At 38.5% G+C, this 115,343-nt stretch carries 106 protein-coding genes, 1 other RNA gene, 3 pseudogenes and 1 riboswitch (2 of these 111 running past the window's edge); of the genes and pseudogenes, 69 read left to right on the top strand and 41 right to left on the bottom strand.

Annotated elements, in window-relative coordinates; all coding sequences use genetic code 11:
* A protein-coding gene (locus FHS59_RS06065; RefSeq protein ID WP_184493969.1) for an adenylate/guanylate cyclase domain-containing protein crosses the window boundary here: on the top strand, positions 1-685 show its end. The gene continues 1,520 nt to the left of window position 1, outside the view; the window shows 685 of its 2,205 coding nt (coding positions 1,521-2,205); its start codon lies beyond the left edge, outside the window; it ends in the stop codon at positions 683-685.
* A 24-nt stretch (positions 686-709) separates the two neighbouring features.
* Here the strand turns inward: FHS59_RS06065 and FHS59_RS06060 are convergent, their stop codons facing one another.
* Positions 710-2,152, bottom strand: a complete 1,443-nt coding sequence (locus tag FHS59_RS06060) for a S8 family serine peptidase (RefSeq protein ID WP_184493967.1) — start codon at positions 2,150-2,152, stop codon at positions 710-712.
* 113 nt (positions 2,153-2,265) lie between these two features.
* Positions 2,266-3,147 carry a PPK2 family polyphosphate kinase gene (locus FHS59_RS06055; protein ID WP_184493965.1) on the bottom strand — a complete coding sequence of 294 codons (882 nt, stop codon included), beginning with the start codon at positions 3,145-3,147 and terminating at the stop codon, positions 2,266-2,268.
* Positions 3,148-3,270: 123 nt separating this feature from the next.
* On the opposite strand from FHS59_RS06055, the gene FHS59_RS06050 reads away from it, so the two are divergent.
* From FHS59_RS06050 to FHS59_RS06035, 4 genes are all read left to right on the top strand, one after another.
* Complete coding sequence (locus tag FHS59_RS06050; protein ID WP_184493963.1) at positions 3,271-4,416, top strand: acyltransferase family protein; 1,146 nt, start codon at positions 3,271-3,273, stop codon at positions 4,414-4,416.
* A 78-nt stretch (positions 4,417-4,494) separates the two neighbouring features.
* Complete coding sequence (locus tag FHS59_RS06045; protein WP_184493961.1) at positions 4,495-5,487, top strand: endonuclease/exonuclease/phosphatase family protein; 993 nt, start codon at positions 4,495-4,497, stop codon at positions 5,485-5,487.
* 11 nt (positions 5,488-5,498) lie between these two features.
* Positions 5,499-6,053 carry a DUF4287 domain-containing protein gene (locus FHS59_RS06040; RefSeq protein WP_184493959.1) on the top strand — a complete coding sequence of 185 codons (555 nt, stop codon included), beginning with the start codon at positions 5,499-5,501 and terminating at the stop codon, positions 6,051-6,053.
* Between the two features lie 181 nt (positions 6,054-6,234).
* Positions 6,235-8,442, top strand: a complete 2,208-nt coding sequence (locus tag FHS59_RS06035; protein WP_246388315.1) for a S9 family peptidase — start codon at positions 6,235-6,237, stop codon at positions 8,440-8,442.
* Positions 8,443-8,459: 17 nt separating this feature from the next.
* Here FHS59_RS06035 and FHS59_RS06030 read toward each other — a convergent pair whose 3' ends face one another.
* The gene (locus tag FHS59_RS06030) at positions 8,460-9,023 is read right to left on the bottom strand and encodes a DUF3109 family protein (protein WP_184493955.1); all 564 of its coding nucleotides are present in this window, start codon (positions 9,021-9,023) and stop codon (positions 8,460-8,462) included.
* Positions 9,024-9,072: 49 nt separating this feature from the next.
* Positions 9,073-9,546, bottom strand: a complete 474-nt coding sequence (locus tag FHS59_RS06025; protein WP_184493953.1) for a DUF4442 domain-containing protein — start codon at positions 9,544-9,546, stop codon at positions 9,073-9,075.
* A gap of 224 nt (positions 9,547-9,770) precedes the next feature.
* Between FHS59_RS06025 and rnpB the strand changes: the two genes are divergently transcribed.
* Both rnpB and FHS59_RS06015 read left to right on the top strand, forming a co-directional pair.
* An RNA gene (gene rnpB, locus FHS59_RS06020) (RNase P RNA component class A) lies at positions 9,771-10,164 on the top strand.
* A gap of 17 nt (positions 10,165-10,181) precedes the next feature.
* The gene (locus FHS59_RS06015) at positions 10,182-11,339 is read left to right on the top strand and encodes a sigma-54-dependent transcriptional regulator (RefSeq protein ID WP_184493951.1); all 1,158 of its coding nucleotides are present in this window, start codon (positions 10,182-10,184) and stop codon (positions 11,337-11,339) included.
* A 185-nt stretch (positions 11,340-11,524) separates the two neighbouring features.
* Here FHS59_RS06015 and FHS59_RS06010 read toward each other — a convergent pair whose 3' ends face one another.
* Complete coding sequence (locus FHS59_RS06010) at positions 11,525-12,520, bottom strand: acyl transferase (RefSeq protein ID WP_184493949.1); 996 nt, start codon at positions 12,518-12,520, stop codon at positions 11,525-11,527.
* 67 nt (positions 12,521-12,587) lie between these two features.
* Between FHS59_RS06010 and FHS59_RS06005 the strand changes: the two genes are divergently transcribed.
* The gene (locus FHS59_RS06005) at positions 12,588-13,259 is read left to right on the top strand and encodes a hypothetical protein (RefSeq protein ID WP_184493947.1); all 672 of its coding nucleotides are present in this window, start codon (positions 12,588-12,590) and stop codon (positions 13,257-13,259) included.
* Positions 13,260-13,287: 28 nt separating this feature from the next.
* Here the strand turns inward: FHS59_RS06005 and FHS59_RS06000 are convergent, their stop codons facing one another.
* A complete protein-coding gene (locus FHS59_RS06000; protein ID WP_184493945.1) occupies positions 13,288-15,702 on the bottom strand; it encodes an alpha-ketoacid dehydrogenase subunit alpha/beta in 2,415 nt (804 codons plus the stop codon).
* 430 nt (positions 15,703-16,132) lie between these two features.
* Here FHS59_RS06000 and ald point away from each other — a divergent pair, with 430 nt between their 5' ends.
* Together ald and FHS59_RS05990 are read left to right on the top strand one after the other, a co-directional pair.
* Positions 16,133-17,251, top strand: coding sequence for an alanine dehydrogenase (gene ald / locus FHS59_RS05995; RefSeq protein WP_184493943.1), 1,119 nt, complete (start codon positions 16,133-16,135; stop codon positions 17,249-17,251).
* Positions 17,252-17,457: 206 nt separating this feature from the next.
* Positions 17,458-18,156: a DUF502 domain-containing protein gene (locus FHS59_RS05990; RefSeq protein WP_184493941.1), complete on the top strand. Its 699-nt coding sequence runs from the start codon at positions 17,458-17,460 to the stop codon at positions 18,154-18,156.
* Between the two features lie 165 nt (positions 18,157-18,321).
* Here FHS59_RS05990 and FHS59_RS05985 read toward each other — a convergent pair whose 3' ends face one another.
* The 3 genes from FHS59_RS05985 to FHS59_RS05975 all read right to left on the bottom strand — a co-directional run bounded on the left by FHS59_RS05985 (position 18,322) and on the right by FHS59_RS05975 (position 21,173).
* Positions 18,322-18,939, bottom strand: a complete 618-nt coding sequence (locus tag FHS59_RS05985; RefSeq protein ID WP_184493939.1) for a DUF6992 family protein — start codon at positions 18,937-18,939, stop codon at positions 18,322-18,324.
* Between the two features lie 63 nt (positions 18,940-19,002).
* A complete protein-coding gene (locus FHS59_RS05980) occupies positions 19,003-19,626 on the bottom strand; it encodes a LysE family translocator (protein ID WP_184493937.1) in 624 nt (207 codons plus the stop codon).
* A complete protein-coding gene (locus FHS59_RS05975) occupies positions 19,623-21,173 on the bottom strand; it encodes a GH3 family domain-containing protein (protein WP_184493935.1) in 1,551 nt (516 codons plus the stop codon). Before FHS59_RS05975 ends, FHS59_RS05980 begins: the two co-directional genes overlap by 4 nt.
* A gap of 47 nt (positions 21,174-21,220) precedes the next feature.
* On the opposite strand from FHS59_RS05975, the gene FHS59_RS05970 reads away from it, so the two are divergent.
* From FHS59_RS05970 to FHS59_RS05960, 3 genes are all read left to right on the top strand, one after another.
* Positions 21,221-21,889 carry a YggS family pyridoxal phosphate-dependent enzyme gene (locus FHS59_RS05970; RefSeq protein ID WP_184493933.1) on the top strand — a complete coding sequence of 223 codons (669 nt, stop codon included), beginning with the start codon at positions 21,221-21,223 and terminating at the stop codon, positions 21,887-21,889.
* A gap of 226 nt (positions 21,890-22,115) precedes the next feature.
* On the top strand, positions 22,116-22,511 hold the full coding sequence (locus tag FHS59_RS05965; RefSeq protein ID WP_184493931.1) for a DUF423 domain-containing protein: 396 nt from the start codon (positions 22,116-22,118) through the stop codon (positions 22,509-22,511).
* Entirely contained in the window at positions 22,489-23,799 is a 1,311-nt protein-coding gene (locus FHS59_RS05960) for a D-alanyl-D-alanine carboxypeptidase/D-alanyl-D-alanine-endopeptidase (protein WP_184493929.1), read from the top strand. The genes FHS59_RS05965 and FHS59_RS05960 overlap by 23 nt, the downstream gene beginning before the upstream one ends.
* Positions 23,800-24,614: 815 nt before the next feature.
* On the opposite strand, the gene FHS59_RS05955 is transcribed toward FHS59_RS05960, so the two are convergent.
* Both FHS59_RS05955 and FHS59_RS05950 read right to left on the bottom strand, forming a co-directional pair.
* A complete protein-coding gene (locus tag FHS59_RS05955) occupies positions 24,615-25,373 on the bottom strand; it encodes a hypothetical protein (RefSeq protein ID WP_184493927.1) in 759 nt (252 codons plus the stop codon).
* Between the two features lie 135 nt (positions 25,374-25,508).
* On the bottom strand, positions 25,509-26,030 hold the full coding sequence (locus tag FHS59_RS05950; RefSeq protein WP_184493924.1) for a hypothetical protein: 522 nt from the start codon (positions 26,028-26,030) through the stop codon (positions 25,509-25,511).
* Positions 26,031-26,278: 248 nt separating this feature from the next.
* Between FHS59_RS05950 and FHS59_RS05945 the strand changes: the two genes are divergently transcribed.
* The 19 genes and pseudogenes from FHS59_RS05945 (at position 26,279) to FHS59_RS05860 (ending at position 42,519) form a co-directional block, all read left to right on the top strand.
* On the top strand, positions 26,279-26,635 hold the full coding sequence (locus FHS59_RS05945) for a hypothetical protein (RefSeq protein ID WP_184493922.1): 357 nt from the start codon (positions 26,279-26,281) through the stop codon (positions 26,633-26,635).
* A gap of 343 nt (positions 26,636-26,978) precedes the next feature.
* Positions 26,979-27,104, top strand: a complete 126-nt coding sequence (locus tag FHS59_RS23420) for a hypothetical protein (RefSeq protein ID WP_262890853.1) — start codon at positions 26,979-26,981, stop codon at positions 27,102-27,104.
* Positions 27,105-27,202: 98 nt separating this feature from the next.
* Positions 27,203-28,060 (top strand): alpha/beta fold hydrolase, encoded by an 858-nt coding sequence (locus FHS59_RS05940; RefSeq protein ID WP_184493919.1) that lies wholly within the window; start codon positions 27,203-27,205, stop codon positions 28,058-28,060.
* The gene (locus tag FHS59_RS05935; protein WP_184493917.1) at positions 28,057-28,569 is read left to right on the top strand and encodes an RNA polymerase sigma factor; all 513 of its coding nucleotides are present in this window, start codon (positions 28,057-28,059) and stop codon (positions 28,567-28,569) included. The genes FHS59_RS05940 and FHS59_RS05935 overlap by 4 nt, the downstream gene beginning before the upstream one ends.
* A complete protein-coding gene (locus FHS59_RS05930) occupies positions 28,559-29,161 on the top strand; it encodes a hypothetical protein (protein ID WP_184493915.1) in 603 nt (200 codons plus the stop codon). The genes FHS59_RS05935 and FHS59_RS05930 overlap by 11 nt, the downstream gene beginning before the upstream one ends.
* 532 nt (positions 29,162-29,693) lie before the next feature.
* Complete coding sequence (locus FHS59_RS05925) at positions 29,694-30,737, top strand: S66 peptidase family protein (RefSeq protein ID WP_184493913.1); 1,044 nt, start codon at positions 29,694-29,696, stop codon at positions 30,735-30,737.
* Between the two features lie 5 nt (positions 30,738-30,742).
* Positions 30,743-31,453 (top strand): SGNH/GDSL hydrolase family protein, encoded by a 711-nt coding sequence (locus FHS59_RS05920; RefSeq protein WP_184493911.1) that lies wholly within the window; start codon positions 30,743-30,745, stop codon positions 31,451-31,453.
* A gap of 1 nt (position 31,454) precedes the next feature.
* A complete protein-coding gene (locus tag FHS59_RS05915; RefSeq protein ID WP_184493909.1) occupies positions 31,455-32,132 on the top strand; it encodes a DUF4377 domain-containing protein in 678 nt (225 codons plus the stop codon).
* Positions 32,133-32,138: 6 nt separating this feature from the next.
* A complete protein-coding gene (locus tag FHS59_RS05910; protein ID WP_184493907.1) occupies positions 32,139-32,750 on the top strand; it encodes a fumarylacetoacetate hydrolase family protein in 612 nt (203 codons plus the stop codon).
* Positions 32,737-34,608, top strand: coding sequence for a M23 family metallopeptidase (locus FHS59_RS05905; RefSeq protein ID WP_184493905.1), 1,872 nt, complete (start codon positions 32,737-32,739; stop codon positions 34,606-34,608). Before FHS59_RS05910 ends, FHS59_RS05905 begins: the two co-directional genes overlap by 14 nt.
* Before the next feature lie 31 nt (positions 34,609-34,639).
* The gene (gene bcp / locus FHS59_RS05900) at positions 34,640-35,089 is read left to right on the top strand and encodes a thioredoxin-dependent thiol peroxidase (protein ID WP_184493903.1); all 450 of its coding nucleotides are present in this window, start codon (positions 34,640-34,642) and stop codon (positions 35,087-35,089) included.
* A 9-nt stretch (positions 35,090-35,098) separates the two neighbouring features.
* Positions 35,099-35,950 (top strand): transketolase, encoded by an 852-nt coding sequence (locus FHS59_RS05895; protein WP_184493901.1) that lies wholly within the window; start codon positions 35,099-35,101, stop codon positions 35,948-35,950.
* A 35-nt stretch (positions 35,951-35,985) separates the two neighbouring features.
* Positions 35,986-36,954, top strand: a complete 969-nt coding sequence (locus FHS59_RS05890) for a transketolase family protein (RefSeq protein ID WP_184493899.1) — start codon at positions 35,986-35,988, stop codon at positions 36,952-36,954.
* Positions 36,955-37,053: 99 nt separating this feature from the next.
* A complete protein-coding gene (locus FHS59_RS05885; protein WP_184493897.1) occupies positions 37,054-37,590 on the top strand; it encodes a GNAT family N-acetyltransferase in 537 nt (178 codons plus the stop codon).
* A 186-nt stretch (positions 37,591-37,776) separates the two neighbouring features.
* Positions 37,777-39,183: a vWA domain-containing protein gene (locus tag FHS59_RS05880; protein WP_184493895.1), complete on the top strand. Its 1,407-nt coding sequence runs from the start codon at positions 37,777-37,779 to the stop codon at positions 39,181-39,183.
* A gap of 2 nt (positions 39,184-39,185) precedes the next feature.
* The gene (locus FHS59_RS05875; protein WP_184493893.1) at positions 39,186-40,136 is read left to right on the top strand and encodes a hypothetical protein; all 951 of its coding nucleotides are present in this window, start codon (positions 39,186-39,188) and stop codon (positions 40,134-40,136) included.
* Positions 40,137-40,318: 182 nt separating this feature from the next.
* Positions 40,319-40,582 carry a hypothetical protein gene (locus FHS59_RS05870; protein WP_184493892.1) on the top strand — a complete coding sequence of 88 codons (264 nt, stop codon included), beginning with the start codon at positions 40,319-40,321 and terminating at the stop codon, positions 40,580-40,582.
* 58 nt (positions 40,583-40,640) lie between these two features.
* A pseudogene (locus FHS59_RS05865) lies at positions 40,641-40,856 on the top strand (GNAT family N-acetyltransferase); the annotation flags it as partial.
* A gap of 85 nt (positions 40,857-40,941) precedes the next feature.
* The gene (locus FHS59_RS05860; RefSeq protein WP_184493888.1) at positions 40,942-42,519 is read left to right on the top strand and encodes a glycoside hydrolase family 99-like domain-containing protein; all 1,578 of its coding nucleotides are present in this window, start codon (positions 40,942-40,944) and stop codon (positions 42,517-42,519) included.
* Positions 42,520-42,595: 76 nt separating this feature from the next.
* On the opposite strand, the gene FHS59_RS05855 is transcribed toward FHS59_RS05860, so the two are convergent.
* On the bottom strand, positions 42,596-45,829 hold the full coding sequence (locus tag FHS59_RS05855) for a S41 family peptidase (RefSeq protein ID WP_184493886.1): 3,234 nt from the start codon (positions 45,827-45,829) through the stop codon (positions 42,596-42,598).
* A 369-nt stretch (positions 45,830-46,198) separates the two neighbouring features.
* On the opposite strand from FHS59_RS05855, the gene FHS59_RS05850 reads away from it, so the two are divergent.
* The 4 genes from FHS59_RS05850 to FHS59_RS05835 are packed head-to-tail and all read left to right on the top strand — an operon-like array spanning position 46,199 to position 47,494.
* Positions 46,199-46,699, top strand: a complete 501-nt coding sequence (locus FHS59_RS05850; RefSeq protein ID WP_184493884.1) for a DUF937 domain-containing protein — start codon at positions 46,199-46,201, stop codon at positions 46,697-46,699.
* A gap of 12 nt (positions 46,700-46,711) precedes the next feature.
* Entirely contained in the window at positions 46,712-46,888 is a 177-nt protein-coding gene (locus FHS59_RS05845) for a hypothetical protein (RefSeq protein ID WP_184493882.1), read from the top strand.
* Positions 46,863-47,108: a hypothetical protein gene (locus tag FHS59_RS05840; RefSeq protein WP_184493880.1), complete on the top strand. Its 246-nt coding sequence runs from the start codon at positions 46,863-46,865 to the stop codon at positions 47,106-47,108. The genes FHS59_RS05845 and FHS59_RS05840 overlap by 26 nt, the downstream gene beginning before the upstream one ends.
* On the top strand, positions 47,105-47,494 hold the full coding sequence (locus FHS59_RS05835; protein ID WP_184493878.1) for a hypothetical protein: 390 nt from the start codon (positions 47,105-47,107) through the stop codon (positions 47,492-47,494). Before FHS59_RS05840 ends, FHS59_RS05835 begins: the two co-directional genes overlap by 4 nt.
* A 62-nt stretch (positions 47,495-47,556) precedes the next feature.
* Here FHS59_RS05835 and FHS59_RS05830 read toward each other — a convergent pair whose 3' ends face one another.
* The 3 genes from FHS59_RS05830 to FHS59_RS05820 form a co-directional block, all read right to left on the bottom strand.
* Positions 47,557-48,810, bottom strand: coding sequence for a M14 family metallopeptidase (locus FHS59_RS05830; protein WP_184493876.1), 1,254 nt, complete (start codon positions 48,808-48,810; stop codon positions 47,557-47,559).
* 70 nt (positions 48,811-48,880) lie between these two features.
* A complete protein-coding gene (locus FHS59_RS05825; RefSeq protein ID WP_184493874.1) occupies positions 48,881-50,221 on the bottom strand; it encodes a Gfo/Idh/MocA family protein in 1,341 nt (446 codons plus the stop codon).
* 77 nt (positions 50,222-50,298) lie between these two features.
* Positions 50,299-51,066 carry a 3-keto-disaccharide hydrolase gene (locus FHS59_RS05820; RefSeq protein WP_184493872.1) on the bottom strand — a complete coding sequence of 256 codons (768 nt, stop codon included), beginning with the start codon at positions 51,064-51,066 and terminating at the stop codon, positions 50,299-50,301.
* A 130-nt stretch (positions 51,067-51,196) separates the two neighbouring features.
* Between FHS59_RS05820 and FHS59_RS05815 the strand changes: the two genes are divergently transcribed.
* Entirely contained in the window at positions 51,197-53,737 is a 2,541-nt protein-coding gene (locus tag FHS59_RS05815; protein ID WP_184493870.1) for a M14 metallopeptidase family protein, read from the top strand.
* Positions 53,738-53,844: 107 nt separating this feature from the next.
* Here FHS59_RS05815 and FHS59_RS05810 read toward each other — a convergent pair whose 3' ends face one another.
* The 6 genes and pseudogenes from FHS59_RS05810 to FHS59_RS05790 all read right to left on the bottom strand — a co-directional run bounded on the left by FHS59_RS05810 (position 53,845) and on the right by FHS59_RS05790 (position 57,743).
* Positions 53,845-55,071 (bottom strand): M56 family metallopeptidase, encoded by a 1,227-nt coding sequence (locus tag FHS59_RS05810; protein ID WP_184493868.1) that lies wholly within the window; start codon positions 55,069-55,071, stop codon positions 53,845-53,847.
* A gap of 3 nt (positions 55,072-55,074) precedes the next feature.
* Positions 55,075-55,440 carry a BlaI/MecI/CopY family transcriptional regulator gene (locus FHS59_RS05805; protein ID WP_184493866.1) on the bottom strand — a complete coding sequence of 122 codons (366 nt, stop codon included), beginning with the start codon at positions 55,438-55,440 and terminating at the stop codon, positions 55,075-55,077.
* Between the two features lie 132 nt (positions 55,441-55,572).
* A complete protein-coding gene (locus tag FHS59_RS05800) occupies positions 55,573-55,980 on the bottom strand; it encodes an energy transducer TonB (protein WP_184493864.1) in 408 nt (135 codons plus the stop codon).
* A 117-nt stretch (positions 55,981-56,097) separates the two neighbouring features.
* A pseudogene (locus FHS59_RS23530) lies at positions 56,098-56,409 on the bottom strand (energy transducer TonB); the annotation flags it as partial.
* Positions 56,410-56,625: 216 nt separating this feature from the next.
* Positions 56,626-57,081 (bottom strand): annotated as a pseudogene (locus FHS59_RS23525) (M56 family metallopeptidase); the annotation flags it as partial.
* Positions 57,082-57,368: 287 nt separating this feature from the next.
* Positions 57,369-57,743, bottom strand: coding sequence for a BlaI/MecI/CopY family transcriptional regulator (locus FHS59_RS05790; protein ID WP_184493859.1), 375 nt, complete (start codon positions 57,741-57,743; stop codon positions 57,369-57,371).
* Between the two features lie 426 nt (positions 57,744-58,169).
* On the opposite strand from FHS59_RS05790, the gene FHS59_RS05785 reads away from it, so the two are divergent.
* Both FHS59_RS05785 and FHS59_RS05780 read left to right on the top strand, forming a co-directional pair.
* Positions 58,170-59,546, top strand: coding sequence for an ATP-binding protein (locus tag FHS59_RS05785; RefSeq protein ID WP_221444443.1), 1,377 nt, complete (start codon positions 58,170-58,172; stop codon positions 59,544-59,546).
* Entirely contained in the window at positions 59,543-59,914 is a 372-nt protein-coding gene (locus FHS59_RS05780) for a response regulator (protein WP_184493857.1), read from the top strand. Before FHS59_RS05785 ends, FHS59_RS05780 begins: the two co-directional genes overlap by 4 nt.
* 8 nt (positions 59,915-59,922) lie before the next feature.
* On the opposite strand, the gene FHS59_RS05775 is transcribed toward FHS59_RS05780, so the two are convergent.
* From FHS59_RS05775 to FHS59_RS05765, 3 genes are all read right to left on the bottom strand, one after another.
* A complete protein-coding gene (locus FHS59_RS05775; protein WP_246388314.1) occupies positions 59,923-60,561 on the bottom strand; it encodes a protein-tyrosine-phosphatase in 639 nt (212 codons plus the stop codon).
* A gap of 71 nt (positions 60,562-60,632) precedes the next feature.
* Positions 60,633-61,466, bottom strand: coding sequence for a DUF4249 family protein (locus tag FHS59_RS05770; protein WP_184493855.1), 834 nt, complete (start codon positions 61,464-61,466; stop codon positions 60,633-60,635).
* Position 61,467: 1 nt separating this feature from the next.
* Positions 61,468-63,870: a TonB-dependent receptor gene (locus FHS59_RS05765; protein WP_184493853.1), complete on the bottom strand. Its 2,403-nt coding sequence runs from the start codon at positions 63,868-63,870 to the stop codon at positions 61,468-61,470.
* Positions 63,871-64,013: 143 nt separating this feature from the next.
* Between FHS59_RS05765 and FHS59_RS05760 the strand changes: the two genes are divergently transcribed.
* The 10 genes from FHS59_RS05760 (at position 64,014) to FHS59_RS05715 (ending at position 73,715) form a co-directional block, all read left to right on the top strand.
* Positions 64,014-64,979 (top strand): VWA domain-containing protein, encoded by a 966-nt coding sequence (locus FHS59_RS05760; protein ID WP_184493851.1) that lies wholly within the window; start codon positions 64,014-64,016, stop codon positions 64,977-64,979.
* A 1-nt stretch (position 64,980) separates the two neighbouring features.
* Positions 64,981-65,625 (top strand): hypothetical protein, encoded by a 645-nt coding sequence (locus FHS59_RS05755; RefSeq protein WP_184493849.1) that lies wholly within the window; start codon positions 64,981-64,983, stop codon positions 65,623-65,625.
* A complete protein-coding gene (locus FHS59_RS05750; protein ID WP_184493847.1) occupies positions 65,615-66,238 on the top strand; it encodes a hypothetical protein in 624 nt (207 codons plus the stop codon). The genes FHS59_RS05755 and FHS59_RS05750 overlap by 11 nt, the downstream gene beginning before the upstream one ends.
* Positions 66,239-66,330: 92 nt before the next feature.
* Positions 66,331-67,509, top strand: a complete 1,179-nt coding sequence (locus FHS59_RS05745; RefSeq protein ID WP_184493845.1) for an acetyl-CoA C-acyltransferase — start codon at positions 66,331-66,333, stop codon at positions 67,507-67,509.
* 57 nt (positions 67,510-67,566) lie between these two features.
* Positions 67,567-68,649: a toxin-antitoxin system YwqK family antitoxin gene (locus FHS59_RS05740; RefSeq protein ID WP_184493843.1), complete on the top strand. Its 1,083-nt coding sequence runs from the start codon at positions 67,567-67,569 to the stop codon at positions 68,647-68,649.
* Between the two features lie 63 nt (positions 68,650-68,712).
* Positions 68,713-69,651 (top strand): phosphoribosylaminoimidazolesuccinocarboxamide synthase, encoded by a 939-nt coding sequence (locus FHS59_RS05735; protein ID WP_184493841.1) that lies wholly within the window; start codon positions 68,713-68,715, stop codon positions 69,649-69,651.
* 14 nt (positions 69,652-69,665) lie between these two features.
* Entirely contained in the window at positions 69,666-70,046 is a 381-nt protein-coding gene (locus FHS59_RS05730; RefSeq protein WP_184493839.1) for an STAS domain-containing protein, read from the top strand.
* On the top strand, positions 70,043-70,975 hold the full coding sequence (locus FHS59_RS05725; protein WP_184493837.1) for a ribonuclease Z: 933 nt from the start codon (positions 70,043-70,045) through the stop codon (positions 70,973-70,975). Before FHS59_RS05730 ends, FHS59_RS05725 begins: the two co-directional genes overlap by 4 nt.
* Entirely contained in the window at positions 70,968-71,759 is a 792-nt protein-coding gene (locus FHS59_RS05720) for a queuosine precursor transporter (protein WP_184493835.1), read from the top strand. The genes FHS59_RS05725 and FHS59_RS05720 overlap by 8 nt, the downstream gene beginning before the upstream one ends.
* A 204-nt stretch (positions 71,760-71,963) precedes the next feature.
* The gene (locus FHS59_RS05715) at positions 71,964-73,715 is read left to right on the top strand and encodes a DEAD/DEAH box helicase (protein ID WP_184493833.1); all 1,752 of its coding nucleotides are present in this window, start codon (positions 71,964-71,966) and stop codon (positions 73,713-73,715) included.
* A 208-nt stretch (positions 73,716-73,923) separates the two neighbouring features.
* Here FHS59_RS05715 and FHS59_RS05710 read toward each other — a convergent pair whose 3' ends face one another.
* The 3 genes from FHS59_RS05710 to FHS59_RS05700 all read right to left on the bottom strand — a co-directional run bounded on the left by FHS59_RS05710 (position 73,924) and on the right by FHS59_RS05700 (position 77,684).
* Complete coding sequence (locus FHS59_RS05710) at positions 73,924-74,655, bottom strand: hypothetical protein (protein ID WP_184493831.1); 732 nt, start codon at positions 74,653-74,655, stop codon at positions 73,924-73,926.
* A 91-nt stretch (positions 74,656-74,746) separates the two neighbouring features.
* Positions 74,747-77,353: an ABC transporter permease gene (locus tag FHS59_RS05705; RefSeq protein ID WP_184493829.1), complete on the bottom strand. Its 2,607-nt coding sequence runs from the start codon at positions 77,351-77,353 to the stop codon at positions 74,747-74,749.
* On the bottom strand, positions 77,346-77,684 hold the full coding sequence (locus FHS59_RS05700) for a PadR family transcriptional regulator (RefSeq protein WP_184493826.1): 339 nt from the start codon (positions 77,682-77,684) through the stop codon (positions 77,346-77,348). The genes FHS59_RS05705 and FHS59_RS05700 overlap by 8 nt, the downstream gene beginning before the upstream one ends.
* Before the next feature lie 188 nt (positions 77,685-77,872).
* Here FHS59_RS05700 and FHS59_RS05695 point away from each other — a divergent pair, with 188 nt between their 5' ends.
* The 3 genes from FHS59_RS05695 to dprA all read left to right on the top strand — a co-directional run bounded on the left by FHS59_RS05695 (position 77,873) and on the right by dprA (position 80,116).
* Positions 77,873-78,577, top strand: a complete 705-nt coding sequence (locus FHS59_RS05695) for a 16S rRNA (uracil(1498)-N(3))-methyltransferase (protein ID WP_184493824.1) — start codon at positions 77,873-77,875, stop codon at positions 78,575-78,577.
* 86 nt (positions 78,578-78,663) lie between these two features.
* Positions 78,664-79,017: a MerR family transcriptional regulator gene (locus FHS59_RS05690; protein ID WP_184493822.1), complete on the top strand. Its 354-nt coding sequence runs from the start codon at positions 78,664-78,666 to the stop codon at positions 79,015-79,017.
* Entirely contained in the window at positions 78,986-80,116 is a 1,131-nt protein-coding gene (gene dprA / locus FHS59_RS05685) for a DNA-processing protein DprA (protein WP_184493820.1), read from the top strand. The genes FHS59_RS05690 and dprA overlap by 32 nt, the downstream gene beginning before the upstream one ends.
* Here dprA and FHS59_RS05680 read toward each other — a convergent pair.
* Positions 80,113-80,661, bottom strand: a complete 549-nt coding sequence (locus tag FHS59_RS05680) for a PepSY-associated TM helix domain-containing protein (RefSeq protein ID WP_184493818.1) — start codon at positions 80,659-80,661, stop codon at positions 80,113-80,115. The genes dprA and FHS59_RS05680 overlap by 4 nt on opposite strands.
* Entirely contained in the window at positions 80,662-81,516 is an 855-nt protein-coding gene (locus tag FHS59_RS05675; protein ID WP_184494510.1) for a hydroxymethylglutaryl-CoA lyase, read from the bottom strand.
* A gap of 294 nt (positions 81,517-81,810) precedes the next feature.
* Between FHS59_RS05675 and FHS59_RS05670 the strand changes: the two genes are divergently transcribed.
* Positions 81,811-82,332 carry a hypothetical protein gene (locus FHS59_RS05670; RefSeq protein WP_184493816.1) on the top strand — a complete coding sequence of 174 codons (522 nt, stop codon included), beginning with the start codon at positions 81,811-81,813 and terminating at the stop codon, positions 82,330-82,332.
* Between the two features lie 74 nt (positions 82,333-82,406).
* Here FHS59_RS05670 and metF read toward each other — a convergent pair whose 3' ends face one another.
* The 5 genes from metF to FHS59_RS05645 form a co-directional block, all read right to left on the bottom strand.
* Complete coding sequence (gene metF / locus FHS59_RS05665; protein ID WP_184493814.1) at positions 82,407-83,360, bottom strand: methylenetetrahydrofolate reductase [NAD(P)H]; 954 nt, start codon at positions 83,358-83,360, stop codon at positions 82,407-82,409.
* Complete coding sequence (gene metH, locus FHS59_RS05660) at positions 83,357-86,035, bottom strand: methionine synthase (RefSeq protein WP_246388313.1); 2,679 nt, start codon at positions 86,033-86,035, stop codon at positions 83,357-83,359. The genes metF and metH overlap by 4 nt, the downstream gene beginning before the upstream one ends.
* 22 nt (positions 86,036-86,057) lie before the next feature.
* Positions 86,058-87,110: a homocysteine S-methyltransferase family protein gene (locus tag FHS59_RS05655; protein WP_184493810.1), complete on the bottom strand. Its 1,053-nt coding sequence runs from the start codon at positions 87,108-87,110 to the stop codon at positions 86,058-86,060.
* 60 nt (positions 87,111-87,170) lie between these two features.
* A riboswitch (SAM riboswitch) is annotated at positions 87,171-87,269 on the bottom strand.
* A gap of 84 nt (positions 87,270-87,353) precedes the next feature.
* The gene (locus tag FHS59_RS05650) at positions 87,354-88,670 is read right to left on the bottom strand and encodes a hypothetical protein (protein ID WP_246388312.1); all 1,317 of its coding nucleotides are present in this window, start codon (positions 88,668-88,670) and stop codon (positions 87,354-87,356) included.
* A gap of 57 nt (positions 88,671-88,727) precedes the next feature.
* Positions 88,728-93,020 (bottom strand): PAS domain S-box protein, encoded by a 4,293-nt coding sequence (locus tag FHS59_RS05645; RefSeq protein WP_184493808.1) that lies wholly within the window; start codon positions 93,018-93,020, stop codon positions 88,728-88,730.
* A gap of 237 nt (positions 93,021-93,257) precedes the next feature.
* Between FHS59_RS05645 and FHS59_RS05640 the strand changes: the two genes are divergently transcribed.
* Positions 93,258-93,578 carry a YbjQ family protein gene (locus FHS59_RS05640; RefSeq protein WP_184493806.1) on the top strand — a complete coding sequence of 107 codons (321 nt, stop codon included), beginning with the start codon at positions 93,258-93,260 and terminating at the stop codon, positions 93,576-93,578.
* A gap of 17 nt (positions 93,579-93,595) precedes the next feature.
* Here the strand turns inward: FHS59_RS05640 and FHS59_RS05635 are convergent, their stop codons facing one another.
* From FHS59_RS05635 to FHS59_RS05620, 4 genes are read right to left on the bottom strand one after another with little or no spacing between them, the layout of a single operon-like run.
* A complete protein-coding gene (locus FHS59_RS05635; RefSeq protein WP_184493804.1) occupies positions 93,596-93,838 on the bottom strand; it encodes a (2Fe-2S) ferredoxin domain-containing protein in 243 nt (80 codons plus the stop codon).
* 1 nt (position 93,839) lies between these two features.
* Positions 93,840-95,093, bottom strand: a complete 1,254-nt coding sequence (locus tag FHS59_RS05630; protein ID WP_184493802.1) for a DUF819 family protein — start codon at positions 95,091-95,093, stop codon at positions 93,840-93,842.
* Between the two features lie 59 nt (positions 95,094-95,152).
* Positions 95,153-95,788: an NUDIX hydrolase gene (locus tag FHS59_RS05625; protein WP_184493800.1), complete on the bottom strand. Its 636-nt coding sequence runs from the start codon at positions 95,786-95,788 to the stop codon at positions 95,153-95,155.
* Position 95,789: 1 nt separating this feature from the next.
* Positions 95,790-96,473, bottom strand: a complete 684-nt coding sequence (locus tag FHS59_RS05620; protein ID WP_184493798.1) for a hypothetical protein — start codon at positions 96,471-96,473, stop codon at positions 95,790-95,792.
* A gap of 314 nt (positions 96,474-96,787) precedes the next feature.
* On the opposite strand from FHS59_RS05620, the gene aceK reads away from it, so the two are divergent.
* The 5 genes from aceK to FHS59_RS05595 all read left to right on the top strand — a co-directional run bounded on the left by aceK (position 96,788) and on the right by FHS59_RS05595 (position 102,922).
* Complete coding sequence (gene aceK, locus FHS59_RS05615) at positions 96,788-98,515, top strand: bifunctional isocitrate dehydrogenase kinase/phosphatase (protein ID WP_184493796.1); 1,728 nt, start codon at positions 96,788-96,790, stop codon at positions 98,513-98,515.
* Positions 98,516-98,592: 77 nt separating this feature from the next.
* Positions 98,593-99,720, top strand: coding sequence for an alpha/beta hydrolase (locus FHS59_RS05610; RefSeq protein ID WP_184493794.1), 1,128 nt, complete (start codon positions 98,593-98,595; stop codon positions 99,718-99,720).
* Positions 99,721-99,807: 87 nt separating this feature from the next.
* Positions 99,808-101,226, top strand: coding sequence for a leucyl aminopeptidase family protein (locus FHS59_RS05605; RefSeq protein WP_184493792.1), 1,419 nt, complete (start codon positions 99,808-99,810; stop codon positions 101,224-101,226).
* Between the two features lie 2 nt (positions 101,227-101,228).
* On the top strand, positions 101,229-102,446 hold the full coding sequence (locus FHS59_RS05600; RefSeq protein ID WP_184493790.1) for an ATP-grasp domain-containing protein: 1,218 nt from the start codon (positions 101,229-101,231) through the stop codon (positions 102,444-102,446).
* A gap of 53 nt (positions 102,447-102,499) precedes the next feature.
* Positions 102,500-102,922 (top strand): hypothetical protein, encoded by a 423-nt coding sequence (locus tag FHS59_RS05595; protein WP_184493788.1) that lies wholly within the window; start codon positions 102,500-102,502, stop codon positions 102,920-102,922.
* Between the two features lie 18 nt (positions 102,923-102,940).
* On the opposite strand, the gene FHS59_RS05590 is transcribed toward FHS59_RS05595, so the two are convergent.
* The 3 genes from FHS59_RS05590 to FHS59_RS05580 all read right to left on the bottom strand — a co-directional run bounded on the left by FHS59_RS05590 (position 102,941) and on the right by FHS59_RS05580 (position 105,484).
* Positions 102,941-103,708, bottom strand: a complete 768-nt coding sequence (locus FHS59_RS05590; RefSeq protein WP_184493786.1) for a TIGR02757 family protein — start codon at positions 103,706-103,708, stop codon at positions 102,941-102,943.
* On the bottom strand, positions 103,708-104,262 hold the full coding sequence (locus FHS59_RS05585; RefSeq protein WP_184493784.1) for a hypothetical protein: 555 nt from the start codon (positions 104,260-104,262) through the stop codon (positions 103,708-103,710). The genes FHS59_RS05590 and FHS59_RS05585 overlap by 1 nt, the downstream gene beginning before the upstream one ends.
* A gap of 115 nt (positions 104,263-104,377) precedes the next feature.
* Positions 104,378-105,484 (bottom strand): DPBB and LysM peptidoglycan-binding domain-containing protein, encoded by a 1,107-nt coding sequence (locus tag FHS59_RS05580; protein ID WP_246388311.1) that lies wholly within the window; start codon positions 105,482-105,484, stop codon positions 104,378-104,380.
* A gap of 333 nt (positions 105,485-105,817) precedes the next feature.
* Between FHS59_RS05580 and FHS59_RS05575 the strand changes: the two genes are divergently transcribed.
* The 10 genes from FHS59_RS05575 to prfB form a co-directional block, all read left to right on the top strand.
* Positions 105,818-107,167 carry an NfeD family protein gene (locus FHS59_RS05575; RefSeq protein ID WP_184493780.1) on the top strand — a complete coding sequence of 450 codons (1,350 nt, stop codon included), beginning with the start codon at positions 105,818-105,820 and terminating at the stop codon, positions 107,165-107,167.
* A gap of 28 nt (positions 107,168-107,195) precedes the next feature.
* Positions 107,196-107,573 carry a globin domain-containing protein gene (locus FHS59_RS05570; protein WP_184493778.1) on the top strand — a complete coding sequence of 126 codons (378 nt, stop codon included), beginning with the start codon at positions 107,196-107,198 and terminating at the stop codon, positions 107,571-107,573.
* Positions 107,566-108,309 (top strand): lysophospholipid acyltransferase family protein, encoded by a 744-nt coding sequence (locus FHS59_RS05565; protein WP_184493776.1) that lies wholly within the window; start codon positions 107,566-107,568, stop codon positions 108,307-108,309. Before FHS59_RS05570 ends, FHS59_RS05565 begins: the two co-directional genes overlap by 8 nt.
* Positions 108,310-108,363: 54 nt before the next feature.
* Complete coding sequence (gene gatC, locus FHS59_RS05560; RefSeq protein ID WP_184493774.1) at positions 108,364-108,651, top strand: Asp-tRNA(Asn)/Glu-tRNA(Gln) amidotransferase subunit GatC; 288 nt, start codon at positions 108,364-108,366, stop codon at positions 108,649-108,651.
* Entirely contained in the window at positions 108,651-111,428 is a 2,778-nt protein-coding gene (locus FHS59_RS05555) for a tetratricopeptide repeat protein (protein WP_184493772.1), read from the top strand. The genes gatC and FHS59_RS05555 overlap by 1 nt, the downstream gene beginning before the upstream one ends.
* 86 nt (positions 111,429-111,514) lie before the next feature.
* Entirely contained in the window at positions 111,515-112,231 is a 717-nt protein-coding gene (locus tag FHS59_RS05550; protein ID WP_184493770.1) for an ABC transporter ATP-binding protein, read from the top strand.
* Positions 112,232-112,289: 58 nt separating this feature from the next.
* Positions 112,290-112,838: a cob(I)yrinic acid a,c-diamide adenosyltransferase gene (locus tag FHS59_RS05545; protein WP_184493768.1), complete on the top strand. Its 549-nt coding sequence runs from the start codon at positions 112,290-112,292 to the stop codon at positions 112,836-112,838.
* 42 nt (positions 112,839-112,880) lie between these two features.
* Positions 112,881-113,948 carry a branched-chain amino acid aminotransferase gene (locus FHS59_RS05540; RefSeq protein WP_184493766.1) on the top strand — a complete coding sequence of 356 codons (1,068 nt, stop codon included), beginning with the start codon at positions 112,881-112,883 and terminating at the stop codon, positions 113,946-113,948.
* 91 nt (positions 113,949-114,039) lie between these two features.
* Complete coding sequence (locus FHS59_RS05535) at positions 114,040-114,546, top strand: hypothetical protein (protein WP_184493764.1); 507 nt, start codon at positions 114,040-114,042, stop codon at positions 114,544-114,546.
* A 67-nt stretch (positions 114,547-114,613) separates the two neighbouring features.
* Positions 114,614-115,343 (top strand): peptide chain release factor 2 gene (gene prfB, locus FHS59_RS05530; RefSeq protein WP_184493762.1). Its coding sequence is split into 2 segments (ribosomal slippage): positions 114,614-114,673 and positions 114,675-115,343, totalling 1,101 coding nucleotides; it runs 372 nt beyond the window's last position; the frame shifts between segments, so codons are not numbered across the junction.

Here is a 115,343-nt window from a genome sequence, read left to right as displayed (position 1 = left end):
CAATCAAGTCCCGTTTAGAATAGCCGGCTGGATTAACAGAATAATTGGCAATAATACAGAAGCTTTAGAGTGGCTCAAAAAATCTCTCAACATTGCTCCAAATCCTGTAACGTACAGCTTAATCGGAACAGCATACATTTCGGAAAACAGAATTGAGGAAAGCAAAAAGTTAATTCCAGAAATCTTAGAGAAAAACCCCAATACAAACGGTTATGAATCTGCTGGGCTGATTAACTTTTTTTCTAAAGACTTTGCTCAAGCCAAAGAAAATTATGAAAAATCAATCCTGTCTTTTGAGAATTTTAGAGAGGATTATTACTTCACTGTGCCAATAAATTATTCGTACTTGTTAATTCAGGAAGGGGATAATAAGACTGCAGATAGCCTTCTTAATAATTCTATTTTTATAAGAGAAGAAGCTCTTTCACGAGGTGAAAAAGATGCAAATCTTTTGTTCGATTTGGCATGTGCTTATGCAGCAAAAAAACAAACATCTCAATCTCTCAACTATTTGAATGAAGCATTTGAAAATGGATGGAGAGATTTATTTTTTATAGAATACAACCCAATTTTCGATTATTTAAGGAGCAATCCTGAATACAGAAAAATCATTCAAAAGATTTCGGCTGAAGTGGAAAGGGAAAAAAATAAAATAAATGCGACTTCCCTCGAGAGAAGTCGCTGATATATAGAATAGTTTTTTTTAAGCTTAGTTTACCTTCCCTATTGGATATTGGGATCCCGAATCATTATTTGAAGATAACCCGTTAACTTTTTCTGCAGAAGTACCTCCTGGCAAACTGCCTCGCGCATGAATAATTCCGGCCATCAATGCAGTAGACATTGAGGTTCCAGACATTACCCTGTATGAATTCCCCGGAAAAGTTGAAAACATTTCTTCTCCAGGACTTACAAAGTCAATAGTCGGACTCTTAAAAGAAGAAAAATTCGAATAAACAGGTGTCAAATAAATTCCTTGTTGGAAATCAAAAGTTGTTTTAATTGACGCAACAGTAATAGTTGAATCATTTGTTGACGTTGGCACATAGCAACCTGGAAAATAATCCTCAGACTTTATAGCCTCATTTCCTGCAGCTATTACCACATAAACATGTTTTTTGGTTGCTAAATTTACTATTTGCTTCAACACTTTATTCAAATTGCCATTTGGATTACTACAATAATTAATTGAAGAAGCTCCCTGCCATTCTGCACCAATACTCATATTAACAATATCCCCAGGATTTGCTAAACTATATACATGCTCTAAAGCTTTCACTACTTTTGCCCAAATACCAAAACCATTTTTATTAATAACCTTTATAGAAACCACTGGAGCACCCGGAGAAACGCCGTTCATACCTATTTGATTAGGATCATTAGGAGCATGTGCCTTGCCTGAAGCAATCCCTGCACAATGTGTTCCATGACCTAGAGAATCGATTAAAGGATCGTCCTCATTTGGTACAAATGATTTAGAATATTCAACATTGACTCCACCCTCCATCACAGTTCCTATCACATTTAAATCTTTATGGGTTCCATCAATACCAGTGTCCACAATCCAAATTTTGTGCTCTTCACTTCCCACGATATTTAATGGATTTACGAAGCTCACGTTTGTACTAGTCTTATTCTGTGAATCATATTGCCATTCCTGATTATTCTGCATTGAAGGTCTAATGTTCTCAGGAATCGGGTTAGACTGCATAGAAGGTCTTATATTTTGAAAAGTAAAATTTTGTTGAGCAGCTACAACATATTGATGACCTTTAATTCTTTCTGCGTCTTTTTTACTTAAGTTTTCCATCAAGAAACCTGAAAAACTGATGACAAAAATATCCTCATCGTTTATTGTAATGTCATGCTCTTGTTTAAAATAGTCCTGAATTACCTTCTTTTTGCTTAGAATTATATCGGGATTTATCTGGCCTTCATTGTCTTCCTTAGCTTCATTTACGATCGGGGCAAACTGATTTTCATCAAGATAAAACAAGTAAGACCCCTCAATCAGTTGTTCTGAACTAACCCCAAGAGGATTTAGGGTATTTTGAACTTCTGAGATTTGGGTACTGCCAGGATTTGCAATTTTATCATTTTTGCAGTAAATCAAGAAAAAACACAAAAACAGGATGAATGCTAGATTTTTCATAGGACAAAAGTTAAAACGTTAAAAATCAATTTTTTAAAAGTAAATGAAGATAAAAAAATATCTTGAAAAATGTAATATTTATAGAATAAAATTGTACTATCTAAACATATTCATTATTCATCTTTCATTAGCATTTCCCTATACTTACCGATATTCTCTGCCACTTCCTCTTCCAAAACCGGTTCTTTAATATCCTTATATCGTACCATTTCCTCCAATATAGTTTTTGCCACCAAAACCCTTGCAGTCTCTTTATTATCGGCAGGAATGATATACCAAGGTGCATGTGGTTTAGAAGTTCTATTGATTGCATCTTCATAATAGGATTGATACTTTTCCCAATATCCGCGCTCTTTCAAATCACCTGGAGAAAATTTCCAGTTATGCTTCTTTTTATCCAACCTCCTCAAGAGTCTATGCTTTTGCTCATCCTTACTGAGATGAAGGAAAAACTTCAGGATAATTACCCCATTTTGACTGATATGCTTTTCGAAATTATTGATCTGATCAAATCTCTTTTCCCAAAAGGCGGGGGTAATGTCCTCCACAGAATCAATTCCAGGAATATTTTCTGATAAGATATATTCAGGATGAACCCTAGTCACCAGTACATTTTCATAATGGGTTCTATTGAATACAGCATATTTGCCCCGCTCTGGAAGTGCGATATAATGCCTCCACAGATAGTCATGCTCCAGTTCTGAGGAAGTCGGAGTCTTAAAACTATGTACAACCACTCCCCTCGGATTAAATTCTTTGAAAACTTCCCTGATCAAACTGTCTTTTCCGGCAGTATCCATCCCTTGTAAACATATTAAAACAGAATATTTATTATGCGCATACATGGTATCCTGATGGTCAGATAATGCCTCTCGATATTCATTTAGCTTTTTAGCCTTTTTCTTTTCAGAGGTTTCTAAGTCTAGAAAAGTAGGGACATTTTTCAGCTCTATTTTAGAGGTTACTTTAAGTTTTTCGATGTCGATATTTTTCATTCTCTCGATTTTAATTCAACAAAAATTTTAATGAAAAGCATAAAACAAGATAATATTTTAAATTGAGGCGAGATTACTTAGATTAATAATTCAATTTATTTACCACCCAATTCAACCTTAAAAATGACATTAAACTCCAGTTCTGGTATCTTATCAAATAGATATCTCGCTTTGGATGTATTGAGGGGAATGACAATCGCATTTATGGTAATTGTAAATACCGCTGGCGATTGGTCCAATTTATATGCACCATTAGCTCATGCCAAATGGCATGGATTTACTCCTACTGACCTTGTTTTTCCAACATTTCTATTTGTGGTTGGAAATGCAATGAGCTTCTCCATGAAAAAACTTCAGGAGATGTCCACCGGGGATTTTTTTAAAAAAGTAGGAAAACGGGCCTTCCTCATATTCTTTATAGGATGGTTGCTTAATGCCTTTCCATTTTACCACATTTCAGAAAGCGGTGAATTCAGTTTCATCAATCTTACAGAAGTTAGACTCTTCGGTGTTTTACAGAGAATCTCCCTTAGTTATTTCTTTGCAGCCATTGTATTGTATGTAGGTGGAGTTCGATTTAGCTGGATTTTTAGTGGGTTGGCTTTGCTAGGGTACTGGGCGATCATGTATGTGTTTGGAGATGCTTCCGATCCTTATGGGTTGGTAGGAAATGCCGCTATTAAGCTTGATTTGGCATTGATTGGGCCAGAAAGAATGTATGGTGGAGAAGGAATTCCATTTGACCCAGAAGGTTTACTGAGCACACTGCCTTCCATTGTCAATGTCATAGCAGGTTATTTGGTGGGAAAAATGATCCAAAAGCTTGGCAATAACATGGAAACAGTGAAGAAACTTGTGATTTTCGGTGCAGTTTTAATAGCCGCAGCCTATGCTTGGGATCTTGTTTTCACTATCAACAAAAAAATCTGGACTAGCTCTTACGTGCTTTTGACTGTTGGAATTGACATGTTGATTCTCGCTGTTTTAGTATATGTCATAGAAATGAAAAGCATCAAAGGTTGGACCTATTTCTTCGAAGTATTTGGAAGAAACCCTTTGATACTTTATGTGGCATCGGGAATCGTCATCAGATTATTAGGGATGATCCCTGTCGGAGATATGAGTTTAAGAGCTTTTGTTTATCAAAATTTATTTACCAACTGGCTCAGCCCAAAAAATGCTTCCTTTTTCTTTGCTTTCACCTACATGCTTTTGATTTGGGTGATAGGGCTATGGATGGATAAAAAACGAATCTATATTAAGGTGTAAACTTAATTCACTGACAGTCAATTCTGTACCAAGAAATCCTTAAATTATCCCTGTTTTTTAATCAAACAGGGATTTTTTATGAAATTAAAAATTGGAGTTTATAACGTAGAATGGATGAGGGATCTTTTTGATTCCGAAGGAAACCCAATCACCACTGGAGCTGATGGAAACCGAAGCAAAAAACTGGCAGAAGTAGTAGAAGCCATGGATCCTGATTTTTTGGGAATTGTCGAGGGTCCAAATACTTTGGTAAATCAATCCAAAACAGCTTCCCTTCAATTGGAAGCCTGGATTCAGGAATTTATTCCTTCCAAAAACTTAAAAGGAATCCATGGATTTCCTTCTCCAGGTCAGCAGGAACTTTGTGCGCTTTACAATCCTGATAAAATCAAGGTACTTTTTACTCCAGAAACCAAAGAAGGAAAACGATTTGATGAGCCTTTTTTGGTCGATACATTAAACAGGCTGATCAAAGAACAATACAAGCACTACAGACCACCTTTGGAATTAAGTATTTTGGATCTGAATGACGTTTTTCTCACTCGGGTAATAATTGCCCATACCAAGTCCAAAGGAATTTTTGACATGGTAGACTATGCAAGGTTTGAACAAATCTCACAGCGGGATCGATTGAAACTATTTGCAGAATGTATGTCCATCCGAGAGCGATGCGACGAGTATTTGGAAAAGGGACAACAGGTGATGGTCATGGGAGATATCAATGACGGTTTTGAGCTGGATTTCTATGAAAATAGATTTAGCAAAAGTGCGGTTGAATTACTTCTTGGAGACACCTGGCATCCTGAATACATCCTAAAATCAGTATTACCCAAGCCTAAACTTAATTCATTTGGCTGGACACCGAATTCCAGTCGATTCAAAGACAGAATTACAGGCGATCAAATAAATGTATTGATCGACCATATTCTGGTAAGCCAAGGTCTCAAAATCCTTGATGGAAAGGTTTGGAATCCTTATCTTGAAAAGGATAACTCTCTTATCCAAAGTGTCAGAAACCAACTTATTCAAGGTTCTGATCACTTCCCAATTCTATCTGAAATCGAATTTTAAACTTTACAAAAATGGATCAAGCCGCTCAAACGATGATTGATAACCTAGAAAAAAACACAGGTAAAAGTCTGGATGAATGGGTTTCGATTGTCAAAAAAGAGAATTTCCAAAAGCATGGAGAAATTCTAAAATACCTTAAAACCAATCATCAATTCACACATGGATTTGCCAACTTGGTGGCCCATAAAACTTTGAAATCAGATGCAGGTTCTGTTTCCGATACCGATGAATTGATTGCAAAACAGTACAAAGGCAAAGAACATTTTCTCCCGCTTTATCAAAAACTTAGATCCATAATCGAAGGTTTTGGCAAAGACGTAGAATTCGCTCCTAAAAACGCCTATGTCAGCGTGAGGAGGAAGAAGCAATTTGCAATGCTGATTCCAGCCACTAAAACCAGATTTGACATTGGAATTAACCTAAAAGGTCAAGAACCATCCGGAATTTTGGAACTTGACACCAAATCTAGTGGCATGGTAAGCCATAGAATGGTAATCAACCATGAGGAGCAATACTCCAAAGAACTAGTCGATTGGCTTAAAAAAGCTTATGAGGCTGCTGGTTAATTATAAACTATCCACAACATTGGATTACAATTGATCAATTTTCAAGGGGTTTCTTCTTCGATTTTGGATTACCTTAATTGATTATTCAAAGTCCCAATTTATGAGTTGTCTTTCTTTAATTAAAAGTTATAAATCAGCTTTTTTACTGATTCTTTTTCTCAGCTTTTTTGGCCAGAAATCGATGGCTCAAATTACCGAAGAGACCTATCACAGAGCTGAGTATTTTTTGAGCAATTCTATTCAAAAGGAAGTATATCATCTGGAAGTTATTCCAAATTGGCTTGAGGGGAAAACCAAGTTTTGGCACCAAGCCTACACAGAAAATGGGAAGCGCTTTTTCCTAACTGACATAGAAGCAAAGACGACAAAGGAAGCATTTGATCATGCCTTATTAGCAAAGCTTCTAAGTGAAAAGACAGGCGAAGAAATTTCCGATAAAGATCTTCCGATTAATCGAATTCAAATAAAGCAAGACGGTTCTATTTCATTTAACTGGAAAAATCAGGATTGGACTTTAAGCGGTGATCAACTAGATTCAAAAAGATCCAATGCGCCAAGGAACAGAGATAGCTCTATTTCCCCTGATGGAAAGTGGAGAGCTTTCACCCGAAATTTCAATCTTTTTGTAGAGAATCTAGAAACTGGCGAAGAAACTCAACTGAGCCATGACGGTAAAAAGGACTATGAATACGCATCCTTTTGGGGTTGGTCGGACATGATCTATGGAGAAAATGGGGAGAGACCGTTCCATTTCTCTATCAATTGGTCCCCAGATTCTAAAAAAATTCAAGCACAGATTGTTGATCTAAGATTGGCAGAAAAAATGCTACTACTTGACAATAGCCAAGACGATAAATTCCGCCCACAACTTCAAGGTTACTATCGGGCTTCTCCAGGTGATACCACTGTGGTTACTTATATCCCCGTGCTTTTTGATTTAGAATCTAAGGACATGCACAAGTTCACCGAACTTTCCCTTCCCCATTTTATAGGTATGTATTTCAATTGGGACAGCTCAAGCGAGCATCTTTATGGGACTTATTTACACCGAGGAATTAAGGCTTTTGACTTGATTGAAATAGACGCCAATACAAAAGAAATCAGAAAAGTATATTCAGAATCCTCTCCTACCCATGTCAATAATAATAACATCTTCAGAAGATTGGATAACGGTCAATTTATACTTGGAACAGAAAAATCAGGCTGGAATCAATTGTATTTGATGGATTGGAAAAGTGGGAAGTTGATCAATAATATTACCGATGGCGAATTCGTCGTCAAAAACGTTTTGTATTTAGATGAGGACAATGGTATTCTTTATTTTGAAGCTGCCGGAAAGGAAAAAGATGTGAATCCTTATTATTCTTTTGTCTATAAGGTGAATCTTGATGGAACGGGCTTAACGTTACTGACTCCGGAAAATTCATTCCATGAAGTTTCCTATTCTCCTGGATCCAAGTATTTCGTCGATAATTATTCAACAGTAGATACCCCAACAGTTTCTGTAGTCAGAGAATTAGAGACAGGAAAGATAGTTTATGAGGTTTCGAAAGCAGATATCTCGAATCTACTTAATAGAGGTTACCAAAGCCCAAAACAGTTTACTGCAACAGCGAAAGATGGTAAAACCACCATTTATGGTATCTACTATTTGCCAACGACCTTCTCCCCAAAAAAGAAATATCCAATCGTAGATTACACTTACACAGGTCCACATATTGACATTACTCCAAAGACCTTTAAAGCTGGGTTAATCGGTTTGCAGCAACCGATGGCGGAACTTGGTTTTGTAGTAGTCACTGTAGATGGCTTAGGCACTCATGGTCGAGGAAAAGCATTCAACGATGTATCTTATAATAATCTTGGTGATGGCACAACTGACCATGTCTTAGCTATCAAAGAATTGGCTGCAAAAAACAAGTTTATGGATATCGATAAAGTTGGGGTTTTCGGACATTCTGCCGGTGGGTATGATGCTGGAAGGGCGATGTTACTTCATCCGGACTTTTACAAAGTAGGAGTAGCCTCAGCAGGAGATCATGATCACCGAATGGAAAAGGCTTGGTGGCCTGAAATGTATATGGGTTATCCAGTTGGAGATTTTTACCATGATCAATCCAATATCACCAATGCAGCAAATCTCAAAGGACATTTGCTTTTGGCACATGGTGGAATTGATGAAAATGTAAACCCTTCCGCTACTTTCAAATTTGCAGAAGCATTAATCAATGCAGGAAAAGATTTTGATTTATTTATCTGGCCAAGCCGAAACCATAGCTTTGGAAGGACAAATGGGGATTATTTCACCAAGAAACGCTGGGATTACTTTATCGAGCACCTAATGGGAGAAAAACCTTTGAGGCATTATCAGATTCAAACTGGAAATTAAATAGCTCTTTTAAGAATCTATCCTTCAATTTCTTTCACTAATTCCTCATACCAAGCTTCTCCATATTTACGAATCAAGGCATCTTTGAGAAATTTGTAAATCGGTACTTTGAGGCTTGATCCTAATTGACATGCAGGATCACAGATATGCCAGCGATCATAGTTCAAGGCATCAAACTCATCGTATTTAGTCACACGAATCGGATACATATGGCAGCTTATTGGTTTTTTCCAGCTGATTTTGCCATCCAAATACGCTTGTTCGATTCCACATTTTAGGATTCCTCTTTCATCGTAAAGTGCATAAGCGCATTCTCTATTGTCACCAATGGTTGGAGTTCCTTTGTCTCCATCTTTATCAAAAACCCACGTTCCCTGCTCTTCGATAGCCTTTCTCCCCTCTTCGGTGATATAATCTTTGACAATTGGATAAATCTCCTCAATGATTTTAGTCTCTTCATCTTCCAAAGGCGCTCCAGCATCACCTTCTACACAACATGCTCCTTTGCAAGCCTCTAAATCACAGACAAAAAAGTTTTCTTTGATGTCATCAGACAGAACGGCATTTCCTACTAAAATCATAAAGTTTCAAATTAGATTCCAAAGGTAAGCAAACTGATCCAAAAGGGATTTAAGATCTTGGTTTTTGAAAATCTTTCCTTCTCACATAAACTCCTTTTTTGAGCGTCGAAATGACCACTCCAGAATTATCCACTACCTCACATGGAAATTCAAAAATGTATTTTCCAAGTTCATCCACTTTCAGCTTCACTTCCTCTATTTGCTTAGAACTCAAGGAAAAAGTCGCAAAAACAGTCCCTTTACCAGGTTTTACAAATTCGATATGGGCATACTTATCCCAGACTATGTATTCCGATCCTAAATTTGCTATCAGAATAAACATGAAAAATGGGTCACACATTGAATACAAAGAACCTCCAAATGCTGTTCCTATCAAATTTCTATTATACCAACTTAATTTGAGCCTTACTTTGAACATCCTATAATCCTCAGAATAGTCAATCACCTTGATCCCTGAAAAAAAATATGGAGGATACCAATTAATGGCTCTAATCAACTTTTTAAATTTCTTTTCTTGCTTCATTTTAAAAAGTTAAGAGTATTTGGCAAAAAAAGAACCGCTCTCAGAAAGAGCGGCTCAACCCAGCACTATGAAAAACAGCTTAATAGCTATCAGACATAGAACAGGTAGTTAATCTTTTTGTTTAAAAACTTTTTCATTAGCTAATAAACAGGACATTAGAGTGTTTTTTATGCCATTTACTTTTAGGATAAAACCCATCTGGGATAAAATTCCGTTCTTTACGTCGTGCAAGTCGTCTTGTCGCCGCGATGTATATCGGGGAGGAAAGTCCGGGCAACATAGAGCGCCATACTTCCTAACGGGAAGGGGGCTGACTGGTGACGGTCAGTTTACAGATAGTGCCACAGAAAATATACCGCCCAGTGATGGGTAAGGGTGAAATGGTGGAGTAAGAGCCCACCGTCCCGGTGGTGACATCGGGAGCAAGGCAAACCTTATGGGTTGAAAGATCAAATAGGTCCCGCATTGGATTAAGTTCCAAGAAGAGTTGCTCGTTCTTACGCGGGATGGGTAGATCGATGGATCCTGATTGCAAAGTCAGGGCTAGATAAATGACAAGATTCTTATTTGGATTTATCCATTAGGAAACAGAACCCGGCTTACAGACTTGCACTTTTTTCTTTTATATTAGAGCCATGTCAAAAATTTTGATCATCGATGACGAGAAAGTCATCAGAGCTACATTACGCGAAATATTAGAGTACGAAAAGTTTGATGTCTCAGAAGCTCAAGACGGTGCTGAAGGCCTCAAAAAACTCATGGAAGAAGATTTTGACCTAGTCCTTTGTGATGTCAAAATGCCCAAAATGGATGGAATTGAGGTTTTAGACCAAGCAAAAGCCTTGGACAAATCCCCTCAATTTATCATGATTTCTGCTCACGGCAGTATAGAAACTGCTGTGGAAGCCACCAAAAAAGGTGCTTTCGACTTCATCCCAAAACCTCCTGACCTTAACAGACTTTTACTGACCGTGCGAAATGCATTGGATAAGAAAAATCTGGTAACTGAAACGAAAGTTCTCAAAAAGAAACTTTCCAAAAAGTTGGACATGGTTGGTGAGTCTGCTGCAATCCAGCATGTAAAAGGAACTATTGAAAAAGTAGCTCCTACCGATGCTCGGGTGTTGATCACTGGTCCAAATGGTACTGGAAAAGAATTGGTAGCCCACTGGGTTCATGCAAAAAGCAATCGATCTTCAGAACCATTTGTAGCAGTCAACTGTGCTGCAATCCCTTCCGAACTGATTGAAAGTGAATTATTTGGGCATGAGAAAGGTGCTTTTACTTCAGCACACAAGCAGAGACAAGGGAAGTTTGAGCAAGCTCAAGGCGGAACTTTGTTTTTGGATGAGATCGGTGACATGTCACTTTCTGCACAATCCAAAGTTCTAAGAGCACTTCAGGAAAATCTGATTAATCGAGTCGGAAGTGATAAAGACATCAAAGTGGATGTTCGGGTTTTGGCAGCGACCAATAAGGATCTCAAAAACGAAATCAAGGAAGGAAAATTCAGAGAGGATTTATACCACAGATTGAGTGTGATTTTGATTCAAGTTCCGGCACTTAAAGAAAGAAAAGAGGACATCCCGTTATTGGTGGATAAATTTCTTGAAGACATTGCTTCTGAAAACGGAGATGTCAAAAAATCAATTTCATCTGCAGCTTTGAAAAAACTTCAGGAATTCCCTTGGACAGGAAATATCAGAGAATTACGAAACGTGATCGAGCGATTGGTGATTCTGGGAGAACCAGAAATCAGTCTAGAGGACATAAAAAAATATGCTGACTATTAAGGTCAGCATATTTTTTAACTATTTGGCTTCTCAGTAGATGGTGCTTTTGCGTAAGCAGGACAAGGTTTACTGGAAGCACATGCTCCTAATGCTAATACACCTACCAATAATGCGATTGTTGCTAATTTTTTCATAGTTCAGATTTTATGCTGATCAAATATGTTTAATAATTCTTAAGATAGCAATTACTGCACCAGAAGATTGCAACCTCTTATTTCACTGTTATCAAATCTTCCGAGCACTTCGAGCTCTCCATTTTCATCAAATCTTCCCAAATCCTGAGTTTCAATAAAGGCACAGGAATGAAAATTTGCCAAATCCACCACGTTAATACCACCTTGTTTCCTATTCGACCAAGAAAGTGGATCATTGACATCTCTCAACATAACGCGCAGAGAAGTTGGTAAGGTATATTTTCCATTCCCTTTTGAATATGCCTGTGACATCATTTCGGTCATTCCATATTCTGAATGAATCTCTTTCACTTCAAAAAACTTTTTCAGGATTTCATGAACTTCTTCTCTGATCATCTCCTTTCTTCTCCCTTTCATCCCGCCAGTTTCCATCACAATCAAATTATCCATTTCAGGCATTGATTTTCCTGATTCAGCTAAATCCAGCAAAGCAAATGTGACCCCTAAAAGCAGCACTTTTCTATTTCCTTTGGCCAGAAATTCCAACTTTCTTAGAAGTTCATCTTGATCATATAGGTAAAAACCTGAGTGCTCTGATTCACTTTTTCTAATAAAATGATCAGCCATACTCACCAAGCTACTCCCCTTTCTTTCTAAATATGCTGGCAGTAAAGCCAAAACATGAAAATCTGTGAGTTTTCCAAATTCCTTTTCAAAAAGGCTTTGAGCATGTTCTAGATACCAGTTTTCTGACCAAAAATAATGTTTACTGGTAATCATACCAGTAGTCCCACTACTGGAGTAAAAACCTGGAAAATCCTTTTCTTCTCCACACACCACAGGAAAATCTTTAAAAAAACGAATCGGCAAAAACGGAATATCTTGGATAGATTTTACATCCTCAACTTTAATTTGTCGAGCTTCCACATATTTTTTATAGATTTCGTTGGCCGAAGCCTGGAATCGAAAAAGTTTTAATGCGAAGGATTCGAACTCCTCAGATTTTAAATCTATAATGGCATCTGAAAAACTTTTAAAATCCTGCATCGTTTTATATTTTGCGAAGTCCAATCGCTGGTATCAATCAATTTGGATGTAAATTTACTTTCACCCTATGCGTTTCAAAAACTATTCAGGAATATTCTTTTTGGCTCTTGTAAGTTTTTCCTGTGTGAACACACCGGATAATTTTCCAAGCACTCCTGAAATCAGCTTCTCTACGATCGAATATGTCCCAACATCTGGACCGGACTCATTGATTGTTTCTTTAGATTTCAAAGATGCTGAAGGGGATCTAGGATTAGGAGCGACTGAAACCAACCCGCCTTTTAATTCGGTAGAATATCAAAGAGATAATTTTGGAGAATTGATCACATACTCTAATAGACCTCCTCAAGCTCCAAGTTACAATCCGATCGATTGGGTGATTGATCCGATCATCAATAATGGAACTGTCAAAGACACCATCTGGGTCGTTCAAAACCCAAACCAATACAATATTTTCATCAAGTTTTTTGTAAAACGTAACGGTCAATACACGGAATTTAAATGGCAAGACCCTCCATTTTACACCACTTTCAACGGTCGTTTCCCAAGGATTTTAAATGATGAGGAAAATCAGGCCATTGAAGGAAACATCAAATACGCCATGCTTTCTTCCGGTTGGGAATCGATTTTCAGAACTGATACCCTTCGAGTTGAAGTACAGATTCAAGATCGGGCATTAAATAGAAGTAATGAAGTTACTAGCCCTGATGTCACTTTGAAAAATATTACCAGAAACTAAAAAAAACCTCTTTAAGAGGGTTTTCTTTTTATAAAGCAGGGAATGTTTTCGGATTGACTTCGTGCATGACTTGATAGACTTTTTCAACCACATCTTCAAGACTCGGTTTCGAGAAATAATCCCCATCTGATGAATATGCCGGTCTATGCGCTTTTGCAGAAATGGTCATCGGCTCAGAATCCAAATATCTAAAGACCTCTTGATTTTCAAGAACTTGCTGCAACATATAAGCAGAAGCTCCTCCAGGCACATCTTCATCAGCAAAAATCACCCGGTTTGTCTTCTTGATAGACTCTCCGATAATTCCATGTACGTCAAAAGGAAGCAAAGTTTGTGCATCGATAACCTCTACATCGATTCCTAGTTCCATCAATTCAGAAGCTGCTTCCATCACGATTCTACACATTGAACCATAAGTCACTACGGTAATGTCAGAGCCTTCGCGTAGAATATCTGGTTTACCAAGTGGAACAGTGAATTCACCCAAATTGGATGGTAATTTTTCTTTTAATCGATAGCCATTGAGACATTCGATTACTATCGCCGGCTCATCTGCTTTCAATAACGTGGCATACATCCCAGCAGCCTGCGTCATATCTCTCGGTACACAAAGAACCATCCCTCTTAGGGAAGAAAGAATCATTCCTATAGGTGAACCTGAATGCCAAACTCCTTCCAATCGATGTCCTCTTGTACGAATAATTAAAGGCGCTTTTTGACCACCTTTGGTTCTGTACTGAAGACATGCCAAGTCATCGGCAAGCATCTGAAGCCCATAAAGCAAATAATCTAAATACTGGATTTCAGCTACGGGCCTTAACCCTCTTAATGCAGTTCCTATTCCTTGACCAACGATAGTTGCTTCACGAATACCTGTGTCAGAGACTCTCAATTCACCATGCTTGGCCTGAAGACCGGCAAAAGCTTGATTAACGTCTCCGATTTTTCCAACATCTTCACCAAAAGCAAAGAATTTTGGATCGTGCTCCAGTGTATAGTCAAAAAACTTTTGGAGAATTTCTCTACCGTCAATCAAAGCCGATTTCTCATCAAACTCTGGCTTAATCTCATCAATATTTAAAACACCCCACTGAGATTCACTATACAAATGGCTATTGTATCGATCGTGATTTTTCTCAGATTGAATTCTATACCATTCTTTCAACTCTGACTTAGACTCATTTGAATCAAATCTAAGTGTCAACAATGCTTTTCTAACAGTAGAAATCACGTCTTTTCGAATCGGATTGATCGTACGAGACAGTTCTTCTGCCATTTGAGTCAAAATCACTTTTCTAGTGCTATGTTCAGCCGCATTTTTTATTAGCTGAATAGCTTCCTGAAGCTCTGTTTTGATATCATTTGAAAACTCAGACCAAGCAGTTTCTTTTTGCTTTTTGACATCTGCCTTCACCTCTGCTTCGATTTTATCCAAAGTCTCTGGTGTCGCGATTTCTGAGCTTAAAATGTATTCTCTGAATTTACTGATACAATCCCACTCTTTCTCCCACTTCAATCTCTCAGCGGATTTATATCGCTCATGGGACCCTGACGTAGAGTGTCCTTGTGGCTGCGTCATTTCCTCCACATGGATCAAAACAGGAATATGCTCTTCCCTAGCCAATTTTCCGGCTTGAAAAAATGCATTCATCAATCCCTCGTAATCCCATCCTTTTACTTTGATGATCTCAATTCCTTTTTCAGAATCTGATCTTTCAAAACCAGCTAAAGCTTCTGAAATGCTACCTTTGGTGGTATGAAATTCCTGAGGAACAGAAATACCATATCCATCATCCCAGATCGAGATAACCATAGGAACTTGCATTACTCCAGCAGCATTGATCGATTCGAAGAAAATGCCTTCCGAAGTAGAAGCATTTCCTATCGTACCCCAAGCCACTTCATTTCCCTGAATGGATAAATCAGTGAAATTCTTTAACCCTTTATTTTCCCTAAAAAGCTTAGAAGCATACGCCAAGCCAAGAAGTTTAGGCATTTGTGCTGCTGTCGGAGAAATATCCGCAGCAGAATTATACATTTTTGTTAGTTCTTTCCAGCTTCCATCCTCATTTAATGAACGGGTAGCAAAGTGGCCATTCATCAGTCTACCAGCACTGGCAGGTTCTGAATTCACATCAGTATGAGCATATAGCTGAGCAAAATATTGCTGAACAGTCAGCTCTCCGATCGCCATCATAAATGTCTGATCCCGATAATATCCGGATCTGAAATCACCGATTTGGAAAGCACGGGCCATAGCTATCTGGGCGAGTTCTTTTCCGTCACCGAAAATCCCAAATTTTGCTTTCCCCATAAACACCTCTTTCCTACCTACCAATGAGGCATGCCTACTGAGCATAGCCACACGAAAGTCAGCTAAAACTGCTTCTTTAGAAAAGTCAGGAGAGGATTGATTTTTGGGGATTGGTTGTACTTCTGCCATAAATGATTTATCTATAGTTATTTTGGGTCAGTTAGAGCTTTTAATAAGCATCTTCCAAAAATAGCCAATTCCAGTTTTTATACAAATTTATATATCATTATTTTTCAATCAAAAATTTGGAAGTGCTTCTTATTTCTATTGATAAAGCAAATATTATTCTGACTTTTTAAATTCAACAATTCAATAGTCTGAAAATCTTGGATTTAAACCGTTGATTGTTACGCTGGTATTTAATGAAAAAAAATTCCAAATTAAACTTGTTTAAAAATTGATTTTTAAAATTTTTAGGTTTTTAAAAAATATAAACGGAATTAAATTCTGATTTATGACTTTTTTCGAAATCATACCAAATACTATTTGCTATTAGCCTTTTCCATTTGCATTTGCTTAGTATCTTTGTAACACAAAGATAAATCCAAATCGATCAGTCATGATTATAGGTGTTCCAAAGGAAATTAAAAACAACGAGAATCGAGTAGCCCTTACCCCTGCAGGTGCGAAAGAATTGGTCAAGAGAGGCCATCAAGTTTATGTTCAACATACCGCTGGTGAAGGCTCCGGTTTTTCTGATGATGCGTATGCTGAAGCAGGTGCTACGATCCTTCCTACTATCGAAGCGACTTACGAGATCGCAGAGATGATTATGAAGGTAAAAGAGCCTATTGAGCCTGAATATAAATTGATCAAAGAAAATCAATTGTTGTTTACCTATTTCCACTTTGCATCATATGAGCCATTGACCAAAGCAATGGTAGAAAGCAAATCTGTTTGTTTGGCTTACGAAACTGTGGAGAAAGCAGATCGAAGCCTTCCTCTTTTGGTGCCTATGTCTGAAGTAGCAGGTAGAATGGCTGTACAAAAAGGAGCTAATTACCTAGAGAAGCCTTTGCAAGGAAAAGGTATCCTTCTAGGTGGCGTACCAGGTGTACTTCCAGCTAAAGTTTTGATTTTAGGTGGTGGTATTGTAGGTACTCAAGCTGCTTGGATGGCTGCAGGACTTGGTGCTGACGTCACAATCATGGACGTATCTCTTCCTAGAATGAGATACTTGGCAGATGTGATGCCAGCAAACGTGAAGACCATGATGTCTAACGAATACAACGTGAGAAAAATGATCAAAAACCACGACTTGATCATCGGAGCAGTTTTGATCCCAGGAGCAAAAGCACCTCATTTGATCACTCGTGATATGCTGAAAGAAATGCAACCAGGAACAGTACTGGTAGACGTAGCAGTGGATCAAGGTGGATGTATCGAAACTTGTAAGCCAACAACTCACCAGGATCCTACATTTATCATCGACGACGTCGTTCATTATTGCGTGGCAAACATGCCAGGAGCAGTTCCTTATACTTCTACCCTAGCATTGACTAACGCTACTCTTCCATATGCAATCCAGTTGGCAGACAAAGGCTGGAAAAGAGCAGCTCAGGAAAACCCTGAATTGGTTCCTGGACTTAACGTAATCAATGGAGACATTGTGTACCAAGCTGTGGCTGAAGCTTTTGGAATGGATTATACTCCAGTGGTAAAATATCTTGCTGATTAATAGTTAATCAAAAATTTCTTAAATCCCTCCTGTGCAAACAAGAGGGATTTTTTTTACCCAAAAATTAAATGGAGGCAAAAAATCCCCAATTATATCCCATACCTACTCAATAGAATTCTAAGGAAATGGCTTAAAACGATCCCAGTGCAGATGGCATGAATTTGAATGATAAATGATTGAAAATTAACCAGTAATCAATTAATATAATGGAACCCCAGCTCAAATCCGCAGAAAAAATCACTAATAATTCAGAACGTGGACTTCTGCTCGATACACTTTTTCAGGGATTTTTAATTTTACTTCCCCTGACCATCGTACTTATTCTTCTTTCTTTTGTATTCAACTTCATATTCAAAATCGTCGCACCGATCAGTTTGATGTTAGACCCAGGCACTGATGAACCTCACTGGTCGATCAACTTTCTTTCCATCGGGATTTTGGTTCTTTTTATCTTCATTATCGGAGCGCTCATCAGAAATAAAGTCGGGAAAAGCTATTTCTCAAAATTCGAGGAAAAGTATCTTACCAAAGTCCCCTTATATAGCCTAATCCACCAGACTGTCTACCAATTTGTTGGCTTAAAAAAACTCCCCTTTTCCGAAGTGGTTTTAATAGATCCTTACAACACAGGTACGATGATGACTGGTTTTATCACCGATCAAGTGAATGAAGATTTGTATACCGTTTTCGTTCCCACGGCACCAAACCCCACCAACGGAAATATTTATCATGTCCCTAAAAGCTCGATCAAATTTTTAAGCGTTAATACTCAAGATGCAATGAGAACGATTATGGGAATGGGAACAGGAACATGTGATTTGATTTCATCCGCTGGAGAAAGCTTTGTAAGCAATTGCTCTGAAGAATCTAAAAAGCAATTAAATCCAGAAATGGAAACAGAATAATCTAAATTTATCCATATCCTCTTTCTTACCAGTGCTCAAAGAAAAAAGTGTTTGTAGTATCTTTCAAAGTGCTGTCGACAGTGGACTTTCGTCAGTGGACGATTATCCGCGACTTTCTAAACTCGATCTTTAACTACTGGCTCCAATGCGGATAATCATTTAAATTTATTTCGACAATGGAATGGTCATCGTCATTCCTGCGGGCGTGAAAGAAACTTGTTCAAAAAAAGCCGGTAATTCTTTCGCATGAGTTACATGAAACGTATACATCAATGCATCAAAAGTTAATAGAAAAGCTCCCTGAAGAATGATGGATTTCCCAAACCCAACAAACTTATCTTTACTGATTCGCTGACCGCGTTCTTTCAGGTACATCCCTCCTGCCATATAGGCCAGATCGAGTCCTGCATTTAGCAATAAAATCTTCTCAATTTTCCCCTGTGCCAGCATGGATTCCAGTAAGTCATTACTTGGAACTTCTTTCGTAGCCTGCCAATATCCTAATCCTGCAATCAGCAAATTCACCGAATTCCAGTACAAATTCATCTGGTGAAAGGCTTTTGTTTGACCAGTGGAATTTCTGGCTCCAGCAGCACCCCAAACCATATTTCCAATAGCCCACGAGCCAAGGATTACCATCCCTGTTTTGTTGTACTCAATTCGCTTTTCATTGAAGGAATCCAAACCGGGAATTTCCTGTCCAAAAATATCAATCGGACTAATTAGCAAGAATAAAAAAAAGAGGACAGCGAATGGTGGGATTTTCATAACTACAGAACTCATTTAAAAAGAAAGTGTTTTGAATCAAAATCGAATGGAAAGCGGATTCTGTCTAGAACCACTGATTCAACCCATATAGGTATAAATCAGCATTCTAATACCAAAACCAATCAGTAAGAACCCTACAGCTTTGTTCATCCAAGCCATAATTTTTGGCGTCACTAAATGAGCTAACTGTTTGGCAATAAAAGCTTTGATCAAATCAATTGAGAATACAGTTGCCAATATCCCTGTATAGTAAGCCAAAATATCCAGACTTGTAAAAGCTTCCTTGGTTTGAACCAGACTGGCAATGGAAATCCAGAAAAGTAAAACAAAAGGGTTGATTCCATTGATACTAAACCCTTTTAAAAACGCTGATCGTTTCTTGCCAACTGGAACTGTAATCCCTCCTGAATTTGGTCGCATCACTTTCTTACTGAGCAAAGAAGAAACCCCAAAACCGATTAAAATCACTCCACCCACATAACCTAAGACTTCCTCAAAGTAAGTGGCTTCAGCCAAAAATTTAATTCCTACATAAGTGATCAGGACATAAAAGGTATCACTGCTCAAAATCCCAAGAGCCAAGACAGAAGCATAGCGAAATCCATACGTAAGGCTACTTTGGATCAGTGTAAAAAACACCGGGCCAACCATCGCAGATAGCAAAAGCCCCATGCTAATCCCTTCTATCAAGGCAGAACTCATTCAGTGATTCCCTTTTCTTTCAAAAATTCCTGCCATAAAGTAGACTTCTCCCCTTTCAAAACCCTTGGAAACTTATTTTGGCCACCTTCTTTTCCTTGCTCTTTCATCCAATCATAAAATAGAGAAGAAGGCAATAAAGTCACTTTCACTTCCTTAAGAGCATGATTTCGCTCTACTGCATAATCATCATTCAACTCTTTTAAATGGATATCCAAAGCCTTTTTAAAAGCCTCAGGAGAAACCTCATCACTTGTGCCTATGTACCAGTGATGTCCAAAAAGATTATCATGTGGAACTCCCAACACCGTAAACTCACGAACATTTACATTCAATTCCTCAGATGCCAACTCAATCGCTTTATTCATATTATCCACGGACAAATGCTCTCCACAAAGGCTCAAATAATGCTTGGTACGGCCAGTAATGATGATTTCTGATTCTTCTTTGGAAACAAACCGGATGACATCCCCAATCAGATACCTCCAAGCTCCGGCGCAGGTGCTGATCAAAATCGCATAATCTTTTCCTTCCTCTACTTCGTCGATTTTCAGTGTTTCGGCAGTATCCCTGATATTACCATCCTCATCAAAATTGGCATCGGTAAACAGGACAAACTCATGGAAAATCCCATTATTCAAAACCAATCTCATGGATTTCCGATTTGGCAAAGCCTGAAATGCCAAAAAGCCCTCAGATGCCAGGTAGGTCTCAATGTAAATGATTGGCTTCCCAAGAAGTTTTTCAAAGCCCTTTTTATAGGGTTCAAAAGAAACTCCCCCATGCACAAAAATCTGTAGGTTTGGCCAAATATCATGGATGCTTTCCAGGTTGTATTCCTCGATGATTTTTTCCAACAAAATCTGCAGCCAGGCCGGCACACCAACTATGATTCCGATATCCCATTTAGGAGCTTTTTTGACAATCATATCCAGTTTATCTCCCCAGTTTTTGTTTCTGGAAATTGCCTTTCCTGGCTTGTAAAATCGCTGAAACCAAATCGGCAATCTTCCTGCTGTTATCCCGCTTAAATCTCCTGAAAAATACGTTCCGTTAAACTCCAGATCGGTACTTCCCCCCAGCATCAAAATCCCTTTGGTAAAAAGGGAATCAGGCAAATCATATTTAGAAAGGGATAGAATCTGCCGCACACCGGTTTTCCGGATTGCTTTGACCATATCCACTGTGATGGGAATATATTTGGAAGTCGCTCCCGAAGTCCCACTACTCAAGGCAAAATACCTGACTTCTCCCGGCCAGGTCACATCTCTTTTTCCTTCCTGCAATAAATGCCACCACTCTTCATGGATTTTATTGTAATCGTAGATAGGAACTTGAGCTTTGTAGCGATCATAAAATTCATGATTGCCAAGTTTGAAGCCTCTTAGGATTGCAGAAAAATCATATTTGCTAGCAATTTGAGTGCGACTCGCCTTGATTAAAAGCTTTCTGAGAGTATCCTTTTGGATTTCAAGAGGTTGAGAGTATTCTTGCTCCAGACTCTCTCGTAATCGGATGCCTCTTTTTAGTAAAGTACTGATGATCGCCATATCTTTGTTTTAGGCCTAAGCCAAAAAGTAACGTATAAAAATAGAAAATGGACATTAAAGCCAATCTCGAACAGGTAAAAAAAACATTTAAAAACCCAGATTGTCTCTTGGTAGCAGTAAGCAAAACCAAACCATTGGAAGATTTGAAAGCTGCTTATGCCTGCGGAATACGGGATTTTGGGGAAAATAAGGTTCAGGAAATACAGGCCAAACAACCTGAAATGCCAGCAGATACCCGATGGCATATGATCGGTCACCTGCAAAGCAACAAGGTAAAATACATCGCTCCCTTTGTTCATTTGATTCATGGAGTTGATTCTTTCAAGCTTCTCAAAGAAATCAACAAGCAGGGTAAAAAGATCGATCGGATTATTCCTGTTTTACTTCAAATCCATATTGCCGAGGAAGAAAGCAAATTTGGTTTTGATGAAGCGGAAGTTTTGGAGATGTTGGGGAATGAGGATTTCAAAGCATTAACTCATGTCTCTATCCAAGGCCTGATGGGAATGGCCACCTTTACAGAAAATGAAACTCAGATCAGAAAGGAGTTCAAAGGCTTAAAAGCTCTATTTGAAAACCTGAAATCAAAAGATCTTCCTGCATTTGTCCAATTGAAAGAACTATCCATGGGAATGAGTGGAGATTATTTGATCGCACAGGAAGAAGGCAGCACCATGGTGCGGATCGGCTCCGCAATCTTTGGAAGCAGGAATTGAGGGATGTTAGATGTATGATGTATGATGTACGGTATTAAAAATATTTTCGGTAAACAAAAAATCAATAGCCCGTGGTTTTAACCGCGGGTATTTAGAAATAGCAAACATCAACCCCGGGTAATTTGAATTGGCCCGGGGTTTCAACCCCAGGCAAAATGAAATCGATCGTATTTAACATCAAACCTCAAACAATGTATAATGAATCACCAATTGACACTATAAATCTATGAACGGGAGACAATTGATCATGCTGGCTGCTCTTTCCGGAGCTTTTGCTGTAGGAATCGGTGCATTTGGCGCACATGGATTGGAAGAGGTATTGAATAAAACCGGTAGAACAGACACCTTCGAGACCGGAGTCAAATACCATTTTTACCATACCTTGGCATTGGGATTGATCGGAATAATCCGCCTAGTTCGTCCAAAATGGAAAAGCCTCCAGTTCTCAGCTTGGTGCATGCTTTTGGGAATTCTGATTTTCCCTGGCTCTTTGTATATCCTATCACTCACCGGGGTGACATGGTGGGGAGCAGTTACACCTTTGGGAGGAGTCTTCTTTATTTTGGGTTGGTTGGGCCTTTTTTATTCCGCATTAAGAAATGATCAAATTGTCGTCGATTAAAACCCACTTTCTCTCCTTTCTACTAATTGGATTCTCTTTTTTTCCAGCCTTTGCGCAGCTAAACAGAGATCAATATCAAAGACTCGATCAGGCAGTCGGGGATCAAAGTTTTTTCGCCAATCACCTTTCCGGATTTGAATTATATGACTTGGATAGTCAAATCGTGGTATATGAAAGAAATTCTGAACAGCGTTTTATTCCTGCCTCGACTACAAAGCTACTCACGCTCTTCTCCAGCTTAGTCATTTTAAATGATTCGACTCAGACTTTGCGATATACCACGGAGGGAGACACAATTCATATTTGGGGTTCGGGCGAACCTAGCTGGAAATACAAGGAACTTTACCAACCTGATTTCGCACGCTTTCTTTCCCCCTATCAAACCGTTGTTTTCTCGGATGCAAATCTCGATGCTCCGGCATTTGGATACGGTTGGCAATGGGATGATTATTATTACAATTATTCCGCCGAACGGAGCTCTTTGCCGATTTATGGCAACCTTCTTCAGGTAAAGAAAAGCGGTAACAGACCGATTGTCTATCCAGCCAGATTCCAGACTGCAGTTTATACGACCAATCGAAGTATCCGTGAATTGGAGCGGGATTTTCACTCTAACAAATTCTTTTACAATCCTAACAACTTCCGAGCTTCAGAGGAATTTATACCCTTTATCACCAGTCCTGAATTATTCACCGAACTGGCATCAGAAGCGACCGGAAAAAACTGGATTTACCAACCTGATAGCTTGCCGGCAATCCACCAGGAATGGCGAGGCGCACCTTTGGCACTGATCTTAAAAGAAATGATGCTGGAAAGCGATAATTTCTTGGCCGAGCAATTAATGTTGATGGTTTCAGACCGGCTTTTTCAGCGGCTGGATACAGAAAGAGCCATCGAATACATGCTTAAAACCTATTTGTTTGACTTGCCTGACAAACCTCAATGGGTGGATGGCTCAGGACTCAGCCGTCATAATCTGATGACTCCGAGAAGCATGGTGGCACTCTTTGAGAAAATCTACCGAATGATGCCAGATCAGGAGCTCTATGACATCCTTCCAACAGGCGGGGTTTCTGGGACGATTAAAAACAGTTACCAAGCTCAAACTCCTTATATTTTTGCCAAGACAGGCACCATGAGCAATAACCACAGCCTGGTAGGTTTGGTCAAAACAAAATCTGGGAAACTATACTGTTTCGCTTTTATGAATTCCAATTATCCTTACAAAGCCTCCGAAGTCCGCCGGGAAATGGAAAAAGTAATGGTGCTGGTAAGGGATATGTTGTGAGGTGGGATGTAGGACTTTTTTTGACCGTCATTGCGAGGAGGAGGAACGACGACGTGGCAATCTTTTGATTTTAACCGTCATTGCGAGACGAGGAACGAGGCGAAGCAATCCCGTTATATGAATCCCTATATGTTTTTAACCGCAAAGCCCACAAAGCCTCCCGCGAAGGCGCAAAGGTGCAACGATTCAACCCATCCTTAATGCTAAGCACCAAAGGTGCGAACAGTAACAACCCAGCATCAGCGTAGCTCAATGCTGGGTAAAAAGATCTTCTAATAGCTCAGAGTGCCAAAGGCACGACCAGTAAGAAAAGGTTTTACCAATAACCTTTGAGGTTTTTTTCTAACCTCGAAGGTTTTCTTTTTTAACCGTCATTGCGAGACGAGGAACGAGGCGAAGCAATCCCGTTATATGAATCACTATATGTTTTTAACCGCAAAGCCCACAAAGCCTCCCGCGAAGGCGCAAAGGCGCAACGATTCAACCCATCCTTAATGCTAAGCACCAAAGGTGCGAACTGTATCAACCCAGCATCAGCGCAGCGCAATGCTGGGTGAAAAGATCTTCTAATAGCTCAGAGTGCCAAAGGCACGACCAGTAAGAAAAGGTGTTACCATTAACCTTCGAGTTTTTTTCTAACCTCGAAGGTTTTCTTCTTTTAAACCGCAAAGATCACAAAGGCTTCCGATCCCGGTGGCTATCGGGAGGCGCAAAGGCCGAAAAGCATTGTAAACTTCGAATTGGAATTTCTAAAAAATAAAAAAGAGTAAATGTAATCTATGCCTAGCCATTATTTTTTAATCGAGAGAGAATTCTCAATGATTTTTCTTTATTTGGTATTTTCTTTTTACAGCTCTTTTTCTTTTTTGGTCACCGATAAAATCTAGTAAAACTGAGGCATCAAGAACTTTAAGAATAGGAAGTTGAAAGGATAATTCTAATATAACTTTAGCTGCAATTGCATGTAGCATCGCTATTGTATTTACCGGTTTTGAAGAATCAGATTCGTACCTTCCATAGTGGTGAATAAATCCATTTGGGGCTAAGAAATAGCTATATAAAAGAGTAGGATATGCATTATGATTGAATTTTGATAATGTTTTATAAATTTCATTTAAATGATCTGACTTTTCTTTATTTCCCATTTCTTTTAGATAAGCCCTGTATTCTCCGTGAGAAACTATTTTTCCGCTATACCAGTTGTTTAAACTATCAGAAGCTTTTTCGTCTCCAAATGAAAAAAAAGTAGCCAAATCTAAAGCCTCCTGGATAGATCTTAGTAAATGGTAGATAACATGGATTTGATTTCTCTTTAAAGAGATTGTGATTTCTATTGCAGAATCAAGTGCAACCAAAGAAAGCATCCAAATTGCTTTTTCTTTTGATAAATCATCTTTTGTAAAGGACTTATTTTCTATTATGTGCTTTCGGATTTTTCGTAAAAATTCATTTGCTTCTTTTACAAATTTCATTTGAGCATCCCATTCATATGGATTATCCATTGCCTCTTGAGGATCTCTTGTCCAAATAATATTTTTCAAATTTATTCCCATAGCAATTTTTACCTTTTTCAATTATCCTAACCTCCTCCTCAGAAACTACATATAAATCATACACCAAAGCGTAGATTTCAGAAACGAATCGGTTGATTTTAGATTGGAGCGCGAGGGCTTTTTATTATTGTTCGCTAAAACTCCCATTATAAAATTCTATAAGTACATAACTCCAGGGTTTAAAGGAGCTTCAGGAAGTTGATTAGGAATGAAGTAGATTCCAGAACTTTTATATTTTTTACCTAAAGAATCTAATACTAAAAATTTGAAATATACCTTGCTCCCTGACCATTCAGATTTATAAAATAATTCATATTTCAAAAGAGTCAATTCACCACGTTCAAGGGCTATTGGTTTTGAAAACTCTTCTTTTTGATACCATCTTTTAATCTGATTTTTGTTTTTTTCATTTTTAATAAAATACAGACCAAATCTACCTCTTGAGTTATGTTGATATATTGATTTAATATATCTTTTTTCAAGACTAGAATTAACTATTTCAACTTGAAACACCACTACACAGTTTTCTTTGGCCGTTCTTTTTTTAAGGGATTTTATAATAACCTTTATTTTGCCTTTAGTTCTTCTATTTTCAAAATAAAAAGTTAAACCAATTGAAATTATAGATAAAAAAAATCCACCTACCCCTAGCCATTCAGCCAAACTTAAATCCATCATTTCTTCTTCCTCCTTCCAATAAATTTTTAACTCTTACCCGATTTTCTACTTCAAATTCCTTAGTAAACCTCAACACTCTATACTTGATTTCATTCCTGCTTAATGCCAACATATCTTTTAAAAAAAACTATTCCCTAAAGATATCATTTACCCCGAAAACTAAAAGCAGATTTTCCAAGACCTCCGTTGCACTTCCACTAAATTCCTCGTACTATTATCAACTAATAATCAATTACAAGCTTATAATTATGAAAAAGACTCTATTTCCCCTCTTACTTTTGGTTTTGGCTTTGGTTTCATGTAAGGAAACCGAAGATCCCATTATGGCCTGCGGAATAGCAGACCCCATTGAGAACTTACCTTGGCTTAATGAGAAGGTTGAGGAAATTAAAGCAGGAGACTTTTCAGATGAAACCACTGTGAATATGGCAACTTATCAAGGTCAGACAATATTTTTCGCTCAGTTATGCTGCGCACTTTGCCTTTCTGAATCACCTGTTTTTTATGACTGTCAGGGAGAAATTGTAGAAGGAGATCAAATTATTTTGAACCTAGAAGACCGTCAGATAATCTGGAAATCAAAAAATTCAAAATGTAATTCTTGATAGGATGTGAAACCATTGAAATGGTTCCTCCCCCTATTTTTAATTTATAGTTGTCGGATTTCGGAAGTTGATAGCCGGATCTTTTTGCCAGCAAGAGGGAGATGAACGATGGATAGTCCAGCTTCTGGAGAAGCAGGACAACGAGAACAAATAGTAGGAAAAAGAGAAAAACGGATTGAAAATCCTTTGATAAAGATTCGGGATTACAAATCCCGAACAGCTGGTTCAAAGCTTAATAGCCCAGGCTTTCAAGCCTGGGTTTAATGGATTGATATTTGATCAGCGCTGGCCCGGGATCGTCATTCGGAGCCGGATCTTTTTGCCAGCAAGAGGAAGATGAACGATGGATAGTCCAGCTTCTGGAGAAGCAGGACAACGAGAACAAATAGAAGGAAAACGAGAAAAACGGATTGAAAATCCTGTGATAAAGCTTCGGGATTACAAATCCCGAACAGCTGGTTCCAGTTAAATTTTACGTTCTCATTTTTTCCTAAAATTTTCAAAAAAAATCACTCCCACCTGTAAGGAATCAGAAAGTCTCCAGTCTAAAGGATAAAAATCAACACCATGAAAAAATCCTTTCTACTTTACCTCCTTATTTTCGGGACATGTTCCCTGTCTTTTTCCCAAACCTCTTTTGACGTTCAGGTCACAGGTTCTGGACCAGCAATTATTTTGATCCCAGGTCTTGCCTCAGACGGGGATGTTTGGAAAGAAACAGCGGAGCAGCTTTCGCAGAATTATGAATGCCATGTCCTTACCCTACCGGGTTTTGCTGGTCAGCCATCCATGGACCTTAGCGAGGGATTTCTCCCTCAGGTGAAAACCCAAATCACCGAATATATCCATTCTCTCGACCAGGAAGTCATTTTGATCGGGCATAGTCTGGGAGGTTTTCTTTCTCTTCAGTTGGCCAATGAACTGCCAGATCAGGTCAAACAGGCCGTCATCGTGGACTCCTACCCTTTCTATTCCGCCGCCATGAATCCGGCTGCCACCGTGGAAAGCATGAAACCTATGGCCGCCCAAATGAAGCAGATGATCGAGGCACTTTCGGAGGAGGATTTTGAAAAGCAGCAAAATGCAGGAATGCCCATGATGACAAACACCCAAGATCGAATTCCTACTTTGGTTTCTTGGTCTTTGGCAAGTGATCGAAGTACTTTTTCTCAGGCCATGTACGAACTGATGCTCACTGATTACCGAAAAAATCTCAGTACTTTAAAAACTCCAATTCTGGTGTTGGGAGCTTGGTATTCCGGTAAAGATTATGGATTAACCGCCGAATCTGTCAAAGGGAACTTCGCTCAACAATACCAGCTGGCAGAAAATGTACAAATCGAAATGGCTCCTACTGCTTTCCACTTTATCATGTGGGACAATCCAGAATGGATGATGGAAAAAATCCATGCTTTTATCCAATGAAGAATCAAAAAGAAAGGGTATTCGAAGAAATCTACAGCTCCCATAAGGATCGGATTTACCGACTCTGCAAGGGTTTTGTCAAGGACGAAGACCAGGCCAAAGATCTCTTTCAGGAAATCCTGATCAAAATCTGGAGACATCTGGATGCTTTTAGAGAAGAAAGTCAAATCAGCACCTGGATCTATCGAATAGCCTATAACACGGCGATTACTTTTTCGACAAAAGAGAAAAAGCAGGAAGAAAGGAAGTCTGAGATGCCGGCCGAATTTCAGTGGAGCGATTCAGACTATCCTCATTCTGAAATGGATCAGCAGATTCAATTGCTGTATCAGGCCATCAATGAACTCCCCGAGTTGGACCGGATTATCGCCACGTTGCTTTTGGAAAACAGTTCCTACCGGGCCATTGCGGAAATCTCCGGAATATCAGAAAACTATGTGGCAGTCAAAGTCAATAGAATCAAAACATCGCTCAGTAAAAAATTAAATCCTCAAACACATGGAAACTAACTTCTCGGATATACAGCAACTTTGGCAAAGCCAAAAAGCGCAGGAAATGGATCTTAGCACACTGATTGAAGGCTTGAGGAAGACTGAATCAAAACAGCGAAGAGAACAACTTTTCATGCTAATTATCACTCCCTTGACGATTGGATTTTTGTTTTGGGTGATGCCTTGGCAGGAAAGCGCCGGAATCACCACCAGTCTGTTTTTGATTGCCTTGGCGATGATTGGCGTGTTAATTTTATCGATCCGCTCCAAGGTGAAAACTCTGGATATCTCCGAAACTTCAGACAATGAGCTTTACTTGAAAACCCAAATCAGAAAACTAAAAGCTCGCTATATCATCGCCGGAAAGCATATGTATGTGTATACCATCCTCCTGGTGATCGCTTTGAATATTTCCTATTTCATCCTTTTGGAGCCTTTGGAGAGTTGGGTCAGGATCCTGATTCACACGATTCTTACGGCAGCGATTTTCGGTTTTATGCATTGGCAGATCAAGCGCAAATTGAAAAAGTACGACAGGGAATTAAAGCCGATGATCGAAAAGATGGAAGGAATGCTGGAAGCAAAAAGAGCAGGAGAAAGATCCAAGTAGCATTGTCAGTCCGAGCACTTGAGAGACGAGAGTCTCGAAATCGAAGGACCCTCCGACTCCGCTCGGATTGACCCCTATATTGCGCCATTAAATCATTCTGTTATTGGGAGCGAAGTCAAAGCCCAGACCTTGTTATTTAACTAAAAAGCAGGCTAAAAGTCTCACGCAAAGCCGCAACGGCGCCAAGACTTAATCTTTGGGCTTGAAATAAACTTAGAGATTAGCAATAAAAAGGTTTTTTTCACTGGTCCAACCTTTGGCACTTGGTTTTAAGGATGCATTAAACCATTGCGCCTTTGCGCCGTTGCGTGAGACTTCATGTTTACTTTGTGGTTTAAAAAAAACCTTTCCGAGCATTGCGGTTAAAAGAAAAAACCTTCGAGGCTAAAAATAAACCTCAAAGGTTATCATCATTGCAACAGTCGACTGTGACTGATCACTGAATCTCTGCGTCTCTGCGGTTAAAAAAGAAACCCTTTATGTCCTTTGCTGTTAAAACCTTATTTTCACATTTCGAAAATAAACCAATCGAATGCAAAAACGCGATTTCTTAAAATCTATCGGCTTGATGGCAGGTTCGGCTGCAGCCATGTCCTTTACACTTCCCAAAAAGGAAGACGATGCGAAAACTCTTAAACCAAATACACTTAAAAAAGGCGATACCGTAGGATTGATTTCTCCTTCAGCAGCGACTGCGGACAGAATGCAATTCACCTATGCGAAAGAAGCTTTGGAGGCTTTAGGTTTCCAGGTGAAAATGGGTAAAAACCTAATGAACCGTAGGGGACATTTGGCTGGAACCGATGCAGAAAGAGCAGGTGATTTAAATGAAATGTTTGCAGATCCTGAAGTAAAAGGAATTATCAGCATCCGGGGAGGTTCGGGTGCTGCAAGAATTCTGCCTTTGATCGACTACAAGCAAATCAGCAAAAACCCGAAGCCGCTTCTTGGTTATTCAGATATTACAGCACTCCATTGTGCCATACAGGCTCAGACCGGGCTGATTACTTTTCATGGACCAATGGGAAGCGGCAGCTGGAATAGCTTCAATGTGGAGCAGTTCCAAAAACTGTTCTTTGATCAGGAGCTGATGACCTATGAAAATGTTCATGCGGAAAGCGATGATCTAGTTGTGAAATCCAATCGGATCCAAACATTAAAAGGAGGCAAGGCAGAAGGTAAAATCCTTGGCGGAAATCTGACTGTTTTGACAGCTATTTCAGGTTCACCTTACTATCCAGATTTCAAAAACGCGATTTTATTTATTGAAGATGTGGGAGAAGATCCTTACCGTATGGACCGAATGATGAGCACTTTGAAATTAAATGGCACATTGGATCAGATCAAGGGCTTTATTTTCGGGCAATGCTCAGATTGTGAACCCGGCGGTGGCTACGGTTCGTTGACATTGGATCAAGTTTTGGATGATTACATTTTGCCTTTGGGTATTCCGGCTTATTCGGGTGCCATGATAGGGCATATTTCCAAGCAGTTTATAGTACCTGTAGGCGCCAAAGTATCAATGGACGCAGATGCAGGCACTTTTAAGCTGATGGAATCTGTATTTGAATCTTAAAAACTATGTTGAAAAGCTATCTATTATCCATTCTAATTTTCGGGATTTTTGCCTGCAATCAGGGCACTAAAGACCCCAATGCTCCCCAACCAACCATGAGTAAAAAAGAAACCAAACATTACCTGGCTTTAGGCGACAGTTATACGATCGGAGAAGGTGTGGCTGAAGCTGACCGATATCCAAATCAATTAGTGGATCTACTCAATGCACAAAATGAATCCCTTTGGGCAGAGCCAAAAATAATAGCCAAAACTGGCTGGACTGTAGATGAGCTGGAAGAAGGAATCAATAAGGAAACTCTGGAAAACGAACCTTATGATTTGGTGACGCTCTCCATCGGTGTGAACAATCAGTATCGGGGAAGAGATGTGGAAGAGTATGAAATAGAGTTTGAAAAAATGCTCCTTCGGGCAATGGGTTTCGCAGGAAATTTGCCGGATCATGTGTATGTACTATCCATTCCGGATTGGGGAATCACTCCTTTTGCCAGTGAAAACAACAAAGATGCAGTGCAGGTTGCGAAAGAAATCGATGCTTACAATGCAGCTAAGAAGGAAATATGTGATCGATATGGTGTAACTTATATTGACATCACTGAAGAATATCGAGCAATCGGTGCACAGGAAGAAATGTTGGTAGAAGATCAACTACACCCAAGTGGCAAGATTTATGCGAGTTGGGCACAGAAATTAAAAGAGGCTATTAACCCAGAGTGATATGAAACTTATTCTGTTTATTTCAGCGATTTTAATGACAGTGATGAGTTGCCAGAAAGAAGATGAAACCATCGAAACATGGTGGATCAATTCGGCAAAAAAAGATTGTGTTGGCGTTGGTCCAATGTCCTGCCTGCAAATTCATAAAGGAGAAAATCTGGACTCTGAGGAATGGCAATTCTTTTACAATTCCATTTCAGGATTTGAATATGAGCCAGGATATATTTATCAAATCAAAGTGAAAGTAACTCCAAAAGAGGCCCCTATTCCTGCAGATGCTTCCGCTTTGAACTATGAATTGGTCGAGATATTATCCAAAGAACCTGATATAAAAATGGGAATTACCAGTATCTGGAAAGTCGTGAAAGTTGGAGATATCGAGAATCCTGTAAATCCTAAATCAAAAGAAGCATTGATTTTTGAATTGAATGGTTCAGACATGAGCTATTCTGGAGACTTGGCCTGCAATTCAGTGAGAGGCAAAATCCAAACCCTGGATGCTGAAAATTTAGTTTTCGGCCCTGGAGCAGCGACAAAAATGGCCTGCATGGATATGAGTATAGAAAATGCGCTTTTGAAAGGAATTACTGACACAAAAACTTACCAAATTGCAGAGAATCAGCTTTCTTTGTTTGATGAAAATGGAGCGTTAGTAATACTGTTTCAAGCTGTAGATTAAGTTAGAATGAAGATTATTTGCATTGGCCGCAATTACGTGGCACATATAGAAGAGTTACAAAACGAAAGGCCAACCAATCCGGTTGTTTTCCTAAAACCTGAAACTGCCATCTTAAAAAAAGGTGCACCTTTCTACTATCCAGAATTCTCTCAGAACATTCATCATGAGGGAGAGTTGGTTCTTAAAATCAATAAGGAAGCTAAATATGTTCAGAAGAAATTTGCCCACAGGTATTTCGATGAGATTGGCTTTGGAATAGATTTTACCGCAAGGGATTTACAAGATCAATGCAAAGCAAAAGGACTTCCTTGGGAAATCGCCAAGGCATTTAATGGTTCAGCTCCAATTGGAGATTTTATCCCTGTTAGCGAGTTACCTGATTTGAACAATATTGATTTTCATCTGAACATCAATGGAGAGCTTCGCCAAAAAGGAAATACAAGCTTGCTGCTTTTTGATTTTGGTACCATCATCGAGTATGTAACCAAATTTTTCATGCTTAAAAAAGGAGATCTAATCTATACCGGCACCCCTGCCGGAGTAGGACCTGTCAAGCCAGGAGATCGGTTGGAAGGATTTATAGGGACGAAAAAACTGCTTGATTTTGAAGTTAAATAAAACCCTTTCCACACTTCTTCTTTTAGTATCTATCTCTAGTCAGTCTTTTTCTCAGGAAATCGACAAAGGCTACTTTATTTCCCCTATCAAACCGGGAGTCAGGAATTATTTAGCCGGGAATTTCGCAGAACTCAGACCCAACCACTTTCATACCGGGCTGGATTTCAAAACTGGAGGTCAAGAAGGCGAACCAATTTTAGCTGCTGCTGATGGCTGGGTTCACCGAATCAAAATATCTTCTTTTGGCTATGGCAATGTGATTTATCTCAAACACCCGAATGGTAAAATCACGCTCTATGGTCATTTAAGGAACTTCAACAAAGAACTTGGAGATTACATGCGTGCCAAGATGTACGAAGCCAAAGCTAATGAATTAGAAGTCTATCCTGAGCCAGGAGAATTACCGGTCAAAAAGGGAGAGCGGATTGCTGACAGTGGAAATACCGGCGGATCCGGCGGGCCACACCTTCATTTTGAAATCAGAGATAGTCTGGATCGGGCAATGGATCCTTTGTTGTTTGGATTTTCGGAAATTGTAGATAAAACCCCTCCTACTCCTCAGAAAATCGCAATTGTTCCTTTAAATATAGACTCTCGGGTCAATGGGAAATTTGAGCGATTGGAAGTCACACCAACATATTCAGGAGGAAATTATGTACTTCCTTCCACAGTGAAAATCACTGGAAAAGTAGGTGTAGAAATTCAGAGCTACGATCAATTGGATGGAGCCAGCAATAGAAATGGCTTTCCGACCTTTGAGCTAAAAGATGATTCTACTCAACTTTTTTCAATGGTCGTGGATAAGGTGGATTTCAATTACACCCGCCAATTCTTATTGCACACACATAAAAACAGGTTTACCAAACTTTATAAACAGAAGGATTTAAAGTTTGATTTTTTCCAACCTGCAACTCCTGAAACCGGCCATCTGGAGCTGGAATCTGGAGTCAAGAAAAACTACTTGCTCACTTTAAAAGATGCTTATGGCAATGTAAGAAAAGTCAACTTGCCTCTTCAAGGACAAGATTTGGAATCCAATGTCAACGATGGATCTGCGCCTTCGAGGGCTAGTATTTCCTATTTGGGAAACATATTAAAGATCAAAGCTCCTATATCACCCAATGGCGGACTGGCTAAATTTTATGTGGGTGCGCATACTTTCGAGATGCTTCCTGCCTACCAAGATTCCCAAAGCAGGACTTATTTGTGGGACATGAATTTTGGAATTCCGGAGGAAGTGGATGTTTGCTCCGAGGTAGTATTAGTAGGAATAAATGCAAGAATTCCGGCGGATTCTGACCAGCTATTTGCCGATCAAAAGGTGAAAATTAAGTTTTCTGAAAGGACCTTATTAGAGGATCTTTTCCTTAGGGTTACGCATAGCGGCAGCTCTAATTCACCAAAGTTGGAAATCAACGATCCATCTGATTATTTGTGGAGTGAAATGGAAATAACCTGGGATCTATCTGATTACACAGGCAGTAAGGACAAGGTTTATGTTTATCAGCTGGCATCCAATGGGAGAAAGTCCTTTGTAGGAGGAGTTTGGGAAGGTCAATCTATCCGTTTTAAAACCAGAAATTTTGGTACTTTTGTTTTGGACACAGATCAAGAAAAGCCTACCATTGCACCTGTCCGGGTAAATTCCTCTGGAATTCGATTTACAATCCGGGATAATTCTTCTGGAATTGATAGTTTTGAGGCACAGGTTAACGGAGAGTGGTTACTGATGCGCTATGAATACAAACAGGCTGTCATTTGGTCCGAAACACTGAATGGGCAAGTATTGAAAGGGCCTGTAGTTTTGAAAGTAAAAGATCAGGCAGGAAATGTGGCAGAATGGAAAGGCACTCTTTAACGTATTGTTTCATTCTTAATTAAAGAAAAACATGAATTTAGAAGTAGGTCAACAAGCACCGGATTTTGAAGCAAAAATAGAAACTGGAGAAACCATCAAACTCTCTGATTATAGAGGAAAGAAAGTGGTCCTTTATTTTTATCCAAAAGACAACACGCCAGGCTGTACCGCACAGGCCTGTAACCTCAGAGACAACTACGAAGCTTTGCAAAAAGCTGGATATGTAGTTTTGGGAATCAGTTCAGATGCTGAAAAATCTCATCAGAAATTTATTGAAAAGCAATCCCTCCCATTTTCTTTGATTGCTGACCCTGACAAAAAAGTGCATGAAGCCTATGGCACTTGGGTAGAAAAATCAATGTATGGCAGAAAATACATGGGAACCGCCAGAACCACTTTTATCATCGACGAAGAAGGCAAAATTGCTGAGATCATCGATAAAGTGAAGACAAAAGAACACACAGCTCAAATCTTAAAATAAACCTCCGTAATGGAAAAGAAATCAACCGAACAGCTTCAGGAAGTAGCTTCTCAGGTGAGAAGAGACATCTTAAGAATGGTCCATCAAGTACAATCTGGACACCCTGGAGCATCATTAGGCTGTACTGAGTTTTTTACAGCCCTTTATTTTGACCAATTGAAACATGATAGTGATTTCAAAATGGAAGGAAAGAATGAAGATTTATTCTTCTTATCCAATGGTCACATTTCACCTGTATGGTATTCTGTACTAGCTAGATCCGGATATTTCCCGATATCCGAAATGAGTACATTCAGAAAATTGAATTCAAGACTTCAAGGTCACCCAGCTACTGAAGAGCATCTTCCAGGGATCAGAATTGCTTCTGGTTCTCTAGGACAGGGACTTTCTGTTGCTATCGGTGCAGCTCAAGCCAAGAAAATCGACGGAGATGATCGATTGGTGTATGTATTGATGGGTGATGGAGAGCAAGAAGAAGGGCAAATCTGGGAAGCAGCCATGTATGCCGCTCACTGGAAAGTTGACAATTTGATCGCTACAATAGATTTAAACAGACAGCAGATCGACGGTCCTACCAAAGAAATTATGGACTTGATCGACTTGAGAGCAAAATATGAGGCCTTTGGATGGGAAGTAGTAGATACCATTCAGGGAAACAACATGGAATCTGTATTGATAGGATTGGAAAAAGCTAAAAACCTTACAGGCCAAGGAAAACCTGTTTTGAACTTGCTTCATACTGAAATGGGATATGGCGTTGACTTTATGGTAGGAACCCATAAGTGGCATGGTATCGCACCAAATGACCAACAATTGGCAGATGCTTTGGCACAACTTCCAGAAACATTGGGAGATTATTAACCAACGCTATTATTGACCCTCAATTCAAAGAAAACATGGAAAAGACATTGGATTTAAAATTCAACTATACAGATAAAAAAGATACCCGTTCAGGTTTTGGTGATGGCTTGCTTGAAGCTGGCCGCAAAAACCCAAATGTGGTTGGTCTTTGCGCAGATTTAATTGGCTCCCTGAAAATGGGTGCATTTCAAAAAGAGTTTCCTGAGAGATTCTTCCAAACAGGTATTGCAGAAGCAAACATGATGGGAATCGCTGCTGGTCTGAGCATCAGCGGCAAGATCCCTTTCACTGGTACTTTCGCAAACTTCTCCACAGGTAGAGTTTATGATCAGATTAGACAATCAATTGCCTACTCTGACAAGAACGTAAAAATCTGTGCTTCTCACGCAGGTTTAACTTTGGGAGAAGACGGAGCAACGCACCAGATTTTAGAAGATTTGGGAATGATGAAAATGCTTCCACACATGACTGTCATCAACCCTTGCGATTACAATCAGACAAAAGCTGCGACCATGGCGATTGCTGAGCACGAAGGACCAGTATATCTTCGATTTGGACGTCCAGTTTGGCCTATCTTCACTCCTGCTGATCAGAAATTCGAAATCGGAAAAGCTTGGAAAATGATTGATGGAAAAGATGTAACCATCTTTGCAACAGGTCATTTGGTTTGGGAAGCTGTCATCGCTGAAGCTATGCTTCGTGAAGAGGGAATCTCTGCAGAAGTAATCAATATCCACACTATTAAACCATTGGATACTGAAGCAATTTTGGATTCAGTAGCTAAAACTGGATGTGCTGTTTCTGCTGAAGAGCATCAATACAATGGTGGTCTTGGAGATAGTATTGCACAGACCTTGGTCAGAAATAATCCAGCTCCTTTAGAATATGTGGGTGTAGATGACAGCTTTGGCGAGTCTGGTACTCCTACTCAATTGCTTGAGAAATATGGCTTGAATGCTGCCAATATCGTAGCCGCTGCAAAGAGATCTTTGGCAAGAAAATAAACTCATTACAATCTCTTCAAAAGAGAAAGTTTTAAAACCACTGTTTAAATAAGCAGTGGTTTTTTATTGTTTTTTATCTTCGGAAATTAATCCAATTCCATGATCAGTATTCATCCAAACCTGGCCCTAGTTCCTATTCATATTCAGGATCATCTAAAGCTCGTCGAATTAATGGAAGGCATTTATAAATCTGCTTATTCCCATTTTTGGACTGATCAGGGAGATTGGTATTTGGAGTTTTGCTACAACGAAGGAAATCTTAGGAAAGAACTTTCTCGGTCACGGTCGCACTATTATTTTGTGGTTTTTGAAAATAAAAATGTGGGGATTCTAAAATACGATTTCCCTTTTTCTCCCAGAGAAATAGAAATCCCCAATGCGATGAAACTTCATCGGCTTTACTTGGATGAGTCAGTTCATGGAAAAGGAGTTGCCAAAGATCTGATGCTTTATATTGAACAGGTAGCTATTGAAAACAAGTTGGATTTCATTTGGCTGGAAGCCATGCTGGAAAAACCGCAAGCCAAACGATTCTATGAAAAAATGGGCTACGAATGGGTTTACACTTATCAATTGGAATTTGAAAAGCTTTATCCAGAAGTGAGAGGCATTCAGATTATGAAAAAGAGGGTATAAATACTCTAAGGTAAAATTTACAAAACAATCATCTGATTATCAGAACTTTGATTGAACAAAAATTTAAATTTCATTTTTTTTCAGTTATATTATTATTGCTTACCAAGTGAATAGAATTTTTTAATCTTAATTCATTCCATTTCTATTTCACTTAAAATGATAATTTTTCAATTTTAAAATCCGACTATGAAAAAAGTTATCTGTTTTATTTACTTCGTAATTTTCTCTTTTTCTGTTTTCTCACAAGTAAAAAATGATCCATCTCCGATTCTTTTCATTTATGATGCCAGTGGGTCAATGTGGGCAAAAATGGAGGATAAAACAAGAGTCGAAATTGCTCGGGAAATTCTTTCTAATTCCATTAATTCACTTCCTACTGAACAGGAAATCGGATTAATTGCCTATGGACATCGAAATAAAGGCGATTGTGAAGATGTCGAATTCTTAGTAGATCTAAAAAATAGTGACAAGGAAAAGGTCACAAAAACAATAGGTGAAATTAAGCCATTAGGCATGACACCTCTCTCTTATTCAGCAAGTTTAGCAATAGAAGACTTAAAGAAGTCTGGTCAAAAAGCTACCATTATTCTAGTTACAGATGGAATAGAGTCTTGTGATGGTAATATTTGTGAGGTGATAAGAACTGCTAAATCTAATGGAATTGATTTCAAACTTCACATAATAGGTTTTGGATTGAAAGAGGAAGAATCGGAACAATTAAAATGTGCAGCTGCCGCTGGAGATGGACAATATTTTGAAGCAAAAGATTCTGGTGGTTTAATGGGCTCTTTAGAAGAGGCAACCAAAGAAACAGTTGATAGCCCTCCTGGAAATTACGGCATTAAGGTGACGCTGAACGGTCAGTTGATCGATGCACTAGTACAGGTACTTGAACCAGGAACCAATAAGAAAGTCTCTTTGAAGAGGACTTATCGGGACAGTGTATTGATAGCACTTCCAGAGGGCAAATCTGATCTACTGGTGACAGCCTTGGAAAACACCGATCTAAAGCCTATCCTACTCTCGGATGTTTCCGCAGCCCCAGATGAAATCACCTATAGGGCAGTGAGCTTTGATGGGGGCAAAATGCTCTGGGATGTCACCAACAATGGCGAACCATGGGATGCTACAGTCAATATCTTTGAGGCAGGAACAAAAAAAGGGGTAGCTGGGGGCAGAACTTACGATAGGACAAAAGAATTTGATCTCAGTCCGGGCATTTACGATGTCCAGATTTTGGCTTTGGTCATTTCGGGTGAAAAAGGACACCGAAGAGAAAACGTAGAAGTCAAAGCAGGCGAAAAATTGGAACTGGCCTTTGACTACAAAACCGGTATTGCGAAAATTGGGGCATTGCTTGGATCTGATCTTGTGGACGCTACTGTCACTATTAAAGATGCCGCCACGAAGGCAAATATTGCTGGAATGAGAACTTATACATCATCCAGCAGCAATCCCCGGGAATTCATCCTTACCCCAGGAGAGTACGAAGTCACTGTGACGGCAGTATCCAAAGAACTTGCCGGAAAAAAAGAAGTGTTCCTAATGAAGATCCTAGCTGGTGAGACATTTGAGAAAACGATCAATTTCTAGCAATGAACAAATACATAAAACCTTCCAGCATAGCATTTTACCTACTGATTTTTCTATTGGCTTTCATCATCGGTGCAGCCGCAGCAGGATTATCAGGAGTGGCCAAAGGCCAAGGCTTAGCAGGTGGGGCGATTGTCCTTGGCTATGGCTTGATGACCGCTTTAGGGGGAATAATCTTGGGAATCATTATCGTTTCGAGAGCAAGCATAGACCTAATCAAAAAAGCGAATTGGATTATCCTGGCCTTAGCAGTTATCATAGTTGTCTTCCTTAGACTTCGCTCTTCGGACAAAAAAACAAATGAGAAGTCTGATCCACAGCCAAAAATACAGACCAGTCCATCTCTTCCTGCAAGTCTGATGGCAAATTTCACAGGGAAATCTTCCTCTACAGAAATAGGCCTGGGTCTTTTTACCCCAAATTATGTTGAGAATAATGTCTTGTATTTTTATTCCGTACAAAATCCTGACATACCCATTGAAGACAATCCAAAACTCGATAGCATTACTTTTTCACTTTCCGAGCATGGCGATTTCACCATCCAAACAGCCCCTCCGTGGCTACAGCCTGAGCATCTGAAGCTTGACTATGGCATCATCTATTTCAAAATCATGCAAATCGGAAAGGACTATATCCTCTTAGAGGGCAACAGCACCACGAAGACCACCTATTTTGTATCCAAATGGAGCGGCGATATCCTGTATTGGCCGGAATTCATCCTGAGCACATTCATGCTGGAATTCCCTGAAGGAAAAGTCCAGCCTGTAAGGATCAAGCCATTGGAAAATGCATCCATTGTCCAAAAACCTGTCAGAAACATGCGGGCTATTTCTGTCCAAGATTCCTGGGTGGAAGTCGAAATCCTGGATGACCAATGGAGCCCAATTGACAAAGGGTGGATCAGATGGCGGGATGAATCAAAAATATTAATTAAATATTCGTTACTTTCTTAAGAATATTCCCTTTAAAGTCAGCACACTTCTTCCAATTTAATTTTTTGAAATATTCATTAATCTCACTCTTATTATTTTGGCAAGATTGGCAAAATACATTACTTTGAATTGGAATTAAATAAAAAAGACCTTCCTTATTTTCAGTTTATTCTTGTCGAATCACCTTACTGTCGCCTATTTTGATGATAAAACTAACTGAAGATATCAGCATCCAAAAACTTACATCTACGGATCTACTGGAGATAATTGAGTTGATGCGGGAAATCTATATACCATCTTATAAACATATTTGGTCTGACTCTGTTGAATGGTATCTTCAACAAATGTATAATCCTGAAGCCTTCCAAAAAGACTTGGATGATCCAAGAATCCACTACTATTTCTTACTTTATGATGGATGGAAAATCGGCATCCTGAAATATTGTATCCAGAATCTCCGGAATTAATAGATTTTCCGGATTCATTAAAGCTTGATAGAATTTATATCAGTAAGACTATCAGGTCAAAGGAATTGCTGCTCAGTTCATGAAGAAAATTGAGTCCATCGCAAGAGAAAGAGGGTTAAAATATATCTGGCTGGAAGTAATGGATTCACAAATGCAAGCTCAGTGGTTTTACAGGAAAATGGGCTTTGAATGGCTTTTTACTTATCATTTAGATTACAAAAAACTATTACCTAAATACCAGGGAATTCAAATATTAAGGAAAACAGTGATATGAGGCTTATTTGTTCGCTCTGGGTATCAAGTCTTATCAGCCATTTTTAAATGTATTGGGAATAAACTATTTTTAGAAAAAAGCCGCAATGTTCCGTTCTGCTCTATATTCACTTTTAGCAATTATACTGGTCTCATTTTTGGTCATCAATTTTAGTAAAAATCAATTAGCTACTTCAAAGACTGAATTCCAGCAAATAGCAAGTTTAGCTAATTTCACACCTGCTGTTCCTCAAAAGACTTCAGAAGAACCTCAAGAACTAGTAGGTGTCTACTACATGCCTTCTTGGAATACCTCCCCTGATCCTTCAAAAGACAGAGATAGTTTTTGGTCTTGCCTTACGGGAAGAGGAGATTGTTCAAGCCTACAAAACCCTGGCATCTGGGGACCTAAAGGAAGAATTTACAATGATAAATATCCCTACGAAGGCCCTTACTTAGATCGAAAACCGATTGCTGAGCTCAAAGGATTTTATAAGAGAGATGATCCCGAAGTAATTAGAAAGCAATTGGAGTATATGAAGAGTTATGGGATAGACTTTTTTGCTTATGATTGGTTTTATGGAAGACATTATTATTACCATCTCTATTTTGGTCCCCAGTCAAAAATTTACTATCCAAAAGGATGGAAAATAGACACCAATAGGGATGGCCGAGTGGCTATTCCTGGTTTGGTAGAATGGGGAGATCAGCTCAAAGTCATGCTGGAAGTCAATGCCAAACTTCCAAAGGAAAAGCAGATGAAATGGGCTATCAACTGGTGTGATGACAGCAATGAACGATGGATGCATTGGCTAAAAATAGGATCACCCGAAGAACTGGCAAGAAAAGCCAATTACGAAGGTGAAAAACCTGACAAGGAACTTTACCTAAAAGTTCATGAGAAAATCACCCAATTATGGATTGATGAATATTTCTCCAGAGGGGATTATTTAAAAGGAAAAGATGGAAGACCCATTGTCTATTTCTATTTTCCTCAGGATGCCGAATCACGTGCTGCTTTTTATGGTTTGAAATTGAAAGATTTACTTGACCTTTCCCAAGCAACTGCTAAAAAAGCAGGACTACCCGGAATTAAATTTATTGCCGTAACCGCGGGTCCTATGCTGGAAAGAGAAAGAATCTATGGTTTACCGACTAAATGGGTTGCAAAGAATCCTTCAAAACCTTGGGAAGGCGGAAGCTATCAAAACAAACAGTTGCTTCAGGAATATGTTCCAAGGTTGAAAGACATGGGATTTGAGGGGATGACTGCATATGTCTATCACAACTTTATGGAAAAGGATAATAAGTCCTATGCAGATATGCGCGAAACATATCGAGGACATTGGAACATGTGGTCAGAGAAATTCAAAAATGATCCGAATTTCGAATATCAAGTTCCGGTGGCCATGGGATGGGATATGCGTCCAGCTGGAGGTACATGGCCTCAGCCATCTGGTTTTCCTAGTGAACCGCAAAAAGATAAAGTGCATAGTACCAAATCCACTTTTACAGCCAAATTGAAGGAGGCCCAACAAGTTTCGAGAAAATACAGTGCAACGAATGGCAACACCGTCATGATTTGCTGTTGGAATGAATATTTAGAAGGGAATTACATCGAACCTACGGAAGGACATGGCTTTGATTATTTAGAGTCTATCCGAGATGTTTTTGGTAAGAAATAATCCAATTGCTATTCAACCCCAGAAAAAAGCCTCTTTGAAATAAATCAAAGAGGCTTTTTTAAATTCCATCTACTTCCTAATTCCTGTTTTCATAAGAAGGTCTAGCAGGTTTTTTAAACTTCTCATTGCTATTCAATAACCTCATCACTTCTTTGATAGCTGCTTCTAATTGAGCATCGGTTCCTTTGGCAAGGCTTTCGAAGTCTTCCACCACTTCGATGTCAGGGTCTACCCCATGACCTTCCTTAAACCAAGTTCCGTCAGGATCATACATTCTGAAAGTTGGAACGGTCACCGAACCTCCATCAATCAAAGATGGCGCTCCTGAAATCCCAATCAATCCTCCCCAAGTTCGAGTTCCGATCAAAGGTCCCACTTCCCTTTTGCGGAAGTAATCAGGGAATGCATCTCCACCTGAACCTGAAAATCCATTAATCAACATAACTTTAGGTCCGAAATTACCAGATGGTGGCCAAGCCCAATCTTCCCCGTCTCGGACAGCCCAGAATGCCAAAGGTCCTCGATCAAGAAGCTCTACAAATCTATCGGGAATCTGACCTCCATTGTTGAATCGTTCGTCAATGATGAAACCTTCTTTTTCCATCTGACCATAGAACTGTCGGAACAATTCATTTTGTCCATCTTGTCCGGTACTTGGAACGAAGACATAGCCAATTTTTCCATCAGTCGCTTCTTCTACCCTCTTCCGGAAGTTGTTGATCCAAGCAAGGTTTCTAAGTCTGGCTTCAGATCTCAATGGTTCTACCAGTACTTTCCTTGCTCCGTTTAAAGAGTTGCTGCTATTAACCGTCAGCTGAACCGTCTTTCCTGCAAGTCCTTGAAGAGATGCATATATGGATTTGGAAGGATCAATTTTTTGTCCGTTGATTTCCAAAATAAAATCACCTTCTGAAACATCAACTCCCGGCTTTGAAAGTGGGGATCTTACTTCTACATCCCAAGGAGCTCCATTGATAATTTCAAGGATTTTATAAGCTCCATTTTCAAGTACAAAATTAGCTCCTAAATATCCAACGGAGAGATTTGGTCCCGATTCTAAATCCCCTCCATTGTTATAGGTATGCGAGGCATTTAATTCAGCTATGAGATCTCCGATAATAATATTTACATCCCTTCTGGAATTTGCCTGGTCTACCAATGATCCATAACGAGACTTCATCAAATTCCAGTCAACACCATGCATGTTTGGATCATAAAAGTAATCACGCTCAAACCTCCAAACATCATTAAAAATCTGCTTCCATTCATCGGCTGGCACCACAGTCATTCGCATATCTTGAACAGGAACTGTTTTCTCAATTTTTTGACCTGGCGCTGGATCAATCACCGCCAATTTTCCCATGGCATATACAATCACTTTTTTCTTATCAGCAGAAAGCCCAAATCCTCCAACTCCATCCAATACCGTTTTAGATTCTTTCTCTTTAAAGTCATACAATTTTAAGCTTGGAGCACCTTCACTACCTGCACCTGAATTTGGTCCTTTCACATACAAAAGTTTTCCTTCCAAAGCTGCAAGATTTCCAAAATTCCCAGGTTCGATATCCAACATTTCAATTCGATTTTCAAAACCGTCTATTTCAAAGTTTATGGATTCATCAGATTTCTCTTCTTCTTTTTTATCATCATCTTTCCCTTCCTCTTTCGGCTTAAACTCATCATTTTTTAAGGCAATCAAAGAAGGAATTGATTTGTTCAAAGTTCCAACTGCAACTCCGGTAGAATTTGGATAAATGAACGTATTATCTACGTCTGAATAAACCGGGTTAAATGTTCTATTGGTTGTAAAGAACAAATATTTCCCGTCTTCGCTAAAGACTGGGTTCTGGTCCGAGTAAAATCCTGAAGTAATCTTACTGGCTTTTCCTGCTTCGATATCATATAAATACAAAGCAGAAGTGGCTCTATTTTCTTTGGACATTCCATAAGCGATATACTTGCTATCAGGCGACCAAGAAACTTCGAAAGACTGCAAGTTGCCTTCAAACATGTATTTCCCTTTATCAATCAATTTGACCGATCCAGTCGACGCATCAATTAACTGAACTTCCATCGCCTGATTGATGCTCACCAGTTTTTTGCTGTCCGGAGACCAAAAAATATTGTAATGGAATCCATTGGTAAACTTCGTCATCACTTTGGCAGCGTCATTTGAGCCCATCGTTTTTAGCATCAATTGGTATTCTCCAGTTGCATCCGACCAATAGGCTAAGGTTTTCCCATCAGGTGACCAAGCTGGATATCTTTCTGCTGCGCCTGAGGTATTGGTCTCATTTGTAACGAAACCTTCCACAGCTGGAAGGTTAAAAATCTCCCCTCTGGCTTCAACAATTACTCTCTTCCCATCTGGTGAAAGCCCTCCATTTTGCACACTGTTTTCCAAAGAAATGATTTTAGGAATCTTTGCTTTTTGATCAGAAATTATTTGAATTGGAACCTCTTTTGACTCTCCTGAACTGGCGTTGAAAAGGTATAATTTCCCTCCTGCTTCAAAAACGATTTCCGAATCACTGTTTGATGGAAAAGTAATATCATAATCCTCAAAATGTGTCAATTGGGTATTTTCCTCCGTACTGAAATCATACTTCCAAAGATTATTTCTTTTCTCTGGTCCATTATCTGACATGTAATACACAGAATTACCCATCCACATTGGCAACTCATCATTTGCTGCATTTTGAGTCAGGTTTTTAGTCCTGTAGTCTGCCAAATCAAAAACCAAAATATCTGGAGCTGTTCCTCCTCTATATCTTTTCCAGTTTCTGTTAACGCGACTTCTATCTGTATAGGCAAGGGACTTCCCATCGGGTGAATAGGATGCAAATTCTCCATAAGGTACAGGTAGCTTGGACGGTAATCCACCGGTTACTGGTACTGTATAAAACTGAGAAAAACGCTCTTTCCCACTTTCTCTTCCTGAAGTGAACAAAATAGATTTACCATCTGGCGACCATCCTTGAACAATATCAGGCATTCCATGATAGGTAAGTCTTTGCGGCACTCCTCCTGAGCTTGGCATGACATACACATCATAATTTCCGTTGTAGTTAGCAGAGAAGGCAATTTGCTTTCCGTCTGGAGAAAATTTAGGATACATTTCCGGTCCTTCCGGGGAGGTTAATCGCATTGCTACTCCTCCACTTTTTGCCACCACCCAAATATCATCTCCGAATGTAAATGTGATTTGTGTGTCTGAAACATCTGGCAACTGCATTAGTCTTGCATCAGTCTGGGCTTCAGACTTCAGTGCAAAAACAAAAGCCACCAATAGAACAAATGTTTTTTTCATAGATAAGTTGGGATTAGTAAATATTGATTGAATTAATCTGACGTAGAGTTTGAGAAACCCTGGTAAGTCAAAAGATTTATTGTGTTGAAAAATTATTCAAGAAATAAAATACCGAAAATTACATGCCATTACTAAAAAATCGATTTAAAAAATTGATTTTCAATATTTTAAGAATTTACGCTTTTAACAAAACGTATCAAATTCGGACACAAATTTCGTACGGAAACAAAGAACTTAATATGAAATACATCTTGAAAAAATCGGGAACAATTTGATTTTACCAGTATTAATCTTGATCAATGAATACAATATTATATAGGATTAAAGAAAGATTTTAATGAACTTTAATAGATATAAACTTTTAAAACGATGTTAGATCAATTGTTAAATTTAGCCGAAGGGCCTTTAGAAGAGATGCTTGCAGGTATGAACCAGCAAAGCCCAAAAAGTTCAGCAGGAGCCCTAAAAGAGTCAATTTTCTCAAGTATTCAGAAAGAAATCTCAACAGGTGACTTAAGTGCTGTTAAGGAAATGTTTTCTGGAAGTGAAACTTCACCAGATTCACCAGTGATTAATAAATTACAAGGCGATGTTTCAAACAGCCTGATTGATAAGCTTGGTATTTCAAAGGAGCAAGCCATGGGAATTGCAGCTGCCGCGCTTCCAATGATTTTAAACTTTTTCAATAAACGAGTGAATGATGCTCCTCAGGATAATGAAGACATTATGTCTTCTGTCATTTCTTCACTTCAGGGAAATTCAGGTAAGATTAATACTGGTGATTTATTAGGCTCACTAATGGGTGGAAAAAATGGTGGTGGAATGGACTTAGGAGGGCTTATGGATTTGGGCAAAGGATTGTTTAAATAAACCTATTTTATTATGAAAAAGATATTAGCTCTATTTTCATTTCTTTTAGTTTCTGGACTTCTGATGAATCATGAAACTTTAGCGCAAAAAATTTCTTTACCATCAGCAGATTTCAAGAAAGATATGAGTGGTGTTTTTTCTCCTGAAAGTGACTTAGATATCGATGATTCAAAAAAAAGAAGAACTTAAATCAGCAAACAGCAAGTTTTTTGACGAAATTCTGGAAGTCGCAGGGAGTAACAAAAGCGATGAAGAAAAGCGAAAATCAATATTAAATCTAGGCAAAAAACAGTCTGGAGCCTTTTCTGAAATTCTTGGAGAAAACAAAGCAAAACAGTACAAGAAAGCTGTTAAAAAGAAGATTAGACCATTTAAAACTAAATACAAACTAGCAACACTCATTTTATGAAACTTCTAAAAATTTTAACCTTCGCATTTGCCATTTCATTGATTGGCTTTTCAGCTCAAGCTCAAGGCTTAAAAGTCCCAAAAATGGATTTATCCTCTCAAGTTCTTGGGATTTTAAATAACACGAAAGGCCTGGATCTTAACTCAGATCAGAAAAGTAAATTAGAAACAAACAACAAAAGCTTTGTGGACGAATTGATGAAAATCAGTGATAGTTCAGCATCTGATGATGATAAAAAAGCAAGCTTCCTGGGGCTGAAAAACAAAAGAACCAAGTTTCTTACTGATCTAATGGGAAGTGATCTGTTTAAAAAATATTCAGGTCAAATTCTCAAATCCATCAATCCGCTCAAGTCGAAACTTGGACTCGCAGCATTGGCATTTTGACATAGATAATGCAAAAAGAGAGTCGCAAAGTATTGCGACTCTCTTTTTTTACAGATTTTTCTTTACCACTTTTTCCTATTCAAAATCCGCATTAGCTCTTCCGCTAAGTACTCTCCTTTCATCTGAATAACATCTCTTGGAGTATTGTCTCCAACTTCGAAAGTCATGGATTCTGCATGCTGTACAAAGAAGAAATAGGAATTAGAAGTGACGCTTCTTTCTTTGCCTTCATTAGGTCTGATATTCGGGACATATCCCGGAATTCTCTTAGATGACTTTTCGATAACCCTACGGATCAAACCTGGGTAATATCCTTCTAATTCCTCATTATTGATATAAAAGATATCCTCCCAAGTGGCGTGAAAGTCAGCTGCGAAAACAAACTTCCCTCCTGTTTCTACCACCTTTTTTTCCATAAATTCAGAAAGCGCTTTTGTTTCAGGTTGATTGAAATTAACCCAGTCTCTATTCGTATCAATTCCTCCAGCATTATGTCTCCAATGGCCATTAGCTACCCCGTCTGGGTTCATCTGTGGCATGAGATAAAGATTGTATTTACTTCGAAACTTCTTGGCAACAGCTGTATTTTCACAAATTTTCTCGATAAAAGCCTTCATCGCCAGATAACCAGGAACTTCCGGTGGATGCTGCATGGAGATCACCATTAGCATCTGTTGGTCATCAGCATTCCCAATTTTCAAAACCTCCAATGGTCTTCCTTGAGTGCTTTCCCCAATCTTGATTTTTTCCACAAAATCAAATCCCAACAAACCTTCTTTCCAATCCGACACATGCTGAGTTCCGACTAAATCCTGAGCAGCAATCCAAGTAGTATCCAGAGAGCTCTGAACTTTTAAAAATGCTTCTTTGGGTCTTCCTTCTTCAACAATAGGTAAGTAAAAATCAGTCGAATCTACATTGGAATAGGAGTTTCCATCCTTACTTATTTTTGGATAATATCGATGAAATCCTTTATCAGAATAAGTGAATTTAATCCAGAAATCCTGAGGGCTTTCAGACCAAATTTTAAAAGCATACCATGGACTGGGGTTGATGGGTTCGTTCTCTGGCAATATGGTTATAGAAATCAACGTATCATTGATCCTTTGGGCATCATTGAGTCTTGCTCCATCAAACTGATTTGAAAAATAAAGCCCTTTTTCCAAATCAAATGTTCTCTTTTCCTGAAGGCTGATTTCTTTACTTTCTGTAGGAATGATTTGAATAGGGCCTTGTCCTTCCCACTGGGAAGTTGATTTGCAGGAAATGAGGAGAATAAAAAGTAGGTAAAAGGTTGTTGATTGGAGGAATTTCATGCTGGGAAGTTAAAATAAAAACCCCTCAAATTTCTTCGAGGGGTTCGTATTTAATAAATCTTAAATCAATTTATACTTTCGGCAATTCCCATCCATTATGGTAATGGGCTTTGATCAATTGATTTGCCTCTGAATCGGTGAATTGATTTTTGCCAGCATCCCAATAAACTTTCTTACCGGTTTTATAGGCAATATTCCCCATTTGGGCATTGATTGCTGCGACACTTCCAGTTTGAATCGCACAATTCAGCAAGCTAGGATCATTCGCTTTTACCGCTTCAATAAAGTTTTTAGCATGATGATCCAAGGCGCTTCCAACCCCAGGAGTATGAGGAACTTCAGCTACTTTTGGAACACGCTGACCATCTTTGTTTTCGGTTTCAGGAATCACTTTCCATCCCCCTCTATTCACTACCAAAGTTGCATTGTTTCCGATAAATGCAATTCCTTCCGTTGTCCCATAGTTTCCTCCATCGATACCTGTAGCATGTTCCCAAAGCATATTGAAGCCATCGTATTCATACACTGTCTGAAGCGTATCAGGGGTCTCAGAAGCATCATCCGGGTATGCAAATTTCCCACCGGAAGCCATTACGGATTTTGGAGCACTTACTCCCATTGCATAAAGTGCAATATCGATCTCATGAACTCCCCAATCAGTCATCAATCCACCAGCATAATCCCAAAACCAACGGAAATTGAAATGGAAACGATTTGGATTGAAAGGCCTTTCTGGCGCTGGTCCTAACCACATTTTATAATCCACCCCTTCTGGTGCTGGACCATTTGGTAAAACCGGGACTGGCTTCATCCAACCTTGGTATGCCCAGCATTTCACCAATCTGATTTGACCCAATTTTCCTGATTTCACATAATCAATGGCTTGAGCATATTGAGAACCAGATCGCTGCCATTGCCCAACTTGAACTACTTTTCCATAGCGTTCTTGAGCTTTCACCATTAGTTGGCATTCCTCGATGGTATTTGCAATTGGTTTCTCTACATAGACATTCTTTCCTGCAGAAACAGCATCACACATGATCAGGCAATGCCAATGATCTGGAGTTCCGATGATCACAATATCGATATCTGGATCTTCGAGTAACTTTCTATAATCTTTATAAAGCTTCGGTCTTGTACCTCTTAGCTTGAAAACATCTTCACTTCTTCTATCCAGCACACTTTGATCTACATCGGCAATCGCGACGCAATTTACCTCAGGTAATTTCAAATGTGCGCTCATATTGGACCAACCCATCCCATTGGCTCCTATGAGTCCATAGTTTAGTTGATCCGAAGGTTTTACTTTTCTGGTGTATCGACCAAAATCCGCGGCAGTTAAGATATTAGGCATGCTGAGCCCTGCCCCAACCAGCATGGTATTTTGGATAAATCGTCTTCTTGATGACATGGTTTTTATGGGTTATTGAGAGTATTGACAAAAAAAGAGCAGAATAGTTAAATCCTGCTCCATTATAAAATGAGTACTTACAGCTTGCGAACCCAGATATTTCTAAATCTTACCGGGTTTCCATGGTCTTGCAATTTGATTGGCAATTCTTCTGGATGCGCTTTATAATTAGGAATACCAATGTATTCAGTTGGACCTTTTAGGATCACATGGTTTTGAACCAAAACACCGTTCATTAAAACAGTTACCGTTGCTGGTGAAGTAACAATTCCATCTTTGTTGAAGCGAGGAGCTTTGAAAATGATGTCATAGTAATTCCACTCTCCCGGAGGTCTTAAAGCCATAGCCAAAGGAGCAAACTGCTTATAGATACTTCCCGCCTGACCATTAGTGTAGGTTTTACTTTCGTAGCTATCCAAAACCTGAACTTCATACAATCCCATCAAGAAAAAACCAGAGTTTCCACGACCTTGACCTTCACCTACGATTTCTGTTGGAGCAGACCATTCCACATGGTATTGCGCATCTCCAAAAGGAAGTTTTGATTGGATATCACCTTTTCCTCGGGTTACAACCAACTCACCATTTTCGATGGTCCATTCGGCAGGACTAGTTCCGTCTTTTGCACTGACAAATCCATTCAAACTAGTTCCATCAAAAAGCACGATGGCGTCAGATGGAGGAGCCGTATTGTTTGCTCCGGGAGTTACTTTCGGAGGAACAGGCGTATAAAATTCAGTTGCCTCAGGTTTCATTGGAGGCGGAGTTTTTTCTTGTGCACAAGCTAAAAAGCTGATACTAAAAGCAGATAAGGTAAGCGCCAGGGTCAGCGATGTCTTTTTCATAGGTTAGATTATTTTAGGAATAAGAACTAAAGCCGATAAATTACTTCAAAAAGCCATGAAACAAAAAACCATTAGTGGATTTTTCCTGATTTAGCCACTATCCTATTCGATTTTGAAATAAATTGGGTCTATGAAAAAACCACTACTCTCACTCCTTCTCGGGATTTTCTTATGCTATAACAGTCAGGCGCAAGAAAATTATTTCTTTCCCGGCGAAAAATTTGATCCTGCAGTACCTTCTCCCTCAGAGTTTTTAGGGTATAAAATCGGAGAATGGCATACCAGATACGATCTCATTGTGAAATACTTCGAGAAACTGGATGAATTATCCGATATGGCTGAATTAAAAACAATCGGCTATACCCATGAGCTTCGTCCAAAAATAATTCTGACCATAGCTTCTGCCAATAACATGGCAAATCTGAAAGAAATCAGATTGAAGCAATTGCAACTTGCAGATCCAAGTCAGCCAAAACCTGAGGTAAGCGGCATGCCAGCCATCATTCACCAAGGCTATGGAGTTCATGGAAATGAGCCTTCTTCTGCAGAAGCAGCCATGCTTACAGCCTATTGGTTACTAGCTTCTCAGTCAGATTTGGCAAAAGAATTAAGAGAAAATGCAATCGTCCATTTTGATCCCACTGTCAATCCAGATGGAAGGGACAGACATAGTCATTGGGCGAATACCAATAAAGGCTTTCCTCCTGTAGCTGATCCTTTGGATCGCGAGCATAATGAAGTTTGGCCGGGAGGTAGAACCAACCATTATTGGTTTGATTTAAATCGAGACTGGCTTCCACTAGCACATCCTGAATCTCAGGCTAAAATCGCATGGTATCATACTTGGTATCCAAATGTGACCACCGATTTTCATGAAATGGGCACCAATAGCACTTACTTCTTTGAGCCAACCAAGCCTTATGGAAGTGAAAACCCTGTAGTGCCAAGAAAAAATTACGATGACATCAATGTTCGCTTTGCGAAGTACTTTTCAAAATACCTGGATGAAATCGGTAGCCTTTATTGGTCCAAAGAAGTTTTTGACAACAGTTATCCAGGATACGGAAGCACCTATCCAGATATACATGGAGGACTAGGATTGGTATTCGAGCAAGCGAGTAGCCGAGGCCATGTGCAAGACAGCCAAAGAGGCGAAGTCAAATTTGAGTTTACGATTAGAAATCACGTAAGAAGTTCTTTGGCCACAATGGAAGCAGCTCTTGACAACAGAGAGTTTATGCACGATTATTTACGTGAATTCTTTGAAACAGCAATTTCTGAAGGTTCTAAAGATCCAGCCAGAAATTACGTTTTTGGAGATGAGTTTGACGATAACAGAAATCATCTGTTTGTTCAGTTTCTGATGGATCATCAAATCAAAGTTTATGAAAACACTTCAGATTTAACTTTAGGTGGTTACAATTTCAAAAAAGGAAAATCTTGGATTGTTCCCACTTCCCAACCTCAATATAGAATGGTTCGAACCATGTTTGAAGAGGTGACAGAATTTGCAGATTCCGTCTTTTATGATGCATCCACCTGGACAATGGCCCACACTTATGGAATGCCGTTCGCGGCTGGTCCATCGTTGAAACTAGGTAACCAGATAGAAGATAATTCACCTAAAGCATTTACTTTTCCAGAAGATAAAGCTTATGCCTATTTGATTGATTGGGCAGATTATTTTGCTCCAAAAATGCTTTTTGATTTGAAGGAAGCAGGTGTTCATGTAGAAATTGTCAATCGCCCGTTTACCTCCCAAACTCAGGACGGGCCGGTGGAATTTGCCGCAGGCACTTTGATGATTCCTATGGGATTTCAGAAAATGAGTGAAAGCAATGTCAAAGATGCTTTAAAGACTTTGGCAGCAGTTAATCATCAACAAGTTTATGCTACCAGCACTGGTATGAACCTAGAGGGAATAGATCTAGGATCTAACCTTGTCGGTACTGTAACTGCCCCAAAAGTCATCATGGTCGTGGGAGATGGAGTAAGTAGCTATGAAGCGGGTGAAATCTGGTATTTATTGGACTCCAAAGTGGGAATGCCAATAACTAAAGTGAATTCGGATCAAATGAATCGAGTGAATTTATATGATTATAACACCTTGATTTTGCCGAATGGAAATTACAATTCATTCTCAGAAAGTGTGGTCGAACATCTAAAAGATTGGATCAACAGGGGTGGAACAGTGATTTCCATGAAATCTGCTAGTCTATGGTTAAACCAAAAAGGTATCACTAAAGAATCTATGGTTGAGAGAGGAGAAAATACAGATCCAAAAGAGCTACCATTTGCAGTGAGAAGCAATTTTGAGGGAGCCAAGGAAGTTGGTGGAAGTATTTACATGGCTAGGTTAGATCTGACTCATCCAATTGCCTATGGCTATAGAAGAGAAACACTTCCTGTGTATAGAAACAATTCGATTTTCGTACAGCCAAGCAAAAACAAATACCTCACTCCTATTCGCTACACTGATGATCCACTTTTGGGAGGCTACATATCAGACACTAATTTGGAATTGCTAAAGCAAAGTGCCAGCCTGATTGTTTCTCCTGTTGGTCGTGGTCGAGTAATCAACTTCTATGATTCTCCGAACTTCCGAGGCACTTGGTATGGAACCAATAAGCTGTTCTTGAATGCCATTTTCTTCGGTGACAAAATGGATTAATCTTCCTTAACATGCATCAAAAAAAAGCCAGTCTAGAATCTAGACTGGCTTTTTGAATAAAAACCCTATGAAAATCTACGACATATTCGTAGATAATGATAAATTTTTTATCTCTTATAGGTCAAAGTAATCGTACCTGCAACTTTACCCATGGGAGTATCCATTTCCACATCGTGCTTCGTAATTAATTCCTTATCAGTTGCAGAAATAATCTCATAATAAGTGACTTCGCCAGACTTATCATGAATCAATAATGTTTTATCATCAACTTTCTTCCAAACACCAGAACCATTAACCTCCCCTTTCTCAGTAGAGATTTCCATGGTTCCATCTTCATTTAACATTAATTTTCCTCCTTCATGCAAAGCTCTACCACCTTCTATCATTGCTGACAAATCTGGCCCCTCTGTTTGCTCAAACTGAAAATCAGTTCCGGTCCAAGTTCCAGTTAATTCAGACTGACTTACTGCCATATTGCAGGAAAACAGGCCGATCATTAATACCACTAAAGGTATTCCCAGTAGAAATCTATTCTTTTGAATAGCAGTTGATTTTGTTTTGTTCATCATCATGATTCGTTTTTTTGTTTGAAATTGATTGAAATTATTCATGAATTGCAAACCACAATCTTTACTTAATTGCTTTAGTAAAAGCCGTGAATAGGCAATTGGAGAATAGCTGTTTGTCACTTCCTGGTCAGCCTGAAACTCATGGATTTCCCGCAGTTGCTTTTCCAAGAGGTAAATGGCTGGATTAAACCAGAAAAGAGATTTTATTACCTGTAAAAACAGAACATCCCAAGTGTGACCTTTTTGAATATGGACTGACTCATGCAGTAAAATCTGATCATATTCTTTACTTCTTTGAGGTGATTCAGGCAATAGAATAAATGAAAAAAAGGAAGCCGGAATAAATTTTTGATTGACCACAATGATATAAGATCCGAAATTCAATTTCTCTGATTCTGAAATCCAAGTCAAGGTTTTTAAAATCCCTAGAATAAGTCTTGAAAGTGAATAAACCACTCCTACCAAATAGATAGAAATAAGAAGTAATCCCCAATTAAAACTTGAGTAACTATCCGTCACATTTTCTGGATTTACTTGACCTTCTACCCAAAGCAATGAAGTATTGATTGGGCGAATTGGACTTTCGGAAAACCATTGAAAATCGAATGAAAAAAGTGGCAAAAGCACTGCAGCTCCTAACAATGCCAAAAGAGTAATTCGTGCCAGAGAGAAAAACGTCAAGTCTTCAATAATGATTTTATAAAATAAAACCACTAACAATATTCCAAGACTTCCCTCCAATAAATATGTGAACCAAAATTCCATCTTCTATTTTTTTTCGAAACCGTCAATCATCCTCTGTAACTCTTCTAATTCCTTTTCAGAAACCTTTTTCTCTTTCACCAGAAATGAAAGAACATTTTCCACCGAATCTCCAAAGAAATTCTTTACCAATGAGTTAAAACTCTTTTTCCTGTAATCACTTTCAGGGATGAGAATAAAATATTCATTGGTCTTCCCATAAGATTTATGCCCCAGGTATCCTTTTTTTTCTAAGACTTTAACTGAAGAAGCCAATGTAGTATAAGGAGGTTTTGGCTCTGGTAATTGGTCCAGAACATCTCTTACAATTGCTCTTTCCAATTTCCAAAAGATCCTCATAATCTGCTCTTCGTTGGTTGTTAACTCTTCCATGATTTAAATGTAAAAAAGCTTTTCCAGAAAACCTACGAATTATTCGTAATATCACGACTTATTCGTAAATTTTAACAAAAAAAAGCCTCCGAAACAATTTCAGAGGCTTTTTGAAATTTATGAAACCATCAACTAAAGCTTATACTTTATAGGTAATTGCATTTGAGTATTCACTTTTTTACCGTCCTTCTCACCCGGTGTCCAGTTAGGAAATGCTTTCACAACTCTAACTGCCTCTGCATCACAACCGGCACCTATTCCTCTCAAAACCTCAGGATTAGTAATAGATCCGTCCTTTTGCACTACGAAAGAAACAATCACCGTTCCTTCAATTCCTTTTTCTTTGGCCTGCTCAGGATATTTTAGATTTTCACTCATAAACTTCATCAATCCTTGCATGCCCCCTTGAGGTGCTGGCATGACATCCACCTCTTTAAGAACCTCCTCCGAAGTTTGGGCATTCACATCTCCTACGTACACGAAGAATGACATCAGGATAGAAAGTGAAGTTAGGATAATTGGTTTAGCGTAAGTTTTCATCTGTATATTTTGGATATTATTTTAGTTATTTAATCAATTGGAAATAGGAACTTCAATTTTCTCTGGAAAATCTAAAGTGACTTCACTTGATTTCTGAGTATCAATTTCTGCGTTTCCTAATTTGAATCGGATCGGCAACCTCATTCTGGTATTTACCAACCTTTTTCTTTGTGATCCAGCCTCCCAATTTGGAGAATTTTCTACTACTCGAATAGCCTCTTCATCACACCCTCCACCGATTCCTCTTAGAATATCAACATCCGACACTGAACCATCTGTGTTCACAACAAACACTACGATCACTGTTCCTTCAATACCCATTTGTCTAGCTTGAGCTGGATAATTCAGATTAGATGCTAAATATGAATTCCAACCTACCATACCGCCTGGAGGTTTTGGTTGGGTTTCTACTACATCAAAAATCTCATTGCCATCAGATCCCACATCTTTGATCCTAGCCGCAAGATCTGCAGGCCCCATGGCTTTTGCCTGTTCCCCATTTTGAACTGGTCCTTCGATTTCCTCATCCATCTGAGCCAGGTCACAAGAGAACATTAAAAATAACAATCCCATCACAGGAACTGCCCAGAGAAATCTACTTCTCAGATTTCTATCTGATTTTGTTTTGTTCATCATGATAATTCGTTTTTTGGTTTGAAATTGGTTAAAGTTATTCATGAACTGCCAGCCTCTTCCTGCTGTCAACAGCCTCAATAAAAGTCTGGAATACTCTGTTTGAGAATAGGTTCGAGTCACTCCCTGATCCGCCTGAAACTCATGTATCTCTCGGATAGAATTTTCAAATAGATATATTAAAGGGTTGAACCAAAAAACAATTTTTGCCATCTGGACAAAGAGTAAATCCCAGCTATGTTTTTCACTGACATGAACAGACTCATGTAAAATAATCCGCTGCTGGTCCTCATCTTCCTGATGAAATTTTGGAAGCAAAATATATTGGAAGAAAGATGCAGGTGTGAATCGAGGGTGTACTGCAATGAATTGACCCTCGTAGAAAAATAATTTTGCTTCACGAAGTAAGTTAAGTGATTGAAAAAAGCCCAAAATCAATCTGGAAGCAGTGTACAATACTCCAATCATATAAATAGACCCAATAATTTTCAACCAATCCAATTGGAAAATGGATGAATTTGATTGAGTTTGATCCCCTACAAAAAATTCCGGCAAGGTTACTTCCCTCACCAACATGGTTTGAATCGGATAAAAATCAACAGATAAAACAGGAATGACCAATGAGAAACCCAACATTGTCAATAAAATAGCACGGTTCATCGCAAAGAATGTCAACTCACTCAGTACCAACCGGTAAAAAACAAGTGAAACTGCCATGCAGATACTCGCTTCTATTAGATATGTTAATAATGCGTTCATTCCTTTTCTGGGTTTTCGTAATCATCTATCAACTTCTGCAAATCTTGAAGCTCATCGTCAGAGATATTTTTTTCCTTCACCATAAATGAAAGGAAGTTCCCAACAGATCCTTCAAAGAAATTCTTAACAATTCGGTTGATACTCTTTTTACTGTATTCTGCCTGAGTAATCAAGGGAAAGAAAAGGTGCGTTGTGCCATAAGTCTTGTGACTTAAATATCCTTTTTTCTCCAAAAGCCTAATAGAGGACGCCAAAGTCGTATAGGGTGGTTTTGGCTCTGGCAATTCATCCAATACATCTCTCACCAAAGCATTTTCAAGCTTCCAAAAGATGCGCATGATCAGTTCTTCGTTGTGATTCAATTCATTCATAATTCTAAAGTAAAATGAAATTTTTAAAATACCTACGAAATTTTCATATATCTACGATTAATTTGTTGTTAATATTCCGTCATGCTCCTATAGGTATCAAAAACCGCCCAAATCCAAAAAGGAATCTAATTCCTTAACCTGTTTTTTTAAACCATAAATTTTGTTGTTCCCACTTGTAAAATGTATTATTATCAAAAAAATACCTTAAATTAAATATGAGTTAGAAGTTAAAATTCAACACCTAGTTTTAGTTTATCTATCCAAATAGAGGCCCATAAAAATGCCTCCAAGAAAGAACTCTAATTTGAAGAATTATTAAAAAAAGGTTAACCCATTAGCCAAACAATTAGGGCCCTACCTTTTATTGAATTCCTTACCGATTATAATTTTTGAATTTGCATTTATATGTGCTTCAATTCTTTTTGAATGAAAACCAAGGAAAATATTTTGAAACCAAAGAATCCGGAAAAAAGCCAATTGCTGAAAGTGGCTTATAGGGAGATGATCAAAATATTTATTTCCGAATATCCTGCTGAAAAAATCCCTGAATACATTTCTGAAAATGTCACAGGCTTTGGCACAACAAAAGACGAAAAGATTATAGGTCTCAATCAATTTATAGAGTTGATCTTTTTGCAATATCAACAAAGTAAAGAGTTGGGAGTTTCGGTCTCTTATGAAGAGTTTTCAATACATGAATGGGAAAATCCTTCTGGGAATTTACACCTCTTCGTTTCCATTTTAAATCTTTTCATCGAAAATCAGGAAGGAGTAAACAAGGTGGAATTTAGGTTAAGTGCATTATTTGAGTGGAATAGTCCCAGTTGGAAATTGATTCATTGGCATGGAAGCACACCAGTAAATGTTGAAAATGATGCTTGGCATCTCACGGAGTGGAAAAAGAAAAATGAGGAATTAGAACGTAAAGTTGCTGAGCAAACTAGTGATTTGATTCAAAAAAATCTTCAGCTTCAAAAAGCCAAAGAGCTAGTCGAGGATACTTTAAAAGAACTAAAAGACACCCAAGCTCAATTAATTCAGTCCGAAAAAATGGCTTCTTTGGGTGAATTAACAGCAGGAATAGCCCATGAGATTCAAAATCCATTGAATTTTGTGAATAATTTTTCTGAGGTTAGCAATGAACTTCTTGATGAAATGCTGGGAGAAATTGAGAATAAAGATTTTGATGAGGTCATTGCTATCTGTCAGGATTTAAAAGAAAATCTGGGAAAAATAAATCACCATGGAAAAAGGGCGGATTCGATTGTCAAAGGGATGCTGCAACATTCTAGAGCTAATTCCGGGCAAAAAGAGCCCACTGATATCAACAAGTTGATTGACGAATATTTGAGACTCTCCTATCATGGTCTTCGAGCCAAAGACAAATCATTTAATTCAGATTTTGAAATGGATTTTGATGAAACTCTGCCGTTAATAGAAGTAGTTCCTCAGGATTTTGGAAGAGTCATTTTAAATATGTTCAACAATTCATTTCATTCAGTATCAGAAAAGAAACAAAGCCTAACCACGATTGATTTTAAGCCAATGGTTGCTGTAAGCACCAAAAACTTAGAGAATCACATCGAAATAATTATAAGAGATAATGGTAACGGGATTCCTGAAGAAGTAAAACAGAAAATATTCCAGCCATTTTTCACCACTAAGCCGACAGGACAAGGTACCGGTCTAGGATTATCTTTGAGCTATGATATCATGAGATTTCATGGAGGAGAAATCCTGGTAGATTCAGAACCTGGTGAGGGAGCTCAATTCAAACTTATTTTACCAAAAATTAAATTATGAAAATTCTAGTTGTAGATGACGAGCAAGACGTCAAGACACTTTTTGAACAGCGATTCAGAAAAGAGATTCGATCCAAGACTGTTGATTTTGCTTTTGCTTTCTCGGGAAAAGAAGCTTTGGAATACATCGAAAAGTTAGACCATGAAGCAATTTTAATCCTTTCGGACATTAACATGCCGGGAATGAGTGGATTGGAATTATTGAAAGAAATCAAGCAAAAGGAATTGGTGCCAAAGCCAATAGTAATGATGATCTCTGCCTACGGGGATGAGCAAAATTATAATACTGCCAAAAGTCTCGGAGCAGATGAGTTTTTGACCAAACCGGTGGATTTTAAACTATTGAAAGAAAAACTGCAGTTAAACTGACCATTGATTTATAATCTTCTTTCCTTCACTCTCTTAAATGCATAAAAAAGTTCAGAGGCAATCTGCAATGACCTAGCGGAATACATTTCACTTTCTAGAGGTGTATCATCATACTTTTTAGGATCCTCAAATTGAAGTGAGATTCTAGCCTCGGCCCCTGGAATAAAAGGACAATTTTGATCCGCATGATCACAGGTCATCACGGCTGCAAAACCCTCATTTGGATTGGCAGGGTCAGAATAAAGCTTTGAAAACGCAGTAATCGGATTCTCACTTTTTGAAAAATACAATTTGTAAACAGGGTTTTCATCCTGCTCAAAATCAATCTTAAATCCTTGATTTTTTAAAGCAAGAATAGCTCTTGGATTGAAAGCCGTCACTTCTACCCCACCAGAAAAACAAGCAATTTCAAGCCCATAATAAAAGGCTGCCACATGTGCCCAAACCTGAGAAATTTGGCTTCTACGGCTATTATGTGTACAAATGAAATTTAGATTGACCTTTTTCCCTGCATCTAATGTCTTTGTCACATAGTGGATTAACTCCTCTAAAATAGCTTTTCTATCCTTTGCAATAGGCAACTCTAAAATATCAGAAATGCTTTGCTCTAATTTCTGGGAAATAAACATGTTCAAAGATTGATTCATCTTGGAATAAGGGGTAAAATATTCGTTGAGCAAACTTAAAAATTACAGTCGTAAAAAGTATCAATTACGACTTAATCATCATTCTCAATAAATATCGTTTCTGTCAGAACAGGCGATACCAAAAAGAACCCGAAGACCTCAGAATCCCCAGAAATTACCTCAAAATTTGTTTCAGGATTTTGTGGAGGAGGACTAAATAATCCACCGTCATTATAAAGTAATCCTACAATTTGAGTGAGGTAATCATAGGCGCTTTTATTCATTCTGAAAAGCTCCAGCCTTACTTTATCTCCTTCATCAAATGAGTAATTTAATTCCAGTCCATCTTCAAAAAATGTCAATCCAAATGTGTCGTCAAATAGCAAATAATCATCCCGATCATTTTTTAAAGTGTCATTTTCAATCACTTTGATCCGGTAATAATTATCCTCCTCAAATGGGATTTTGCCATAGACCTTTATATAATATCCTTCATCCCTAAATATCCGCTTTTCTTGGTATTGATAGGTTAAACTATCTACCGTTGGAGGCATGAGCATTTCACCAGTTGCCATGAAAACCTTGTCTTCCCATTCTAAACTGATTTGATACAATTCCCCTACTTTGGCGGTAATCCCATCATTGACAGGCTTGAAACTTTGGGTATCATCATTAAAAGAAAAAGGTATAGTCACTCCTGTTCTCAGCCCACGAATCGTAACCTGAGCATCAGAAATAATATCGACATCAGTGGTATCAAAATAATTCTCTGCCAATGTCACCTTCACCTCATTGTAATAGGAAGCGTCAGTCCAAGTAGCTTCAATCACAGGAATCACTCCATCTATGGTCGCTAAAGGCAAGTTCACTTCCTCTTGGCAAGACCAACAAATGCAAGCAATCAAAATAGCCGTTAATCTTCTCATTTTAGAATTGGAAATTATAGGTGATCGAAGGCAAAAATGTAAACAAATAAGTCATGACAACACTCTGCTTTTCAGAGACAATCGGCCCATCATCATCTGGATTGTAATTTATCTTATCATTGAAAACGGTCCTGAATTCATATGCAAATGGATTTTTTCTACCATAAAGATTGTAAATGCTAAAGTTCCAGCTACCTCTCCATTTTCTACCCTTATCAGGGTTTTTCCAAGTAACAGATGCATCCATTCTATGATAGTCCGGGAATCGATCTTCGTTTCTATAATCCGAATACAAAGGAATCACCTGATTATCGACTTCATACGTTCCAATTGGGAAAGAAACAGCTTGACCAGTGGTGTAGACAAAGGTCAATCCTGCTGACCAAGCAGGCGAAAATTCATGATTCAATACCAGCGTGACATCATTTGGTCGATCATATCTAGGATTATATCTCTGCCCTAGGCTGATCCCTTCTATAGTTCTCCAGGTCCTCGAATAAGTGTAAGCCAACCAACCGGTGGTTTTACCTACATTTTTTCTCAATAAAAACTCAACTCCTAAAGCATATCCATCTCCTGTCAGGATCTCTGTTTCCACTTGATCTGTGAATAATACAGAAGCTCCATTTTTCAGGTCAATAACGTTTCTGATGTCCTTCGCATAAGTTTCAACAGAAAACTCCCACTTGTTTTCATTGAAATTCCTAAAAAAACCAATGGATACTTGATCAGAACGCAAAGGAGACATGTATTTCCCTGCTAAGATCCATCTATCGATAGGCAAACCTGCAGAACTATTCGAGGCGATCTGCACATATTGATAGTTTCTGTTATAGGCTGCTTTGATAGAAAATTCCTCGTTGACCAAATATCGAAAAGCGACTCGTGGTTCTAAGCCTTGATAAAAATGCATTGGCTCCAAAGTATTATAGGAAACACTGTCTATCACATTGGCCTCTTCATTAGGAATATCATTCTCATAAAGATAATCGAGTCCTTTACCTACCTGATGGAAAAATCCCCATCTCAATCCTACTTCAGTGCTCAGTTTTGGTGTTAGTTCGACTGTAGCTCCTAGAAATGCACTAATCAAAAACCCATTTTTTGGATTGGTCACTATTGGTTCGATAGCACTATCCCCAGCTGGGTCAAGACCGATAGGAGCAAAATGATAGTATTGACTTTGGAAGCCCCAATAGGACTGCATCTTATCTGAATTGATCCAGCTCCACTGACCCTTCATACCTGATTCAGACAGTTTATTTTTCCAGCTGAAACCAGCCTCAGGGTCGTCAAACTCTACTTTATATTGATACCTGGAATGGTATACTTTGAGATCAAAAAAAGAATTTTCATTGATGGTATGGCTCCATTTAGAAGAACTCACCCAGTTTCTCCAACCCAATCCAAACTGATCATCCAAACCCAAAAAATCACTTCCTTCATAGCTCGCCAAAGTTATTTTATCCTTATCTCCTAAGCGAAAAGCAAACATGGCGCTTAAGTCGTGGAAATTTAATTTATTGTTCTTAACATCCTCGTTGCTTGACAACTTTAAGAATAAGTCTGCATAAGTTCTTCGGCCAGAAATAGCAAAAGTGGATTTGTCTGAAAATAAAGGACCATTTAACATCAATCTGGAGGATATACTTCCTATCCCTCCTTCTCCGTGGATTTGTTCATTATTACCTTCTTTCAGCGACACATCTATCAGCGATGAAAGTCTTCCCCCATAACTCGCAGGCATATTTCCTTTATAAAGATCTACTTGATCCAAAGCATCAGGACTAAAAACAGAGAAAAATCCGAAAAAATGGGATGGGTTAAAAACAGGAGCGCCTTCTAGTTGCACTAAATTTTGATCGGCAGAGCCTCCTCTGACAAATAAGCCTGTAGTCCCCTCGCCTGCAGTTTGAACTCCAGGCAACAGCTGCAAACTCCGTAATAAATCCACTTCTCCAAAAAGGGCCGGAATATTTTTGATTGTCTCAATTGGAATAGAAGCTTTACCTGTTTCTAAATTCCTCACCTGCTCATCAGGTCTCCTTTCCTGGATTATTATTTCTTCCAAAGACATCTCCAGTGGTTTTAAAAAATATCTGATTTCTTTTTCAGCCTCATTTTTAGAGATATTCCGAATAGATCGCTCAAAGCCAATGTAGGATACAACCAATCTTGCCGGCAATTCCCTTGACCTAATTCTAAATTTCCCATCCACATCCGTCACAACCCCCGTCGACACATCATCTTCCCAATACACATTTGCTCCTATGAGCGGTTCTGAATCGGTCACATCCATCACCAAACCATTGAAAAAAGAGCTATTTTGAGCCGAAAGTGAGCCTGATATCCCAAATAAAATCCAGATAAATAAAATATTTGCTCTACTTAAAAAAAGTTGCATTCTTGAATAAGTGGTGTTTAAACTTTCTTGTTATACTAAATAAGGAAATTAATGTTTGTTAATTTTTCGTTTTCTACCCCGAGCTTCAAACCACTCATTCCAAAGGTGCTTTTAAAGTAAGGTTTATTTTATAATTTCAGGCCATGATTTGGGCATATCCCGACGTAAAACTCACGCTATTATTGGCAGGCATTTTTGGCTTGCTCTACCTTATATACCTATTTAGGTTTTGGTCCATCAACAGAAGGCTTGAAGTGGAAAAACGAAGGCTATTTACCAAAATGGTTCTTCGAATCACCTATTTCGTTTTGTTTCTGGTCGCGTTTGCCGGCCCGTCAATAGGCACCTCAACCAAAGAAGTGAAGGAGGAAGGTAAAGACATATTCATTGCTGTGGATCTTTCTCAATCGATGAATGCCACGGACATTGGGCCAAGTAGGCTTCAGCGGGTTAAATTTGAACTGAAAGAATTGACCAAAAACTTCCCTTCAGATCGGATTGGATTGATCATTTTCAGTTCTGAGGCATTTTTACAATGCCCTTTGACATTCGATCAGAGTGTTCTCCAATTGTATATTGATGGACTAAATACTGGCTTGGTTCCCAACTTCGGGACTGATCTCAATGCTCCATTAAGAGTTGCATTAGATAGATTTGAATCGGATGAAACTCAGGAAATCAAATCAAAATCTGTTATCCTGATTTCAGATGGAGAAAATTTCGGAGACGAGTTGGAGGGAATCGGAACAGAACTGAAAGATCTGGGCGTCAAAGTATTTTCTCTTGGAATAGGAACGGAAACAGGAAGTACCATCCCAAGAGGAAATGGCGTGGTGATTGACCCACAAACTGGAGAGCCTGCCAGAACTATTTTGGAAAGAACTCCATTACAACAAATAGCAGCAGAAACTGATGGACAATATTTTGAAGTTTCTGATGAAGTTCAGGAAGTAGGAGATTTAATCAACCGCCTAGAAAGATTAGAAGGTGGTGTAACAGGCTCAAGGACAGTAGAAGCTTCGGCTAATAAGTATTTCTATTTTCTTCTTGCTGCATTAGCCTTATCTTTATTGGATATGATATTACCAATCAAAACCATCAAGTTGTAATATGAACTGGAGCAAAGTTTTGTTGGCAACTTTAGTATTGATTCCTTCCTCCTGGACTAGGGTGACCCGTTTGAATTCAGCGATTGAACAAGCAGAGGAAAGCTATTCCAAAGCCGAATACGAATCTTCCATAGAAAAGCATTTGAGCTTAATTGAAAACTTTCAGTACAGTTCTCCAGAATTGGATTTTGATTTAGGTCTTAGCTATCACTATGCTGAAAAGCCAGACGAGGCGGCAGCATCTTATGATAAGGCTTCCATTTCGCCTAATAAGATGATTGCTTCCTTTGCCTTTAATCAATCTGGAGTTCTTTTGGGATCGAAGCAGGAATATGAAGCAGCTTTGAATAAATTCCAATCTGCATTGATCAAAGATCCCACAAACGAGGTGGCCAGATACAATTATGAAATGTTGGCTCGTTGGTTGCAAAGAGATGAGGAAAGAAAAAATGAAGATCAAAATAAACCGGAACCTTCTGAGTTTGCGAAGCGCAAAAAAGCGGAAGCAGATCGTTTGGTAGAGCAGTTCAGATTTAAGGATGCATTAAATATAATGACCGAAGCTTTGCAGCAAGATGAAACTGTTGCGGCCTATCAGGAGTTTATAAGTAGTCTAACAGAAGTCACAGAAATCGATGAAAAATAAAATAATTCTATTTCTTGGATTATGGATGGGGTTGGCTTTGACCTATGTCAATGCCCAATCTGCTGGCGATTACTTTAATCGTGCTGCTAGATCTTATGTGAAAACTGAAAAAGATCAAGCACTGAATACGGTGAATGAAGGTTTGGGGAAATTCCCCGGAGATTCAAAACTTCAGGCTTTGAAAGAAAAACTGGAGAAAGAGCAAGAAGAAGAGCAGGAAAAACAACAGCAGAATCAGGATCCTCAGCAAAACCAAGATCAACAACAGAAAGACCAGAATCAGCAAGGCGAAGGAGAGCAATCAGAGCAACAACAACAAAATGACCAAGGCGAAAAAACCGAAGAGGATAAAGCCAAAGAAGGTCAGGAAGGCAATCCAACCGATCCAACTCAGGATGAGGTAGGAGAAAATGCTAACGATCAAATGGATGCCAAGCTCGAAGATCGTCAAAAAGCAATGGAGGAGTTTAAAGAGAAACTCAAAGCCATGAATCTAACTCCAGAGCAAGCTGCACAGATTTTGGAAAGTATGAATGCAGCAGAATTGAGATACATTCAGCAAAACAAGAAAAAACCTACACAAAGGCCTAAAAGAGGGATTCCTGATTGGTAAAATTCAGGTCAACCCAAATAGACCGTAGATAGACAAACTTCTGTTTCCTGTCTCCGGTCTTTTTTCATTGAAATTAAACCCAAATAAACATCATGAAAGAAGTATTTATTGTCGCCGCAGTTCGAACACCACTAGGAAGTTTTGGAGGAAAATTATCAGGTCTGACAGCCGTGGAGTTGGGAAGTACTGCCATCAAAGGAGCATTAGAAAAAGCCGGAGTTAAATCCTCAGAAGTTCAGGAAGTTTTTATGGGGAATGTAATTTCCGCAAACCTTGGACAAGCACCTGCCAGACAAGCCTCTATTGGAGCCGGAATCGGATATGACGTTCCTTGTACGACTGTTAATAAAGTTTGTGCCTCTGGAATGAAAGCCGTGATGTTTGGAGCACAATCCATCATGTTGGGAATTAATGATGTGGTCGTAGCAGGAGGAATGGAAAGTATGTCCAACGTTCCTTTTTATGTTCCAAAAGCAAGATTTGGCTACAAATATGGAAATGCTGAATTCGTGGACGGATTAGTGAAAGACGGACTTTACGAAGTTTACAATAAATTCCCAATGGGAAATTGTGCGGATAATACAGCCCGGGAAATGAATATTTCCCGAGAAGATCAGGATGCCTATGCCATCCAATCCTATCAACGATCAGCCGATTCATGGGCCAAAGGCTACTTCAAGGAAGAGGTTGTTCCCGTGGAATTGAAAGGAAGAAAAGGAGAAACGATCTTGATTGACGAGGATGAAGAATATAAAAACGTCATGTTTGATAAGATTCCTTCTTTAAGGCCAGTTTTTGAAAAAGACGGAACTGTGACAGCTGCCAATGCTAGTACCATGAATGATGGCGCTTCAGCTTTAGTTTTGGTCAGCAAAGAGAAAGTCGATGCATTAGGATTAAAGCCTTTGGCAAAAATCATCGGATTTGCAGATGCTGCAAAAGATCCACTTTGGTTCACAACTGCTCCTGCCCTTGCCATCCCAAAAGCATTGAAACATGCAGGAATTTCTGCCGATCAAGTTGATTTTTATGAAATCAACGAAGCTTTCTCAGCGGTAGCTTTGGCAAACCAAAAAGAATTAAATCTGGATAATGATAAAGTCAATGTCTTTGGGGGAGCTGTATCTCTTGGCCATCCCCTTGGAGCATCTGGAGCAAGAATCATTGCCACATTAAATTCAGTATTGCACCAAAAAGGAGGCTCAATCGGCGTAGCAGGAATCTGCAACGGTGGCGGTGGCGCTTCTGCAATTGTAATTCAAAAAGTTTAAATTCAACATTAAATATTCCGCAGGGTATTTTGCTTTGCGGAATTCTTATTTCCCAGAATGAAAATTCAATTCCTTCTTCTTTTCACCCTTTTAACTTATCAGTCTGTATTTGGTCAGGACACTGTCAAAACGTACTATGGTGGAGACTTCCCTATTCTAAAAGAGGTCTTGGTAAAAGTAAACGGATTGGCTCAAGGAGAAGTAAAAAGGTTTGACGAGGAAGGGAATTTGATTCTGATCGGGAACTTAAAAGATGATAAGAAAGAGGGTTTTTTCTATGATTTAGATCCATTTACTGGAGACACAACCCGAATAACCCAGTTTGTAAATAACGAAAGAACAGGCCCAAGCAAAAGCTTTTATCCTAATGGTCAGCTTCGTCAGGAACTCACCTATGAATCCAATCAAATCCAAGGACTGGTTTTGACTTATTGGGAAAACGGGCAACTCCAGGATAGGACGGTTTTCAAAAACAACAAGCCAGATGGTCTGAGCGAGAAATACTATGAAAATGGAATTCTGGCTTCCAAAATTTATTATTCTGAAGGCACATTAGACGGCTCTTATGAAGAGTTTTACGAAGATGGAAGCCCACAAATTATTTCGAATTATCTGGAAGGAGATCTAGATGGACGAGAGACGGTTTATTTTCCAAATGGGGAAATTGAAGCTATTCGGGATTTTAAGAGAGGCGATCTCCATGGAGTTTACGAATTAAACTATCCAAGTGGAAAGCCTTTGAGACGAAGTACTTATAAAAAAGGTCTTGTCGAAGGAGAGCTTTTGGTTTATTACGAAACAGGGGAAATCAAAGAAAAAGGGATTTTTAAAAAAGGTATCGCTGTCATTCCCTATGAAGAATATTACAAATCAGGTAAACTAAAGGTCAAAAGAACCTTTGATGAACAAGGTGAAGCATTGAAAGAGACTACCTATTTCGAAAATGGCCAAGTTAACTTTGAGCTCAATTTCTTCAATGGAAGGCTTGAAGGTGAAACAACCATCTTTCGGGAAGATGGATCAATTGAAGAAATCAGACGATATAAAAAAGGTGAACTTTCCGGAAAACAGGATTTTTTTGACGAAACAGGAAATCTGATCCGAACTGAGCTTCATGAAAAAAAGTATCAAAAATTATAAATATTAGAATTGTGAAGGGCAGAAAGGAAAAGCTTTTTCTATTTTTGCCAAAATTGATTTAGCATGAGCAAAGCTGTAAAAGAAACTCAATTCCAATTTCCCGGACAGATTGGATTTTACAAAGGTAAAGTCCGTGACGTTTATATTTTTGAAAAGGAACTGGTCGTAGTAGCTTCCGATAGGATATCCGCTTTCGATGTGGTTTTACCTAAACCAATCCCTTATAAAGGACAAGTATTAAATCAGATTGCTGCTAAATTTCTAGCTGCTACTGCTGACATTGTCCCTAACTGGGTAAGCGCAACTCCAGATCCGAATGTCACTATCGGTAAAAAATGCGAGCCCTTCAAAGTAGAAATGGTAATCAGAGGATATATGGCCGGACATGCTGCCCGCGAATACAAAGCTGGCAAGAGAACTCTTTGTGGTGTGGAGCTTCCGGAGCACATGAGAGAAAATGATCCTTTTCCAGAGCCTATTATCACTCCTACAACAAAAGCTTCCGAAGGTCATGATGAAGACATTTCAAAAGAAGCTATTTTGGCACAAGGAATTGTAAGCCCAGAAGATTATGCTGTTTTGGAAAAATATACCAGAGCATTATTTAAAAGAGGTCAGGAAATGGCTTCCGAAATGGGCTTGATTCTCGTAGACACCAAATACGAATTTGGCAAATTTGGTGACGAGATTTTATTGATTGATGAAATCCATACTCCTGATTCTTCACGTTATTTCTATGCAGATGGATATGAAGAAAACCAAGACAAAGGATTACCTCAAAAACAATTATCCAAAGAGTTTGTAAGACAGTGGCTTATCTCCAATGGATTCCAGGGAAAAGAAGGACAAACCGTTCCGGAAATGACTGACGAAATTGTAGAAAGCATCTCAGATCGCTATATTGAGCTCTTTGAAAAGATTACCGGGGAGAAATTCCAAAAAGCTGAAACCAGTCAAATTACAAAAAGAATAGAAAGTGCAATTCTAGCTCACTTGGGCTAAATCATAAACTTGTTATGAAATACTCGATAGATAAAAAAGAACAATATGTCGTTTTCTCCCCATTAGAAGAGAAAATCGATTCGTTAATCGCTCCTGCATTAAAGTCAGAAATCTTGACTATCCACGCAGAAGGGTATCCACATATGGTCTTGGACCTTAGTGCGGTTAAATATGTAGATTCAAGTGGCTTAAGTGCACTTCTTGTTGGTGATCGTGAGTTTGGTCGTAATGGTGGAATTTTCGTGATTTCTGGAATTCAGGATCATGTTTTGAAACTGTTGAAAATCTCCATGCTTGACAAAAAATTGAATTTGGTAAGCACGCTTGAAGAAGCTGGTGAAGCTATTTTCATGCATGAAATCGAAAGTGGTGAAGAAGAAGAGGAGGAGGATTGATCCCAGACTTTGAAGTCACAATTTTAGGAAATACCTCTTCCATCCCTGTACATGGAAGAAACCATACCTCTCAGGTAATCCGTTTTGGCCAGGAGCTTTTGCTCCTGGACTGCGGAGAGGGGACTCAGATGCAGCTGAGAAAATACAAAGTAAAAACATCCCGCATATCCAATATTTTTATCAGTCACCTCCATGGTGATCACTACCTTGGGTTAATTGGCCTACTTTCTTCTTACAATCTCGCAAAAAGAACCAAAGCCTTAACCATTTATGGACCACAGGGGTTAGATGACATCATTACCACGAATTTCAGATGGAGTAAAACCAAATTGAGTTACCCATTAAACTTCGTACAGACCGATCCAGAAGGATTTAACCTCTTATTTGAGGAAAACCTTTTTTCTGTCTATAGCTTTCCATTAAAGCACAGATTGCCCACAACGGGATTCTTGATAAAGGAAAAACCTGGATTGAGAAACCTCATTAAAAGCAAACTTTTAGAAAATCCCATTTCTATTGAAGCAATTCATTCACTAAGAAAAGGCGAGGATTTTCTAGAAAAAGATGGGAAACTGATCAAAGTTGAAGAGTATGCTTACCCCCTACCATCCCTAAGGAAATATGCTTTCTGCTCGGATACCATTTTTGATCCAAGTATTTCATCCTATGTGAAAAATGTGGATTTGCTCTATCATGAATCTACTTTCTTAACAGCAGATAAAGCTAGAGCAGCCGAAACTTTTCACAGCACGGGAGCACAGGCAGCTGAAATCGCTTCCATTTCCAATGCAAAGGAGTTATTATTAGGACACTTTTCTTCCCGATATGTGATTTTGGATGAAATGCTTGCCGAAGCAGCAGCGGTTTTTCCAAATAGCATCATCAGTGAAGAAGGTCAAACCTACCCTATCACTGCTGTTCATGAATAAATCCCAAAGCTCCCGGAAGACAAACCTATTCATCATTTTGGGTGGGATTTTTCTCACCAATGCTATTTTAGCTGAAATCATAGGGGTCAAAATTTTTTCTGGGGAAAAGACATTAGGCTTTGAACCTGTCAATTGGACCTTTTTCGGAGAATTTGTTCTGGATTTTAATCTTACTGCAGGCGCCATCATTTGGCCGGTCGTGTTTATTACCACCGATATTATCAATGAGTATTTTGGAAAAAAAGGTGTTAGAAAAATAAGTTTTCTGACTGCAGGATTGATTGGATATGCTTTCTTGGTAATAATGGTGGTCACTAGACTGGTTCCGGCGGATTTCTGGCTCGAAGTAAATTCTGTGACACCTACTGGCGAAAGCTTCAATATCGATTACGCTTTTAACACGATTTTCAGACAAGGAGGAGGAATTATCATTGGTTCCTTAACGGCTTTCCTTTTGGGCCAATTGATTGACGTCTATGTTTTTCAAAAGCTCAGAGCAGTAACTGGAGAAAAAATGATTTGGTTGCGGGCTACTGGATCCACCTTCGTTTCACAGTTTATTGATTCATTTCTGGTTTTGGGAATTGCATTTTATGTGTTTGGGAATTGGAGTCTTGCTCAGATTATTGCTGTTGGCATCATGAATTACATCTATAAATTTACAGTTGCCCTGGTTTTAACACCACTTTTATACATCGCCCACGGATTAATTGATAAATATTTGGGAAAAGAATTGGCAGAAGAAATGATCAATGAGGCTTCAAAAGACAAGTCATTTATCTAAAAACCAAATATTTTTCGTTTCAACGTAAAAATATAAGCCAGTATTTATAGAAACTTTTGAGCATGGCTTTGTTTTCAAAATAATTTATCTTACTTTTGCACCGTCAATAAGACAAATAACAATTTTTCTGAGCCGTGAAATCCTTACTGTCGCTTGTCTGGGATAATCACTAGGAGTACATGGCAAGAAAAGTAAGGACACATCATGGAAAATACACTCAAGTTCTCCGACTTGGGAATTTCTGCGGAAATTCTTAAGTCAGTGGAAGAGATGGGCTATACCCAACCTTCCCAGATTCAATCACAAGCTATTCCTTTCGTACTAGAAGGTAGAGATGTCATCGGACAGGCTCAAACCGGTACTGGTAAAACAGCTGCTTTTGCTATTCCTATCATTGATTTGGTAGATGCAGAATTAAATCATCCTCAAGCAATTATCCTTTGCCCTACCCGTGAACTTGCTGTTCAGGTAGAAGGAGAAATTCAGAAGCTTGCAAAATTCCACAGAAGAATCAATTCTGTTGCCATCTATGGTGGTGAATCAATCGACAAACAAATCAGAGTCCTTAGAAAAGGAGTTCAGATTGTTGTAGGTACTCCAGGCCGTGTACAGGATCACATCAACCGTGGTACTTTAAAGTTGGAAAATGCTGGAATCATCGTTTTGGATGAAGCTGACGAAATGCTAGACATGGGCTTCAGAGATGATATCGAAGCTATTTTGCAGGAAATGCCAGAAGAAAGACAGACAGTTTTCTTCTCCGCAACGATGGCAAAGCCAATCTTGGATCTTACAAGAAAATATCAAAACAACCCTGAAATCATCAAGGTTGCTAAGAAAGAATTAACTGTAGACCGTATCGAGCAGGTTTTCTATGAAGTTAAACCTTCTTTGAAACTGGAGCTAATGGCTCGTTTGATGACGGTAAACAATTATGCATTGAGCGTTGTGTTCTGTAACACAAAGAGAATGACTGACGAAGCTACTGAGTCTTTGGGTTCTAAAGGAATCCTAGCTGAAGCACTTCATGGTGATTTATCTCAAGCTCAAAGAGATAAAGTAATGAACAAGTTCCGTAAAGGACTTTGTACAGTATTGGTTGCTACAGACGTAGCAGCGAGAGGTATTGACGTTGATAACGTAGAAGCTGTATTTAACTACGATCTTCCTTTAGATGATGAGTCTTATGTACACAGAATCGGAAGAACTGGTCGTGCTGGAAAATCTGGTATCGCCATCAACTTTGCCACTGGCAGAAGAGATTTAGGTAAAATCAGAGATTTGGAAAGATTTACCAAAGCGACGATCAACAAAATGACTCCTCCTTCTGTGTCTGAATTGATCGAATTGAAGAAAGCTCAATTCGTGAAAGATGTTCACAGAGTATTAAGCAAGGAAGAAGACAATCAAATTTATGAAGAAACTGTCGGTCAATTATTGACTGAAGGGTTGTCAATCGAGCAAATCGCGCTTGGTTTGATGAAGCTTCATATGGGTGATGCTGTCAAAGAAATGAGAGATAAGGACTTCAGCTTGGATTCTTATGGAGACAGAAGAAGAGAAGGTGGACGTGAAGGAGGAAGAGAAAGATTCAGCCGTGGTGAAAGAGGTGGAAGTGATCGTTTCGGTCGTGGAGAAAGAGGATCTAGAAGAGAAGGCGGAAGAGACGGAGGACGTGAAAAAGATGGAGGAAGAAGACCTGAAAGAGTTCGCGAAGCTAACATGGCTAGATTGTTTATCAACCTTGGTAAAAGAGATAGAATCCGTCCAAATGATATCGTAGGTGCTATCGCTGGTGAGGCAGGCGTACCAGGAAGATCTATTGGCGGAATTGATATCTATGACAACTTCTCTTTTGTAGATGTTCCTCAGAAAGATGCAGATCACGTGATCCGCACTATGAAGAACAACACGATCAAAGGAAAGACCGTCAACATGGAAATTTCAAAAGGGTAATTGGTTATAAGGTTAATTTGGTTTAAAGCACACTTCTAATTTGGAGTGTGCTTTTTTTTGTTTATAGCCTATTTGAATTTTAATGAAGCAGATATAAAAATTAAATATTAGAAAGTTTAAAAAAGAATCTAATTAATAAATCATAGTTACATAGATTACACTTAACCTCATAATAAGGATAAATTTAAGTTTGTAAGATTAAAAACAACTATTCAATAATTTCAACTTCTAATCTATATTCATTTAATAGTTTCAATATTTTATCTTTATCATATTTAGGACAAAATTCACCAAATCTAATACCTACTAATGAGGGTAGGTTAAAAATAATATCAGAAAAAGGTTTAGAGGCTAATGAAATATTCTCATTATAAAATGAAAATCTAAACTCCTGCTCCTCACCATATGTTGATTTTAATTTATTATAAATCCAATAATTCAAAAATTCTGCCTTATCCAATTCAAATAAACTATATTTTGAATAACTATTAACATATCTCACATTATCTTTCCCAAGATGTAAAGTGTTATAATTTGGAAATATTTTATTTTTATCAAAAACAAAAATCAAACCTTTACATTTATCAGCATATTTTTCCCAACACATTTTAGAATTAAATGAATTTGAAAAACATGTAACTCTTAATTTATATCTTTTTTCAATATACCTTTGGTAATATAGTTCAATGATTTTCGCTTTATTCCATTTGCCATTAGAATCAATAAATACATTTATCCATTCAGGATTTTCCATACAGACTTCTGCCCAGTCTCTTATATATGCAGAATTAATCCTTGATAAATCAAAAGTAATATGATTCAATCCAACATCATTTATATCTTCATCTTTAAATTCACTAGGTGTACTGAATCTAATTTTATGAGAATTTAGAATTGCAATTGCACTTTTAATGGATACATATTTATAAATTTTACTCATATTTTTTTACCAAAATCATAGAATTTAATTTCATCAAGTAACTGGTTTAAATTACTTTTCAATTTCTCCCTTTTTATTATCAAAAAAAATTCTACTCAGACTTCAGAATTACAGCAGGATTTGCCTTAATCACTTTCCAAATTTGGGAAGAAACAGTACCTATGATTACTATTAATAAAATCACTAAAGCAAAACCTATTGGAATGATTCCGACTCCAGAATTGAATGCAAAAAAGCTATCCAAGAAAGAGGAAATAAAGTAGATGGAAAAAATACCTCCTATCAATGCTGCTATCCCCCAAATGATCAAATATCGTTTTAGTAATTTTTTAGAAAGGTCACCAATATCTGCTCCGAATACCTTCCTGACACAATAATCTTTGATATGAGCAGTCATATTCAAGGAAACCAGTCCGAAAAGCCCTAACAATGCAAGGATTACTGACAGAGTTGCCGAAAACGAAATTAACTTTGAAACACCATTCGCATCTGCGATTTCTCGCTCAAAAACTTCCGTCTGCAACTTCCCTTCAAACAAACCCATAGGGACAGTTTCATGCCAAATTTTCTTCACGGCATCCATGGAACCTTCCGCTGATCCAGGGTTCATTTTCAAGGTTAAATAATTAAAAACTGAATCAGGCGAAGCACTGATGGCCATTGGTTCAATTGCATTTTTGAAAAATTCGGTATGAAAATCCTCTACCACCCCAATGACATGGTAATTTGCACTATCAATTTTAACGGTTTGATCGAGTGGAAACACCAATCCAAATTGGTCTAGAAAAGTTTGATTCACTAGTAATGATTCCTGGGTATCAGTAATTAGGTCGGAATTAAACATTCTCCCTTGCTTCAATTCCAAGTCTAGTAATTCAGGATAATTTGACTCCGCATTCAAGAAGTTAATACTATACTTCTCATCCCCAAATTCAACTTCTTTTTCTGTTATCCAATTCCCTACATAATCTTGACTTCCGCTCACTTCCACTACAGATGAAAGTGCTGAAAGTTTGTTTCTAAGCGGGACATAATCCTTCGAGTCAGGTACATTGACTATTATCTTATCAGCAGAACTGTAACCCCAATCCCTGTTTGCATTGATATAATTGGTTTGCACAAAGGCAATAGCAGCAACCATGCTGATAATAGCCAGAGTAAACTGAAAAGAAAGTAACACACTGGTAAACACACTTTTGCTTCCAATCTTTTGATTACCTTTTAAGATACTGATGGGTTTAAATGAGGATAAATACGAAGCTGGATAAAGCCCTGTAATCAAGGTGACGGCTAACAGCAAAGCCCCAAGAAAGATCCAGATATTTTTATCTCGAAATAAATCGATTTGAAGGTTTTTAGACGCAATATCATTGAATCCCGGAAGGAAAATAAATCCTGCCATCATGCATCCCAGAAATATTGCGAAAAAGCACACTAAGAGATTCTCGCTAAGAAACTGAAAAATCAATTGACTTCTCTTACTTCCAATTACCTTTCTTACTCCAATCTCCTTGAGTCTTTTTGAAGCCATCAACACCGACAGGTTGATATAATTAAATACCGCAAGCAAAAGAATAAAAAGTCCAATCGTACCCAAAAGAATCTGAGGGCCAATACCTAAAAAATCCCTAACTCCTTTTTCGATTTTTCCAACATTATAGATTATATCTGGATAGGCTATCAGCCCCATTTTGACATAAGGATTTTCGGGGTCAACTTGGTTTTGGATCTTGGTAATTTCACCTAAATCAGATTCAATACGTGAAATATCTGCACCTTCTTCTACTTGGATAAATGTCCACAATTCTTTACTCCAAGCATCTTTTAAAGAAGCATCATTTGCAGCGCCAGGGTGAGATTCGAAATTCACTAGTAGGTCAAAATTAAACATGTCCATGTCTTTCAAATCCTCCAAAACCCCTCCAACCTTAAAGAGTTTTTCTTCCCCATCTACAACAAGGGAGAGTTCCTGACCAATCGGATGTTTGTCACCAAAAAGCTTTTCTGATAATTGATGTGTCAAAATCACCTGATCAGCTTCTCTTAATGCACCAGGATATCCATATTCCATGCGATACTTAAACATATCCATATAGGACGGATCGACATAAAGCGTTCGCTGATAAAAACTTTCATTATTCTGGATCAATAATGGAAACTCCATCATTATCCTGGTATGATCTTTTACCTGATTCAGATTATTCGGAATCAATTCGGATATTGGTTGCGCGACAGTCCCATAAGTGACTAAACCATCTGCTTCTTCCGCGGTATAAACCAATTGATACAGTTCATCTTTATTGGGTTGATTCAGTCCTTTAAACCAGATATTTGCAATAAATAAATAGGCTACGATACAGCAGCCAACTGCGCAGGACAATCCAAAAACTGAAATAAAAGTGGTGCCTTTTTGCTTGAGAATATTCCTCCAACCGATTTTAAAATAACTTCTAATCATAACTCCAGTATTATTCCTTTGATGCATGAATTTGCTGAACCCGATATTGCTCCATTTGAAAAAACTAAACACATGGAAGATGAACCTGAGACGGGCATAGGTCAAACCTTTCTCTTCAAGATCCAGGTAAAATATCTCGTAGGCATCTCCCTGGATCTGCTCTAATCTTTCTGGAACACAGTAAAACTCCAGAAACCGATCTGCTAGTTTGGGCGGATAATAGTGTCTTTTCTTATCCATTGGAAAAATCTAATGCTAATGGAGGTAATTGATCATAAAGACGGTTTCGGACCAATTTAACTTCATTGATGGCTGCTCTACCACTTGCCGAAAGGCTAAACAAACGTTTCCTTCTCCCTCCTCTTTCTTCTGTAGCTCCACCCATATGAGATTTAAGAAAGCCCTTTTCTTCCAAACGGTTTAGCACCGTATGAATCGCACTGATATTGACTTTTCTTCCGGTTTGACTTTTGATTTCCTCAGCTACAGAAACTCCATAAGCTTCCTGATTCAGAATCCCTACTATCAATAAAACCAGTTCTTCTAATTCACCTAAATGATACCCTTTCATCTCAGAATATTATATTTACAAATATGAATCTAATATATTTCTTTCACATTTGTAAATTATATATCAAATAATTTTGGCATAAGAATCCAAATACCCATTTTACGGATAAGGCTTAACCATAATGATATCCGATTTACTTTTAGAGAATAGGTGCTTTCCAAAAGAATAAATTTTAATTTTAACCACTTATGCAGCTCTTTTTTCAACAACACATTTCCCCTCCTACCATCCATCTGGAACCGGAAGAATCCAAGCATCTAACTCGGGTACTTCGTAAGCGTGTAGGTGACATCATCCACGTGACAGATGGAGAAGGCTGTCTTTATGAGTGCAAATTGATAGATTCCAATCCAAAAAAATCTATTCTTCAGGTGATTTCAAGTGAAAAGGTTCCTGCAGATGATTTCTACATTCATCTTGCGATCGCTCCGACTAAAAGTCCAGATCGCATGGAATGGATGATTGAAAAGATTACTGAAATTGGCTTTCATGAATTGACCTTACTTTCGACCATGAATTCGGAAAGAAGTTTTCTAAAAACCGAAAGACTGCATAAAAAGATGATTTCGGCCTGTAAACAAAGCTTAAAATATCACACTCCAAAAATCAATGAAACCACTGATTTTAAGGAATTTATCACCAATTCTGAATTTGATGATTATCAGAAATTCATCGCATATGTAGATGAAAATCATGATCACCATTTGATGGACTCTGCAAAGCCAAAAGGAAACTATCTGATTTTAATAGGGCCTGAAGGGGACTTTGATCCAAAAGAAATTGAAAAAGCATTATCCCATGACTTTAAACCAGTCTCTTTGGGTAAAAGCCGATTAAGAACAGAAACTGCCGGATTAGCAGCAGTACAAATGCTCCAAGTACGAAATCGCTAATTTTTACGTTTTTTTTCTAAACGTTCAAGCGATACATGAACATTGTTTGCCATTTTGATTAATTTAGTGTTAAATCAATTTTTACGGTGCCGTACAAAGAGCGAGAAATAGAGAAAAAGTATTATTCAATTGGTGAAGTTGCAAAACTTTTCAATGTTGCCCCATCTCTTATCAGATATTGGGAAGGTGAATTTGATATCATCCATCCTAAAAAAGACAAAAAAGGGAACAGGAGATATGTCAAAGATGACATTGAAAAAATAAGATACATTTACCATCTCGTCAAAGAAAAAGGGTACACACTTCAAGGAGCACAGGAAGTGATCAAATCTGGAAAGGAACATGGATTTGATAAAGTTGCTGCTGTCCAGAAGTTGCAACAGATCAAAGATTTTTTAATTAATATCCGTGACGAATTCAACTCAAAATCCGACTCCTGAGGAACTTAGGTATTTTATTGCACTTTGGTCTGCTCCTAAAATAGGTCCAGGAATAATAAAATCAATCATCGCATATTCAGGCTCTGCAAAGAGATTTTTTGAACTTCCAAAAGGTAAAGCAGCAAAGACTCCAAGAGTTGGAGAAAAACTCCTCGAACTCAAAAATCAGGAAAGTTCTCTTTTAAAGAAAGCAGATGAATTACTAAATGAGTCCCAAAAAAAGGGATTTCAGATTTTAACTTCACTTCATTCCAATTTCCCTCAACGCCTGAAGTCTCAGGAAGACAGCCCTGCACTTTTATTCACACAGGGTAATGCGGATTTCAATGTAGACAGAACAGTAGGCATAGTAGGAACCAGAAGCGCAACCGCCTACGGCAAAGCTTCAACCAAAAAAATCATCGAGGACTTAGCCATTTATCAACCTACCATCATTTCAGGACTTGCTTATGGGATAGACATAGAAGCACACAGAGCAGCCATCCAGGCAAATATCCCCACTTTAGCAATTATGGGCTCTCCAATCGGACAAATCTACCCTTCTGTGCATAAAAAGACCGCAATGGACTTGATGGAAACAGGTGCCATAGTAAGTGAATATGCACCGGAAAGCAAGATGACACCTGGGAATTTCCCAGCAAGAAATAGAATTATTGCAGGTCTTTCAGATGCATTGATTGTGGTGGAAGCAGCAGAAAAAGGAGGTGCATTGATTACCGCAGAAATTGCTTTTTCGTATGACAAGGAAGTTTTTGCAGTACCAGGAAACCTTCAATCTGCATATAGTGAGGGCTGTAATAAACTTATTAAGAAAATGAAGGCCAGCATATATACTGGCCCAAATGACATTGCAGAGGCTCTTTTTTGGAGTAAACCGGGAGAATCAAAAATCACTAAACCTTCCTTGGATTTAAGTGAAAGACCTACAGATGAGGTGAAAATATTAAAACTCTTGATGGAAAAGCAAGAAGCTGAAATTGATCAAATCAGTTTACTAACCGATATTCCATTAGGGCAATTATCAGCAAAATTACTTTCACTGGAGTTTGAAGGAATTGTCAAATCCCTTCCGGGAAAGAAGTATAAGCTTTTAAGTTAATGCTGTTTGAGCTTTCTGATCTTTTTGGGAAAATACCACAGATAAAATCCACTAATACTCATCAAAATCAACCCTAATGAAGTCAAGGTAGAATAAGTCAATTTAGCTCCTTCTTCTCCTGTCCAATAGTAATCTACAATACTTCCATCATGCACTTTTTCAATCCAATCAGAATGTCTAGTGGAAACCGACAATACATTACCTGAATATCCATCTACCTGAACTTCTGTGAAATGGGTTTTAAATGTGACTTTGGCAATACCTTTATCTGGTCGGATATCGATCCTGTCTACTTCTGGATCCAATCCCAATTTTGCCATTTCTGACTCCCCTATTTTCACCATTTCAGATGGCAAAATCCAAGTACCATTTTCCACCTTAGTTTTAAGCGTGGGAGGTAATAATTCAGCCTTTTTCTTCCATGCCAAGAGAATGGAAGTAATCCCTATTAAGAAAAAGAATAGAATTAAAGGTATTCCAAGCCATCGGTGAAAGACCCGATATAACCTTAAAGCTTTTACTTTCGATTTAATTGGATCTGCCATTTACACTTCATTAAAAACAAATTGAGTCAACTTCATTGCTTCTTTTAACTCCACTTTATTTAATTGTAAATCATGTCCTGCAGACTCCAGTGTTTGGATCATTACTTCAGTTGCCATGTTACCTACCAACTCATCTTTAGCCATTGGGCAACCACCAAATCCGTTTAGCGCACCATCAAATCTCTCACATCCTCCCTTCAATCCTGCTAAAACCTTTTCTCCAATTGTTTCTTTCGTACTATGTAAATGCGCCCCAAACTCAATATGCGGGTAAGCTTGTTTCTGAATTTGAAACAACTCAGTGATCAAATCAGGATTTGCTACACCTATTGTGTCTGATAATGAAATGATCTTCACTCCAAGTTGATCGAGTTTTTCCACAAATCCGGCAATCATGTCCGGTGAATAAGGATCTCCGTAAGGATTTCCAAAACCCATGCTGAGGTAGGTAACCAAAGTTTTCCCTTTCACCTCACATACATTTTGAATTTCTTCTAACTCCTCCAGTGCGGCCTGAATAGACTTATTGGTATTTTTTTGCTGGAAAGTTTCCGAAACAGAAAGAGGAAATCCCAAATAATCAATCTCAGGAAAATGACTTGCATCATTTGCCCCTCTCAAATTGGCGACGATAGCCAAAAGTTTTGACTTAGAATGATGAAGATCCAATAAACTCAAAACCTCTTCTGTATCTCTCATTTGAGGGATGGCCTTTGGACTCACAAAGCTTCCAAAATCAATCGTATCAAATCCAATTTCCAAAAGCTGATTGATATATGCTGCTTTGATGGCAGTATCAATAAAGTGAGGAATCCCCTGCATGGCGTCTCTTGGACACTCTATCAATTTAATCATGGCTGAATTTACTAAAGTTAATTTTGCCATTCTCAGGAAATTATTTGAATAGCATCAATCTTCTATACTTGATAAGCATATTCATAAAAAACCAGCCAACCTATGGTGATAAATGGGATAAAATGGGGATATTTTTCCTTATCCCATTTTGATACAATTCATTGATTATCAATTCAAAACCCTCTAAAACCCTCCAAAACAGCTTTTTAAGTGAGTTTTTAGGAGATAGATCCTTCAAAAACATTTTTGGTAGATGTATTGCATAATACATATCAAAACCAACCACAATTAATTATGAAAACTAAATCAACTTTACTTATTGGTGCAGCTTTAGTCACCGTTTTTGCCTGTGAGACTAAACAGTATGATGAACAGGATAAAATGGAAGTAACATCCAACCTTCAAAGTTATGTAGACAGCATTGAATCTGCCGTAAAAATTGTCCCAGTTCATAATTGGACTGCAATTGACGAAAGATATGACAGTTTAGACAACAAAGCAGAGGCTGTCTACAAAGATCTAAATGCAGACGATCAAGAAATCGAAATGATTGAAGAACGTTATGAAACAATCGTCGAAAATGCGAAAAATGATCAAGAGTTATTTGAAGAAACTGCCGACATGCACTTGAAAAATGTAGAAGCGTGGTGGGATAAAACTTCTGAAAAAGTTGAAAAAGGGACTAAAAATACGGTGGAAGATATAGAAGATGCCACCCAAGAAAGTCTAGATTGGCTCGAGAAAAACTTTGATAAATTGAGCAAAGAATCGAAAGAAAAAGTCGAGAAAATCAGAATCGAATTAGAGAAGGATTAATCACCAAAATTCCCTCTAATACAAGAAACCCGCCTAGTTTAGGTGGGTTTCTTTATTTTTAGAGTTTTTGTTATTTAGAAAACTTCTTTCGCAATTGCATAGGTAGTTCCAGCCTTACTCATAGTATAGAAGTGTAGAGATGGAACTTGTGCCTGAATCAATTCTTTACATTGCTGAATAGACCATTCTATCCCTACTTCACGTACCTCAGAATTGGTTTTACACTTTTCCAATTCATCCATTAATGCATCAGGAAGATCCAAAAAGAACGTTCTTGGAAGCATAGTGATTTGTCCTATCGTAGTAATTGGCTTGATTCCAGGAATAATAGGAACAGTGATCCCAGCTGCGCGAACTTCTTTCACAAACTCAAAGTATTTCTGATTGTCAAAAAACATTTGCGTGACAATATATTCTGCACCTCGATCAACTTTTTCCTTCAGTCTCTTCAGATCAAATTTCATGGATGGAGCTTCGAAATGCTTCTCCGGATACCCTGCAACTCCAATACAAAAATCAGTATGAAAGCTCGTTTCAGTCTCCTCATGAAGGTATTTCCCATTGTTCATGCGAACAATCTGCTCCACTAATTCGCTGGCAAAATGATGTCCATCTGTTTCCGGAATAAATTTCCCTTCAGTTTTTGGAGCATCGCCGCGAAGAGCCAACACGTTCTCAACTCCAATAAAATTCAGATCGATCAGCGCGTTTTCGGTTTCCTCTTTGGTAAAACCACCGCACAATAAATGTGGAACTGCATCGATTTGAAAACGATTCATAATCGCCGCACAAATCCCGACAGTACCAGGCCTTTTCTTGGTACTGATCTTTTCCAGAAGACCATTTGGATGCTTCTTATAAATATATTCCTCTCGGTGGTAAGTCACATCCACAAAAGGTGGCTTGAACTCCATCAAAGGAGCAATTCCTTCTAAAAGTTCTTTTAAACTTTGGCCTTTCAGAGGAGGTAAAATTTCAAATGAAAAAAGCGTTTCATTCGCGTTTTTCAGGTGCTCAGTAATTTTCATATAGGTTGTGAGGCAAGATTAATTTTGGGTTGATAAGCTAAATTTGGAGAAAGTAATCGCTCTGCGTCTTTCAGGGAAATGCCTTTTCTTTTGGCATAATCAGCGACTTGATCCTCTCCGATTTTTCCAAGTCCAAAGTATTTACTATCCGGATTTGCGAAGTAAAATCCAGAAACCGAAGAAGTTGGATACATTGCAAAACTAGAAGTAAGTGTAATTCCTACATTTTTCTCCATATCCAGCAATCTTGAAATTTCCTCTTTTTCAGAATGTTCAGGACATGCAGGATATCCAGGCGCAGGTCTAATCCCTAAATACTCCTCTCGAATTAAAGAATCATTATTTAAAGACTCCTCTTTTGAATATCCCCAATAATCCTTTCTTACCAATTCATGGACATATTCTGCTGCTGCTTCTGCCAAACGATCTGCCAAAGCTTTGAATAAGATATCATTGTAATCGTCTCCAGCCTTTTGGAATTCAGCAAGTTTGGCTTCCATACCTGTTCCCGCGGTCACAGCAAAACAACCCAGATAATCTGTTTTTTCAGGATGAAGGTAATCTGCCAAAGATCTATTTGGAACACCCTTACCTTTTTTACCTTGTTGTCTCAAGAAGTGAAATTCACCAGTTTTATTTCCTTCAGAATCCAGCACCAAAGCATCATCTTCTACACGTTTTACAGGATAAATTCCAAATACTGCATTCGAAGAAAGCCATTTCTCTTCGATCAATTGATCCAACATCTGATTGGCATCTTCAAAAAGCTTTTTAGCTTCCACTCCTACAATTGGATCTTCTAATATTTTGGGGTGTCTGCCGCTTAGCATCCAAGTACTAAAGAAAGGAGTCCAATCGATGTATTCCCGTAAAATATTCAAATCAAGATTCTCAAGAACAGTATTTCCTAATGATTTTGGTTTTACAGGATCAAATTGAGTCCAATCAATTTCCACTGGATTTGCTTTTGCCTCCTCGTAAGAAACTAATTGCTTGATAGTCTGCTTGGCCTCATGCTCCACTCTCAATTGGGCATAGGTCTCCTTTATTTTCAGACGATAAGAATCCTTGGTTTCAGGAGAAATCGCCTCACCGGCGATAGGAACGGACTTACTTGCATCAGTCACGTGCACAACTGTTCCGCTGTAAACCGGATCTATTTTTACGGCAGTATGAATTCGGGAAGTCGTAGCTCCTCCGATCAACAAAGGAATTTTCAATCCCTGTCTTTCCATTTCTGATGCGACATTGACCATCTCATCTAAGGATGGAGTAATCAACCCACTCAGACCAATAATATCTACATCGTTTTTAATCGCTTCGTCAATGATTTTCTGGGCATCTACCATCACTCCCAAATCAATGATTTGGTAGCTGTTACATGCTAAAACTACTCCGACGATATTTTTACCAATGTCGTGAACGTCCCCTTTTACGGTTGCCATCAGCACCTTTTTCAAAGAACTTTTTTCTTGTCCTTCTTCCGGCAAAGGCATAAATGGCTCAAGATAAGCCACAGCTTTTTTCATTACCCGAGCGGACTTCACTACCTGAGGAAGGAACATTTTTCCTTCACCAAATAAGTCTCCTACCACATTCATCCCGTCCATCAATGGACCTTCAATCACTTTCAAAGGATTTTGAAGCTCCAATCTTGCCGCCTCTGTATCTTCAACTATAAAGTCCAAAATTCCTTTTACCAAAGCATGCTCAATTCGCTTTGAAACAGGATCGGATCTCCAAGCTTCGTTGACAACTTCTTTTTTACCAGAGGATTTTACCGTCTCAGCAAAATCCAAAAGTCTCTCGGTTGCATCTTCTCTCCTATCAAAAAGCACATCTTCCACACGCTCCAGAAGATCTTTTGGAATATCATCATAAACTTCCAACATAGTCGGATTGACAATTCCCATATCCATCCCATGATGAATCGCATGGTATAAAAATGCCGCATGCATCGCTTCTCTCACAGGATTATTTCCTCTGAAAGAGAAACTCACATTACTAACACCACCACTGACTTTTGCACCAGGAAGATTCTCTTTGATCCATTTCGTAGCTAAAAAGAAATCCAGAGCATTTTTCTTATGCTCATCCATTCCAGTTGCCACAGGGAAAATATTCGGATCAAAAATGATGTCTTGAGGATTAAATTTGACTACATCGACAAGGATTCTATAGCTTCTCTCACAAATCTCAATTCTTCGGTCGTAGGTATCTGCCTGTCCATCTTCGTCAAAAGCCATCACCACTACCGCTGCACCAAATTTCTTAATGGTCTTCGCCTGATTGATAAATTCTTCTTCACCGTTTTTCAAGGAAATGGAATTCACAATCCCTTTTCCTTGGATGCATTTTAACCCAGCCAGAATAATTGCCCATTTCGAGCTATCGATCATGATTGGAATTCGGCTGATTTCAGGTTCAGAAGCGATTAAATTCAAATATTTAACCATTGCATACTCACCGTCAAGCATCCCTTCATCCATGCAGACATCAAGGACCTGAGCTCCACCACGAACCTGATCTAGTGCCACTTCCAGCGCTTCGTCGTATTGGCTATTTAAGATGAGCCTTGCAAATTTCTTCGACCCCGTGATATTGGTTCTTTCCCCAATGTTCACAAAGTTGATTTCAGGCGTTAAAACCAAAGGTTCTAGACCTGATAATTTCATGTATTGATTCTTTACCATCTCCTCAGTCCAGTGTTTCTTCTACTTCTTGTTCTTGTAATTTTCTTGGCTGAAAGCCTTCAGATAGCTTTGCTAAAGCTGAAATGTGCTCTGGAGTGGTACCACAGCAACCACCAAGGATATTCAACATTCCTTCTTTTAAAAAGTCGCGAACCTGATCTGCCATTTCATTGGCTCCCTGATCATATGCGCCAAACTCATTTGGCAGCCCGGCATTTGGATAAGCACTTACATAAAAAGGCGCTTTTTGTGCCAAAACCTTCAAATAAGGTCTTAATTCTTTCGCTCCCAAAGCACAGTTCAAGCCCACTGAAAGCAGAGGTACATGGGAAATTGAAATCAAAAATGCCTCTGTAGTCTGGCCAGATAAGGTTCTACCTGATGCATCGGTAATCGTTCCCGAAATCATGATTGGAATTCCACCTTCTTTTGGATCTAATGGAAGTCCTCTTTCCTCAAAAACATCTTGAATCGCATATAGCGCTGCTTTTGCATTAAGTGTATCAAAAATCGTTTCAACCAACAAAATATCAGCACCACCATCCAACAAACCTCTCACTTGCTCAGCATAGGCAATTGCAAGTTGATCGAAAGTAATCCCACGATATCCTGGATCATTCACGTCTGGAGAAAGAGAAGCAGTCCTATTGGTAGGGCCAATTGCACCTGCTACAAACCTCGGCTTGTCAGGGTTTTTGGCCGTAAACTCTTCTGCAACTTCTCTTGCAAGCTTAGCGGATTCAAAATTGATGGCATACGCCAAATTCGCCAATCCATAATCCTCTTGCGCAATGGTCGTTCCTGAAAAGGTATTCGTCTCGATGATATCAGCTCCAGCTTCCATGTATTCAGCATGAATGGCTTTGATGATATCCGGACGGCTTAGGGATAATAAATCATTATTTCCTTTCAGTGCCTTGGGATGATTTGCCAATTCAGGAGTTCTGAAATCTTCCTCCGTCAATGTATAGCGCTGGATCATAGTGCCCATTGCTCCATCGAGGATAAGAATTCGTTTGGAAATCTGCTGAAGTAAGAGTTCGGTTCTGTTTTGCATCTTAGATTATCGTTCAAAAGCAAATCGAGCAAAACACGGAAAAAAGTACCAGGACTCATCCGCTCATCTGTTCCCGATAACTCGGGATGGGAGTTAGCACCTTGGAAACAGGTTGCTAAGACGTCGTTGGGCCCTTCCCTCGGTCTTTCTCGATAAGCAGACCAAAGGTAATATCATTTTGTTAATAAAACAGGTTCTAAGATCAAATTTGGCCAAGGGATTTCGACTTATTATAAGAATCTGCTAAGGTCTTACCCCAATACCAAAACTTAAGTAAGGTGCTGACATATAAGATGCCATGCTAAAATCTGCTAATTTATAGTTGGCAAGGGGAAGTTCGTACCCTACGGAAGTATTAAAAACGACGTCAAAAAGGTTTCTTTTCCCTATCGGAATACCATATTCCACATATAGCTCAGGCTTTGCCATCAAGCCACTATTTCTCAAGTATCCATCGAAAGTCCTTTGCTCAAATAGCTCTGGAAAATCCGGCTTGTTTTTCATGGTATTGGTATAACGGATATTACCAAACCCAAGTCCCGCAATACCTCCAATGGCGAAATTTCTGTATTGGATGAATTTCATCCCTAGATTTCCATATACCCTCAAACTATTCAAAGTATGATTTCTGATATTATTTGCAGAACCACTCATTGCCAGATTATAGATATCGGCTCCGTACAGGAATTTCCCACTTTCACCTAAAATGCGCAGTCCAAGATTAGAAGGCTTCCCATCAAAAGCATTAAATCCTTCTGACTCTAAAACTTCATTAAATCCATCAGGACTTGTAAAATGAATGCCATTGATCAGGTATAAGCCTATACTCGCGTCTTTGTAAAAGAAATTTCTATCAGGCAAAGTCAACCCAGCTCCCACACGGATAAAAGCGCCACTTTGGGCATTATCAAAAGAAAGCCCATTCAAATTCCATTTTCCTTCAAATGGACTAAAAGCATAGCCCAATTTCAATAAGACTTCTAGAGCTTCTTTTCTCCCAGGAAGGTCAAAATCATAACTTAATTGGAAGCCAGTTTCTGTGAGGAAATTCCCATAATATCTGGTCCCTTTTTGAATATTCTTTTCTCTTAAAATAAATCCTTGGGATGGTTCGGCTAAAAAGCCTTCTAAGGATTGAGATGAACTTTGCGGAAGCATTTGAAAATTCAAAAAACCTGCCCCAATAGACATGTAATGAATTAGCTGAATATTTGACTCCTCAATGAAAGCATATCCAATGTTCAGCAGAGCTCTCGAAGTTCTATAATTCAGTTTAAAATCATCCAGTTCACTCTTGCCCCCCCGATTATGATAGACTTCCATACCAATAACAAAATCGTTGTAGCGGGCTTGATATCCCAGCCCTATTGTATGGTATTTATTCCTCAACCCAGTCAGACCTCTATCTTCCAGCAATTGATCAAACTGCCTTAATTTAGCGCCGGATGTACCCGCCATCAGATAAAAGGAAGACCTTTTAGTAATTAAGCGCTGAGCCGGAAGGTTATAGGAAATCCCTAAGAATAAAACGAAGAGAAAAAAACGAGAAAAAAGGGACATGAAATTACTCTGTTTGATTCGACTTATAAGTCTCGAGCGTACTACGCAAAATTAATGCTAAACAGAAAAGCCAGAGTAATCTTTCTGATTAAGGGACTTAATTAATTTCTCATATAGGACTTCTGGAATAAAAGGCTTAGGCACAAAATCAGTGAATCCTATATCAATTAATTCCTTTTTTATCTCATGAAGAGAGGTTGCCGTTAATGCAAGAATTGGGATTTCACTTTTTGATTTAAGGCTGTGTTTTCGAATGGCTTTTGCCACAGAAAACCCGTCTAAAACCGGCATTTGAAGATCCAGCAAAATCAAGTTAAAATCCTCCTTTTCGAATAATTCCAAAGCCTCTTCCCCATCAGATGCGATGACAAGTTTTCCTGTATTCCATTTTTTCAGGAATTTTTGAATCAAAATCTGATTGACATAATTATCCTCGGCTACAAGGATCGAAGCATTTTCAAGTGATTTGGATGGTTTATCGCCTCCTCTGAGATGCTCTACAACACTTGACCGATCAATACGGTAACCTATTCTAAAAGTGAATTTACTTCCTCTTCCCTCTTGGGAATCTACGGTGATCTCTCCTTCAAATAACTCAACCAGTTTTTTAACAATAGCAAGACCTAATCCTGTTCCTCCATATTTACGCGTCGTAGAAGACGATGCTTGGGTAAAAGCTTCAAAAATGGTATCAATCTTTTCCTCAGGAATTCCAATCCCGGTGTCCTCAACCGTAAATTCCACCAGAGATTCCTCCTTGCTTCTACTGATTTCATTCAATGAAATATTAACGGATCCCTGGTCGGTAAATTTGATCGCATTGGAAATGAGATTATTAATTATTTGCCCAAGTCTGATCGGATCGCCAATGACCAGATTAGGGAGTTTTTCGTCAAAGTGACAGGCTACATTCAATGACTTTTCATTAGACTGAAAACTATGGGAATGAACAATTCTGGAAACAATATTTTTCAGATCAAATGACACGTTCTCCAACTCAACCTTGCCTGATTCTATCTTATTGTAATCCAAAATATCATTGATCAGAGCCATTAAGTTCTCTGCAGAAAATTGCAAAGTTTTTAAATTCTCCAATTGCTCCGGACGAGGATTTTCATCCATCAAAAGATGCGAAAGTCCGATGACAGCATTCATCGGAGTTCTGATCTCATGGCTCATGATAGACAGAAACTGAGATTTAATTTGGGAAGCTTGTTCAGCATTTTCTTTTGCTTTCATCAACTCCCTCTGAGCTTCTTTTAATTTTGAAATATCTCTCGCGATTCCAGTGTAGTATTTTGCTTTCCCATCTTTATCGAAAATCAGCTTCCCGTTTGAGTTAAATACCTTGAAATCGCCATTCTTATGCCTTAATCGGAATTCCAAGAACTGCGTATTTGCCAAGAAATCATCTGTGGACTCAAGCATCTTTTGGAATTCCCCCATATCATCTGGATTCAAAAATTCAAAAATGCTCTTTCCGATTACTTCCTCAGCCTGATATCCCAAGAACTGGTTCACATTTGGTGAGACATATCTCAGTGTAAAAGTCTCAGTAAGAGAGAAAATTATCTCGGTAGATTCTTCAACGAGGGTACGGTATTTTTCCTCAGATTGAAGAAGGTCAATTTTAGCTTGATGCTCATCTGTAATATCCCGGATGATACTCAACACAAATTCAACCTGATCCTTGATTACAATTGGCCTGAAGGTCCTGGAATAATATCTGTTCTTGATAGGGAACTCTGTTTCTACAATTTCCCGATCGTAATAAACCTTATCCAATAAAGTACTTACTTCCTCATACGAAGTCAAATAGACTTCCCACAAGAATTTCCCTTCAAAATCCTCCCGCTTCATCCCCCAATTTTCAAAATTGGTTCCCTCGGCCACAATGTACTTTCTCTCTTTGTCCAACAAGAAAATATTGGTATCAGGTAGATTTGATGCTAGAATCCTGTACTGGCGGTCTCGTTCTTCGTTGATTACCTCTAGATTCTTCCTGTCATTGACATCCTGAAGAATTCCTTCATGAAGTACAACTTTTCCTGATTCATCAAACACGTCTTGTGTTTGATCTTCCACCCAGATAAACTGACCATCGGATTTTTTTAATCGATAACTTCCTGAGAAAGCATTGATCCCATTTTCTGTTGTGTTTTTCTCGGCGGTTTCTCTGATTTTTCTTGCATCTTCAGAATATAACAAATCCAAAAACGACCTTTTCTCAGCAATTAATTTTTTGGAGTCATAGCCAAATCTGTTGATGTTTTCTGAGATATATTCTATTTGAAAATCTTGGTATGGATCTACTCTAAATAGAATCGTAGGACTGTTTTCTACGATAAGTTTTGCTCGATTTGAAATTTTTTCCGCTTCGTATTTTTCAGATAAATTTCTAAGTACAAAGGAGTAACCGATATTTTCGTTTTTATCCGAGTGTATGGTCTTTACAGAAAGATCAAATGGCTCATTCTCCTTCCCCTGAATTTTGATGAAAATCTCATCCTGCCAAATGGTTTCCTTTCCATGGTTAGAAAGGAACTTCTCCAAACTCTGATTTTGAAATTCGAAATATTTGCAAAAACTGCCCGTAAAAGGTTTTGAAGAATCTTTCCCACAGAGTTTTTTAGCAGCTTCGTTTACATAGATAAAATTCAGATCCAAATCTGTTACCACGATTGGGTCACTTACCTGGGCCAAAATCTGGGATTGCAATAAGAGATACTCTTCAGACGCTCGTTTTTCTGTGATGTCAGTACAAAACCCAAAAACCTCTAAACTTTGATTGAAAAAATGCTTCCTCGCATTGATCTCGTAACTTATCAACGTTTGTTTTTCATCCTGATTGGATGCCATATAAAACTCTCCTGATGAAGGTTCCTGAGTTCTGAATGTATATTTGAGATTCTCAATAAATTCCTGCCGATACTGCTTATTGATATTGTAAAACAAGGTCGAAAACTTAGCATAGGTAGGTTTATCTCCTAACCCAAACATTTTTGCCAATCCTCCCGAAAAATGAAAACTATTTCTGTTTTGACTATACCTCCATGAACCTGACTTGGCCAAAAGCTCCGTAGTAGCCAAGAGGTTCTCGTTCCTTTCTATTTTTCTCAGAAGTTGTCCACCTTGATATGCTCCTGCGAAAATATCTCCAAGTTGCCGCAAAATCTGAAGTTCATTTTCATCCAAAAAATGATCCTTTTCAGAAATTCCCAGCACCACAACTCCTTTGAACTTGAGCGAGGAAATCATAGGAATTAATATCAGTGACTCCTCTTCTGTGGTAGGTATCAAACCTATTTTTCCAAAATCATCAGAGTTGGGTGAGTCCTGTATATGCTTAGTAATGAAATTCCAATCTACATCATCTTTTTCCTCTGCCATTTTACTACTCCAAGAAGCGATCAATTCGAGCTCAGAATTTTCATATTTCTTAATGAAAATTTTTGACCAATTGGCTTTTAAGGATTTGCTGAGTTGGGACAATGCACTGACAAAATTCTTTGTCAGTTCTTTAGGGCTTTCATTGATCAGGAAAGAAGAGGTTTTGTTGATGATATTCTCCAACTCAAACCTTCGCTGCAAGGAAAACTCTGTCAGTTTATAGTCTGTAATATCTCTTGCACTGAAGATGACACCTTTGATATTTGGATGATTTTGAAGATTGCGGGCATAGCTTTCTATGTAAATCTTTTTTCCATCCGAGCGATTTATCCAAAAATCAATATTCACTTCCTCTTCAGAATCCAGTACTTCCTGAAAGTTTCCTTTGACTAATTCGATTACCCCAGTATCTATAAACTCGCGGAAATTCCTACCTACTATATCTTCGACTTTAAATCCTAAAGTTCTACCAACATTGGGACCGATAAACTTGTAATTTCCCTCAACATCGAGGATTGAAATCAAATCATGGGTATTATTCAGAATACTTTCTAAATACCGGAAACTTGAATTCACTTCATCCAGCCCACTTTTTCCCAAATCTTTAAGAATCGATTGAGAGTAGAATTTCGACCTCACTCCTTTCAGGATTAAAAAACGATCTGAATAGCTTGAGGGTAAAGGCACAAAACTCCATTCAAAAAGCATGAACTCATGTTCTAGAGATTCGAGAGACTTATAAAATGTGGCAGAAGAAAGTTCATTTCCCTGAAAATATCCATTTAAAACATCGATGACATTGGGGTATTCGACAAACTTTTTCCAATCATCATTTGGCAGAACAAAATTGGATTTGAAGTAAGCATTGAAAAAAATTATTTCTTCAGAATCAATCATCAGAAGTGGTTCACTCATTTGATCGAAATAATCAGAAATATCAAATTGTTGAAACTTTGTCATACAGCTGGATACAAATCTTCCCTATGCCTCTTGGACTAATAATATAAAACGCAGGCTAATATGGCTAAAAGTACAGTGACTTTCCAACCAGATATTACCTTTTAGATGCAATTTAATTGAAAAAATTCTGCTTAATTTTTAGAGGATATTAGTCTTTAAGTAATTTATTTAAACCTTGATTTTGATAAATTCGTGATTAAATGAAATTAAACTAGTACAAAAATCAAAAACCACACTATGATTATTTCAACTACCCCATCCTTGGATGGTTACCAAATCGATGAATATTTAGGTGTTGTTTCCGGAGAAACTATCATTGGAGCCAACGTTTTCAAAGATTTTTTTGCAAGTATTACTGATATCGTAGGAGGAAGATCTTCTGCATACGAACAAGTGTTGCGAGAGGCTAAAGCAACTGCAATGACAGAAATGGAAATGCAGGGAAGAGCTTTTGGAGCGAATGCAATTGTTGGTATTGACCTTGATTATGAAACAATCAGAGATGGTATGCTGATGGTCACGGTCAGTGGAACCGCAGTCAAAATCTCTAAAAAATGAAAAAAAGTCCTGATTTCTCAGGACTTTTTTAGTTGCTCTATTACTTTTTTGAGATTCGTCTTTTTACTGACATGATCTCCTATTATCACCACTGGGGCAGATTTACAAAAATCCATACACTTGGTTCGAATCAGTTTACATTGACCTTTGAATTCACCAGAGCTAAGTTCTTTTTCAAGACTTTTTCTCAAACCCTTCGAATCTTCCTTTTTACAATCCGAACCCTCACAAACAAAAATCAATCTTCTCCTAGATTCCATGTTAACCTCCTGAAACTGCCTGCATCATCAATCCACAAAGATACGCACCATAAGTTCCAGCTGCATATCCTAAAACCGCTAATAATACACCTACAGGTGCCAAAGAAGAATCGAAGGCCGAAGCTACAATTGGTGCGGATGCTGCTCCGCCGACATTCGCCTGCGATCCTACAGCCACATAAAAGAAAGGGGCTTTTATTAAATAGGCGACAATCAACATGATCAGGATATGAAAGAACATCCACAAAATCCCGATCAGGAATAAAATTGGAGAATCTAAAACTGCTCCCAAATCCATTTGCATTCCGATAGATGCAACCAAAACATATAAAAGAACACTTCCCATTCGAGAAGCGCCTGCTCCCTCGAGATTTCTCGCTTTGGTAAATGAAAGCAGCAATCCCAAGGTCGTTGCTACAACTACAATCCAGAAAAATGAGGAATCTAAAGAATATTGTCCCAACTCTGGGTAATTCTCACCGATCCAAGGAGCGATGGTATCAGCTACTAAGTGGGAAAAACCTGTAACTCCAAAGCCTACACCCAAAATAATCATGGTATCTGATAGTGTGGGAATCCGCATTATCCCTGCTCTAAACTCCGAAATCTTATCTCTCAATTCGTAAATAGCTGTATTGTCCGCTTTAAACTTCTTATCTATTATTTCTGGCTTTGCGGCCCAATAAAGAAGAAAAGCCATCCATAAATTGGCAACTAAAACATCCACAGCAATCATTTGACTGAAAAGTGCCGGACTTGCTCCAAAAACTTCCAGCATTGCTGTTTGATTTGCTCCTCCACCTATCCAAGATCCGGCAATTGTAGACAAACCTCTCCAAACCTCATCTGGCCCAGAACCTCCCAAAATCTCAGGCTGAATAAACCCAACTGTCGCCAAAGCAAGCGGTCCTCCCAACATAATCCCAACGGTTCCCGCCAAAAACATGGTCAATGCCTTTGGACCTAACTTTAAGATACTTTTGAGATCTATGCTTATGGTAAACAATACAAGTGAAGCTGGCAAAAGATATCGGCTCGCAACATGATATATTCCAGAATCTTCTCCTGAGATCCAGCCCATGGAGTTGAAAACAGCTGGGATGAAATAGCAAAGAAGGACGGTCGGAACAACTTTATAGAATTTCTTAAAAAAAGTATTTGAACTAGCTGAAGTTGCAAAAACCAAAGCCAAAATGGCCATTAGAATCCCAAATACAACTGCATCATTGGTGAATAAAGCGCTTTTTTCTTCCATGGATCGAAATACGGAGTGAAATACTATAATACCAATAAAATCCTCAGAAATTAAACCTTTTACTTTCCCCTTTCCAATAATTGAAGCAATTCTCCTAGAATCATCGCAGTGGCTCCCCAAACCATTTCATCTTCTACTTCAAAATAGGGCGTATTTAAACTAAAAGAATTACTGATTTCAAGAATTTTCTCCTTCCTGATTTCGGGTGTAGATAAATGCTTGATCGTAGTTTGTATAATTCTATCGACCTCTTTTTCTTCGGGTACAAAATCAGGTTTTACAGAAGAAATTCCGATGACAGGTGTCACCAAAAAATTACTTGGCGCGATATACAAATCAGTTAGACGTCCTAAAATCTCTACTTGTTCGGGATCAACACCCACTTCTTCTGAAGCTTCCCTCAAAGCTGTAAAAATCAAATCAGGATCACTTGGCTCCATCTTGCCTCCTGGCAAAGCGATTTGACCACTATGCACTCCATCGTATTCAGGCCGCTTGATTAAAGGAAAAAATGGCTCTCCATTTTGGGGATAAAACAAAAGAAGGACTGCTCCTTTTCTGTGATTTTCGGGTCTTTTGTGATCAAATCTTTTCCAGTTGATAGGTCTGGGTGACATTGTCAAATGAGCATCCACTCCTGGGAGCGGCGATTTCAATCCATTTCTAAGAATTTCAATAAACTCTTCAAATCCCATTTCAACTCAAATCAACCTTTTTAATTTTTTGATTCAGGTACGATTCCGTTTCGTACTCCTTTTTCACATTTTCTAATTGGTAGCGATGCACCTTATGAGTCTCCAATTCAATCACCCATGCCATTGGTCTATACCCCGCTTCCTCCTGAAAATACCCAAAAACCACAAAGGTGGATTCATTGATCCACAAACCATCCTCAAACATCCCGGAAGGTCCCATAAACAATAGCCGCTCTTTCATTCCATCCTCACGATACCAAATGACTTCGGAATCCGGATTTAAAAATGGTGACTCTAAACCATCTTGAGCTTCTATTTTATAACTGTAAATATCCATCGTTCCATTTCCAGCAGGATTAGGAATTTGATAAGGAAACAAAGGATCTCCAGGCAAAATGGGATTCATTTCAGGCATCTCCATTGGATCAATGGTATCAGTTTGGATGAGATTAAAATCTGCAGCATCAAATGCCCCAATCAATCCAGACCAGTGGGATTTCCATTCTGACTTTTCATCCAAACCTGACTGGATATATCCTATGAGTTTTTTTGCTTCTTCCTCATCTACAGTAAGAATATCTTCCGCATTTTCGGATTCCTTTTCTGAGGATTCACAAGCAATTAAAATTCCTGCCAAAGCCAGAAAGGAGAGAATTTTTACTTTAAAAAAAGGTGAAACTTTCATAGAAAATAAATAGGAGAAGTTGAAACTAATCTAGAGTCTTTAAAAAACAAAAAAGGCCCGGATAAAATCCTGGCCTTTTCCTGCTCTCAAACCTATTAAACCTATTGTAGATATTCAATTCATGAATACTTGCGAAAAGTAGAAAATGTTTTCATATACTCCAAACAATCGATTGCGAAAGATTTTCAAAATTTTATTTCCCGACCATTTATAAAAGGTAACATCCTAAAAATCAGGACAAAAAATCTTCTTCAAATCCAAAAAAAATTTATCTATGTATCTTGTCTTTTCAATTTTGAAATTAAACATTTCGCATGGACGATTCTCTTGATATTCAGATCGCAAAAAAAATCCTCGATGGTTTTTTGAAATACATCAAATCTTTCAACACTTACACCCAATTAACACCCAAATACTTTAGTGAAAGAAATTGGAAAGCGATCCAACTCAATCACAAACAAAGATTAAGACTTTACAAGGATTTACTTTTTCCCCTTGCCGCTTCCTGCAAAGAATTATTGGTTGCAAAAAATACTGACCGAGAACTTTGGGCTGCAATCAAGTCTAACTACGCTCAACTCATTGTGGATATTCAAGAGTTGGAAATCGCAGAAACTTTCTTCAACTCCGTCATCCGAAAGACTTTTGAAAATCTAGCCATCGATGAAGAATTAATGTTTGTCATGGAAGGTCATGATTTCTGTAGCATCAGAGAAAACTCAGATTTGATCAGAAATTATCCAGAAGGTCTAGGCTTGGACAAAATCATCCGTCAGATTTTAGATGATTTTGACTTTGGGGCTCCTTTTATGGACAAGGAGAAAGATATCCAGTTTTTGATTGAAGGAGTTAGAAAAGTGATTTTGACCAGATATAGTATCGCTCCAGATACCAGAACACAAATCCTAAAATCTGTTTTCTATCGAAATAAAGCAGCCTATCTTATCGGAAGAACTTTCGTCGGAAAAAAATGGATGCCATTTATTATTCCTGTTTTGCATGGTGATAATGGCGTTTTTGTAGACACTCTGATTTTCGATCCAAATCTGATGAGTCATATGTTCAGTTTCACCAGATCTTATTTCATGGTTGAAGCTGAAGTGCCATCTGAAATTGTGGCGTTTCTAAGCTCTGTAATTCCTCATAAAAAAATCCACGAACTCTATAATGCAATAGGATTTAACAAGCACGGAAAAACACTTTTTTACAGAGATTTTCTCCATCATTTAGAAAGCAGTTCAGATCAATTTGTCGTAGCTCCCGGTATCAAAGGAATGGTGATGACGGTGTTTACTTTGCCCTCTTTAAATATTGTTTTCAAGCTGATCAAAGATCACTTTGAGCCGCCAAAAAACATGACTCGCCAAGAAGTCCGTGAGAAATATAAATTGGTATCTCTTCATGACCGTGTTGGAAGGATGGCTGATACACATGAATTCGAATATTTTAAAATCCCGATCGAGCGTATCAGCCCGGAACTTGTCAAAGAATTGAGAAACACGACCAATTCATTATTGAAATTTACCGATACTCATTTGGTTTTAAAGCACTTATATACCGAAAGAAAAATGGAACCTTTAAATCTGTATCTGGAACATTGTGATACAGATGAAGGCAAAAAAGTAGTGGAAGATTATGGTCGAGCTATCTTACAATTGGCTCAAGCCAATATTTTTCCGGGAGATATGATGACCAAAAACTTTGGGCTGACAAGACAGAAACGAGTGATCTTTTATGATTATGATGAGATAGAATTCCTAACTGACATGAACTTTCGGATCAAACCCAAAGCCGAAACTTACGAGCAGATTTACGCTTCGGAACCTTGGTATTCTATTGCCAAAAACGATGTATTTCCCGAGGATTTCAAAAGATGGATGATAGGAAGAAAAGACTTGAAAGAACATTTTCTGGAATACCATCAGGATCTTTTTTCACCGGAGCATTGGCAGGGAATACAATCAAGAATCGGTAAAGGTGAATTAATTCATGCTTTCCCCTATCCGGAGGAAATCCGTTTCCGACCAGATCAAAAAATCTAAGCTTTAAGATTTTACTTCTATCTACAGCTACAATAGTCTATTTTTGCATTTGGCGCTAGCCAAAATCACCCAAGTATATGAGTTCAGAAGTAAAATCATCCATCGATAAAAAAATCAATACTGGCAGAAAAATCATTCTTCAGACTCCCCAAGATGATGATCGCCCAGTTTATATTTCCGGCAATTTCAATGACTGGAAAACGCAGGATCATCAATTTTTGATGACAAAACTGGAAAAAGGAAAATATGAATTCTCCTTTCCAGACGAACCGAGATTCAAAGGAGAATTGATTTATAAATTCACCAAAGGAGACTGGTCTGAGGTGGAAATCGATCGGTATGGAAACAAAACTCCCAACCGTCTTTGGAATGATAAGCAAACTAGCAAGGTGGAAAAGGTGGCTAAGTGGAGAAAAAACTGGCTTCCTTACCGTCCTAGCCAGCTGCCTAAAATTCATTTGATTTCTGAGGAATTTGAAATCCCTCAATTAAATAAAACCCGGAAAATCTGGGCTCTTCTCCCCCATGATTACGAAACGAGTGATCAGTCATACCCTGTTTTATACCTTCAGGATGCCCAGAATCTATTCAATGAGGAAAGTGAGTTTGGAAACTGGCAGATAGATAAAAAACTGGCAGTAATGTCTGATTATGGGATTGGAAAAATCATCATCATCGCCATAGAGCATGGAGAATCAGAAAGACTTCAGGAATACAATGTTGGAAAAACGATTCTGGGAAAAGGTAATGGAAAGGAGTATATCCGATTTATTACGGATACCTTAAAGCCATTTGTCGACAAAACTTTTAGAACCAAAAGCGAACGAGAGTTTACGGGAATAGGCGGAAGTTCGATGGGAGGATTAGTCAGTATTTTTTCAGGTTTGATCTATCCAGAGGTCTTTGGTAAGCTCATGATTTTCTCACCATCTCTTTGGGTGATTCCAAAAATAAAACTGGGGTTTTTGGACTTTTTTGAACCGATGGAAACAAGAATATATCTCTATGCCGGAGGAGATGAGAGTGAGACGATGGTCAAACACGTGACTAAATTGAGAAAGCGTATCATAAAAAGAGAAAGCTTGCTTGGGAGAGTAAAAGTGAGGTTGAGCATCAATGAGGAAGGAAAACACACAGAGCAATATTGGAGTGATGAGTTTCCAAAAGCTATCGAATGGCTATTTTACAGTGATAAAGAAGATTAAAACAGGCTTTCTAGCCTATTAAAATAAACAAGCGAGAAGCCTCCCAATTGGTTTTGGGTTGTCTTTTGAAAAGAAAAATTAATATTCATGAAATTTCAGATCAACCAAAATCAAACAGAAAATAACTCTTTGATTGTCATCCCTGTATTAGAGGATTATCTCGCCCCTATTCTTGAGTTTAAAGTCAAAAGGCAAATCAAAACCAGCATTTTCGCAGGAAAAAAAGACAGCACATTTATCATTGATTCTGATGATCAAACCATTTTACTCATTGGTTTAGGAACAAACCCTTCCACTTCGGACATCAATAAATCCTTCAGAAGAATCCTTTCTAAGAATAAGGAATTGGTGCAAGATAAAATCAAAATCGATTTCTCTGAGGAGTTTACCCAAGAAATGGTGGAAGCAGCACTTGTTGGTTTGCAATTGGGTGCTTATTCACTGGCATTTTTCAAGAAAGAACAACCAAAGGATTTTGAAGCATTAATCGTTTCTGTTAACTCGAGTTTACCAGAATTAAAAAACATCATTGACAGAGCTTCTAAGATTGCCAAAGCAAAAATTGAAGGTTTTAAAATGGTGGATTTACCTCCCAATGTTTTGACTCCTGAGTATTTGGCGAATTGGGCAGAAGAAAAAGCAAAATCCTTGAAAATAAAAACCACTGTTTTCGATGAAGAAAAAGCCGAAAAAGAAGGTTTAAAGGCGTTTTTAGCAGTTGGCAGAGGCAGTGCAAAACCATCAAAGTTCATAATTTTAGAATATCGACATGCCGACGCAAAATTCCATCTGGGACTAGTTGGCAAAGGGGTAACCTTCGATACAGGCGGATTAAATATCAAAACCGCTGGGATGGTTCACATGAAATCAGATATGGGCGGAGCCGCAGCGGTTTTGGCAGCAACCCAATTAATTGCTGATTTAGAATTACCTATCAATTTAACTACGATTGTGCCCTCTGTCGAAAATGCGGTAGACAAGGATGCCTATCTTCCAAGTGAGGTGATTGGATCTCATGCAGGGCTAAGCATCGAAGTGATTGATACCGATGCGGAAGGAAGATTAATCTTGGCAGATGGGCTTTCCTACATGGTGAAAAATTATGCTCCAGATCAATTAATTGACTTCGCTACATTGACTGGAAGTAGCGTCGGGACATTTGGATACGAATGTGGAGCTTTGTTTGCCAATGAGGATACTTTTTCAAAAGCTATTCAAGAGGCTGGTTTAGCAACTGGAGAGAAAGTATGGCCACTTCCACTTTGGGAAGCTTACAGGTCTGAGATGGATTCTGAGATTGCCGATATCAAAAATTACCACGGAAAACCTATCGCAGGAGCGATTACAGCCGCAAAATTCTTAGAGGCATTTACTCATGAACATCCAAAATGGGCTCATATGGATATCGCAGGAGTAGCTTTTGGAGACACAGAATTTTCCAAAACTAAATCAGGAACTGCTTTTGGTGTGGGTTTATTACTTAAATTCATCGAAAATCAATTATAGGTATGGAAAACCAAGGCAAAACTTTTCTCTGCATTTCGAATTTTTTTAAAGGAAATGCATTTCTCACCCAATTGAAAATAGAAGGAAATAGAGTTTTCTTGATCACTTCTGAGAAACTAAAAGATAAGCCTTGGGCATTTGAATACATTGATGAGATTTTTTACATGCCAGGCCAGGATCTGGATTGGGATATGGAAATCCTGCTCAAAGGAGTGGGAGGACTTTTAAAATCCCATAAAATCGAAAGCATCATTTCTCTGGATGATTATGATGTTGAAAAGGCTACTTATCTGAGAGAACATTTCCGGATTCCAGGAATGGGACAGACTACAGGAAGGTATTTCAGAGATAAGCTTGCCATGAGGATGAAAGCAAAAGATGCAGGCATCAAAGTTCCTGCTTTCACTTCGCTTTTTCATGATGAGGACATCAATCACTTTGCTGATCATGTTTCAGGCCCATGGGTATTAAAACCAAGGTCGGAAGCTTCCGCAAATGGGATCATCAAGGTTTATGACAAAGAATCGCTTTGGAATAAGATTCATGAACTGGGAGAAAATAGACTTTACTATTTGGTCGAGCAGTTTAAACCCGGCGATGTATATCATGCTGATGGACTCCAACTTGAAGGAAAAAACTTATTTTGCTGTGTGTCTAGATATTTGGCAACACCGATGGAAATTTCACAAGGTGGCGGAATCTTCAGAAGTGCCAACATTCCTTATAATTCTGAAGATGATAAAGCGATCAAAAATGCGAATAATGCCATTATGAAAGCTTTCGGGATGAAATCTGGGGCAACCCATACAGAGTTTATTAAATGCAAAGAAGATGGGGAAATCTATTTTCTAGAAACATCATCCCGTGTAGGAGGTGCACATTTGGCAGAAATGGTGGAAGCTGCAACAGGTTTGAATCTTTGGGCAGAATGGGCCAAAATTGAAGATCATTTAGGTAAAAAACTTACTTATAAACTCCCAAAAGTCAGTAAAAATTATGCAGGGATCGTTTTGACACTAGCCAATGTGCAGCATCCTGATTTAAGTAGTTTTGATGATGAGGAAGTGTATTTCAGAGTTCCACTTGATTATCATGCAGGACTAATAGTGAAATCGAAAAAAGCTGAACGAATTCTTGAACTTCTAGACAATTATGCATCTCGCTTATCCGATGGTATTTCTACTGTTGCTGATGCTCCAGAATTGAAGAAATTTCATTAAAAACAACCCCTTAAAAACCCAAAAGTTTTCAAAAAGCATTTATTAGATGCAACATGAATGAATCCCAACCATATAAGTCTCCGAATGGATTACATAAAATCGAGCTTTATTATATTGGAGAAATAAAATTTGGACCTACATATTATTCATTTTCGATCAATGGAAATGAAATTAAAAACAAAATAGTAGGTAGATTTTTTAGATGGGATCCAAAATCCAAATATCTAGCTATCCAAGAATGGCTAACCATTGAATATCAGGATGGACCAATAACAGCTTTGTTAATATTCGATTTGGTTGAAAAAAAAACCTCTATTCTCTCAATTGCAAATAAAGGTTTTATTGAACCTATAAGGTTTGAAGGAAGTAAAATAATTTACAAAAAGGAGTATTTTAATTTTGGGGGTAATAAATCAATTGAATTTGAAACTGATTTAAACGAAGTGAAAAATTGGGATAAAATAGAATTGTCTTGAAAATCTCTTCTTTTTTTGTCAAAACTTTTCTTCGATTCCAAGTCCAAAGAGTGCAAAATCATACTTTACAGGATCTTCAGGATCAAATTCTCTTAGTTTTTCTGTCAATTCTATTGCGGTAAGCCAATCGGTTTGTTTCCTTGTAATCAGTCCTAACTTCCTCCCTACCCGATCCACGTGTAAATCACATGGACAGATCAATTGAGAAGGCTGAATCTTATTCCAGATACCAAAATCCACCCCTTTTTCATCCTTTCTCACCATCCATCTGAGATACATATTGATCCGCTTACATGCCGCTTTCCTTGCTGGAGTAGCAATATGTTTTCTGGTTCTTTGAGGTGCATCTGGAAGATGGAAAAAGAACTTGTGAAACTCCGTCAAAATCGATCCCATTGCATCAGATTCTTTATTCCATCCCAGCAAAAATGCCTCTTCCAAGGAATCGTGCGATTGATAAAACCAGCTCAAAAAATGAATAAAGTAGAGCGTATCAATATCGTTGAAGGTTCGATGTTTAAAGTTTAAAAATGGCGCTAACTCATGTTCTTGATGGTTCAAAAGAAAATCATGAGGTGCATTATCCATCATCTGAAAAAGCTCTATACATTTATTGATGATGGTTTTCCGCTGGCCCCAGGCCAAAATGGAGGCAAAAAACCCTGCAATTTCTACGTCCTGCTTTTTTGAAAAGCGATGAGGAATAGAAACCGGATCATTCGGGATGAAATTTGGCTGATTGTATTGCTCGACTTTACTGTCTAAAAATCCTTTTAAATCCTGCATCAAAGAGCCACTTTCACTTCTCCGCCTTGAGTCCCATCAAACCATTTGAAAGACAACTCATTATCAATCTTTTCCGAGACGTGCCAGTCAAAACATTTGATATTGGTCAGTGATTTCAAACTATCACGATCAGGATCATAAAGGCAAATATCAAAATCAGGTAAGTTTTTAGAATCAGTACTGTTCCACTTTTCCAATATCAAGCCCTCGTCGAGAATTCTTACTTTATTTCCGAAGACAAAATCATTTAAAACTGAAGGAACTCCATCTGTTCTTCTCAACAAATATCCTGAAGGGCCAAACATGATTTGCTTATGCAATTTCGCTTCAAGAATATCATTGGTCAGTGGAAGAGGCTCCCATTCTACATCCTTCAAAACTACCTTTCTTCCTTCAGGCTTCATACGCATCAGGAATTTTGAAATCAGTGAAAACAAATAGGTAAGCCCGATAAAAAGCAGCCCAAAACTCGCTAGGATCGGATAAGAAATGACAAAGATCGCATTCCAAATGAACCTGAAAATGTGGTGAAATATAAGTTGGGCTTTATTCATCTGGCAAAATTCTACTGCAAAATTAGCCTTCATAGAAGGATAAACAAAAAAATCGGGAAATTGACCAATAAAAAAAGCCCGACTGAGCCGGGCTTTTCAATTTTATTTTAAGTTTTTAGTAGACTACCTCAACCGGGAATCTAGGATTCACAGCTTTCAGTTGATCGTAGGCTGCTTGAGATAATTTGATTACCAATCTACTGTTATCTCCGGTTTCTGGAAGAGTTCCCACCACTCTTGCGAAAATCGTGATATCGTTTTCCTCGTTTTTGATTCTCATTATTGTACCTACAGGAGCTGTTCTGTGGAGAACCAGATATTTTTTGTGTCCGCCAGTCCCTTCGATTAATTCAGCCTGACCAGTTTCTTTGATATTTTTAAATCCTCCTGAAGCGTTATCAGCGCTTTCTGGAACATTCATTTCTTCTACGTTTGAAACCACTCTAGGAGTTCCTACAATCGGGACAGTTGATGGACCAACTTCACCTCTACCAACTTTGAGGGATTGACCAACTCTAACATTATTTGAAGTCAAGGCATTCCAAGTGATCAAATCTTCTACTCTTGCCTGATATTGATTTGCAATAGAAAACAACGTTTCTCCTGCTTTTACTTCATGTGAAACCCATTCTCCAGGAGCCACTGGCACACTATTTTCAGCAGTTTTCAAAGGAAGAGGCGCAGATTTCACAGGTTCTGGTTTCATTTTTTCCTCTTTCTTCGCAACTTCTTTTGGCTTCTCAACAACTTCTTTTTTTGCTGGTACGGTAGTAGTAGCCACCGCTACTTGAGGACTTGGAGTTTCCTTGGCAGGTGTTGGTTCCTCTTTAGGTTGTTCAGCTACTGCTACTGGCTTTTTGATAATCAGAGCCTGACCTACGCTGAGATCATTTCCTTTCAAATCATTCCATTGCATCACCTCACTGACGGAGGTATTATATTTTTTTGAAATCGAAAACAATGTTTCCCCTGGAGCTACCTTATGAAGACTTGCTCCGTCAGGAATTTCAGATTTTGCGATGTAGGGAACTCGAATAGTCTGTCCAATCTTCAAGCCTTGTTTAAGAACTTCATTAGACTCAATTATTTCGCTTACTGGTGCTGCATACCTTCTGCTAATTCCAAACAAGGTTTCCTTTGGCTCCACAGCATGAAGAATATAGGTTTTATCTCCTACCTTCTCCACTCCTACTGAATCTATTTTATCCAGGCCATTTGCCATTGAAATATTAGTAGAAAATAGTAAACCAGAAAATAAAACTAAGTGGGATTTTGATCCGAAAATCATAGTAAATGTTGGGATTGAATATAAATGTATTCTTAAATACAAGATTAATTTCGATTAGTAGAGGAAACAAGAATTATGCTAGAAATTAAGTTAAAATCCTGATCCTAAAATCAGTTTTTGTCCCAAATCAAAAAAACATTCCCAAATGGTTTTGAAAACCAGAATGAATCAAAGCAAAATCAAAATTCAGGATTGGCTCCGAACAAAGAATAAAAAGGATTTCGACACCTTTTCGTATATTTTCTGAGCATTTGCGTAATTATGAATATGAAAACCATCCATTTCCTTCTATTGGCTTTATTTCTGGTTTCTCCAATGATTTTACTTGCCCAGGAGCCAGAGATAGAATCCATTTTCTCTTTTAAAATTGACAAGGACATCGATCCTGCCATGAACAGAAGAGTGAAACTTGCTTTGGAAAAAGCCCAAAAAGAAGAAGCTGATTTAATCATCATAGAGATGGATACCTATGGAGGTGCTGTAAATGATGCGGATGACATTCGAACGATGATTCTGGAATCTCCGATCCCAGTTTATGTTTTCATCAATAAAGATGCAGCCTCTGCAGGCGCATTGATTTCTATCGCTTGCGATAAAATTTATATGGCTCCTGGCGGAAGCATTGGAGCGGCTACAGTGGTAAATGGCGTGGACGGGGCAGCTGCACCAGACAAATACCAATCCTACATGAGATCCATGATGCGAAGTACTGCAGAAGCAAAAGGGAGAGACCCCAAGATTGCAGAAGCTATGGTGGATGAAAAAATTGAAATCGAAGGAATCAGTGAGGCGGGATCCGTGATTACATTTTCTGTTTCGGAAGCTGAGAAATATGGCTTTTGCGATGGGGAATATAAATCTATCAACGATCTCATCAGTGGATTAGGCTTAGCTGACTCAGAATTAACTGTTTATGAAACTGAATTAGTTGAACAGATAATCGCATTTTTTCTAAACCCGGCTATCAGCGGTTTCTTGATTCTGATAATTATCGGAGGAATTTACTTCGAACTTCAAACTCCAGGGGTTGGATTCCCAATACTTGCATCAATCATTTCCGTCATTCTCTATTTCACTCCGTATTATTTAAATGGCTTGGCTGAAAACTGGGAAATCATCGTTTTCATTATCGGCATTGTCCTCCTTGCTTTAGAACTGTTTGTTATTCCCGGATTTGGAGTTTTCGGGATTTTGGGAATCATCTGCATTTTGGCAGGGCTGGTTTTGGGAATGCTTCCCAACCAGAATTTCGACTTCGATTTTGTTCCAGCTGCAGATTTATTTGCCGCTTTATTGACAGTCATTTTAGCGGCCATTGCTTCTGTGGGAATTGTGTTTTGGCTTACGCCTAAAGTCAATGAGTGGAAAGCATTCAGCGCAATCTCTTTAGCAGAGACCCAGCAGAGACAGGCAGGTTATACTTCCAGTTTTTATTCTGACAGCCTTTTGGGAAAAACTGGAAAAGTTCACTCAAGATTAAGACCTAGTGGAAAGGTAGAAATCGAAGGGGAAATTTATGATGCTTTTTCTAGAGGAGAATTTGTAGACAAAGGCGAATCCATCATCGTGATATCTACGGAAGGAACATCCTTAAAAGTAAAAAAATCAGAGGCATAAACTTTTTGGAATTCCTTAAGTTTGCGCCATGAATCCATTTCAATCTGTTTACGAATTGATCGGTGAAGATCAAATCAGACAGTTAACACATTTATTTTATATCGAAGTAAAAAAGAATGACGAGCTCCGAAGGCTTTATCCTGAAGAAAATCTGGAGCCGGCAGAGGAGCGTCTTTTTCTATTTTTGCTTCAGGTTTTTGGAGGACCCCAAACCTATTCTGAACAAAGAGGTCATCCACGGTTAAGAATGAGGCATTTAAAATGGAAAATAGATGGATCCATGCGAAATCATTGGTTAAATGCCATGATGACGGCAATGGACCAACTTAACCTAGATCCAAATATCAAGGAACTGATGCTGGGGTATTTTATCAAGGTTGCAAACCATATGATCAATCATGAATAATCTACTTAGAAGGATTTATTCAGGGTATGCAGGCCTTCTTTTCGCACTGAGTTTTATTCTTATTTTTCCCTTTATTCTTCTTTGTATTTGGATACCCGGATGTAAGAAATTCGGTCGAAAAATCAATCGATATTGGGCGAGAGTATATTTCACACTGATTTTTTTGCCCGTCAAAATCATCAATGAAGCAAACCCCAAAAAAGGCCAACCTTATATTTATTTAGCCAATCATTTCAGTTATCTGGATATCCCAATGATGGGGTTCATTCCTGGAGATGTACAGTTTGTCGGGAAAGCTTCAATCAGGAAAGCACCTCTTTTTGGATATTATTTCAAGCAACTTCATATCGCCGTTGATCGGGATCGATTAAAAAGCAGAGCCGAAACTATGAAAAGGTCTTTTGAAGCCTTGGACAATGGAAGTGGATTAGTAATTTTTCCAGAAGGTGGGATTTATACCAAAAATCCACCGGAAATGGTACCATTCAAGAATGGAGCATTTAAGCTTTCCATTTCCAAACAAATCCCCATTATCCCTGTCACCTTATCTTATAATCATCTAATTTTGCCCGATGACGGGAAGTTATTGCTAAATTGGAGGCCAGCTAAAATGGTCTTGCATAAAGCCATTTTGCCGACAGAAGAAGATACTGAGGATAGTTTAAGGCAAAAATGCTTTGAGGTTATCCAAAGTCAATTAAAAAGCGATGAGAAAATCCTATTAAATCAAGGGTAAACATTACTCTTCGAAATTAAGACGGATCAACCTCTCGATTTAAATTATTACTGCATGAAAATCGATAAAACCACGATCAAGAAGATCTCGCATTTGGCACGATTGGAATTTGATGAAAACAGTGCTGAAAAAATGTCCCAAGACATGAGCCAAATCCTCGATTGGGTGGAGCAATTAAATGAAGTTGAAACAGAGAATGTGGAACCTTTGACAACCATGTCTTCTGAGGTAAATGACATGCGCGAGGACATCAAAGGAGTTCATTTAGATCATGAAGCTGGACTGAAAAATGCTCCAAAAAGAGATGCTGATTACTTCAGAGTTCCGAAAGTATTGGAGTAATGAACCAAAAAAACACTGCTATTCCCATTTCCTTCAAAAAAATCGCTGCCCTCCTACTGATCATAGCTGGAGGGCTTTTTGCGCTTTATTATTTATTATTCCAGCCATCACCTTACCGAGTCATCGAAAGTGCCACCTTTCTAGACAGAATCATTGTACCTTTTGATTGGGTGCAGATTGGACCGATTTCATTTCCCATCAACATCGATAATTATCTTGTTTTTCAAGAATTCCATTCTCTTCCAAGTCCTTTTCTGATTACTGAATCTTATTTCTTTGTGGTTCTAGTCTTTTTGATTTCAGTCTCATTTCTGACAATGCTGACAGAATTTAAAAAAATGGCAATCGTCGCAGGAGGAATTGGCTGGATAGTATTACTCACCCTCTGTAATTTCAATGGCCTCAATATTGGCGGTGCCGGAGCTAATATTCCACTTATCATTGTTTTAGCAGGTTCATTGCTGCCAGTAATCGGATTCCATATTTGGGGACAAAACCTTTCCTTTCTTCTAAAATGGCTGGTTACCGCACTTAGTTTTGCTGGGGCAATATTCGTTTTAACTTCCCTTAGCCCAATTGAAAACCCATTATTGTATATCTCTGAATACTCCACTGTTTTGGGCTTTGGATTGAGCATTGCTTGGATTTTTTGGAATGGTCATAGCTTCGTTTCTGGCTCCTATATTTTATTGAGCAGAATCAATAGAAACGTGGGAATGAAAATATCATGGCAAATTGCCCTCATTTCCTTAGGATATCTTGCCAGCTTGTTTCTCCTTTTTATGGAAACAAGTGGCGATCTTCCGAATGCATTTTTCGGATTTTCTCCACTGTTGTTGATTTTCCCGGTAGGTATTTTAGGTTGGTTTTCTCTGGATAGTAAAATCAAACAAGTTCCAAATCTAGCAGCAGGATCAAGCATCCTTAAAATGCTTCAATTGCTGGGTTTTGGGATGGTTCTTTGGTTATGCTCAAAGTTAATAATCTCGGGAAATCAGCCTGGTGAAGAATTACTGAAACATGTCTTTCTTTACAGTCAAATCGGATTTTCGATGTTTTTCATCATCTACCTTTTCAGCAATTTCCTATCTATCATGGATTCTGGAAAAGCCATTGATGAAATCCTTTACAAACCTTATTCTCTTCCTTATTACCACCTTCGAATCGGTGGTTTGATGGCCATTTTGGTATTGACCATTTATGCAGAAGGCATCATTTCCGTCCAGCTGAATGCCATGACTAATAATATTTTGGGAGATTATTATTATCAAACTGATCAAAAACTTGAAGCCAGCATCCTTTACGAAAATTCTTGGGCAAAATACAGGAAGAATCAAAAAGCAAAGAACCTGACAGCCCAACTTTTATTCCAACTGAATCAGCCTTCATTGGCCAAGCAACATTTAGAAGAAAGCTTTGCAGAATATCCTCAGGTAGACAATATCATTTTGTTAAGCAATCGACTTCATAGAGAGAATAAAATCTTTGAATCGATCTATTATCTGGAAAATGGATTAAGTTTTTTCCCAAATGAGCCTCATTTAGTAAATAATCTGGCGCTGTTTTACATCAAAGTAAACCAACCTGAGGATGCTATTGCTATACTCGAAAACAATCAAGACAATGAAATCTTGATCTCTAACCTTCATGCGATTAGAACAAAATTAGGCCAGAAAGAAGAGAACCCCGATAGTCCATCAGATCTTATTGGTCAGATTAACCTAGTGGCAAGCAATAATGCTTATGCGAATTTCTCGGTTGAAAAACTGCGCTCAGACATTCAGTCTAAATTGAAATCGGAATCTAGTCCAATGTTAATTCAGGCTGGTTGGAGAAATTTGTTCTCTGATAGAGACAGATCAGATCCACGAGAAGACTTGGAGTTTTTAGATAGCCTTTCCAAAGAACCTTTCATGACTGAATATCTGATGGATATGCAGGAAACCGGCACTATCAGAAGTTTAGGAGCAGGTCGGGTGTCTGAGGCTATAAAAAATCTGAATGGATTGGCATTTAGAAACCCTGGATCTGCCGGGTATTACTTGAGTTTATCCGCTCAGGTTCTCGCTCAAAATCTGGACTTCAGAAAAGCCGCCAGAGAGTTGATCGTTGCAGAAGAAAAAGGATTCAAAGCATTTCAACCACATCATTTATCCTTGTTGGTTTTATCAGGTTTTAATGGAAATGCGGAGGAAATCAGACAAAAATATGATGTCATTCTTCCATCGTATCTCAGAGATAGCACCAGCGTAACTCAGAATTACTTGAAAGTCATTACTCGGTTTTTAGAATCATTCCCATCAAAACTTTATGAGACTTGGAAAGAATTCCCTGATTCTGAATTAAAAACTGATTTAGCAATTAGGCTTTTGGCGCATAAATCTCATGGTTTACAAAAAGATTTAATAGAGGAAATAGGTAGTTACTTAAATGGAAAAATGGATTCGGACCCGAACCTATCTGCTTTTTTATCGGATCCAAATTGGCAAAATCCACAGTCTTTGGAGGCATTTAGAAAATGGCTCAATGTAAGTGAGGATTTAACGGCAAATCCATACTTAACTCCATTGGTTTTGGCTGCTGCAGAAAGAGTCGAAGACCCGCTGGAGCAGTATGAATTACTCAACGAAATGTCCCAGTTTAATCATGATCCGCTTCTTTGGATACGTAAGATTCAAGCCGCCAAAAGAATAAATCTGGATAACTATGCCGATGATGCTTTAGAAGAAATGAAAGCTTGGGTACTCGAATCAGAGTTGGAAGAGCTGGATTTTTGAACCAGTTAAATGATTTCACGTAATTTCACTTGACTACTTTTAATTATATCAAAGACAAGTCTTATCTTAAGCAAAATTTTATTTTCATGACCAGAGTTATAGAAACCCACGAAATCAACAAAACATATAAAATGGGAGCTGAAATTATTCAAGCTCTAAAATCTGTCTCTATTACGGTTGACAGAGGTGAATATGTCGCATTTATGGGACCATCTGGTTCTGGTAAATCCACCTTGATGAACATCATAGGTTGTCTGGATACCCCTACTTCAGGAACATATATTCTGAATAATAAAGATGCCAGTGATATGAGTGAAAATGAATTGGCGGAAATCAGAAACAAAGAGATTGGCTTCGTTTTCCAAACGTTCAATTTGTTACCAAGAGCATCTTGTCTTGAAAATGTAGCGTTGCCATTAGTTTATGCAGGTTTTGGGAAAGAAGAACGTGAGGAGCGTGCATTTCAGGCACTTTCCAATGTGGGTTTGGGAGAAAGAACCAAGCACAAACCAAATGAACTATCAGGTGGTCAAAGACAGAGAGTTGCTATTGCCCGTGCTTTGGTAAATGATCCAAGTATCATTTTGGCCGATGAGCCTACTGGTAACCTAGACTCCAAAACTTCCTATGAAATCATGGAGCTTTTCCATGAATTACATTCAAAAGGTAATACCATCATCATGGTAACTCACGAAGATGATATCGCACATTATGCCCATCGAATCGTCAGATTAAGAGATGGATTGGTAGAATCTGATACAATCAACCCAAATCCTACCAGAGGAATCGCGATGCACGCCTAATATTCCCTTTTTTTTAGAAATAGATTCTTATTTTTGTCGGAACATCAAACGCGTACCGATGAAAATCTATACTAAAACCGGAGACAAGGGAATAACTTCACTGTTAGGTGGGTTACGAGTTCCTAAATCTGATTTAAGAATTGATGCATACGGAACGATTGATGAGTTAAATTCCTACATAGGATTGCTTCGAGATCAAGACGTCAATCAAGACCGGGCAGATTTATTAAAAGAAATTCAAGACAGGTTATTTACAATTGGTGCAGATCTCGCAACTGTCCCAGGCAAGGAAAATGTAAAAAAACCTGATTTGCATTTCGAGGATATTGCGATGCTAGAGTTAGAAATGGACAAAATGGAAGAATCACTTCCTCCATTGACAGCATTTATCTTACCTGGCGGGCATCAATCAGTTTCATTTTGCCATCTGGCAAGAACTGTTTGTAGAAGAGCAGAAAGAATTACAGTCGAACTTGCGTCTTTTGAGCAGGTTTCCGACTTGGTTATTCAATATTTGAATAGACTTTCGGACTTCCTTTTTGTTTTGGGAAGAGCTATGGGTCAAGAATTAGGAGTTGAGGAAACCACCTGGAAGCCTCGGAAATAACATCGTAAATTACGCTGGTTGTACCAGTTAAAGGCATAACTTATGAAAACATCACTTGCCATTCCGGTAGTTTCTACCAAGAAATCAAGATTGCCAGAAACAGATTTTTCAAATCTTGTTTTCGGTAAAACAATCAGCGATCACATGTTTGTGGCTGATTACAAAAATGGAGAATGGACAGATCTAAGAATCGAGCCTTTCGCTCCCTTAGAGCTAAGCCCTGCAAATGCCACCTTGCATTATGGCCAATCTATTTTTGAAGGATTAAAAGCGTACAGAAATGAAGAGGGAGAAGTTTTAGTCTTTAGAGCAGATGCCAATTGGTCTAGAATGAATGAGTCTGCCGAAAGAATGTGTATGCCTTCAATTCCTGAAGAAATTTTTATGGAAGGCTTGGTCCAACTTCTTGAATTGGATAAAGATTGGGTGCCTCACGCAAAAGGTTCATCCCTTTATATCAGACCATACATGTTTGCCATGGATAATTACATCGGGGTTAAACCGTCTGAAACATACAAATTCATCATTTTCACTTGTCCGGTTGGAAATTACTACTCCAAACCTGTAAGTGTAAAAGTAGAAACTGAATTTACAAGAGCAACAGAAGGAGGAACTGGTGCTGCCAAAACTGCAGGTAACTATGCTGCTTCTCTTTATCCTGCATTAAGAGCTCAGAAAGCTGGCTATGACCAATTACTTTGGACAGATGGAAAAAGCCACAGCAAAATAGAAGAAAGCGGTACCATGAATGTGATGTTCAAAATCAACGGAACAATCATTACTGCTCCAATCAACTCCGGAACTATCCTAAAAGGTATCACCAGAAATTCTGTGCTCCAGCTTGCAAAAGACTGGAATCAGCCTGTTGAAGAGCGATTCTTAACCGTTTCTGAGCTTGAGACTGCTTTGATAGAAGGTACATTAGAAGAAGCTTTCGGAACCGGTACTGCTGCAACGATTGCACATATCGAAAGAATTCAAGTTAATGGAAAAGATTATATCCTTCCTCAAAAGCCAGCTGACGCATTCTCTCACAGAGTGTTAGCGGAATTGGATGGGATTAAATATGGTTCGATTGAAGATCCTCATCACTGGATCATCAAAATATAAACGAAAGCGGGAAATGTTAATTCCCGCTTTTTTTATTAAAAGAAATTAAAAAGTTTCTAATTTAACCTCGTTAATTAGTTATTTAGACTTAATGAAAAAGCTCTTACTTTTTTCTTTTTTGATCACGCTATCTTTTCTTACTCATGCGCAGTCGAGAGATTTTATTCTTTTAAAACGTGGAGCTAATCAAAAATCTCAAATCCGGTATTATCCCGGTGAAGAGATAACTTATAAGAGCAAAAAAATCGGATATTTCATCACTGATGTTATCGAGAAAGTAGACCAGGATTATATCTACATGAGCGAAAACATCATTTCTCCCCTAGACATTGTCGAGGTGGATATCAGACAAAAAGATAAAAGAAACAGAACACTAAGAGCTTTGAACACATTGGTCTTAGGATCTGGAATTATTCTGGTATCTGTCGATATGATCAATAGCCTGTATCATGATGGTGAAATTTCTGTAGATAAAGGAGTTGGGGTCACTTCTGCAATTCTATTAGGTACAGGTCTGGCTATGTTACCTTTACTCTATAAGACATTCAAACATCAAGGAAGAAATCATATTCAAATAGTCATGATGCGTATGGATTAATCGAAATCCTTTAGCATTAACAGATTTTTTTTCGGAATTTTGCCACTCAAATTTTACAACTAGACAGATGACTTCAGAACAACTGAAAGACTTGAAAGCTCGTACCTCGGCTTTAAGGAGGTATCTTTGACTACGATCGTAAGAAAGTAGAGATAGAAGATTTAGAGGCCGTTTCGGCCCAGCCTGACTTTTGGAACAACCCAGAAGAGGCAGAAAAAACCATGAAACAGATACAGGCTCGAAAGACCTGGACTACCGCTTACGAAAACCTTGATAAAATCATCGGTGATTTAGATGTATTGTATGAATTCTACAGTGCAGACGAAGTATCTGAAGAAGAAATCAAGGCTGAATACCAAAAAGCAAAAAATGTAGTGGAAGAACTCGAACTGAAGAAAATGCTTTCTTCGGAAGAGGATCAACTCAATGCTGTTTTGGAAATCAACCCAGGAGCAGGTGGTACGGAAAGTAACGATTGGGCCTCCATCCTCATGAGAATGTATATCATGTGGGGAGAAAAAAATGGTTACAAAGTGCGTGAAGTAGACGTTCAGCAAGGAGATGTGGCAGGAATTAAATCCTGTACATTGGAATTTGAAGGTCCATTGGCATATGGTTTTCTGAAATCCGAAACTGGTGTTCACCGATTAGTCAGAATTTCACCTTTTGATTCAGGAGGAAGACGACATACTTCTTTTGCTTCAGTTTACGCCTATCCAGAAGTGGATGATTCCATCGAGATTGACATCAATCCCGCTGATATCGAACTTCACACTTCCCGATCAGGTGGTGCCGGA

The organism is Algoriphagus iocasae (assembly GCF_014206875.1).
In the GTDB taxonomy this organism is placed as follows: domain Bacteria; phylum Bacteroidota; class Bacteroidia; order Cytophagales; family Cyclobacteriaceae; genus Algoriphagus; species Algoriphagus iocasae.
This window is presented reverse-complemented; position numbering and strand designations above follow the sequence as displayed.

Bases quoted from the DNA above. Each gene is read 5' to 3' on its own strand.
- FHS59_RS06060 (WP_184493967.1), bottom strand. From the start codon at position 2,152: ATGAAAAATCTAGCATTCATCCTGTTTTTGTGTTTTTTCTTGATTTAC.
- FHS59_RS06055 (WP_184493965.1), bottom strand. From the start codon at position 3,147: ATGAAAAATATCGACATCGAAAAACTTAAAGTAACCTCTAAAATAGAG.
- FHS59_RS06050 (WP_184493963.1), top strand. From the start codon at position 3,271: ATGACATTAAACTCCAGTTCTGGTATCTTATCAAATAGATATCTCGCT.
- FHS59_RS06045 (WP_184493961.1), top strand. From the start codon at position 4,495: ATGAAATTAAAAATTGGAGTTTATAACGTAGAATGGATGAGGGATCTT.
- FHS59_RS06040 (WP_184493959.1), top strand. From the start codon at position 5,499: ATGGATCAAGCCGCTCAAACGATGATTGATAACCTAGAAAAAAACACA.
- FHS59_RS06035 (WP_246388315.1), top strand. From the start codon at position 6,235: ATGGCTCAAATTACCGAAGAGACCTATCACAGAGCTGAGTATTTTTTG.
- FHS59_RS06030 (WP_184493955.1), bottom strand. From the start codon at position 9,023: ATGATTTTAGTAGGAAATGCCGTTCTGTCTGATGACATCAAAGAAAAC.
- FHS59_RS06025 (WP_184493953.1), bottom strand. From the start codon at position 9,546: ATGAAGCAAGAAAAGAAATTTAAAAAGTTGATTAGAGCCATTAATTGG.
- FHS59_RS06015 (WP_184493951.1), top strand. From the start codon at position 10,182: ATGTCAAAAATTTTGATCATCGATGACGAGAAAGTCATCAGAGCTACA.
- FHS59_RS06010 (WP_184493949.1), bottom strand. From the start codon at position 12,520: ATGCAGGATTTTAAAAGTTTTTCAGATGCCATTATAGATTTAAAATCT.
- FHS59_RS06005 (WP_184493947.1), top strand. From the start codon at position 12,588: ATGCGTTTCAAAAACTATTCAGGAATATTCTTTTTGGCTCTTGTAAGT.
- FHS59_RS06000 (WP_184493945.1), bottom strand. From the start codon at position 15,702: ATGGCAGAAGTACAACCAATCCCCAAAAATCAATCCTCTCCTGACTTT.
- ald (WP_184493943.1), top strand. From the start codon at position 16,133: ATGATTATAGGTGTTCCAAAGGAAATTAAAAACAACGAGAATCGAGTA.
- FHS59_RS05990 (WP_184493941.1), top strand. From the start codon at position 17,458: ATGGAACCCCAGCTCAAATCCGCAGAAAAAATCACTAATAATTCAGAA.
- FHS59_RS05985 (WP_184493939.1), bottom strand. From the start codon at position 18,939: ATGAGTTCTGTAGTTATGAAAATCCCACCATTCGCTGTCCTCTTTTTT.
- FHS59_RS05980 (WP_184493937.1), bottom strand. From the start codon at position 19,626: ATGAGTTCTGCCTTGATAGAAGGGATTAGCATGGGGCTTTTGCTATCT.
- FHS59_RS05975 (WP_184493935.1), bottom strand. From the start codon at position 21,173: ATGGCGATCATCAGTACTTTACTAAAAAGAGGCATCCGATTACGAGAG.
- FHS59_RS05970 (WP_184493933.1), top strand. From the start codon at position 21,221: ATGGACATTAAAGCCAATCTCGAACAGGTAAAAAAAACATTTAAAAAC.
- FHS59_RS05965 (WP_184493931.1), top strand. From the start codon at position 22,116: ATGAACGGGAGACAATTGATCATGCTGGCTGCTCTTTCCGGAGCTTTT.
- FHS59_RS05960 (WP_184493929.1), top strand. From the start codon at position 22,489: ATGATCAAATTGTCGTCGATTAAAACCCACTTTCTCTCCTTTCTACTA.
- FHS59_RS05950 (WP_184493924.1), bottom strand. From the start codon at position 26,030: ATGATGGATTTAAGTTTGGCTGAATGGCTAGGGGTAGGTGGATTTTTT.
- FHS59_RS05945 (WP_184493922.1), top strand. From the start codon at position 26,279: ATGAAAAAGACTCTATTTCCCCTCTTACTTTTGGTTTTGGCTTTGGTT.
- FHS59_RS23420 (WP_262890853.1), top strand. From the start codon at position 26,979: ATGGATAGTCCAGCTTCTGGAGAAGCAGGACAACGAGAACAAATAGAA.
- FHS59_RS05940 (WP_184493919.1), top strand. From the start codon at position 27,203: ATGAAAAAATCCTTTCTACTTTACCTCCTTATTTTCGGGACATGTTCC.
- FHS59_RS05935 (WP_184493917.1), top strand. From the start codon at position 28,057: ATGAAGAATCAAAAAGAAAGGGTATTCGAAGAAATCTACAGCTCCCAT.
- FHS59_RS05930 (WP_184493915.1), top strand. From the start codon at position 28,559: ATGGAAACTAACTTCTCGGATATACAGCAACTTTGGCAAAGCCAAAAA.
- FHS59_RS05925 (WP_184493913.1), top strand. From the start codon at position 29,694: ATGCAAAAACGCGATTTCTTAAAATCTATCGGCTTGATGGCAGGTTCG.
- FHS59_RS05920 (WP_184493911.1), top strand. From the start codon at position 30,743: ATGTTGAAAAGCTATCTATTATCCATTCTAATTTTCGGGATTTTTGCC.
- FHS59_RS05915 (WP_184493909.1), top strand. From the start codon at position 31,455: ATGAAACTTATTCTGTTTATTTCAGCGATTTTAATGACAGTGATGAGT.
- FHS59_RS05910 (WP_184493907.1), top strand. From the start codon at position 32,139: ATGAAGATTATTTGCATTGGCCGCAATTACGTGGCACATATAGAAGAG.
- bcp (WP_184493903.1), top strand. From the start codon at position 34,640: ATGAATTTAGAAGTAGGTCAACAAGCACCGGATTTTGAAGCAAAAATA.
- FHS59_RS05895 (WP_184493901.1), top strand. From the start codon at position 35,099: ATGGAAAAGAAATCAACCGAACAGCTTCAGGAAGTAGCTTCTCAGGTG.
- FHS59_RS05890 (WP_184493899.1), top strand. From the start codon at position 35,986: ATGGAAAAGACATTGGATTTAAAATTCAACTATACAGATAAAAAAGAT.
- FHS59_RS05885 (WP_184493897.1), top strand. From the start codon at position 37,054: ATGATCAGTATTCATCCAAACCTGGCCCTAGTTCCTATTCATATTCAG.
- FHS59_RS05880 (WP_184493895.1), top strand. From the start codon at position 37,777: ATGAAAAAAGTTATCTGTTTTATTTACTTCGTAATTTTCTCTTTTTCT.
- FHS59_RS05875 (WP_184493893.1), top strand. From the start codon at position 39,186: ATGAACAAATACATAAAACCTTCCAGCATAGCATTTTACCTACTGATT.
- FHS59_RS05870 (WP_184493892.1), top strand. From the start codon at position 40,319: ATGATAAAACTAACTGAAGATATCAGCATCCAAAAACTTACATCTACG.
- FHS59_RS05860 (WP_184493888.1), top strand. From the start codon at position 40,942: ATGTTCCGTTCTGCTCTATATTCACTTTTAGCAATTATACTGGTCTCA.
- FHS59_RS05855 (WP_184493886.1), bottom strand. From the start codon at position 45,829: ATGAAAAAAACATTTGTTCTATTGGTGGCTTTTGTTTTTGCACTGAAG.
- FHS59_RS05850 (WP_184493884.1), top strand. From the start codon at position 46,199: ATGTTAGATCAATTGTTAAATTTAGCCGAAGGGCCTTTAGAAGAGATG.
- FHS59_RS05845 (WP_184493882.1), top strand. From the start codon at position 46,712: ATGAAAAAGATATTAGCTCTATTTTCATTTCTTTTAGTTTCTGGACTT.
- FHS59_RS05840 (WP_184493880.1), top strand. From the start codon at position 46,863: ATGATTCAAAAAAAAGAAGAACTTAAATCAGCAAACAGCAAGTTTTTT.
- FHS59_RS05835 (WP_184493878.1), top strand. From the start codon at position 47,105: ATGAAACTTCTAAAAATTTTAACCTTCGCATTTGCCATTTCATTGATT.
- FHS59_RS05830 (WP_184493876.1), bottom strand. From the start codon at position 48,810: ATGAAATTCCTCCAATCAACAACCTTTTACCTACTTTTTATTCTCCTC.
- FHS59_RS05825 (WP_184493874.1), bottom strand. From the start codon at position 50,221: ATGTCATCAAGAAGACGATTTATCCAAAATACCATGCTGGTTGGGGCA.
- FHS59_RS05820 (WP_184493872.1), bottom strand. From the start codon at position 51,066: ATGAAAAAGACATCGCTGACCCTGGCGCTTACCTTATCTGCTTTTAGT.
- FHS59_RS05815 (WP_184493870.1), top strand. From the start codon at position 51,197: ATGAAAAAACCACTACTCTCACTCCTTCTCGGGATTTTCTTATGCTAT.
- FHS59_RS05810 (WP_184493868.1), bottom strand. From the start codon at position 55,071: ATGGAATTTTGGTTCACATATTTATTGGAGGGAAGTCTTGGAATATTG.
- FHS59_RS05805 (WP_184493866.1), bottom strand. From the start codon at position 55,440: ATGGAAGAGTTAACAACCAACGAAGAGCAGATTATGAGGATCTTTTGG.
- FHS59_RS05800 (WP_184493864.1), bottom strand. From the start codon at position 55,980: ATGAAAACTTACGCTAAACCAATTATCCTAACTTCACTTTCTATCCTG.
- FHS59_RS05790 (WP_184493859.1), bottom strand. From the start codon at position 57,743: ATGAATGAATTGAATCACAACGAAGAACTGATCATGCGCATCTTTTGG.
- FHS59_RS05785 (WP_221444443.1), top strand. From the start codon at position 58,170: ATGAAAACCAAGGAAAATATTTTGAAACCAAAGAATCCGGAAAAAAGC.
- FHS59_RS05780 (WP_184493857.1), top strand. From the start codon at position 59,543: ATGAAAATTCTAGTTGTAGATGACGAGCAAGACGTCAAGACACTTTTT.
- FHS59_RS05775 (WP_246388314.1), bottom strand. From the start codon at position 60,561: ATGAATCAATCTTTGAACATGTTTATTTCCCAGAAATTAGAGCAAAGC.
- FHS59_RS05770 (WP_184493855.1), bottom strand. From the start codon at position 61,466: ATGAGAAGATTAACGGCTATTTTGATTGCTTGCATTTGTTGGTCTTGC.
- FHS59_RS05765 (WP_184493853.1), bottom strand. From the start codon at position 63,870: ATGCAACTTTTTTTAAGTAGAGCAAATATTTTATTTATCTGGATTTTA.
- FHS59_RS05760 (WP_184493851.1), top strand. From the start codon at position 64,014: ATGATTTGGGCATATCCCGACGTAAAACTCACGCTATTATTGGCAGGC.
- FHS59_RS05755 (WP_184493849.1), top strand. From the start codon at position 64,981: ATGAACTGGAGCAAAGTTTTGTTGGCAACTTTAGTATTGATTCCTTCC.
- FHS59_RS05750 (WP_184493847.1), top strand. From the start codon at position 65,615: ATGAAAAATAAAATAATTCTATTTCTTGGATTATGGATGGGGTTGGCT.
- FHS59_RS05745 (WP_184493845.1), top strand. From the start codon at position 66,331: ATGAAAGAAGTATTTATTGTCGCCGCAGTTCGAACACCACTAGGAAGT.
- FHS59_RS05740 (WP_184493843.1), top strand. From the start codon at position 67,567: ATGAAAATTCAATTCCTTCTTCTTTTCACCCTTTTAACTTATCAGTCT.
- FHS59_RS05735 (WP_184493841.1), top strand. From the start codon at position 68,713: ATGAGCAAAGCTGTAAAAGAAACTCAATTCCAATTTCCCGGACAGATT.
- FHS59_RS05730 (WP_184493839.1), top strand. From the start codon at position 69,666: ATGAAATACTCGATAGATAAAAAAGAACAATATGTCGTTTTCTCCCCA.
- FHS59_RS05720 (WP_184493835.1), top strand. From the start codon at position 70,968: ATGAATAAATCCCAAAGCTCCCGGAAGACAAACCTATTCATCATTTTG.
- FHS59_RS05715 (WP_184493833.1), top strand. From the start codon at position 71,964: ATGGAAAATACACTCAAGTTCTCCGACTTGGGAATTTCTGCGGAAATT.
- FHS59_RS05710 (WP_184493831.1), bottom strand. From the start codon at position 74,655: ATGAGTAAAATTTATAAATATGTATCCATTAAAAGTGCAATTGCAATT.
- FHS59_RS05705 (WP_184493829.1), bottom strand. From the start codon at position 77,353: ATGGATAAGAAAAGACACTATTATCCGCCCAAACTAGCAGATCGGTTT.
- FHS59_RS05700 (WP_184493826.1), bottom strand. From the start codon at position 77,684: ATGAAAGGGTATCATTTAGGTGAATTAGAAGAACTGGTTTTATTGATA.
- FHS59_RS05695 (WP_184493824.1), top strand. From the start codon at position 77,873: ATGCAGCTCTTTTTTCAACAACACATTTCCCCTCCTACCATCCATCTG.
- FHS59_RS05680 (WP_184493818.1), bottom strand. From the start codon at position 80,661: ATGGCAGATCCAATTAAATCGAAAGTAAAAGCTTTAAGGTTATATCGG.
- FHS59_RS05675 (WP_184494510.1), bottom strand. From the start codon at position 81,516: ATGATTAAATTGATAGAGTGTCCAAGAGACGCCATGCAGGGGATTCCT.
- FHS59_RS05670 (WP_184493816.1), top strand. From the start codon at position 81,811: ATGAAAACTAAATCAACTTTACTTATTGGTGCAGCTTTAGTCACCGTT.
- metF (WP_184493814.1), bottom strand. From the start codon at position 83,360: ATGAAAATTACTGAGCACCTGAAAAACGCGAATGAAACGCTTTTTTCA.
- metH (WP_246388313.1), bottom strand. From the start codon at position 86,035: ATGAAATTATCAGGTCTAGAACCTTTGGTTTTAACGCCTGAAATCAAC.
- FHS59_RS05655 (WP_184493810.1), bottom strand. From the start codon at position 87,110: ATGCAAAACAGAACCGAACTCTTACTTCAGCAGATTTCCAAACGAATT.
- FHS59_RS05650 (WP_246388312.1), bottom strand. From the start codon at position 88,670: ATGTCCCTTTTTTCTCGTTTTTTTCTCTTCGTTTTATTCTTAGGGATT.
- FHS59_RS05645 (WP_184493808.1), bottom strand. From the start codon at position 93,020: ATGACAAAGTTTCAACAATTTGATATTTCTGATTATTTCGATCAAATG.
- FHS59_RS05640 (WP_184493806.1), top strand. From the start codon at position 93,258: ATGATTATTTCAACTACCCCATCCTTGGATGGTTACCAAATCGATGAA.
- FHS59_RS05635 (WP_184493804.1), bottom strand. From the start codon at position 93,838: ATGGAATCTAGGAGAAGATTGATTTTTGTTTGTGAGGGTTCGGATTGT.
- FHS59_RS05630 (WP_184493802.1), bottom strand. From the start codon at position 95,093: ATGGAAGAAAAAAGCGCTTTATTCACCAATGATGCAGTTGTATTTGGG.
- FHS59_RS05625 (WP_184493800.1), bottom strand. From the start codon at position 95,788: ATGGGATTTGAAGAGTTTATTGAAATTCTTAGAAATGGATTGAAATCG.
- FHS59_RS05620 (WP_184493798.1), bottom strand. From the start codon at position 96,473: ATGAAAGTTTCACCTTTTTTTAAAGTAAAAATTCTCTCCTTTCTGGCT.
- aceK (WP_184493796.1), top strand. From the start codon at position 96,788: ATGGACGATTCTCTTGATATTCAGATCGCAAAAAAAATCCTCGATGGT.
- FHS59_RS05610 (WP_184493794.1), top strand. From the start codon at position 98,593: ATGAGTTCAGAAGTAAAATCATCCATCGATAAAAAAATCAATACTGGC.
- FHS59_RS05605 (WP_184493792.1), top strand. From the start codon at position 99,808: ATGAAATTTCAGATCAACCAAAATCAAACAGAAAATAACTCTTTGATT.
- FHS59_RS05600 (WP_184493790.1), top strand. From the start codon at position 101,229: ATGGAAAACCAAGGCAAAACTTTTCTCTGCATTTCGAATTTTTTTAAA.
- FHS59_RS05595 (WP_184493788.1), top strand. From the start codon at position 102,500: ATGAATGAATCCCAACCATATAAGTCTCCGAATGGATTACATAAAATC.
- FHS59_RS05590 (WP_184493786.1), bottom strand. From the start codon at position 103,708: ATGCAGGATTTAAAAGGATTTTTAGACAGTAAAGTCGAGCAATACAAT.
- FHS59_RS05585 (WP_184493784.1), bottom strand. From the start codon at position 104,262: ATGAATAAAGCCCAACTTATATTTCACCACATTTTCAGGTTCATTTGG.
- FHS59_RS05580 (WP_246388311.1), bottom strand. From the start codon at position 105,484: ATGGCAAATGGCCTGGATAAAATAGATTCAGTAGGAGTGGAGAAGGTA.
- FHS59_RS05575 (WP_184493780.1), top strand. From the start codon at position 105,818: ATGAAAACCATCCATTTCCTTCTATTGGCTTTATTTCTGGTTTCTCCA.
- FHS59_RS05570 (WP_184493778.1), top strand. From the start codon at position 107,196: ATGAATCCATTTCAATCTGTTTACGAATTGATCGGTGAAGATCAAATC.
- FHS59_RS05565 (WP_184493776.1), top strand. From the start codon at position 107,566: ATGAATAATCTACTTAGAAGGATTTATTCAGGGTATGCAGGCCTTCTT.
- gatC (WP_184493774.1), top strand. From the start codon at position 108,364: ATGAAAATCGATAAAACCACGATCAAGAAGATCTCGCATTTGGCACGA.
- FHS59_RS05555 (WP_184493772.1), top strand. From the start codon at position 108,651: ATGAACCAAAAAAACACTGCTATTCCCATTTCCTTCAAAAAAATCGCT.
- FHS59_RS05550 (WP_184493770.1), top strand. From the start codon at position 111,515: ATGACCAGAGTTATAGAAACCCACGAAATCAACAAAACATATAAAATG.
- FHS59_RS05545 (WP_184493768.1), top strand. From the start codon at position 112,290: ATGAAAATCTATACTAAAACCGGAGACAAGGGAATAACTTCACTGTTA.
- FHS59_RS05540 (WP_184493766.1), top strand. From the start codon at position 112,881: ATGAAAACATCACTTGCCATTCCGGTAGTTTCTACCAAGAAATCAAGA.
- FHS59_RS05535 (WP_184493764.1), top strand. From the start codon at position 114,040: ATGAAAAAGCTCTTACTTTTTTCTTTTTTGATCACGCTATCTTTTCTT.